The sequence below is a fragment of the Roseovarius sp. genome (assembly GCF_027019125.1).
GTDB lineage: Bacteria > Pseudomonadota > Alphaproteobacteria > Rhodobacterales > Rhodobacteraceae > Roseovarius.
This window is the reverse complement of record NZ_JALUXE010000002.1, coordinates 338,336-448,081: the sequence shown is the minus strand read 5'-3', so window position 1 is coordinate 448,081 and position 109,746 is coordinate 338,336. Positions and strand designations below refer to the sequence as shown.

Annotated in this window: 115 protein-coding genes and 1 tRNA gene (1 of these 116 running past the window's edge); 60 read left to right on the top strand and 56 right to left on the bottom strand. The window is 62.7% G+C overall.

What is annotated here, in order from left to right; genetic code table 11:
• Window positions 1-108: 108 nt before the first annotated feature.
• The 6 genes from MVC20_RS02400 to MVC20_RS02375 form a co-directional block, all read right to left on the bottom strand.
• Window positions 109-363 carry a hypothetical protein gene (locus tag MVC20_RS02400; RefSeq protein WP_297538069.1) on the bottom strand — a complete coding sequence of 85 codons (255 nt, stop codon included), beginning with the start codon at window positions 361-363 and terminating at the stop codon, window positions 109-111.
• Window positions 364-377: 14 nt separating this feature from the next.
• Window positions 378-1,595, bottom strand: coding sequence for an MFS transporter (locus MVC20_RS02395; protein WP_297538067.1), 1,218 nt, complete (start codon window positions 1,593-1,595; stop codon window positions 378-380).
• A 43-nt stretch (window positions 1,596-1,638) separates the two neighbouring features.
• A complete protein-coding gene (locus tag MVC20_RS02390; RefSeq protein ID WP_297538066.1) occupies window positions 1,639-2,904 on the bottom strand; it encodes a cobyrinate a,c-diamide synthase in 1,266 nt (421 codons plus the stop codon).
• The gene (gene cobA, locus MVC20_RS02385; RefSeq protein ID WP_297538064.1) at window positions 2,892-3,767 is read right to left on the bottom strand and encodes a uroporphyrinogen-III C-methyltransferase; all 876 of its coding nucleotides are present in this window, start codon (window positions 3,765-3,767) and stop codon (window positions 2,892-2,894) included. Before cobA ends, MVC20_RS02390 begins: the two co-directional genes overlap by 13 nt.
• Window positions 3,768-3,880: 113 nt before the next feature.
• Entirely contained in the window at window positions 3,881-5,014 is a 1,134-nt protein-coding gene (locus MVC20_RS02380) for an ABC transporter substrate-binding protein (RefSeq protein ID WP_297538062.1), read from the bottom strand.
• A gap of 121 nt (window positions 5,015-5,135) precedes the next feature.
• The gene (locus MVC20_RS02375; RefSeq protein ID WP_297538061.1) at window positions 5,136-5,783 is read right to left on the bottom strand and encodes a TetR/AcrR family transcriptional regulator; all 648 of its coding nucleotides are present in this window, start codon (window positions 5,781-5,783) and stop codon (window positions 5,136-5,138) included.
• A gap of 165 nt (window positions 5,784-5,948) precedes the next feature.
• On the opposite strand from MVC20_RS02375, the gene MVC20_RS02370 reads away from it, so the two are divergent.
• The 20 genes from MVC20_RS02370 (at window position 5,949) to MVC20_RS02275 (ending at window position 25,921) form a co-directional block, all read left to right on the top strand.
• On the top strand, window positions 5,949-7,517 hold the full coding sequence (locus tag MVC20_RS02370; RefSeq protein WP_297538094.1) for a trimethylamine methyltransferase family protein: 1,569 nt from the start codon (window positions 5,949-5,951) through the stop codon (window positions 7,515-7,517).
• Window positions 7,518-7,542: 25 nt separating this feature from the next.
• Window positions 7,543-9,588 (top strand): NADH:flavin oxidoreductase, encoded by a 2,046-nt coding sequence (locus tag MVC20_RS02365; protein ID WP_297538059.1) that lies wholly within the window; start codon window positions 7,543-7,545, stop codon window positions 9,586-9,588.
• 1 nt (window position 9,589) lies between these two features.
• On the top strand, window positions 9,590-10,312 hold the full coding sequence (locus MVC20_RS02360; protein ID WP_297538057.1) for an NAD(P)-binding domain-containing protein: 723 nt from the start codon (window positions 9,590-9,592) through the stop codon (window positions 10,310-10,312).
• Window positions 10,309-12,288: an FAD-dependent oxidoreductase gene (locus MVC20_RS02355; protein WP_297538055.1), complete on the top strand. Its 1,980-nt coding sequence runs from the start codon at window positions 10,309-10,311 to the stop codon at window positions 12,286-12,288. Before MVC20_RS02360 ends, MVC20_RS02355 begins: the two co-directional genes overlap by 4 nt.
• Before the next feature lie 114 nt (window positions 12,289-12,402).
• The gene (locus MVC20_RS02350; RefSeq protein WP_297538053.1) at window positions 12,403-13,503 is read left to right on the top strand and encodes an MHYT domain-containing protein; all 1,101 of its coding nucleotides are present in this window, start codon (window positions 12,403-12,405) and stop codon (window positions 13,501-13,503) included.
• A 105-nt stretch (window positions 13,504-13,608) separates the two neighbouring features.
• Window positions 13,609-14,799, top strand: coding sequence for a phage portal protein (locus tag MVC20_RS02345; protein WP_297538092.1), 1,191 nt, complete (start codon window positions 13,609-13,611; stop codon window positions 14,797-14,799).
• The gene (locus tag MVC20_RS02340; protein ID WP_037269438.1) at window positions 14,792-15,037 is read left to right on the top strand and encodes a hypothetical protein; all 246 of its coding nucleotides are present in this window, start codon (window positions 14,792-14,794) and stop codon (window positions 15,035-15,037) included. Before MVC20_RS02345 ends, MVC20_RS02340 begins: the two co-directional genes overlap by 8 nt.
• A 23-nt stretch (window positions 15,038-15,060) precedes the next feature.
• Window positions 15,061-15,618: an HK97 family phage prohead protease gene (locus tag MVC20_RS02335; RefSeq protein ID WP_297538050.1), complete on the top strand. Its 558-nt coding sequence runs from the start codon at window positions 15,061-15,063 to the stop codon at window positions 15,616-15,618.
• Between the two features lie 32 nt (window positions 15,619-15,650).
• Window positions 15,651-16,832, top strand: coding sequence for a phage major capsid protein (locus MVC20_RS02330; RefSeq protein WP_297538048.1), 1,182 nt, complete (start codon window positions 15,651-15,653; stop codon window positions 16,830-16,832).
• A gap of 150 nt (window positions 16,833-16,982) precedes the next feature.
• Entirely contained in the window at window positions 16,983-17,582 is a 600-nt protein-coding gene (locus MVC20_RS02325) for a head-tail connector protein (protein ID WP_297538046.1), read from the top strand.
• Window positions 17,582-17,920 carry a head-tail adaptor protein gene (locus MVC20_RS02320; protein ID WP_297538044.1) on the top strand — a complete coding sequence of 113 codons (339 nt, stop codon included), beginning with the start codon at window positions 17,582-17,584 and terminating at the stop codon, window positions 17,918-17,920. The genes MVC20_RS02325 and MVC20_RS02320 overlap by 1 nt, the downstream gene beginning before the upstream one ends.
• Window positions 17,917-18,330: a DUF3168 domain-containing protein gene (locus MVC20_RS02315; RefSeq protein WP_297538042.1), complete on the top strand. Its 414-nt coding sequence runs from the start codon at window positions 17,917-17,919 to the stop codon at window positions 18,328-18,330. Before MVC20_RS02320 ends, MVC20_RS02315 begins: the two co-directional genes overlap by 4 nt.
• A gap of 24 nt (window positions 18,331-18,354) precedes the next feature.
• On the top strand, window positions 18,355-18,768 hold the full coding sequence (locus MVC20_RS02310) for a phage major tail protein, TP901-1 family (protein ID WP_297538040.1): 414 nt from the start codon (window positions 18,355-18,357) through the stop codon (window positions 18,766-18,768).
• 5 nt (window positions 18,769-18,773) lie between these two features.
• Window positions 18,774-19,097 carry a gene transfer agent family protein gene (locus tag MVC20_RS02305; protein WP_297538038.1) on the top strand — a complete coding sequence of 108 codons (324 nt, stop codon included), beginning with the start codon at window positions 18,774-18,776 and terminating at the stop codon, window positions 19,095-19,097.
• Window positions 19,094-19,300, top strand: coding sequence for a rcc01693 family protein (locus MVC20_RS02300; RefSeq protein ID WP_297538036.1), 207 nt, complete (start codon window positions 19,094-19,096; stop codon window positions 19,298-19,300). The genes MVC20_RS02305 and MVC20_RS02300 overlap by 4 nt, the downstream gene beginning before the upstream one ends.
• Window positions 19,293-19,952, top strand: a complete 660-nt coding sequence (locus MVC20_RS02295) for a phage tail tape measure protein (protein WP_297538034.1) — start codon at window positions 19,293-19,295, stop codon at window positions 19,950-19,952. Before MVC20_RS02300 ends, MVC20_RS02295 begins: the two co-directional genes overlap by 8 nt.
• A gap of 13 nt (window positions 19,953-19,965) precedes the next feature.
• On the top strand, window positions 19,966-20,598 hold the full coding sequence (locus MVC20_RS02290; protein WP_297538032.1) for a DUF2460 domain-containing protein: 633 nt from the start codon (window positions 19,966-19,968) through the stop codon (window positions 20,596-20,598).
• Window positions 20,595-21,470: a DUF2163 domain-containing protein gene (locus MVC20_RS02285; RefSeq protein ID WP_297538030.1), complete on the top strand. Its 876-nt coding sequence runs from the start codon at window positions 20,595-20,597 to the stop codon at window positions 21,468-21,470. The genes MVC20_RS02290 and MVC20_RS02285 overlap by 4 nt, the downstream gene beginning before the upstream one ends.
• Complete coding sequence (locus MVC20_RS02280; protein ID WP_297538028.1) at window positions 21,467-21,910, top strand: NlpC/P60 family protein; 444 nt, start codon at window positions 21,467-21,469, stop codon at window positions 21,908-21,910. Before MVC20_RS02285 ends, MVC20_RS02280 begins: the two co-directional genes overlap by 4 nt.
• Before the next feature lie 3 nt (window positions 21,911-21,913).
• Window positions 21,914-25,921, top strand: a complete 4,008-nt coding sequence (locus MVC20_RS02275; protein ID WP_297538026.1) for a glycoside hydrolase/phage tail family protein — start codon at window positions 21,914-21,916, stop codon at window positions 25,919-25,921.
• Window positions 25,922-25,993: 72 nt separating this feature from the next.
• Here the strand turns inward: MVC20_RS02275 and MVC20_RS02270 are convergent, their stop codons facing one another.
• The 3 genes from MVC20_RS02270 to MVC20_RS02260 form a co-directional block, all read right to left on the bottom strand.
• Window positions 25,994-26,161 carry an adenylosuccinate lyase gene (locus MVC20_RS02270; protein ID WP_297538024.1) on the bottom strand — a complete coding sequence of 56 codons (168 nt, stop codon included), beginning with the start codon at window positions 26,159-26,161 and terminating at the stop codon, window positions 25,994-25,996.
• Between the two features lie 34 nt (window positions 26,162-26,195).
• Window positions 26,196-27,503 carry an adenylosuccinate lyase gene (gene purB / locus MVC20_RS02265; protein ID WP_297538022.1) on the bottom strand — a complete coding sequence of 436 codons (1,308 nt, stop codon included), beginning with the start codon at window positions 27,501-27,503 and terminating at the stop codon, window positions 26,196-26,198.
• An 87-nt stretch (window positions 27,504-27,590) separates the two neighbouring features.
• The gene (locus tag MVC20_RS02260; protein WP_297538020.1) at window positions 27,591-29,387 is read right to left on the bottom strand and encodes a type I secretion protein; all 1,797 of its coding nucleotides are present in this window, start codon (window positions 29,385-29,387) and stop codon (window positions 27,591-27,593) included.
• 499 nt (window positions 29,388-29,886) lie between these two features.
• Between MVC20_RS02260 and MVC20_RS02255 the strand changes: the two genes are divergently transcribed.
• Complete coding sequence (locus MVC20_RS02255) at window positions 29,887-31,494, top strand: peptide chain release factor 3 (protein WP_297538018.1); 1,608 nt, start codon at window positions 29,887-29,889, stop codon at window positions 31,492-31,494.
• Between the two features lie 14 nt (window positions 31,495-31,508).
• Here the strand turns inward: MVC20_RS02255 and ribA are convergent, their stop codons facing one another.
• Window positions 31,509-32,597 (bottom strand): GTP cyclohydrolase II, encoded by a 1,089-nt coding sequence (ribA, locus tag MVC20_RS02250; RefSeq protein ID WP_297538016.1) that lies wholly within the window; start codon window positions 32,595-32,597, stop codon window positions 31,509-31,511.
• 173 nt (window positions 32,598-32,770) lie between these two features.
• Here ribA and MVC20_RS02245 point away from each other — a divergent pair, with 173 nt between their 5' ends.
• The 5 genes from MVC20_RS02245 to MVC20_RS02225 all read left to right on the top strand — a co-directional run bounded on the left by MVC20_RS02245 (window position 32,771) and on the right by MVC20_RS02225 (window position 36,307).
• Window positions 32,771-33,457: a response regulator transcription factor gene (locus tag MVC20_RS02245; RefSeq protein ID WP_297538014.1), complete on the top strand. Its 687-nt coding sequence runs from the start codon at window positions 32,771-32,773 to the stop codon at window positions 33,455-33,457.
• A gap of 226 nt (window positions 33,458-33,683) precedes the next feature.
• Window positions 33,684-34,472, top strand: a complete 789-nt coding sequence (locus tag MVC20_RS02240) for an exodeoxyribonuclease III (RefSeq protein ID WP_297538012.1) — start codon at window positions 33,684-33,686, stop codon at window positions 34,470-34,472.
• A 52-nt stretch (window positions 34,473-34,524) separates the two neighbouring features.
• Window positions 34,525-35,442, top strand: a complete 918-nt coding sequence (locus tag MVC20_RS02235; protein ID WP_297538010.1) for a co-chaperone YbbN — start codon at window positions 34,525-34,527, stop codon at window positions 35,440-35,442.
• Window positions 35,443-35,468: 26 nt separating this feature from the next.
• Window positions 35,469-36,116: an LON peptidase substrate-binding domain-containing protein gene (locus tag MVC20_RS02230; RefSeq protein WP_297538008.1), complete on the top strand. Its 648-nt coding sequence runs from the start codon at window positions 35,469-35,471 to the stop codon at window positions 36,114-36,116.
• Window positions 36,113-36,307 (top strand): Trm112 family protein, encoded by a 195-nt coding sequence (locus MVC20_RS02225; RefSeq protein ID WP_297538005.1) that lies wholly within the window; start codon window positions 36,113-36,115, stop codon window positions 36,305-36,307. Before MVC20_RS02230 ends, MVC20_RS02225 begins: the two co-directional genes overlap by 4 nt.
• On the opposite strand, the gene MVC20_RS02220 is transcribed toward MVC20_RS02225, so the two are convergent.
• Window positions 36,304-37,515: a cytochrome b/b6 domain-containing protein gene (locus MVC20_RS02220; RefSeq protein WP_297538003.1), complete on the bottom strand. Its 1,212-nt coding sequence runs from the start codon at window positions 37,513-37,515 to the stop codon at window positions 36,304-36,306. The two genes, MVC20_RS02225 and MVC20_RS02220, sit on opposite strands and share 4 nt — an antisense overlap.
• Window positions 37,516-37,709: 194 nt before the next feature.
• Between MVC20_RS02220 and fabD the strand changes: the two genes are divergently transcribed.
• From fabD to MVC20_RS02200, 4 genes are all read left to right on the top strand, one after another.
• Entirely contained in the window at window positions 37,710-38,657 is a 948-nt protein-coding gene (gene fabD / locus MVC20_RS02215; protein WP_297538001.1) for an ACP S-malonyltransferase, read from the top strand.
• Between the two features lie 32 nt (window positions 38,658-38,689).
• The gene (gene fabG / locus MVC20_RS02210; protein ID WP_297537999.1) at window positions 38,690-39,427 is read left to right on the top strand and encodes a 3-oxoacyl-[acyl-carrier-protein] reductase; all 738 of its coding nucleotides are present in this window, start codon (window positions 38,690-38,692) and stop codon (window positions 39,425-39,427) included.
• Between the two features lie 229 nt (window positions 39,428-39,656).
• The gene (locus tag MVC20_RS02205) at window positions 39,657-39,890 is read left to right on the top strand and encodes an acyl carrier protein (RefSeq protein WP_008282321.1); all 234 of its coding nucleotides are present in this window, start codon (window positions 39,657-39,659) and stop codon (window positions 39,888-39,890) included.
• A gap of 236 nt (window positions 39,891-40,126) precedes the next feature.
• On the top strand, window positions 40,127-42,415 hold the full coding sequence (locus MVC20_RS02200) for a glycosyl hydrolase family 28-related protein (RefSeq protein ID WP_297537996.1): 2,289 nt from the start codon (window positions 40,127-40,129) through the stop codon (window positions 42,413-42,415).
• 26 nt (window positions 42,416-42,441) lie between these two features.
• Here MVC20_RS02200 and MVC20_RS02195 read toward each other — a convergent pair whose 3' ends face one another.
• Complete coding sequence (locus MVC20_RS02195; protein WP_297537994.1) at window positions 42,442-43,101, bottom strand: hypothetical protein; 660 nt, start codon at window positions 43,099-43,101, stop codon at window positions 42,442-42,444.
• 112 nt (window positions 43,102-43,213) lie between these two features.
• Here MVC20_RS02195 and MVC20_RS02190 point away from each other — a divergent pair, with 112 nt between their 5' ends.
• From MVC20_RS02190 to MVC20_RS02160, 7 genes are all read left to right on the top strand, one after another.
• A complete protein-coding gene (locus MVC20_RS02190) occupies window positions 43,214-43,534 on the top strand; it encodes an antibiotic biosynthesis monooxygenase family protein (protein WP_297537992.1) in 321 nt (106 codons plus the stop codon).
• Entirely contained in the window at window positions 43,531-43,818 is a 288-nt protein-coding gene (locus MVC20_RS02185; protein WP_297537990.1) for a DUF5665 domain-containing protein, read from the top strand. Before MVC20_RS02190 ends, MVC20_RS02185 begins: the two co-directional genes overlap by 4 nt.
• 77 nt (window positions 43,819-43,895) lie before the next feature.
• Complete coding sequence (locus MVC20_RS02180; protein WP_297537988.1) at window positions 43,896-44,303, top strand: universal stress protein; 408 nt, start codon at window positions 43,896-43,898, stop codon at window positions 44,301-44,303.
• Window positions 44,304-44,385: 82 nt separating this feature from the next.
• Complete coding sequence (locus MVC20_RS02175) at window positions 44,386-44,628, top strand: zf-TFIIB domain-containing protein (protein WP_297537986.1); 243 nt, start codon at window positions 44,386-44,388, stop codon at window positions 44,626-44,628.
• Between the two features lie 43 nt (window positions 44,629-44,671).
• On the top strand, window positions 44,672-45,004 hold the full coding sequence (locus MVC20_RS02170; protein WP_297537984.1) for a VanZ family protein: 333 nt from the start codon (window positions 44,672-44,674) through the stop codon (window positions 45,002-45,004).
• Between the two features lie 219 nt (window positions 45,005-45,223).
• The gene (locus MVC20_RS02165; RefSeq protein WP_297537982.1) at window positions 45,224-46,111 is read left to right on the top strand and encodes an FAD:protein FMN transferase; all 888 of its coding nucleotides are present in this window, start codon (window positions 45,224-45,226) and stop codon (window positions 46,109-46,111) included.
• A 169-nt stretch (window positions 46,112-46,280) separates the two neighbouring features.
• Window positions 46,281-47,300: a glycosyltransferase family 10 gene (locus MVC20_RS02160; protein ID WP_297537980.1), complete on the top strand. Its 1,020-nt coding sequence runs from the start codon at window positions 46,281-46,283 to the stop codon at window positions 47,298-47,300.
• A gap of 11 nt (window positions 47,301-47,311) precedes the next feature.
• On the opposite strand, the gene MVC20_RS02155 is transcribed toward MVC20_RS02160, so the two are convergent.
• Window positions 47,312-47,575: a hypothetical protein gene (locus MVC20_RS02155; protein WP_297537978.1), complete on the bottom strand. Its 264-nt coding sequence runs from the start codon at window positions 47,573-47,575 to the stop codon at window positions 47,312-47,314.
• Between the two features lie 118 nt (window positions 47,576-47,693).
• On the opposite strand from MVC20_RS02155, the gene MVC20_RS02150 reads away from it, so the two are divergent.
• Complete coding sequence (locus tag MVC20_RS02150; RefSeq protein WP_297537976.1) at window positions 47,694-48,134, top strand: DUF6314 family protein; 441 nt, start codon at window positions 47,694-47,696, stop codon at window positions 48,132-48,134.
• 9 nt (window positions 48,135-48,143) lie between these two features.
• Window positions 48,144-48,878, top strand: coding sequence for a DUF3445 domain-containing protein (locus MVC20_RS02145; RefSeq protein ID WP_297537974.1), 735 nt, complete (start codon window positions 48,144-48,146; stop codon window positions 48,876-48,878).
• 26 nt (window positions 48,879-48,904) lie between these two features.
• On the opposite strand, the gene MVC20_RS02140 is transcribed toward MVC20_RS02145, so the two are convergent.
• From MVC20_RS02140 to MVC20_RS02120, 5 genes are all read right to left on the bottom strand, one after another.
• Window positions 48,905-49,597, bottom strand: a complete 693-nt coding sequence (locus tag MVC20_RS02140; RefSeq protein WP_297537971.1) for a hypothetical protein — start codon at window positions 49,595-49,597, stop codon at window positions 48,905-48,907.
• A gap of 85 nt (window positions 49,598-49,682) precedes the next feature.
• Window positions 49,683-50,462: a lytic transglycosylase domain-containing protein gene (locus MVC20_RS02135; protein WP_297538090.1), complete on the bottom strand. Its 780-nt coding sequence runs from the start codon at window positions 50,460-50,462 to the stop codon at window positions 49,683-49,685.
• A gap of 130 nt (window positions 50,463-50,592) precedes the next feature.
• Window positions 50,593-51,465, bottom strand: a complete 873-nt coding sequence (locus MVC20_RS02130; RefSeq protein ID WP_297537969.1) for a hypothetical protein — start codon at window positions 51,463-51,465, stop codon at window positions 50,593-50,595.
• Window positions 51,466-51,662: 197 nt separating this feature from the next.
• Window positions 51,663-53,069, bottom strand: coding sequence for a type I glutamate--ammonia ligase (gene glnA, locus MVC20_RS02125; RefSeq protein WP_037269546.1), 1,407 nt, complete (start codon window positions 53,067-53,069; stop codon window positions 51,663-51,665).
• 30 nt (window positions 53,070-53,099) lie between these two features.
• Window positions 53,100-53,438, bottom strand: a complete 339-nt coding sequence (locus MVC20_RS02120; RefSeq protein ID WP_008282302.1) for a P-II family nitrogen regulator — start codon at window positions 53,436-53,438, stop codon at window positions 53,100-53,102.
• Between the two features lie 172 nt (window positions 53,439-53,610).
• Here MVC20_RS02120 and MVC20_RS02115 point away from each other — a divergent pair, with 172 nt between their 5' ends.
• Window positions 53,611-55,185, top strand: a complete 1,575-nt coding sequence (locus MVC20_RS02115) for an NAD(P)H-hydrate dehydratase (RefSeq protein ID WP_297537964.1) — start codon at window positions 53,611-53,613, stop codon at window positions 55,183-55,185.
• Here the strand turns inward: MVC20_RS02115 and MVC20_RS02110 are convergent.
• Window positions 55,122-55,619 (bottom strand): Hint domain-containing protein, encoded by a 498-nt coding sequence (locus tag MVC20_RS02110; protein WP_297537962.1) that lies wholly within the window; start codon window positions 55,617-55,619, stop codon window positions 55,122-55,124. The two genes, MVC20_RS02115 and MVC20_RS02110, sit on opposite strands and share 64 nt — an antisense overlap.
• A 175-nt stretch (window positions 55,620-55,794) precedes the next feature.
• Between MVC20_RS02110 and MVC20_RS02105 the strand changes: the two genes are divergently transcribed.
• Window positions 55,795-55,879, top strand: a tRNA-Leu gene (locus tag MVC20_RS02105).
• A 118-nt stretch (window positions 55,880-55,997) separates the two neighbouring features.
• On the top strand, window positions 55,998-57,329 hold the full coding sequence (gene tig / locus MVC20_RS02100) for a trigger factor (RefSeq protein WP_297537961.1): 1,332 nt from the start codon (window positions 55,998-56,000) through the stop codon (window positions 57,327-57,329).
• 126 nt (window positions 57,330-57,455) lie between these two features.
• Here the strand turns inward: tig and MVC20_RS02095 are convergent, their stop codons facing one another.
• From MVC20_RS02095 to rpsF, 5 genes are all read right to left on the bottom strand, one after another.
• Window positions 57,456-58,250 carry an acyl-homoserine-lactone synthase gene (locus MVC20_RS02095; RefSeq protein ID WP_297537959.1) on the bottom strand — a complete coding sequence of 265 codons (795 nt, stop codon included), beginning with the start codon at window positions 58,248-58,250 and terminating at the stop codon, window positions 57,456-57,458.
• Between the two features lie 187 nt (window positions 58,251-58,437).
• Window positions 58,438-59,112: a LuxR family transcriptional regulator gene (locus MVC20_RS02090; RefSeq protein ID WP_297537957.1), complete on the bottom strand. Its 675-nt coding sequence runs from the start codon at window positions 59,110-59,112 to the stop codon at window positions 58,438-58,440.
• Window positions 59,113-59,535: 423 nt separating this feature from the next.
• On the bottom strand, window positions 59,536-60,138 hold the full coding sequence (gene rplI / locus MVC20_RS02085) for a 50S ribosomal protein L9 (protein WP_297537955.1): 603 nt from the start codon (window positions 60,136-60,138) through the stop codon (window positions 59,536-59,538).
• 11 nt (window positions 60,139-60,149) lie between these two features.
• Window positions 60,150-60,377: a 30S ribosomal protein S18 gene (gene rpsR, locus MVC20_RS02080; RefSeq protein WP_008282293.1), complete on the bottom strand. Its 228-nt coding sequence runs from the start codon at window positions 60,375-60,377 to the stop codon at window positions 60,150-60,152.
• A 29-nt stretch (window positions 60,378-60,406) separates the two neighbouring features.
• The gene (gene rpsF / locus MVC20_RS02075; protein ID WP_297537951.1) at window positions 60,407-60,841 is read right to left on the bottom strand and encodes a 30S ribosomal protein S6; all 435 of its coding nucleotides are present in this window, start codon (window positions 60,839-60,841) and stop codon (window positions 60,407-60,409) included.
• 229 nt (window positions 60,842-61,070) lie between these two features.
• Between rpsF and MVC20_RS02070 the strand changes: the two genes are divergently transcribed.
• Together MVC20_RS02070 and MVC20_RS02065 are read left to right on the top strand one after the other, a co-directional pair.
• Window positions 61,071-61,586, top strand: coding sequence for a hypothetical protein (locus tag MVC20_RS02070; protein WP_297537949.1), 516 nt, complete (start codon window positions 61,071-61,073; stop codon window positions 61,584-61,586).
• Between the two features lie 137 nt (window positions 61,587-61,723).
• Complete coding sequence (locus MVC20_RS02065) at window positions 61,724-62,299, top strand: YceI family protein (RefSeq protein WP_297537946.1); 576 nt, start codon at window positions 61,724-61,726, stop codon at window positions 62,297-62,299.
• A gap of 63 nt (window positions 62,300-62,362) precedes the next feature.
• Here the strand turns inward: MVC20_RS02065 and MVC20_RS02060 are convergent, their stop codons facing one another.
• The 6 genes from MVC20_RS02060 to MVC20_RS02035 form a co-directional block, all read right to left on the bottom strand.
• A complete protein-coding gene (locus tag MVC20_RS02060; protein ID WP_297537944.1) occupies window positions 62,363-63,571 on the bottom strand; it encodes an aminotransferase class I/II-fold pyridoxal phosphate-dependent enzyme in 1,209 nt (402 codons plus the stop codon).
• Window positions 63,572-63,697: 126 nt separating this feature from the next.
• Window positions 63,698-65,002 (bottom strand): FAD-binding oxidoreductase, encoded by a 1,305-nt coding sequence (locus MVC20_RS02055; RefSeq protein ID WP_297537943.1) that lies wholly within the window; start codon window positions 65,000-65,002, stop codon window positions 63,698-63,700.
• Between the two features lie 48 nt (window positions 65,003-65,050).
• Window positions 65,051-66,418: a glutamine synthetase family protein gene (locus MVC20_RS02050; protein ID WP_297537941.1), complete on the bottom strand. Its 1,368-nt coding sequence runs from the start codon at window positions 66,416-66,418 to the stop codon at window positions 65,051-65,053.
• Complete coding sequence (locus tag MVC20_RS02045) at window positions 66,402-67,097, bottom strand: type 1 glutamine amidotransferase (protein WP_297537939.1); 696 nt, start codon at window positions 67,095-67,097, stop codon at window positions 66,402-66,404. The genes MVC20_RS02050 and MVC20_RS02045 overlap by 17 nt, the downstream gene beginning before the upstream one ends.
• A 47-nt stretch (window positions 67,098-67,144) precedes the next feature.
• Window positions 67,145-68,461 carry a glutamine synthetase family protein gene (locus MVC20_RS02040; protein WP_297537937.1) on the bottom strand — a complete coding sequence of 439 codons (1,317 nt, stop codon included), beginning with the start codon at window positions 68,459-68,461 and terminating at the stop codon, window positions 67,145-67,147.
• Window positions 68,462-68,645: 184 nt separating this feature from the next.
• Window positions 68,646-69,335 carry a M48 family metalloprotease gene (locus tag MVC20_RS02035; RefSeq protein ID WP_297537935.1) on the bottom strand — a complete coding sequence of 230 codons (690 nt, stop codon included), beginning with the start codon at window positions 69,333-69,335 and terminating at the stop codon, window positions 68,646-68,648.
• Window positions 69,336-69,720: 385 nt separating this feature from the next.
• On the opposite strand from MVC20_RS02035, the gene MVC20_RS02030 reads away from it, so the two are divergent.
• The 4 genes from MVC20_RS02030 to MVC20_RS02015 all read left to right on the top strand — a co-directional run bounded on the left by MVC20_RS02030 (window position 69,721) and on the right by MVC20_RS02015 (window position 72,407).
• Window positions 69,721-70,056 carry an SMR family transporter gene (locus MVC20_RS02030; protein ID WP_297538088.1) on the top strand — a complete coding sequence of 112 codons (336 nt, stop codon included), beginning with the start codon at window positions 69,721-69,723 and terminating at the stop codon, window positions 70,054-70,056.
• 83 nt (window positions 70,057-70,139) lie between these two features.
• Window positions 70,140-70,556 carry a Fur family transcriptional regulator gene (locus MVC20_RS02025; RefSeq protein WP_037269580.1) on the top strand — a complete coding sequence of 139 codons (417 nt, stop codon included), beginning with the start codon at window positions 70,140-70,142 and terminating at the stop codon, window positions 70,554-70,556.
• Window positions 70,557-70,581: 25 nt separating this feature from the next.
• A complete protein-coding gene (locus MVC20_RS02020; RefSeq protein ID WP_297538086.1) occupies window positions 70,582-71,466 on the top strand; it encodes a cation diffusion facilitator family transporter in 885 nt (294 codons plus the stop codon).
• A gap of 65 nt (window positions 71,467-71,531) precedes the next feature.
• Window positions 71,532-72,407 (top strand): DMT family transporter, encoded by an 876-nt coding sequence (locus MVC20_RS02015; RefSeq protein WP_297538084.1) that lies wholly within the window; start codon window positions 71,532-71,534, stop codon window positions 72,405-72,407.
• 3 nt (window positions 72,408-72,410) lie between these two features.
• Here the strand turns inward: MVC20_RS02015 and MVC20_RS02010 are convergent, their stop codons facing one another.
• Window positions 72,411-73,046, bottom strand: coding sequence for a DsbA family oxidoreductase (locus MVC20_RS02010; RefSeq protein ID WP_297537932.1), 636 nt, complete (start codon window positions 73,044-73,046; stop codon window positions 72,411-72,413).
• Window positions 73,033-74,559, bottom strand: a complete 1,527-nt coding sequence (locus tag MVC20_RS02005) for a class I adenylate-forming enzyme family protein (protein ID WP_297537931.1) — start codon at window positions 74,557-74,559, stop codon at window positions 73,033-73,035. The genes MVC20_RS02010 and MVC20_RS02005 overlap by 14 nt, the downstream gene beginning before the upstream one ends.
• A gap of 67 nt (window positions 74,560-74,626) precedes the next feature.
• On the opposite strand from MVC20_RS02005, the gene MVC20_RS02000 reads away from it, so the two are divergent.
• The gene (locus MVC20_RS02000; RefSeq protein WP_297537928.1) at window positions 74,627-75,250 is read left to right on the top strand and encodes an XRE family transcriptional regulator; all 624 of its coding nucleotides are present in this window, start codon (window positions 74,627-74,629) and stop codon (window positions 75,248-75,250) included.
• A 72-nt stretch (window positions 75,251-75,322) separates the two neighbouring features.
• Here the strand turns inward: MVC20_RS02000 and MVC20_RS01995 are convergent, their stop codons facing one another.
• Window positions 75,323-75,583, bottom strand: coding sequence for a hypothetical protein (locus MVC20_RS01995; protein ID WP_297537926.1), 261 nt, complete (start codon window positions 75,581-75,583; stop codon window positions 75,323-75,325).
• A gap of 183 nt (window positions 75,584-75,766) precedes the next feature.
• Window positions 75,767-76,177 carry a group III truncated hemoglobin gene (locus MVC20_RS01990; RefSeq protein ID WP_297537924.1) on the bottom strand — a complete coding sequence of 137 codons (411 nt, stop codon included), beginning with the start codon at window positions 76,175-76,177 and terminating at the stop codon, window positions 75,767-75,769.
• Between the two features lie 284 nt (window positions 76,178-76,461).
• Between MVC20_RS01990 and ileS the strand changes: the two genes are divergently transcribed.
• A complete protein-coding gene (gene ileS / locus MVC20_RS01985; RefSeq protein WP_297537922.1) occupies window positions 76,462-79,401 on the top strand; it encodes an isoleucine--tRNA ligase in 2,940 nt (979 codons plus the stop codon).
• A 51-nt stretch (window positions 79,402-79,452) separates the two neighbouring features.
• Here ileS and MVC20_RS01980 read toward each other — a convergent pair whose 3' ends face one another.
• The 3 genes from MVC20_RS01980 to MVC20_RS01970 all read right to left on the bottom strand — a co-directional run bounded on the left by MVC20_RS01980 (window position 79,453) and on the right by MVC20_RS01970 (window position 82,233).
• Window positions 79,453-80,616, bottom strand: coding sequence for a serine hydrolase (locus MVC20_RS01980; protein ID WP_297537920.1), 1,164 nt, complete (start codon window positions 80,614-80,616; stop codon window positions 79,453-79,455).
• Between the two features lie 175 nt (window positions 80,617-80,791).
• Window positions 80,792-81,472, bottom strand: a complete 681-nt coding sequence (gene pth / locus MVC20_RS01975) for an aminoacyl-tRNA hydrolase (protein WP_297537918.1) — start codon at window positions 81,470-81,472, stop codon at window positions 80,792-80,794.
• A 137-nt stretch (window positions 81,473-81,609) separates the two neighbouring features.
• Window positions 81,610-82,233, bottom strand: a complete 624-nt coding sequence (locus MVC20_RS01970; RefSeq protein WP_297537917.1) for a 50S ribosomal protein L25/general stress protein Ctc — start codon at window positions 82,231-82,233, stop codon at window positions 81,610-81,612.
• 164 nt (window positions 82,234-82,397) lie between these two features.
• Here MVC20_RS01970 and MVC20_RS01965 point away from each other — a divergent pair, with 164 nt between their 5' ends.
• The gene (locus MVC20_RS01965; RefSeq protein WP_297537916.1) at window positions 82,398-83,426 is read left to right on the top strand and encodes a hypothetical protein; all 1,029 of its coding nucleotides are present in this window, start codon (window positions 82,398-82,400) and stop codon (window positions 83,424-83,426) included.
• Window positions 83,427-83,432: 6 nt separating this feature from the next.
• On the opposite strand, the gene MVC20_RS01960 is transcribed toward MVC20_RS01965, so the two are convergent.
• The 9 genes from MVC20_RS01960 to zwf form a co-directional block, all read right to left on the bottom strand.
• A complete protein-coding gene (locus MVC20_RS01960) occupies window positions 83,433-84,599 on the bottom strand; it encodes an alpha-hydroxy acid oxidase (protein ID WP_297537915.1) in 1,167 nt (388 codons plus the stop codon).
• Between the two features lie 54 nt (window positions 84,600-84,653).
• On the bottom strand, window positions 84,654-86,036 hold the full coding sequence (locus MVC20_RS01955; RefSeq protein WP_297537914.1) for an MATE family efflux transporter: 1,383 nt from the start codon (window positions 86,034-86,036) through the stop codon (window positions 84,654-84,656).
• Window positions 86,037-86,089: 53 nt separating this feature from the next.
• Entirely contained in the window at window positions 86,090-86,992 is a 903-nt protein-coding gene (locus MVC20_RS01950) for a hypothetical protein (protein WP_297537912.1), read from the bottom strand.
• Window positions 86,974-87,618, bottom strand: coding sequence for a DUF1007 family protein (locus MVC20_RS01945; RefSeq protein ID WP_297537910.1), 645 nt, complete (start codon window positions 87,616-87,618; stop codon window positions 86,974-86,976). Before MVC20_RS01945 ends, MVC20_RS01950 begins: the two co-directional genes overlap by 19 nt.
• A 78-nt stretch (window positions 87,619-87,696) precedes the next feature.
• Entirely contained in the window at window positions 87,697-88,455 is a 759-nt protein-coding gene (locus tag MVC20_RS01940) for a TylF/MycF/NovP-related O-methyltransferase (protein ID WP_297537908.1), read from the bottom strand.
• 100 nt (window positions 88,456-88,555) lie between these two features.
• Window positions 88,556-89,494 carry a polyphosphate kinase 2 gene (gene ppk2, locus MVC20_RS01935; protein WP_297537906.1) on the bottom strand — a complete coding sequence of 313 codons (939 nt, stop codon included), beginning with the start codon at window positions 89,492-89,494 and terminating at the stop codon, window positions 88,556-88,558.
• Between the two features lie 162 nt (window positions 89,495-89,656).
• On the bottom strand, window positions 89,657-91,237 hold the full coding sequence (gene pgi / locus MVC20_RS01930; protein ID WP_297537904.1) for a glucose-6-phosphate isomerase: 1,581 nt from the start codon (window positions 91,235-91,237) through the stop codon (window positions 89,657-89,659).
• Between the two features lie 12 nt (window positions 91,238-91,249).
• Window positions 91,250-91,921: a 6-phosphogluconolactonase gene (gene pgl / locus MVC20_RS01925; RefSeq protein WP_297537902.1), complete on the bottom strand. Its 672-nt coding sequence runs from the start codon at window positions 91,919-91,921 to the stop codon at window positions 91,250-91,252.
• Window positions 91,918-93,372, bottom strand: coding sequence for a glucose-6-phosphate dehydrogenase (gene zwf / locus MVC20_RS01920; RefSeq protein WP_297537900.1), 1,455 nt, complete (start codon window positions 93,370-93,372; stop codon window positions 91,918-91,920). Before zwf ends, pgl begins: the two co-directional genes overlap by 4 nt.
• A gap of 160 nt (window positions 93,373-93,532) precedes the next feature.
• On the opposite strand from zwf, the gene MVC20_RS01915 reads away from it, so the two are divergent.
• Complete coding sequence (locus MVC20_RS01915; RefSeq protein WP_297537879.1) at window positions 93,533-94,486, top strand: radical SAM protein; 954 nt, start codon at window positions 93,533-93,535, stop codon at window positions 94,484-94,486.
• Window positions 94,487-94,725: 239 nt separating this feature from the next.
• Here MVC20_RS01915 and MVC20_RS01910 read toward each other — a convergent pair whose 3' ends face one another.
• On the bottom strand, window positions 94,726-95,130 hold the full coding sequence (locus MVC20_RS01910) for a hypothetical protein (RefSeq protein WP_297537877.1): 405 nt from the start codon (window positions 95,128-95,130) through the stop codon (window positions 94,726-94,728).
• Between the two features lie 8 nt (window positions 95,131-95,138).
• Window positions 95,139-96,341 carry a pyridoxal phosphate-dependent aminotransferase gene (locus MVC20_RS01905; RefSeq protein ID WP_297537875.1) on the bottom strand — a complete coding sequence of 401 codons (1,203 nt, stop codon included), beginning with the start codon at window positions 96,339-96,341 and terminating at the stop codon, window positions 95,139-95,141.
• A gap of 85 nt (window positions 96,342-96,426) precedes the next feature.
• Between MVC20_RS01905 and MVC20_RS01900 the strand changes: the two genes are divergently transcribed.
• The 3 genes from MVC20_RS01900 (at window position 96,427) to MVC20_RS01890 (ending at window position 97,708) form a co-directional block, all read left to right on the top strand.
• Entirely contained in the window at window positions 96,427-96,828 is a 402-nt protein-coding gene (locus tag MVC20_RS01900) for a helix-turn-helix transcriptional regulator (protein ID WP_297537873.1), read from the top strand.
• Entirely contained in the window at window positions 96,821-97,117 is a 297-nt protein-coding gene (locus MVC20_RS01895) for a succinate dehydrogenase assembly factor 2 (protein WP_297537871.1), read from the top strand. Before MVC20_RS01900 ends, MVC20_RS01895 begins: the two co-directional genes overlap by 8 nt.
• A gap of 90 nt (window positions 97,118-97,207) precedes the next feature.
• Entirely contained in the window at window positions 97,208-97,708 is a 501-nt protein-coding gene (locus tag MVC20_RS01890; protein WP_297537870.1) for a winged helix DNA-binding protein, read from the top strand.
• Here the strand turns inward: MVC20_RS01890 and MVC20_RS01885 are convergent.
• The 4 genes from MVC20_RS01885 to MVC20_RS01870 all read right to left on the bottom strand — a co-directional run bounded on the left by MVC20_RS01885 (window position 97,702) and on the right by MVC20_RS01870 (window position 101,260).
• Window positions 97,702-98,400, bottom strand: coding sequence for a DUF1194 domain-containing protein (locus MVC20_RS01885; protein ID WP_297537868.1), 699 nt, complete (start codon window positions 98,398-98,400; stop codon window positions 97,702-97,704). The two genes, MVC20_RS01890 and MVC20_RS01885, sit on opposite strands and share 7 nt — an antisense overlap.
• A complete protein-coding gene (locus tag MVC20_RS01880) occupies window positions 98,394-98,822 on the bottom strand; it encodes a VOC family protein (protein ID WP_297537866.1) in 429 nt (142 codons plus the stop codon). Before MVC20_RS01880 ends, MVC20_RS01885 begins: the two co-directional genes overlap by 7 nt.
• A 79-nt stretch (window positions 98,823-98,901) precedes the next feature.
• Window positions 98,902-100,323 carry a hypothetical protein gene (locus MVC20_RS01875; RefSeq protein WP_297537864.1) on the bottom strand — a complete coding sequence of 474 codons (1,422 nt, stop codon included), beginning with the start codon at window positions 100,321-100,323 and terminating at the stop codon, window positions 98,902-98,904.
• Window positions 100,324-100,333: 10 nt separating this feature from the next.
• On the bottom strand, window positions 100,334-101,260 hold the full coding sequence (locus tag MVC20_RS01870; RefSeq protein ID WP_297537862.1) for a thymidylate synthase: 927 nt from the start codon (window positions 101,258-101,260) through the stop codon (window positions 100,334-100,336).
• Between the two features lie 205 nt (window positions 101,261-101,465).
• On the opposite strand from MVC20_RS01870, the gene thyX reads away from it, so the two are divergent.
• Window positions 101,466-102,380: an FAD-dependent thymidylate synthase gene (gene thyX, locus MVC20_RS01865; RefSeq protein ID WP_297537861.1), complete on the top strand. Its 915-nt coding sequence runs from the start codon at window positions 101,466-101,468 to the stop codon at window positions 102,378-102,380.
• A 372-nt stretch (window positions 102,381-102,752) separates the two neighbouring features.
• Entirely contained in the window at window positions 102,753-103,658 is a 906-nt protein-coding gene (locus tag MVC20_RS01860) for a hypothetical protein (protein WP_297537859.1), read from the top strand.
• Window positions 103,659-103,836: 178 nt separating this feature from the next.
• Here the strand turns inward: MVC20_RS01860 and MVC20_RS01855 are convergent, their stop codons facing one another.
• The 3 genes from MVC20_RS01855 to trpA all read right to left on the bottom strand — a co-directional run bounded on the left by MVC20_RS01855 (window position 103,837) and on the right by trpA (window position 106,469).
• The gene (locus MVC20_RS01855) at window positions 103,837-105,135 is read right to left on the bottom strand and encodes a terminase family protein (protein ID WP_297537857.1); all 1,299 of its coding nucleotides are present in this window, start codon (window positions 105,133-105,135) and stop codon (window positions 103,837-103,839) included.
• Window positions 105,107-105,568, bottom strand: coding sequence for a hypothetical protein (locus tag MVC20_RS01850; protein WP_297537856.1), 462 nt, complete (start codon window positions 105,566-105,568; stop codon window positions 105,107-105,109). Before MVC20_RS01850 ends, MVC20_RS01855 begins: the two co-directional genes overlap by 29 nt.
• Window positions 105,569-105,677: 109 nt before the next feature.
• Window positions 105,678-106,469: a tryptophan synthase subunit alpha gene (trpA, locus tag MVC20_RS01845; RefSeq protein WP_297537854.1), complete on the bottom strand. Its 792-nt coding sequence runs from the start codon at window positions 106,467-106,469 to the stop codon at window positions 105,678-105,680.
• Window positions 106,470-106,595: 126 nt separating this feature from the next.
• Here trpA and ychF point away from each other — a divergent pair, with 126 nt between their 5' ends.
• Entirely contained in the window at window positions 106,596-107,693 is a 1,098-nt protein-coding gene (gene ychF / locus MVC20_RS01840; RefSeq protein ID WP_297537851.1) for a redox-regulated ATPase YchF, read from the top strand.
• A gap of 26 nt (window positions 107,694-107,719) precedes the next feature.
• On the opposite strand, the gene mnmA is transcribed toward ychF, so the two are convergent.
• Window positions 107,720-108,865 (bottom strand): tRNA 2-thiouridine(34) synthase MnmA, encoded by a 1,146-nt coding sequence (mnmA, locus tag MVC20_RS01835; RefSeq protein WP_297537850.1) that lies wholly within the window; start codon window positions 108,863-108,865, stop codon window positions 107,720-107,722.
• A 123-nt stretch (window positions 108,866-108,988) separates the two neighbouring features.
• On the opposite strand from mnmA, the gene MVC20_RS01830 reads away from it, so the two are divergent.
• Entirely contained in the window at window positions 108,989-109,261 is a 273-nt protein-coding gene (locus MVC20_RS01830; protein WP_297537848.1) for a DUF1153 domain-containing protein, read from the top strand.
• Between the two features lie 101 nt (window positions 109,262-109,362).
• Window positions 109,363-109,746, top strand: the 5' portion of a protein-coding gene (ctrA, locus tag MVC20_RS01825) for a response regulator transcription factor CtrA (protein WP_297537846.1). 333 nt of this gene lie beyond the right edge of the window; the window shows 384 of its 717 coding nt (coding positions 1-384); its start codon is at window positions 109,363-109,365; its stop codon lies off the right edge, out of view.

Genomic DNA, 109,746 nt, shown 5'->3' with positions numbered 1-109,746 from the left:
CTTCAGACTCGTGCCCGCACCCTCGATGAAACGCTTAGGGCCAAGTTCGAGCAGTGGTATCCCGGTCTGAAACCTAACGCGGAAACGCAAATGGTGGCCTGATTGCCCCTAACTTTGCGGTGCTCTCATCGGCGTCCAGATCAGAACATGCGGCAGGGCCATCACCTTGGAAAAGCCGCGCTCGACCAGCATCAGCACACCATTGCAGAGCATGGCACCCACCGCCATGAGCGCCAGCCATGCGCCTGCGGGCTGCGTGACAAAGAAGAGCGACGCGGCATTGACCGGCACGAGAATGAGCGCGACCCAAAGCTGCACCCAGAGGGGGAGGCGGCGGTAGCTCTGCCAGATTTGCTGTATCATGTGTGCCCCTTCTCTCAGGCGTCCTTGGGGCGCAGCGTCAGCCATATGAGCGCGCCGCCCGCCAGCATGAGGAAGGGGGCCATCGCGAGGTTGACCGAGGTCCACCCGGCCTGCGGTGTGCCGCCTGAGCAATTCATCAGCCCACCCGACGAGAGCGAGGCAAAGGTCACGCCGCCAAAGACAATCAGGTCGTTGAGCCCCTGCATGCGGCCACGCTCATGCGGGGCATGGGCGCCTGCGAGCATGGTGGTGGCCCCGATGAAGCCGAAGTTCCAGCCGATGCCCAAGAGGATGAGGGCGGCAAAGAAATTTTCCAGCTGCACCCCGTTGAGGGCCACAGCCCCCGCACCCGCGAGAATGACAAGGCCGGTGGCCACGATCTTTTCGACGCCAAAGCGGGCAATCAGGTGGCCGGTGAAGAACGAGGGGATATACATGGCCAGCACATGCGCCGTGACCACATCCGCCGCGTTGCCCGCGTCAAAGCCGCAGCCGACCACGGCGAGCGGTGTCGAGGTCATCACCAGATTCATCAGCGCGTAGGACACCGTCGCGCAGATCACCGCCACGGCGATGCGCGGGGTTTTCAGGAGTTCCATCCGTGTGCGGCCATGAGGGGCATCCACGGCGGGCACGGGCGGCTTCGGGATGTCGAGCAGGAGAAAGAGAAATGCGCCTGCGATATTCAGGACAATGACGGCAAGATAAGTGCCAAGGAACGGGATCACCATGGCCTGCGAGGTGGCCTTGACCAGTTGTGGGCCGATCACGGCGCTGAGCAGGCCACCTGCCATGACATAGGAAATCGCCTTGGCGCGGAAAGCGTCGCTGGCGGTATCTGCGGCGGCAAAGCGGTAAAACCCCTGGGCTGACATATAAGTGCCGGTGATCAGGCTGCCCAACAGGAAGATCGGGAAGGAGGCGGTGTAAAGACCGTATGCGCCAATCGCCCCGCCGATGGCCCCGGCACAGGCGCCGATGACAAAGCCCGCGCGGCGGCCATAACGCTGCATCAGGTGCGAAATCGGCGTGGCCGAGAGCATCGAGCCCAGCACGATCAGCGATATGGGCAGGGTGGCAAAGCAGATGTTCGACGCCAGAGATTGCCCGGCAAGCCCGCCCACGACGAAGATCATCGGCATTTGCGCGCCCAAAATGGCTTGGGCGGCGACGAGAACGGCCACATTGCGCCGGGCGCGGCTGTCGTCGGGTTGGAGGGTGATATCGGTCATGGCCGAAGTGCTAGACCCGTCGCGCGGGGCCTGCAAGCGCAATTCAGATGCGGTCGATGAGATGCGCGAAAGAGCCGCTGACCCGGCCAAGGTGGAGGCCCATGGGGGCAAGAGCCGTGCCTTCGGCATCGGTGGCGGAGAACAGCGCCGGGCCGTTGGCCTGCAAGGTGGTGGCGTAGTGGAACTCATGCGCGGCCCATGTGCCGGGGAATGGGCCTTGGGCCGCGGTCAGGGTGCGATAGCCCAGATGTAGCCGACGGGTGGCAAAGCTGGTTTCGAGCGGCAGCAGACCGGCCATGGCATGAGGGGTGCCCGAGGCGTCGATCAGGCCATTCCCCAGCGTCATGTATCCGCCGCATTCTCCATAAATATCTGCATGTTGCGCGGCATTTCTGAGACTTTGCATGAAGATATGGTTGGACGAGAGGCGGCCTGCGTGCAGCTCTGGGTAGCCGCCGGGCAAAAAGATGAAACCGGCCTCTGGCACCGGATCGTCGGCGAGGGGTGAGAAGGGTTTGAGTTCGGCCCCGGCCGCACGCCAGTCGGCGAGCATGTGCGGATAAGTGAAGCCGAAGGCGCAGTCCTGGGCCACGGCAATGACCTGTGCCGGTGGGTCAAGGCGTGGGGTGGCTGTGGATCCGGGCAATGGTGCAGCCAGCGACAATAGCGCGTCACGGTCGAGAGTTGCGGCAAGCGCGTCAGCGGCGGTGTCGAGGAACTGTTCAAGGTCGGGGCGCTCGGCGGCCTGTACCAGCCCCAGATGGCGAGAGGGTTGCGCCAGCGCCGGGTTGCGGCGGAGTGCTGCGAGAACAGGCAGTCCAAGGGGGGCAAGCGCGCGGCGCAGCATCGCCTCGTGCCGGTCGGAGCCTGTGTTGTTGAGCATGATGCCTGCCACGCGCACCCTTGGGTCAAACCCTGCGAACCCGGCCACGAGCGGCGCGATCGAGCCTGCCATACGGCCTGCGTCAACCACCAGAACGACCGGCAGGCTCAGTTGTCGCGCCAGATCGGCCACAGCGCCGCGCCCGTTCGGGGGGGCTCCGTCGAAGAGGCCCATTGCCCCCTCGATGATCAGCAGGCCGTCGCCCGCCGCGAGGCTGCGCAGGCGCTCGGGCGTCATGGCCCAGGCGTCGAGATTGGGGCAAGGCGCGCCGCAGGCGGCCTCGTGAAAGCGGGGGTCGATGTAATCGGGGCCGGATTTTGCGCCACGCACATGCAAACCCTCGCGGGAGAGAAGGCGCAGCAGGGCGAGGGTGAGCGTGGTCTTGCCCGCCCCGGAGGAGGGCGCGGCGAGGATCAGCCCCCGCATACGGTCTCGGCGGGCAGGCCGCGCCCGAGCGGGTCGAGATCGCGCGGCGCGGCACCGGCCATCATGCCTTGCCAGTCGAGCACCTGACGCATGAGGACGGAGCGCCCGATGCAGAGGATCGCGGGCGGCTCGAAGCCGCTGGAGTCGATATCGGCGGCGAGCCGTCCGAGAGTGGTTTCCAGCACGCGCTGATCCGGGGTGGTGGCTGAGGACACGACCGCGCAAGGCTCGTCCGCCGGGCGGCCTGCGTCCAGCAGCGCGGCACTGATCTGGCCTGCGTGTTTCATGCCCATGTAGATCACGATCACCTGACTGCCCTGCGCGATGGCCTGCCAGTTGAGCGAGGAGGGCGTGAGACCGGATTGGTCATGCCCCGTCACGAAGGTCACGGATTGGTTCACGTCGCGGTGGGTCACGGGGATGCCGGCATAGGCCAGCCCGCCGATGCCCGCGCTGATGCCCGGAATGATGCGGATGGGCACGCCGTGCTGCACCAGCGTCTGTGCCTCTTCGCCGCCGCGGCCGAACACGAAAGGGTCGCCGCCCTTGAGGCGCAGCACGCGCTTGCCCTCGCGCGCGAGATCGACCAGTTGCAGGGAAATGTCGCGTTGCTTGGCCGAGGGTTTGCCACCACGTTTGCCGGCGTAGATGTGGCGGGCCTGCGGCGCCCAGTCGAGGATGCAGTCCTGCACCAGCGCGTCATAGATCACCACATCGGCCTGTTGCAGCGCGTTGACCGCGTGGAGTGTCAAAAGGCCGGGGTCGCCGGGGCCCGCACCACAAAGCCAGACCCAGCCGGGTTCCATCCGGGGCCATTGGCTGCCGGGAAGCGAGGGGAGAGTGGGGTGGTGCGAGTCGGTCATGTCTTTCTATGGCGCGAGTTTCATTCGGGGGAAAGGTGGCAAACGACCATGCACCGGGGTCAGAGCGACATGCCGGAAGAGGCCGGGCCTTGGGTGGCCCGGCCGGGGCTGTGTTACATCTTGCACTCGGCGGCGTAGGCGTCGACGTGATCTTCAAGTGCCACGCCGATGATCTTGTTGGTGTAGACGTCGCCTTCCTTGATCACTTCGCGAACATAGATGTCCTGAATCGGGTGATGGTTGTTGCCAAAGGCGAAATCGCCGCGCGTGCTGGCGAAATCGGCGGCTTTGAGGGCTGCGCGGAAGGCGTCAGCATCCGAGGGTTGTGCCTGATCCAGAGCGGAGATCAGGAGGTTGGCGGTATCGAACCCCTGGCTTGCGTAGAGCGAGGGCAGGCGGCCATATTTTTCCTGAAAGCTGGCGACAAAGGCCGCATTGGTTTCGTTGTCGATATCCTTGGACCATTGCGAGGTGTTGACCACGCCAAGAGCCGCGTCGCCCACGGCCTGAAGGATGCCTTGGTCAAAGCTGAAGGCGGGGCCGACCACGGGCAGGCCAACGCCGCTGTCGGCATATTGCTTGAGGAAGGAAATGCCCATGCCGCCGGGCAGGAAGAAGAAGACCGAGTCGGCGCCGGAGGCGCGGATCTGGGCGATTTCGGCGGCGTAATCGGTTTGGCCCAGTTGGGTGTAGATTTCGCCTGCAAGCTCGCCCTTGTAGAAGCGCTTGTAGCCGGTCAGCGCGTCCTGACCTGCCGGATAGTTGGGCGCGAGGATGAAGCTGTTCTTGTAGCCCGCGTCATTGGCATAGGCCCCGGCGGCCTCGTGCAGGTTGTCGTTCTGCCAGGCGACGTTGAAATAGTTGGGCAGGCAGCCTTGCCCCGCCAGCGCCGAGGGGCCCGCGTTGGGCGAGAGGTAGAATTTGCCTTGGGCCACCGCACCGGGCACCACGGCCATGGCGAGGTTGGACCAGATGATGCCGGTCATCACGTCGACCTTGTCGGACTGGATCATCTTGTCCGAGAGTTGCACGGCGATGTCGGGCTTTTGCTGGTCATCCTCGATGATCACCTCGATGTCGCTGCGTCCGGATTGTTCCAGTGCGAGCATGAAGCCATCGCGCACGTCGATGCCGAGGCCCGCACCGCCGCCCGACAGGGTGGTAATCATGCCGACCTTGATGTCCGCCTGCGCGGTGGCGGCGGCGAGGCTGAGTGCGCCGGCGATGGCCAGTGTCTTGAATGTCATGTGTCATCTCTCCCTGATGTCGGGCGGTTTTCTCCGTCCCGGTTTGCCCTTGGTCCCCCAGAGGGCGATGCTCAATCCTTTCCACAGCTTTGGCAAAAGGTCCAGATGCGAGCGGAATGCATCAAGGGCTGGTATGGCGCGCCATGAAGCGGTCGGTCTCGGCGGGGGTCGGGGGATGGCCCGAGAAATTCTCGACATAGGCGGGCATGCGGGCGATGCGGATGTCGCGGGGTTCGGCGACCATCATCGAGATATAGCCGATCTGGGTGTAATAGACGGTATGGGCGCGGGTGTCGGCGTGATCGGGGGCGTAGCCGAATCGCTCGAACATGGTGCGGATTGCGGTGATGCGGGTCTCGTCCGTGCGTTGCAGCTTGGCCTTGACCATCGGATCGCCGAGCGCCCAGTTGCGGATCGCGAAATCGAGGCGGGAATCAAAGAGGTCACGGGTGAGCCAGCAGTCGAAGAGATTGTAGAGCGCCTCGTTGATGGATTCGGCATAGGCCTCGGTGCGGGCGACGAGATTGCCGGTGTTCTGCGCTTCCCAGCGGTCGAGCAGGGCGGCCAGAAGCGCCTCGCGGTCCTTGAAATGCCAATAGAAACTGGTGCGCGAGAGGCCAAGCATCTGGGCCAGCGGCATCACCTTGACCGCATCCACCCCGGCGGTGACGAGCACCTCATAGGCGGCGTTGAGCCATAGATCCTCGGAACCGCGGGTTGCGGGATCGGGGGCGGGTTTGGGGCGGCGCGTGATTGGGGCGTTGGTCATGGGTCGAGCCTAGACGGTTTTGACGGCGGTGGCAAATCTCTTGACAGGTTAGTGAATTTTCTCGACAGTAGTGTCGATTACGTTTCCCACTATCGCCGGGTGCTGCCCGGCCAGCTCAGGATCAGGCCGATGCCGCACGCCATTTCCACCGACAGTCTTGTTGATATGCCCGCCCCGTCCCCTCGTCGGGCACGCGGTGGGCGGGCCGCAATGCAGGTGCGGCGCGGCACGGGCGCGGGCACTGCGGTGAACCCGCTGCATGTGCCCTATATCACGCGCGGCATTCCCACCCATGACATCGCGTCGGAGGAGGGGCTTGATGCGATCATCGCGACCGCCGACCGGATTCTGGCCGAGATCGGCATCGAGTTTCGCGAGGACCCGGAGACTGTGCGCCTCTTTCAGCAGGCGGGCGGCAAGGCGCGGGAAGTGGGGCCGGAGGCGTGGAATGTGACCTTTGAGCCGGGCCTCATTCGTGGTCTGTTGGCCACCGCCCCGGCGGAATTCACGCAATACGCGCGCAACCCGGCCAAGTCGGTGCGGATCGGCGGCAAGTCGATGGTGTTTGCGCCTGCCTATGGCTCGCCCTTCGTGATGGATCTGGACAAGGGGCGGCGCTATGGAACGATCGAGGATTTCCAGAACCTGATCAAGCTGGCGCAATCCTCGCCCTGGCTGCATCATTCGGGCGGCACGATCTGTGAGCCCACGGACATTCCGGTGAACAAGCGGCATCTGGATATGGTTTACGCGCATATGCGCTATTCGGATCGGGCTTTTCTCGGGTCGATCACCGCGCCGGAGCGGGCCGAGGACAGTATCGAGATGTGTCGCATCCTGTTCGGCTCCGACTATGTCGATAGCCATTGCGTGATCATGGGCAATTTCAACTCGACCTCGCCCTTGGTCTGGGATGGGGTAAGCACGCGGGGCATCCGCGCCTATGCCGCGGCTGGCCAGGGATCCATCCATCTGCCGTTTCTGTTGGGGGGGGCCGTGTCGCCGCTGACGATGCCGGGGGCGATTGCGCAATGTCTGGCCGAGAGCATGGTGGGCTGTGCCTTGACGCAGCTGGTGCGTCCCGGCGCGCCCGCGATTCTGGGCAGTTTTCTCTCGTCGATGTCGCTGCGCAGCGGGTCGCCCACCTTTGGCACGCCCGAGCCTGCGCTGGGATCGCTGGTGATGGGTCAGATCGCGCGGCGGCTGAACATGCCCCTGCGCTGTGCGGGCAATTTCAGCACCTCGAAGCTGCCCGACGCGCAGGCGATGACGCAATCCATGATGTCGATGATGTCGGCGGTGAATGGCGGGGCGAATTTCATCCTGCATTCCGCCGGGTTCCTCGATGGTCTTTTGTCGATGTCTTATGAAAAGCTGATGCTGGACATGGATATGTGCGGGGCGCTGCATGCGTGGCTCAAGGGGTTGGAGGTGAATGAGGATACGCTGGCCTTTGAAGCCTTGGCCGAGAAGGGGCCGGGGGAGCATATGTTCGGTTGTGCCCATACGCTGCGGCATTACGAGACCGCCTATTGGGACAGCGGGCTCGACGACAACGACACTTATGAGACATGGTCGGAAGCGGGCGGGGTCGATGCGATGACCCGTGCCAATCGGGCGTGGAAAGACGTGTTGGCAAATTACGAGGCGCCGCCGCTGGATCCGGGAATTGATGGCGCGCTGTGCGAGTTCATCGCGCGACGCAAGTCCGAAATGGCCGACGCCTGGTATTGAAACGAATTGACGAGAGGCAAGCCCCATGTCGCGTGACCCGCTGCTGCAACCCTATCAGCTCAAGCATCTGACCCTGAAGAACCGGATCATGACCACGAGCCATGAGCCGGCCTATCCTGAGGATGGCATGCCCAAGGCGCGCTATACCGCCTATCACGCAGAGCGCGCCCGCGCGGGCGTGGCGCTGGCGATGACCGCAGGATCGGCAGCGGTGTCCAAGGACAGCCCGCCCGTGTTCAACAACGTCTTGGCCTACAAGGACGAGGTGGTGCCCTATATCCGCCAGTTGACCGACGCCTGTCACGAGCATGGCTGTGCGGTGATGATCCAGCTCACGCATCTGGGACGGCGGACGGGCTGGGCCAAGGGCGATTGGCTGCCATCGGTATCCTCGACCAAGCACCGCGAACCGGCGCACCGGGCCTTTCCCAAGCTGGCGGAGGATTGGGATATCGCGCGCATCATCTCTGATTTCGCCGATGCCACCGAGCGGATGAAGGAAGGCGGCATGGACGGCATCGAATTGCAGGTCTATGGCCATCTGCTCGACCAGTTCTGGTCGCCGCTGACCAATGATCTGGACGGGCCTTACGGCGGGCAGAGCCTTGAAAGCCGGATGAAGCTGCTGTTGGACGTGCTGGCCGCCATTCGCAAGCGGGTGGGGTCGGAGTTTATCGTAGGCCTGCGCTATACGGCGGATGAGGCCGAGGCGGGGGGGATCACGCCCGAGGAGGGCATCGAGATTTCCAAGCGGTTGGCGGCGACTGGCATGGTTGATTTCCTCAACGTGATCCGGGGGCGTATCCACACCGACCCGGCGATGACCGATGTGATCCCGGTGCAGGGGATGAAAAACGCACCGCACCTCGATTTCGCGGGCGCGGTCAAGGCCGCGACGGGGATGCCCACGTTTCATGCCGCCAAGATCCCCGATGTGGCCACCGCGCGGCACGCGATCCAGGCGGGGCTACTCGATATGGTCGGCATGACGCGGGCGCATATGGCGGACCCACATATCGTGAAGAAGATCATCGAGGGGCGCGAGGATGATATTCGGCCCTGTGTGGGGGCCACGTTCTGTCTGGACCGGATCTATGCCGCCGGTGAGGCCCTGTGTATCCACAACGCTGCGACGGGCCGTGAACTGACCATGCCGCATGAGATCGCACCGGCTGAGACACGCAGGAAAGTGGTGATCGTCGGCGCGGGGCCTGCCGGGCTTGAGGCGGCGCGGGTGGCGGCCGAGCGCGGCCATGACGTGACGGTGTTCGAGGCGCAGCCCGATCCGGGCGGGCAAATCCGGTTGACCGCGCTCAATCCTCGTCGTCGCGAGATGATCAGCATCATCGACTGGCGCATGGCGCAATGCGCCGCGCGCGATGTGGCGTTTCACTTCAACACCTTCGCCGAGGTCGAGGATGTGACGGCGCTCAATCCCGATGTGGTGATCGTGGCCACGGGGGGGCTGCCCAACCGCGAGCTGTTCGAGAGCGGCAAGGAGCAGGAGCTGGTTGTCACCGCATGGGATCTGATCTCGGGCGATGTGAAGCCGGGGCAGAACGTGCTGATCTATGACGAGAGCGGCGATCATCCGGGGTTGATGGCGGCGGAGGTCGCGGCCAATGCCGGGGCAAATGTCGAGGTGATGACGCCGGACCGGGTGTTTGCGCCGGATATCATGGCGATGAACCTGGTGCCCTATATGCGCAGCCTTCAGGACAAGGACGTCACCTTTACGGTGACACGGCGGCTTTTGGATGTGACGCGGGACGGCAATCGGCTGAAGGCCAAAATCGGGACGGATTACAGCAAGTTCACCTCTGAGAAGACCTATGATCAGGTGGTGGTGAACTATGGCACCTTGCCGCTTGATGATCTTTACTTCGAGTTGAAGCCGCTGTCGCATAACCTGGGCGAGGTGGATCATGACGCGCTGATTGCCGGTCGCCCGCAAGAGGTGGTCCGCAATCCGGAAGGGGCATTCAAGCTCTTTCGGATTGGCGATGCGGTGTCCGCGCGCAATACCCATGCGGCGATTTACGATGCGCTCCGGCTGATGAAGGACATCTGAGGTGCGACTTGGGTTTCTGGGCACCGGCACCATTGCGGAGGCGGTGGTGCGGGGGCTGGCACCGGACGGGCATCAGATCACGGTGTCGGAGCGGAGTGCGGTGCGGGCGGCGCGGCTGGCGGCCGAGTTCCCGAATGTGAGTGTCGCCACCAATCAGGGCGTGGTGGCGGCAAGCGAGGTTCTCTTTCTGGGGCTGATGGCGGAGGATGCGCCCGAGGTTCTGCGCGCGCTGCGGTTCCAGCCGGATCAGCGCGTGGTCTCGTTCATGGCGGGGCTGTCGCTGGAGGAGGTCGGACCGCTTGTCGCCCCGGCGCGGGCAGAGGCGGTGATGCTGCCCTTTCCGGGCATCGCGCGGGGTGGATCGCCCATTCTGGCGCTGGGTGAAGTCGGCGTTATCGAGGCGCTCTTTGCGCCTGCCAACACGGTCTATGCGTTGCGCGATGCGGCGGAACTGGAGGCCTATTTGTGCGCGCAGGCTGTATTGTCGCCAGCGGTGCAGATGGTCGGCGTTGCGGCAGAGTGGTTGGGCGGCGAGACCGCGCAGGGCGAGGCATTCCTGCGGCATCTGGTGGGAAGCAGCCTGATGAGCGGAGAGTGCCAGAGCATGTTGGCGGCGCTCGACACGGCCGGTGGATATAATCAGAGATTGCGGCAGCACATGGAGGCGGCGGGGATGCGTGAGGCATTGCGCGACGGCTTGGACCGTCTGGGGGGCAAGGTATGAGCGGGTTTGGTCATATCTTTCGCCCCGCAGTTCTTGCCGGGCATAGGTTGCGCAACCGGGTGGTGTTTGGCGCCCATACCACGAATATGGCCGAGGACGGTCTGCCGGGCGCGCGCCATATTGCCTATTACGAGGAAAGGGCCATTGGCGGGGCCGCGATGATCGTGGTCGAGCCGATGCCGGTGCATCCGACAGCGGTGTTGACGCGCGGCAATTTCCGACATTCCAGCGACGCGGTGATCCCGGCCTTTGCCAAGCTCACGCAGGCGGTCAAGCGGCACGGGGCCGTGGTGGTGCAACAGCTGTATCATGTCGGCGCGCATGGGGATCAGGACAATAGCTGGCACGCGGCGTGGTCGCCTTCGGGTGGGCCAAGCTGGCATGACAGTGATGGCAGCCACGAGATGAGCGGGGCCGAGATCGAGGAGGTGATCGAGAGCTTTGTTGCAGCGGCGGTGCGGTGTCAGAAAGCTGGGTTTGACGGGGTCGAGATCTGGGCTGCCTATCATTGCCTGCTGGATCAGTTCTGGACGCCGATGTCGAACACGCGCGAGGATGAGTGGGGCGGGAGCCTGGAAAACCGCACGCGGTTTTCGCGAGAGATCCTGCGCAGGGTGCGCGCGGCCTGCGGGCCGGGGTTCATCATCGGGCTGTCCGTCAGTGACGGATCGAGCGCCGAGGCGATGCTGAACCATGACGCGATGGCGGAGATCGTGGCGCTGCATGATGCCGAACGGCTGATGGATTACGTCACCTGTGGATCGGGCAGCTACATGGATTTTCATCCGCTGATGCCGACGTTTCTTTATCCCGAAAAGCTGGGTGTCGATCTGGCGGTGCGGTTGAAGCGCGTTGTGAAACACGCCTTGGTGACGGCCGAAAGCCATATTCGGACGCCGGAGAATGCGAATACCGTGTTGGGGGCGGGCGAGGCGGATATGGTCTCGATCGTGCGCGGGCAGATCGCCGACCCGCATCTGGTGGCCAAGGCCGAGGCGGGCAGACCGGAGGACGTGCGCGGCTGCATTTCGTGCAATCAGCAATGCTGGGGGCGGCGGAGCCGGGATTACTGGATCTCGTGTCTGATCAACCCGTCGGTGGGGTGGGAGCATGTGTGGGGCGGGGATCGGTTCAGCCCGGCGCCTCAGGTGCGCGATGTGTTGGTTGTGGGCGCAGGACCTGCGGGGCTGGAGGCGGCGCGGGTCGCAGCCGAGCGCGGCCACCGTGTGAGATTGCATGAGGCGGGGCCGGAGCTGGGTGGGCAGTTCCGCCTTGCGGGGTTGCAGCCGAGGCGGGCGCAGATACTGGACCTCTTGTCGTGGTATGAGCGGCAATTGGCGCGGTTGGGCGTTGAAGTGCAGTTCAACAGCTATCTGGATGCGGATGATATTGCTGGCATGGGGGCGGATCATGTGATCCTCGCCACCGGCTCCTTGCCTGCCGGCACCGGATTTCAAAAGGCAATCCCGCATGTGGCGGAATTGCCGGGGCTGGATGGCAATGTCTGGCCGGTCGAGGATGTGATGGGGCGCGCGGCGCGTCTGGGCAAGCGGGTGATCGTGCTCGATGAGGGCGGCAATTGGCGCGGGTGTGGCACGGCCTGGCATCTGGCGGAAGCTGGGCATGAGGTGATGATCGTCACGCCGCAAGCGATGGTGGGGCGCGAATTGGAGCGTTCCGCTGCCGATCTGCCGCTCCGGCGGCGGCTGGCGGCGCTGGGCGTGCGTTTTATGACCGAAAGTGCGATCACCGGCTGGCAGAACGGTGGGGCCGAGGTGGTGGACCTCTTGACCGGAGAGCGATCGCATATCGCGGCGGACAGTCTGGTGTTGGCCACGACCAATCGGGCGGATGTGAGTTTGCGCGAGGACCTTGCCAAGCAGGGAATTCCCGCGCTTCTGATTGGCGATGCTCATGCACCGCGGCTGGCGGCGCAGGCGTTTCACGACGGGCGCAAGGCGGCGCTGAGGCTCTGAAGGTCAAGAGCCTTGTAAGGTACGCAGTGGCGACATACGATCCGGGGGCAGGGGAGGCAGAGCGCGGCGGGGGAAGCCGGCGCTCTTACGGGATGCTCAAGCCGTTGGATCGACATGGAATTTCTGGAGTATTCGCATAACCTCTGGCTGGTGGCGGCGTCGCTGAGTGTCTCACTCGTGGCGGCCTTTACCGGGTTTTCATTGACCCGGGGCATTGCGGCGCAACCTGTGGCACTGCGTAAACTCTCTGTGACCTTGGCGGCGATTGCGCTGGGCGGCGGCATCTGGTCGATGCATTTCGTGGCGATGCTGGGGCTGCAGTTGCCGATTCCGATCTATTACGATGCGATGATCACGCTCGGCTCGGCGCTGATTGCGATCCTGATGGTGGGCGCGGCGCTGTTGCTATTGCATTTCTATCCGCGCACACGGGCGAGCCTGACGGCGGCGGGCTGTATCATTGGCCTTGGTATCGTGGCGATGCATTATCTGGGCATGTCGGGGCTGCAACTGTGCCGGGCGGTCTATACGCTGCCGGGCGTGGTCTTGGCGGTGCTGGCAGCCTGTGGGCTGAGCGTGGCGGCGATCTGGGTGGCCTATGGTCAGAGGCGGCCGCGCAATATCCTGCTGGGCACGCTGGCCTTTGGCTCTGCCGTGTTCCTTGTGCATTTCGCGGCGGTGTTTGGCACGCGGTTCGTGGCGGTGCCGACGGTGCAGGAAATCGGGCCACTCATGGGAAATGAGGTGCTGGCGCTTGGGGTATTGGTCAGTTCCTTCGTGCTCTGCGGCGCGTTCTTGCTGACGGGGGTCACGTTTCTGGCGCAGGGAAGCAAGGTTGCGGAGGCGTCGCCCGCAGCGCCCGAGGTGAAACCTGCCCAAGTCATGCAAAGGATACCCTATGAGCAGCATGGGCAGACGCATTTCATCGACGCGCGCGACGTGGCGTTTCTGCGCGCCGAGGGCCATTACACGTTGCTATACGCCGGGGCCAACAAGCATTTCTGCACCTGGTCGATCACCGAGGCCGAGCGGCGGCTGAGCCCCGGTCCGTTTCTCAAGGTGCATCGCAGCTATCTGGTGAACCCCGCTCATGTGGCCCATTTCGAGCGGCGCAAGGACAATGGCCTGTGCCATTTTCACCTTGGCGGACAGGATGTTACCACGCCGGTCAGCCGCTCGCGTCTGGCGGAGTTGCGTGAGGCGCTGGGCCTCTGAGTGGCGCGCGCGCGGTCTGATTTACTTTCCTTAAACCTTTGACGGTCTGATGCCTCTCAAGCGGGCAAGAGGCCTGACATGAGCGGGATCAAGGAGAGCGGCGCGATGATACTGGATTTCTTTCGGCAAGGGGCCACGGTGCCGGAGGCGGCGCCCGAGCAGAAGGCAAGTGCCACGGGCCGCGTGATGGCCTGGCATGGCGCGGGGCGCGTGGCCTGGAGCCCGCGCGATACGGTCAGCCTGACGCGCACCGGGTTTGCCGGAAATCCGGTGGGGTTTCGTTGTGTCAAGATGATTGCCGAGGCTGCGGCGGCGCTGCCGCTTGTCTTGCAGGATTGCGAGCAGCGCTTTGCCGTGCATCCGGTGCTGAGCCTGATCAAATGCCCCAATCCGGCGCAGGGTCGGGCGGAGCTGTTCGAGGCGCTTTACGGGCAACTCTTGCTGACCGGTAATGCCTATATCGAGGCGGTGGGGTCGGGCGGCGTGCCGGCAGAATTGCATGTGCTGCGCTCTGACCGGATGAGTGTGGTGCCGGGGGCGGACGGTTGGCCCGTGGCCTACGAATATGCCGTGGGCGGACGCAAGCATCGGTTCGATGTGCGCGAAGGTGTGCCCTGTGTCTGTCACATCAAGAGCTTTCACCCGCAGGACGATCATTACGGGCTGAGCCCGCTTCAGGCAGCGGCGCAGGCGCTGGATGTGCATAATTCGGCTAGCCGCTGGTCCAAGGCGCTTTTGGACAATGCCGCCCGGCCTTCGGGGGCGATTGTCTATAAGGGCCCTGAGGGGCAGGGGGCGATGTCGGGCGATCAGTATGACCGTCTGGTAAGCGAGATGGAGGCGCATCATCAGGGCGCGCGCAATGCCGGGCGTCCGATGTTGCTCGAAGGCGGGCTGGACTGGAAGCCGATGGGGTTCAGCCCGTCGGACATGGAATTCCAGAAGACCAAGGAGAGTGCCGCGCGCGAGATTGCGCTGGCCTTTGGGGTGCCGCCGATGCTGCTTGGCATTCCCGGCGATGCGACCTTCGCCAATTATCAGGAGGCGAACCGGGCCTTCTATCGCCTGACGGTTCTGCCGCTGGCGATGCGGGTGACGGCGACGGTTGCGGCGTGGTTGGGGCGCATGAGCGGCGCGGCGCTGGACCTTGTTCCCGATCTCGATCAGGTGCCCGCCCTGGCCGCCGAGCGCGATGCGCAATGGGCGCGAGTGAGTGCGGCGGATTTCCTGACAGAAGCGGAAAAGAGGCGGCTCTTGGGCCTGCCTGCCGTGGCCGCGGAGGAGGTTGATGGCTGAACGGGGCACAGCACCGCCGCGCTACGGGTTTGAGGCGTTCGACTGCGCGCCTGGGCTGCGGTTGGAGGCGCATGAACGGGTGTCGGAATTGCAGACGCGGGCGCTGACCGAGCGCCAAGAGCGCATGGAGGCGGCTCTGGAGCGTCTGGAGCGACGGCTATGGTTGGCGGTTTACGGTGTGGCGGCGGCGATACTGGCGCAGGCGTTTCAACCGCTCTTGGCCGTATTGCCGGGGTGAGGCAGATCGAAAGGATCAGGCGGATGGACATGGAATTGGGATTGGAGCGCAAGTTCGCGCGGCTGGATGGCACGATGCTGAGCGTGAGCGAGGCGGGGCAGATCGAGGGCTATGCCAGCCTCTTTGGCGCGCCCGATCAAGGCGGCGATATTGTCGAACGCGGGGCCTATGCGGCCTCGCTCGGCCGGTTGGCCAAGGAGGGGCGGCGCGTCAAGATGCTGTGGCAGCATGATCCGGCGCAGCCCATCGGCATCTGGGACGAGGTGCGCGAGGACGCGCGCGGTCTCTGGGTCAAGGGGCGGCTTTTGGAGCGTGTGGAACGGGCGCGCGAGGCGGCGGCACTGATCGCGGCGGGGGCGATTGACGGGCTGAGCATCGGGTATCGCACGCTGCGCGCGGCAAGGAATGACAAGGGCCAGCGGCTCTTGCGGGAACTGGAGCTGTGGGAGGTGTCGCTGGTGACATTTCCGATGCTGCCCAGTGCGCGGGTGACGGCCAAGGGCGATGCCCACGACGCCCAAACCCTGCGCGAGATGGCGGCGGCGTTTGACGCGGCCCGCCGGGAGATGGCGCAGGTGTAGCGCCCGACAACGACCCAAACCTGAAGGATGGAATGATGATGACCCAAGCGAAGGCTCGGGCCGGGGAAGATCTGTCTCCGGTGGCCGAGGTGAAATCCGCAGTGGCGGGTTTCTTGAGCGAATTCAGCGGCTTTCGGGCCGAGATTCACAACCGACTGCAACAGCAAGAAGAGAAATTGACCATGTTTGAACGCAAATCCATCGCGCTTGCACGTCCGCATCTTGCCGCGACCACAGACGGCTCTGCGCCCCACCGCAAGGCGTTTGACGCCTATTTGCGCGGTGGCGACGATGACGGGCTGCGCGGCCTCGAATTGGAGGGCAAGGCGCTCAATACTGCGATTGCGGGCGAGGGCGGCTATCTGGTCGATCCGCAGACCGCCGAGACGATCCGCTCGGTGTTGAGCACGACGGCGTCGATCCGGGCGGTTGCCAATGTGGTGGCGGTTGAGGCCACCAGCTTTGACGTGCTGGTGGACCACACCGATGTCGGCCATGGCTGGACCACGGAGAGCGGCACGGTGTCCGAGACCGACACGCCTGTGATCGACCGGATCAGCATCCCGCTGCATGAGCTGAGCGCGTTGCCCAAGGCCAGCCAGCGGCTCTTGGATGACAGCGCCTTTGACGTCGAAGGGTGGCTTGCGGGGCGTATCGCCGACAAATTCGCGCGTGCAGAGGCGGCGGCCTTTGTTTCGGGCGACGGGGTGGACAAGCCGCGCGGGTTTCTGACCCATCCGAGCGTGGACAATGATGTCTGGGTCTGGGGCAATCTGGGCTATGTGCCCACAGGTGTTGCGGGCGCGATTGCCGGGCCCGATCCGATTGTCGATCTGGTCTATGCCCTGGGCGCGCAATACCGGGCCAATGGCACATTCGTGATGAACTCCAAGACCGCAGGCACCATTCGCAAGATGAAGGATGCCGATGGTCGGTTCCTGTGGTCGGATGGGCTTGCGGCAGGAGAGCCTGCGCGGCTGATGGGCTATCCGGTGCTGATCGCCGAGGACATGCCGGACATTGCCGCCGGGGCCAATGCGATCGCCTTTGGGGATTTTCATGCCGGATACACGGTGGCCGAGCGCCCTGATCTGCGCGTGTTGCGCGATCCCTACAGCGCCAAGCCGCATGTGTTGTTCTACGCGACCAAGCGGGTGGGTGGCGATGTGTCTGATTTCAAGGCGATCAAGCTCTTGAAGTTCGCCGTCGCCTGAGGACGCGGCGACGGGGCGGGGGGTGATCCTCTTGCCCCGGGGCGCGTGCCGTTCGGGCGAGGCGTTGTCCAACTGTCCCCTCCGTCCGTGCAACGCGGAATGGCGCGCGCCTGAACCACCGGAGGGGTCCGGGATATATGGAGTAGGTCCATGATGTTAATCGAAGAAACCGCGGTGCCCCCGGCCGCGCTGCCGCTGGCGGAGTTCAAGGCGCATCTGCGGTTGGGCACGGGGTTTGCCGATGACGATATCCAGGACCCGGTTCTGGAAAGTTTTCTGCGCGCGGCACTGGCGGCGATCGAGGGGCGCACTGGCAAGGTGCTGCTGGAACGTGAGTTTTCCTGGGCGTTGCATCATTGGCGGGACGCGACAGGGCAGGCCTTGCCGGTCGCCCCCGTGAGCGCTGTGTTGAGCCTTGGTTTGCGCAACCGGGCGGATGAGGTCGAGGTGATCGACCCCGGTCTATACCGGCTGGAGCAGGATGCGCATCGGCCCCTGGTGCGGCCTATGGGCACGTTCCTGCCCGCTATCGGGCGCGGCGCTGTGGCAGAAATCAGGTTTCGCGCGGGTTACGGTGCGGCTTGGTCTGATGTTCCCGCCGATCTGGCACAAGCGGTGCTGATGCTGGCGGCGCATTATTACGAATACCGGCACGAGACCAGTCTGAGCAGCGGCTGCATGCCCTTTGGGGTGGCCAGCCTGATCGAGCGCTATCGCACGGTGCGCCTGTTGGGCGGGGGGGCGCGGTGATGGCGCGTCCGAGGTTGAACCGTCGTCTGGTGCTTGAGGGCGCGTCGCGTCTGGCGGATGGGGCGGGCGGGTTCGCGGAAGTCTGGGAGGCGCGCGGCACCCTCTGGGCCGAGGTCAGCGCACGGTCGGGCCGAGAGGCCGAAGCCGAGGGGGTGGCTGTGGCGCGGGCAGGCTATCGGATCACGGTGCGCGCGGCGCCCCAAGGGGCGGCGTCGCGGCCTGTGGCCGGACAGCGGCTGCGCGATGGTGCGCGGATTTTCGCGATCCTGTCGGTGACAGAGGCCGACGGGGCGGGCCGATACCTGAGCCTCTGGGCGCAAGAGGAGGTGGTGTCATGAGTTATGCGATGGCGGCGGGATTACAGGTGGCGGTCTATCAGCGGCTTGTTCAGGACGCGGCGCTGAGCGCGTTGGTGGGCGGTGCGATCCATGACGCGGTGCCGCCGGGCCGGGTGCCGCCGCTCTATGTGACGCTCGGCCCCGAAGAGGCGCGCGAGCGCGGCGACGGCACGGCGGGCGGGGCGTGGCATCGGTTCACGGTCACCGTGGTGAGCGAAAGCGCCGGATTTCAACAGGCCAAAGTGGTGGCGGGCGCAGTCAGTGATGCGCTGGTGGGGGCTGAGCTTTCCCTCGTCCGCGGACGGGTGAGCAGCCTCGATTTCCTGCGCGCCCGCGCGCGGCGGGAAACGGGCGGACAGGCACGACGGATCGACCTGACCTTTCGGGCGCGCGTCGATGAGGGCGCGTAACATTCAATCTCTGGAGTGACGACTATGGCGGTACAGAATGGCAAGGACCTGCTGGTCAAGATTGACCTGAACGGCAGCGGCAATTTTCAGACGGTGGCGGGGCTGCGCGCCACGCGGGTGAGTTTCAACGCCGAGAGCGTGGATGTGACCAGCCTCGAATCCGCAGGGGGCTGGCGCGAGTTGTTGGCCGGTGCGGGTGTGAAATCCGCGAGCATCAGCGGCTCGGGTATTTTCCGCGACGCGGCAAGCGATGCGCGGGCGCGGCAGATCTTCTTTGATGGCGAGATGCCGGATTTTCAGGTGGTGATCCCGGATTTCGGCACCATCGAGGGGCCATTCCAGGTCACGGCGATCGAATATGGCGGCACCCATGACGGCGAGGCGACCTATGAACTGGCGCTCGCTTCGGCGGGGCAACTGACCTTTACCGTGCTGTGATCGTGATGGCCAACCCCTGGGCAGGCGAAGTGGCGCTGGTCATTGGCGGCGAACGGCAGGTGATGCGGCTGACGTTGGGGGCCTTGGCAGAGTTGGAGGCGGCGCTGGAGAGCGGTTCGCTCGTCGATCTGGTGGCACGGTTCGAGGGGGGGACGTTTTCCACCCGCGATGTGCTGGCACTGATCGTGGCGGGACTGCGCGGGGGCGGCTGGCGTGGGTCGGCTGCGGATTTGCTGAGTGCCGACATTGAAGGCGGGCCCATGGCGGCGGCACGGGCGGCGGCGGAGCTCTTGGCGCGGGCCTTTGCGCTGCCTGAGGTGTGCGAATGAGCAGGCGCTTTGATTGGCCTGCCCTGATGCGCGCGGGAATCCAGGGACTGGGCCTGCGACCGGCGGAGTTCTGGGCGCTGACGCCTGCCGAATTGCGCTTGATGCTGGGCGAGCGGCAGGGCGTGCAGCCCATGGCGCGCGCGGGGCTTGAGGCGCTTTTGCGCGCCTTTCCCGACAGACAAGGAGAGATGAGCGATGGATGAGTTGGAACGGGTCGACGATCTTGAGGCGCAGATTGCGGCACTCGATGACGTGATGGGCCAGGCCACGGGGATGGCGGCGGCCTTTGGCGCGGAACTTGCGCGGGTGAAGGGCGGTTTTGCCAGTGCCGGGCAGGACGTGCAGTCGCTGGAACGGGGCCTGAGCCGGGGATTGCGCGGGGCCATACGCGGTGCCGTGGTCGATGGCGATGGCCTGTCGGACAGTTTGCGGCGTTTGGCCACGATCATGGTCAACAGCGCCTTCAACGATGCCACTCGTCCTGTGACGGATCAGATTGGCGGGCTGATTTCACAAGGGATCGGCAGCCTTGTGGGCGGGCTGTTTCCGTTTGCCAAGGGGGCGTCGTTTTCGCAGGGCCGCGTGCAGCCCTTTGCCAATGGTGGCGTGGTGAGCGGACCTGTGAGCTTTCCGATGCGCGGCGGCACGGGGTTGATGGGCGAGGCGGGGCCAGAGGCGATCATGCCGCTCAGCCGTGGCCCCGATGGGCGTCTGGGTGTGCGTGCGCAGGGCGGAGGAGGCGTCAGCGTGGTGATGAATATCCAGACGCCCGATGCGGAGGGGTTCCGCCGTAGCCAGGGGCAGATCGCGGCGCAATTGGGACGGGTGATCGGTCGCGGTGGGCGCAATCGCTGAAAAGGAGCGGGACATGGGATTTCACGAGGTCAGATTTCCGGCGAGCCTGAGTTTCGGCTCGCTTGGCGGGCCGGAGCGGCTGACGGATATTGTCACGCTGGCCAACGGGTTCGAGGAGCGCAACACGCCCTGGGCGCAGGCGCGCAGGCGGTATGACGCGGGCGTGGCGCTTCGGTCGCTCGATGATATCGAGGCGTTGATTGCATTTTTCGAGGCGCGGCGTGGGCAGCTTTTCGGGTTTCGCTGGAAGGACTGGACCGATTTCAAATCGGGCCGGGCCAAGGCGGCGCCGGATTACCGGGATCAGGAGATTGGTGTGGGGGATGATGCAACGGTCGCCTTTCCGCTTTTGAAATCCTATCGGTCTGGCGATCAGGTCGCGGTGCGCCCCATCGTCAAACCGGTCAAGGGCACGGTGCGCATGGGCCTTGGTAATGTCGAGATGCAGGAGGGCGTGCATTACGAGGTTGATACCTTCACGGGTGTGGTCACCTTCTCTGAACCGCCAAACCGCGGCGTGCCGATCACGGCGGGGTATGAATTCGATGTGCCGGTGAGGTTCGACACGGACCGGATTCAAACCAGTCTTGCCAGTTTTCAGGCGGGCGAAGTGCCCAATGTGCCGGTGGTGGAGATCCGGGTATGAGCGGGTTGTTGGCGCATCTGGGCACTGGGGTGACGACGACATGCCGGTGTTGGGCGCTGACGCGCCGCGACGGCGTGGTGATGGGGTTCACCGATCACGACCGGACATTGGCGTTCGAGGGCGTGACGTTTCGCCCCGATACCGGGCTGAGTGCCTTGGCCTTGCAGCAGACCACGGGGCTGTCGGTGGACAACACCGAAGCCCTCGGCGCGCTGAGCGATGCGGCCATCCGCGAGGCGGATATCGAGGCCGGGCGGTATGACGGGGCCGAGTTGCGCGCGTGGCTTATCAACTGGCAGGACGTGACAGCACGCAGTCTGATCTTTCGCGGCACGATGGGCGAGTTGCGGCGCGCCGGTGGCGCCTTCGAGGCCGAGTTGCGCGGTCTGACCGATGCGCTCAATGTGCCGTTGGGGCGGGTGTATCAAAAGGCGTGCAGCGCCATTCTGGGGGATCGGGCCTGCACCTTTGATCTGAATACGCCGGGGTATGTTTCGGAACGTCCAGCCGAGGCGGTCGAGGAGAACCGTGTGTTTCACTTTGCCCAGATGGGCGGGTTTGAGGACGATTGGTTTCGTCATGGCGTGATCCGGGTTTTGAGTGGCGCGGCCACGGGGCTGATCGGGCTGATCAAGCGCGACCGGAGCGACGGCGCGGGGCGGGTGATTGATCTTTGGCATCCGTTTGGGGCGACAGTCGCGCCGGGAGATGCGCTGCGGATCGAGGCGGGGTGTGACAAGCGCATGGCAACCTGTCAGTTCAAGTTTGACAACCTTCTGAACTTTCAAGGGTTTCCGGATATTCCCGGGGATGACTGGACGATCACGGATCCGACCAAGAGTGCGCATCTGGATGGTGGGAGCCGCAGATGAGCGGGCAGGGCACGCGGATTGTCGCGGCAGCGCGGGGCTGGATCGGTACACCCTACCGGCACCAGGCGGCCTGTCGTGGGGCGGGCTGCGATTGTCTGGGGCTGGTGCGAGGCCTCTGGCGCGAGATCAAGGGTGCCGAGCCAGAGCAGCCGCCGGCCTATTCGATGGACTGGTCCGAACCCGCGCGGGACGAGGCGCTGTGGCGGGCCGCGGCGCGGCATTTGCTGGCCAAGGATCTGGCCCAAGAGGCGGTGGGTGATGTGATCCTCTTTCGCATGCGCGAAGGGTCGGTTGCCAAGCATCTGGGCGTGGTCGCGGGCGTCGGCGCGCGCGCGTCTTTCATTCACGCCTATTCGGGGCATGGCGTGGTCGAGACCGCGCTGAGCGCCCCGTGGCGGCGGCGCATCGTGGCGCGGTTTCAATTTCCCGAGGAGGGCTAAGCCATGGCAACCATTCTGTTATCCGCTGCGGGGGCAGCGATTGGCGGCGCGGTGGGCGGCACGGCGCTTGGCCTGTCGTCGGTGGCGATCGGGCGCTTTGCCGGGGCAGTCATCGGCCGTTCGATTGACCAACGGCTGTTGGGGCAAGGATCGGAAGTGGTCGAGACAGGGCGCGTCAGCCGGTTGCGCCTGACCGGCGCGGGCGAAGGTGATGCCATCCCGCAGGTTTACGGGCGCATGCGTGTGGGCGGACAGGTGATCTGGGCCACCGAGTTTCGCGAAAATGTCACCGTAACCCAGGGCAGCCGGGGCGGTGGCAAGGGCAATCCCCGCCCCGCCACACCAGACACGCGGGCGATCAGCTATTCGCTGAGTTTGGCGCTTGCGCTCTGCGAGGGTGAGATTACCCGTGTCGCAAGGGTCTGGGCGGATGGGACCGAGGTGGCCCCCAGCAGTCTCAACATGCAGGTCTACAAAGGCACGCGCGATCAATTGCCCGATCCCCGGATCGAGGCGGTGGAAGGGGCGGGCAACGTGCCCGCCTATCGTGGCACCGCCTATGTGGTGATCGAGGATCTGGACATCAGCCAATTTGGAAACCGTGTTCCACAGTTCAGTTTCGAGGTGTGCCGCCCGTCGCAGGCGGGCAGCCCGGGGGCCGATCTTGATCCGGTGCGGGCGGTGCGGGGCGTGGCGTTGCTGCCCGGCACGGGGGAATACGCGCTGGCCACGACGCCGGTCACGATGAATTTTGGCCTTGGATCGAACGGGATTGCCAATATCAACAGCCCCTCCGCACGCGCGGACATGGCCACGGCGCTGGAGGGGCTTGTCGAGGAATTGCCGGCCTGTGGGGCGGTGTCGCTGATTGTGAGCTGGTTCGGGGACGATCTGCGGTGCGGGGTTTGCCAGATCAGGCCGAGGGTGGAGAAAAAGCAATTCGAGGCGACGAACATGCCCTGGCGAGTTTCAAGCCTGAGCCGTGCCGAGGCGGGTGAGGTGCCCAAGGATACGCAGGGCCGCCAGGTCTATGGCGGCACGCCGACCGATCAGGCGGTCATCGAGGCCATTCTGGCGTTGCAACAGGCTGGGCAAGAGGTGCTCTACTATCCGTTCATCCTGATGGAGCAGATGCCGGGGAATGGCTTGCCCGATCCGTGGAGCGGGGCCGTGGATCAGGCGGTGCTGCCGTGGCGCGGGCGGATTACCACCTCAAAGGCACCCGGCCAGGCGGATAGCCCGGATCAGACGGCAGCGGCTGAGACCGAGGTTGCGGCGTTTTTCGGCACCGCGCGCGCCGCCGATTTCACGGTGACGCCGATTGCTGCGAATGTGGCAGAGAGCCCCGGCACCGGCGCGCTCAACCTTCTGAGTTTTGGCGGCGCGGTCAAGCAAAGCCCGGTGGCCTATCATGGCCCCGATGAGTGGTCTTACCGGCGGTTCATCCTGCATCAGGCCGCACTTTGTGCTGCTGTGGGGGGCGTCGAAAGCTTTTGCATCGGGTCTGAAATGCGTGGCCTCACGCAGATCCGGGGGGCAAACAACAGCTTTCCGGCTGTTGCGCAGCTGATTGCCTTGGCGGCAGAGGTGCGCGAGGTGCTGGGGCCAGAGGTCAAGATCAGCTATGCGGCTGATTGGTCGGAATATTTCGGTTATCAACCGGGGAATGGGGATCGGTTCTTTCACCTCGATCCCCTGTGGGCGGATGGCAATATCGACTTTATCGGCATCGACAATTACATGCCGCTCAGTGATTGGCGCGAAGGGGACGCGCATCTTGACGCGCGAGACTGGCCGTCGATCTATGATCTGGACTATCTGCAAGGCAATATCGCGGGGGGTGAGGGCTATGACTGGTTCTACCCAACGGCGGAGGCGCGCGCGGCGCAGCGCCGTGTGCCGATCACGGATGAGGCCCATGGCGAGCCGTGGATCTGGCGGTTCAAGGATTTGCGAAGCTGGTGGGAGAACCGGCATTTTGACCGGGTGGGCGGGCTGCGTGCGCCTGCGCCAACCGCATGGGTGCCGCAATCGAAACCGATCCGTTTTACCGAATATGGCTGCGCCGCGGTGGACAAGGGCACCAATGAGCCGAACAAGTTTCTCGACCCCAAATCGTCGGAGTCGCGCCTGCCGAGGCATTCGACAGGGCAGCGGGATGAGTTGATCCAGTTGCAATACTTGCGGGCTATGGCGGCCTTTTGGACTGATCCGGCGCGGAACCCACAGTCAGAGGAATTCAACGGGCGGATGGTCGATATGGATCACGCCTATGTTTGGGCGTGGGACGCGCGACCTTATCCCTATTTTCCGAGCAATCTCGACCTTTGGTCCGATGGCAGCAATTATGCGCGCGGGCATTGGATCAATGGCCGGGTAAGCGGGCGGCGATTGGCGGATGTGGTTGCGGAAGTGGCGGCGCGCGCAGGTCTGCGGGATCTGGACACAAGCCGTGCCGAGGGGTTCTTGCGCGGCTATCTGGTGGATCAGGTCACGGAGGCGCGCGCAACTCTGCAACCCTTGATGCTGGCCTATGGTCTTGATGCCATCGAGCGGGGTGGAGTGCTCGAATTCCGCAAGCGGGACGGGCGCGCGGATCATGCTGTCGATCTCGATCGGGTGGTGCGGGATCCGGAATTGGGGGGCGTGATAGACGAACTGCGAGGCAGCGATCTGGAACTTGCGGGACGGGTGCGATTGCGGTTTCTGCAGGCGGATGCCGATTATGAGGCGATTTCGGAAGAGGCCATCCTGCCCGATGAGGTGACGCATGCGGTGGCAACCTCGGAAATGCCGCTGGCGCTGACGCGAGCCGAGGGGCGGCAGGTGGTGGAACGCTGGCTTTCGGAAGCGCGGCTGTCGGTGGATACGCTGCGCTTGACGTTGCCGCCCTCGCAGCTGGCCGTCGGCGCGGGGGATGTGATTGAAATGCCCAAAGGCGACGGTGGCGTGCGGTTTCGGATCGACCGGGTTGAGCAGATGGGCAATGCGCAGCGCTGCGATGCGGTGCGGATCGACCCTGAGAGCTATCGGCCCATTCTGATCGAGGACAGCCCGGCGCGGTTGCGCCCTTTCGTGGCGCCGGGGCCTGTGACCCCGCTGTTCCTCGATCTGCCGCTCTTGACTGGCGAGGAGTTGCCGCACGCACCGCATATCGCGGTACTGGCCAATCCCTGGCCCGGCAGCGCGGCGATCTATTCTTCGGTTGAGGACGCCAATTACCGGCTCAACACCTTGGTCGCAGCGCGTAGCACGGTTGGGGTGACGCAAACGCCGCTCTTGCCGGCACCCATGGGCCGGATCGACCGGGGCGATGGGCTATTCGTGCGGATGCGCTTCGGGGTTTTGGAGAGCGTGGGCGATGCGGCGCTCTTGAACGGTGGCAATCTCTGCGCCATCGGCGACGGCACGCCGGGGGGCTGGGAATTGTTCCAGTTCCGGGATGCGGAGTTGGTGGCACCGGATACTTATGTTCTGCGTCACCGGCTGCGCGGACAGGCGGGAACGGAACGGGCAGGCGGTGGCGTCTGGCCTGCTGGGTCTCTTGTGGTGCGGCTCAACGGCGTGCCGCAGCAGATCGAGTTGGCGGAGGCGCAGCGCGGACAGGCGTTGCACTACCGGATCGGGCCGGGGGGACGGCCGGTGGACGATCCAAGTTTCGCCCATGCGGTGATTGCCTTTGATGGGGTAGGTCTGCGGCCCTACGCGCCGGTGCATCTGCGTGTCAGCGAGAAAGGGGGCGATTTACACGTAACATGGATCAGGCGCACGCGGATCGGTGGGGATCGTTGGGACACGCCCGAGGTCCCGCTTGGCGAAGAGAGCGAGCGCTATCTCATGCGGGTGATGCGGGGGACGCAGATCCTGAGAGAGGTCACGCTGGAGCGCCCGGATTGGATTTATCCGGCGTCGGCGCGGCAATCGGATGGGCCGGATGCGGGAAAAAGGATCGAAGTGGCGCAAATCTCGGCCAGTTTCGGGCTGGGCACATTCGCGGTCCGTGACCTATGACACAGGCGCGCCGCGTCAGCGCGATTGCAGACCGATGAGCAGGGGCGGGCGGTGATCCCGCCCCGTTTTCAGTCAGCTCGAAGTTTGCGGCACGCAGCTATTGGTCGCTGCGTCCCAAGCGGTGCCTGCAATGCAGGAAATCGCCTGTTTCTGCTTGGTGTAGTTGCACCCACCCGTCGCCAAGGCGAGGCTGGGTGTGACGACAAGCGCGAGGGCGGCCAATCCGAATTTCAGCTTCATCATATGTCTCCCTGTTCAACAGGGGTCCAGAGTATCATGATTCCTCAAAAACCCGGGCGAAAATCGTGTCCACGTGCTTGGTGTGATAGCCCAAGTCGAATTTTTCAGCAATTTCCGCCGGGGAGAGTGCTGCTGTGACCTCTGCATCATTCAGCAACTCGGTTTTGAAATCGCAGCCGGTTTCCCAGACCTTGAGCGCATTGCGCTGCACGAGGCGATAGGCGTCTTCGCGGCTGACACCAGCCTGGGTGAGGGCGAGGAGCACGCGCTGGCTCATCACGAGGCCGGGAAACTTGTTCATGTTGGCCATCATGTTGTCCGGGTAGACCAACAGCTTGTCGATGACATTGGTCAGGCGGGCAAGCGCGAAATCGAGCGTGATCGTGGCATCCGGGCCGATCATGCGCTCGACCGAGCTGTGCGAGATGTCGCGCTCGTGCCAGAGTGCCACGTTCTCCATCGCGGGCACAACGGCCATGCGCACGAGGCGCGCCAGTCCGGTGAGGTTCTCGGTCAGCACCGGGTTTTTCTTGTGCGGCATGGCGGACGAGCCCTTTTGCCCCATCGAAAAGAACTCAGCAGCCTCGAGCACTTCGGTGCGTTGCATGTGGCGGATTTCGATGGCGACATTCTCGATCGACGAGGCGACGACGCCGAGGGCTGCGAAAAAGGCGGCGTGACGGTCGCGGGGGATCACCTGGGTGCTGATGGGCTCTGGTGTCAGGCCAAGCTGGGCGCAGACATGCGCCTCGACGCGCGGATCGATATTGGCAAAGGTGCCGACGGCACCGGAAATGGCGCCTGTGGCGATCTCTTCGCGGGCGGTGCGCAGGCGGCGCAGGTTGCGCTGCATTTCGGCGTAGAACCGGGCAAATGTCAGACCCATGGTGGTGGGTTCTGCGTGAATGCCGTGGCTGCGCCCGATGCGCAGCGTGTCCTTGTGCTCATAAGCGCGGCGCTTGAGGGCGGCCAGCAGCGCCTCCATATCCGCGATCAGGATATCGGCAGCGCGGGTCAACTGGATGTTGAAACAGGTATCGAGCACGTCCGAAGATGTCATGCCCTGATGCACAAAGCGCGCCTCTTCCGAGCCAACATGCTCGGCCAGATGGGTGAGGAAGGCGATGACATCGTGTTTTGTCTCGGCCTCGATCTCGTCGATCCGCGCGACGTTGAACTCGACATCCTTGGCTTTCCAAACCGCTTGCGCGTTCTCACGCGGGATCACGCCCAGAGCAGCCATGGCGTCGCACGCATGCGCCTCGATTTCGAACCAGATGCGGAATTTGGTGGCGGGTTCCCAGATGGCGACCATATCGGGGCGGGAATAACGGGGTATCATGCGGCGATCCTTGATGAGACTAACGGGATTTGCCGCGCTTGTAGTCGCAAGAGGGGGGCGCGGCAAGCCGCGCGGCGGGATCCCGGATCAGGCCGCCAAGAGAAGGATCGGCAAGAACGCGAGCGCCAAGGCTCCAAAGCCGAAATCGCCGCCACCGCCGCTGTCTCCGCCGTCAGAGGCGCCGGGGGCCGGGGTTGGGCTGTCCTCGGTGTCCTCGTCGGGCTCGATCATCGGAATCACGCTGTCGTTGCTGGCGAATGCCGACGTGTCGATGCGAAGGAAATCTTCGAAACTCACGACATTGTCCGTGGTGGGCGCGTCTAACGTTTGCACGTCGAAATCGTCAGACGTGTCGTCAGTGTCCGCGACCATACGGGCCAGTGCGGCGGTGAAGACCGGGTTGGTCATCTCGATCATGAGAATCTCGTGAGGTGCCAGTTCAGCGATCAGGATGCCGTCCTGAATGAGGTTTTCGGCGTTCTCGGTTGTCACGACCGGCTCTGCGGTGGATTCGCTCGGGTTTTCGCCTTCGGCCACACCGAGGCGTGTGATTTCAACATCACCCACATCCCGCAGGATGTTCATGAAGTCGACCACTTCTTCTGTTTCGGTATCGCTGGTGGAGACAACGAAAGTAACCAGACGGTCAGGGGCATAGAATACGTGCACATCTGCCGTTTCGCCGGACAATTCCGTTTCGCGCCCCTCGCTGCCGGCGAGGCCGAGGGGGCGGGTGCCGGGCAGGGTTTCGTTCATCATGCGAAACATTTCGCCGGGCACACGGATGTCTGCATCGCCTTCGCCATCGGCCAGGCCGGTGCGGCTGTTCATCTGAAGCGGCCAGACATGCGCGGCATCGACCCCACCCCAGGAAAACGCCTCGAGGACATTGAGCATTTCATGGGCTTGCTTGAGGCCGAACTCTTCTTGCGGGTCATCGGACACCGAGCGCTTGAGGTTCCATTCGGTCGCGTAGATGTCCAGCCCCGGCATTTCCTTGAGCCAGGTATCGGCAATCTGCGACAGTTCGAAATACCGGCTGTTGGGCGTGTCCGCACCTTTGGAATAGATATGGGCAACGACGCCGTCGATGGCGCTTTGTTCCGCGCTGGTGTCGAATTCGCTCAAGATAACGGCATTGGCAACCTTGGCCCAGGCCACATGACCGGAGGAATAGATGTATTCTTCTTCTGACAGGTTCAGACCATAGGCGTCATTCAGTTCGGCAAGTTGCTCTTCGCCAGATCCCGTGAACAGGTTCGACAGGGCGAACTGACCGTAGTTCGTGCCCATCTGAACCAGAATGTCGGTTTCTGACAGATGTTCGGCGTCGGGGTGATGACGGATCTCGTCCTTGATGATAACGGCCATTTTCGACGAGAGGCGGCCATATTCAAAGGTGTTCATGCCTCCGCTGCCCCAGTATTCGTTGCCGATCTCGATGGCTTGAATATCGGGCGCGCCGTAACGTCCGTCGAACACGTCGCGCAGGAACCCGCGCAGGGCCGCTTCGTCGATATCGGGCAGGCGATTACCATTGTCGTCCACCTCGTCGCTCAGGAAATGCCGGGTGGGCAGCACGATCGTGACAGCGATCCCTTCCTCTTCGGCAAAGCCGAGTGCATCGCTGATTGGCAGGAATGAGGTTTGCTCGCCGGTTTCGGAATTCACCGCGACATCGCTGTCCGGGTTGCGGATGTCGAAGTAATATTCGGTGAGGCTGCCGCCGGGATAGCGGACATGTTCAACGCCGAGCGCGCGCGCAACGTTGTCATACGTACCGTCTTCCCCGACTCGGTCACGCAGAGCAAGCGAGTTGGCGCCGAAGTGAGCCTGTGAAAAGGTCGTATCGGACAGATAACCCGCTGAAATCGTGAATGACATTCTAACCCCCGGTATCCAATCGTGCCGCCAGAGGACGCTGTTCATCGGTGTGGATGGTGCCTGATCAGGGCAGCGCATAACTCTGGCAGTTAATGGAATTTCTAAGGAAAACAGGGATTTAAGATACTATTCGGCCGGATAGCCGATGCTTCTGGATAGGGTGTTAACCATGTTTCCGAGTTTGGTCTGATTGTTGCATTTTCTTGTCCCTTCGCGCGGCGGGACCGACGGCACGCACACTGCCGCTGCACAAATTATGCTGGAAAATCAGGCCAATTATCCTAAACCGCGCGATTTGAGCCTCTTGGTGAGCACGAGCGAGCCAAGAGGGTCCGGTGAGACATATTTACACGCCGCTTTCGCGCAGGGGCCTGGGGAGGCAAGGGAATCACCGGGGTCAATGGCCTTGTTTTCCCGACTTGCGGTGCCGCGCGACTCGGGTGACATCCCCTAACAGCCCATATTGCACCGCCTCTGCCACCCCTCTATATCCGGCCCCATGTTGGACACCCTTTCAAACCGCCCCGATCTGCCTGCAGAGATTGCCCGCCGCCGCACCTTTGCGATCATTTCGCATCCCGATGCGGGCAAGACGACCTTGACCGAAAAGTTCCTCCTTTATGGGGGCGCCATCCAGATGGCCGGGCAAGTGCGCGCCAAGGGCGAGGCGCGGCGCACGCGCTCTGACTTCATGCAGATGGAAAAGGACCGGGGCATTTCGGTCTCGGCTTCGGCCATGTCTTTCGACTTTGGCCGCTTTCGCTTCAATCTCGTGGATACGCCCGGCCACTCGGATTTTTCCGAGGATACCTATCGAACACTGACCGCCGTCGATGCGGCTGTGATGGTGATCGACGGGGCCAAGGGGGTGGAGAGCCAGACCCAGAAACTCTTTGAGGTATGCCGTCTGCGCGATCTTCCGATCCTGACCTTCTGCAACAAGATGGACCGCGAGGCGCGCGATACGTTCGAGATCATCGACGAGATCCAGCAGAACCTTGCCATTGATGTAACCCCCGCAAGCTGGCCTATCGGCATGGGCCGCGATTTTGTCGGCTGTTACGACATGCTCAATGACCGGCTCGAACTGATGGACCGTGCCGACCGCAACAAGGTGGCGGAATCGATCAAGATCGACGGGTTGAACGATCCAAAGCTGGCCGCGCATGTTCCCGCCAACCTGATCGTCAAGCTGCGTGAAGAGATCGAGATGGCGCGCGAACTCTTGCCCGCGCTCGATCCGCAATCGGTGCTGGAGGGGCATATGACGCCCATCTGGTTCGGCTCCGCGATCAACTCCTTTGGCGTCAAGGAGCTGATGGAGGGCATCGGCACCTATGGCCCCGAACCGCAGGTGCAAAAGGCCAGCCCGCGCGCGATTGCGCCAGAAGAGACCGCCGTGACCGGCTTTGTCTTCAAGGTTCAGGCCAATATGGACCCCAAGCATCGCGATCGCGTGGCCTTTGTCCGACTCGCCTCGGGGCACTTCAAACGCGGTATGAAGCTCACGCATGTGCGCTCGAAGAAGCCGATTACGGTATCTGCGCCAGTGCTGTTCCTGGCGGCGGATCGGGAACTGGCAGAAGAGGCATGGGCCGGTGATATCATCGGCATTCCGAACCACGGTCAGTTGCGCATCGGTGATACGCTGACCGAAGGTGAGGCGCTGCGCGTCACGGGCATACCGTCCTTTGCGCCGGAACTGCTGCAACAGGCCCGCGCGGGCGACCCGATGAAGGCCAAGCATCTGGAAAAGGCGCTGATGCAATTCGCCGAAGAAGGGGCCGCCAAGGTCTTTAAACCGGCGTTCGGCTCGGGTTTCATCGTGGGCGTCGTGGGCGCACTGCAATTCGAGGTGCTGGCCAGCCGGATCGAGCTGGAGTATGGCCTGCCGGTGCGCTTTGAGGGATCACAATTCACCTCGGCACGGTGGGTATCGGGCGACAAGCTGGCGGTCGAGAAATTCACCGCTGCCAACAAGCAGCACATCGCCCATGATCATGATGGCGACATCGTCTATCTGACGCGCCTGCAATGGGACATTGATCGCGTTGCGCGGGATTACCCCGATGTCACGCTGACGGCGACCAAGGAAATGATGGTCTAGGCGGCCCGCCCGACCTAGAGCAGATGCCCCGATTTTGCGGCCTTGGTCGCAAGGTAGCCGTGGTTATGGGCGTTTTCGCCCAGTTTCAGCGGCACGCGCTCGATCACCTTGATGCCGTTCTGTTCCATCATCGCGATCTTGGCCGGGTTGTTGGTCAAGAGGCGCACCGAAGAAAACCCCATCAGCGACAGGATGCGCGCGCCAATGCGAAAATCGCGCTCGTCATCCTCAAAGCCCAGACGATGATTGGCCTCGACCGTATCGAAGCCCTGATCCTGCAGGCTGTAGGCACGCATCTTGTTGGCAAGGCCGATGCCGCGCCCCTCTTGGTTGAGGTAGAGCAGCACGCCAGCCCCTTCGGCCCCCATCTGTGCGAGTGCTCCGCGCAGTTGCGGGCCGCAATCGCATTTGAGGCTTCCCATCAGATCGCCGGTGAAACAGGCGGAGTGCAGCCGCGCCAGAACGGGCGCGTTGCGATCGGGCTGGCCGATCTCGATGGCGTAATGTTCCTCGCCGCCATCTTCGGGGCGAAAGATATGCAGCCGCCCCGCCTCGGACACGGAAAGCGGCAGGCGCGCGCTGACGACCGGATGCAGCGGGCTTGTCATCTCGAGCTGCGGGGCCGCAGCTGTGTCGAGCAGGGTGAGCCCGTGGCGGCGGGCAAATTCCGCGCCCTCGGTCAACGGCATCACCAATGCGGCAGGCAAGAGCCGCGCGGATTTCACCAGGCCGATGGCCAGCCGGTGCAGATCGACCGGGCCACCACGTTCGGATGTCAGGGGGCCCTTCATCGGGGTTCTGAGATCGTCCGCGGGATCGGCCACGGCGATGATCCAGCTGAGCGACACGTCGGGCGGCACGATCACCCGCGCAATATCACCATCATAGGCCCGTGCCTTGAGCGTGGCGGCACGGCGCGCGGTAATCGCCAGAACCGGTGCGCCACCCAAGGCCCGCAAATCCGCCAATCTTTGTGCCTCGAGCGTTTCCGCCGCCATGATCAGCGCTGCCCCTTCCGGCCCACGCAGCACCACGGGCACGCCCATGCGCAGGTCACTGCGTGCGCGTGCGGCAATTTCAGTGAGGTCCGGGGCAAGGCTCATGGGGGGCTCCTGTCTGTCAGCCTGACAGCGTTATAGTCTGACAGTGATATAGTCTTTTGTAATGAATGGAAAGAAATGCTCGCGTTGCAACACTAGGACGTGAGGGGAATGTTGCATATCTTGCCGCTTCGCCGCTTGTGCCGCATGGTCGGACAAAGAAAGAGGAACCCGATATGGCACAACTCAAAAAGATCCTGCTCGTGGATGACGATGACGACCTGCGCGAAGCGCTTGGCGAGCAACTGGTCATGACCGAGGACTTCGACGTGTTCGAGGCGTCAAGCGGTGCCTCAGCGATGAGCAAGGTCAAGGATATGATCTATGATCTCGTGATCCTCGATGTGGGGCTGCCCGATACGGATGGGCGCGAACTGTGCCGCCTGATGCGCAAGCAGGGAATCAAGGCACCGATTCTGATGCTGACAGGGCATGACGGCGATGCCGATACCATCCTGGGCCTCGATGCCGGGGCCAATGACTATATCACCAAGCCCTTCAAGTTCCCGGTGCTCTTGGCGCGCATACGCGCGCAATTGCGCCAGCATGAGCAATCGGAGGATGCCGTTTTCCAGCTGGGGCCGTATACGTTCAAGCCGGCAATGAAGATGCTGATCACCGATGACGAGCGCAAGGTAAGGTTGACGGAGAAGGAAACAAATATCCTTAAATATCTGTATCGTGCGACCGAAGGTGTGGTGCCACGCGACATCCTCTTGCACGAGGTTTGGGGATATAACGCGGGGGTCACGACCCACACGCTCGAGACTCATATCTACCGGCTGCGGCAGAAAATCGAACCCGATCCCGGTAATGCGCGGCTACTGGTCACGGAATCGGGCGGCTACCGACTTGTGGTCTAAAAGGCACGATATCTTGACCAAGATCAAAGTCGTATCTGCGGATCAGGTTTAATCTGCTATCATCCGTGATGTGTGCGGTTACACACATGAACCTCCCTGTTGGACTGCCCCGGCCCCTGTGCCGGGGTTTCTTTTGTCTGGGGTGTGGTGTGATCCGGGACAATAGCGGCTGGAAACCGCGGACGCATCGCTCTACTGTCCGGGCGAACCGCACAGGAGACGCCAGATGCCCTTTACCCTCGCAACATGGAACATCAATTCGGTGCGACTGCGCGAAGGGCTGGTGGCGCGGCTGATGCAGGAAGAAGGGCCGGACATTCTATGCCTTCAGGAATGCAAGAGCCCGGTGGACAAGATGCCGCTCGCGGCTTTTGCCGAGCTTGGGTATGGCCATGTCGTGGCACGCGGACAAAAGGGCTATAACGGTGTCGCGATCCTCTCGAAGCTGCCGCTTGAGGATGCGGGCGACATGGATTTCGCAGATCTGGGCCACGCCCGGCATGTTGCGGCCCGACTCGAGAATGGTGTCGTGATCCATAACTTTTACGTCCCGGCCGGGGGCGACGTGCCTGACCGCAGCGTGAATGACAAGTTTGGCCAGAAACTCGATTACCTCACCGGGATGCGGGACTGGTTTCGCGACAGCCGCCCTGAAAAGGCGATCCTCGTTGGGGATCTCAACATCGCCCCGCGTGAGGATGACGTCTGGAATCACAAGCAACTGCTCAAGATCGTAAGCCACACGCCGATCGAGGTAGAGCATCTGAGCGATGTCATGGTGGCGGGCGGCTGGCAGGACGTGACCCGTGCCGATATTCCCGACGGACCGCTTTATAGCTGGTGGTCCTACCGCGCGAGCGATTGGGACGCAGCAGACAAGGGGCGCAGATTGGATCACGTATGGGCCAGTGACGACATTGCTCGGGCCGCGCATTCCAGCCGTGTCCTGCGCGCGGCACGGGGATGGGAGCAACCTTCGGATCACGCCCCGGTCTTTGCAACATTTGATCTTTGACACCGCCCGCCGCGCCCACATATAGGGGGCAAATCTCTGAAGGAGGCTGAACATGCTGGAACTGGGTAAAACCAAGAGCGCCCCCGGGGCGGACGACCTGATCAAGGATGTGTCCGAAGCCAGCTTCATGGCGGATGTCGTGGACGCGTCGCAAACCGTGCCGGTCATCGTTGATTTCTGGGCGCCGTGGTGTGGCCCCTGCAAGACCCTCGGCCCGGCGCTTGAGGCGGCCGTGAGCCGCGCCAAGGGCGCAGTCAAAATGGCAAAGGTCAATGTCGATCAGAACCAGATGATTGCGGGCCAGATGCGGGTACAGTCGATTCCAACGGTCTACGCCTTTTGGCAGGGTCAGCCGATTGACGGGTTTCAGGGGGCCTTGCCCCCGTCCGAGGTCGAGGCCTTTGTCGCGCGCGTGATCGCTGCGGCGGGCGGTGCGGCAGATGATGGACTGGACGAGGCATTGGATGCCGCCGATGAAATGCTAGAGACCGGCGCTGTGGCCGATGCAGCCCAAACCTATGCCGCAATCCTGCAAGAGGATCCGGTGAATGCGCGTGGCTACGCGGGCCTTGCGCGGGCGCATATCGCATTGGGCGAGCTTGATCAGGCCGAAGCGATCCTGAACGGTGCCCCGGCCGAGATCAGCCATGCCGCCGAGATTGACGCGGTCCATGCGCAATTGGCACTGGCACGTCAGGCACAGGATGCAGGACCAGTAAACGAGTTGCGGGCTGCGGTCGATGCCGATCCGGCAAACCCGCAGGCGCGTTTCGATCTGGCACAGGCGCTCTATGCCAATGGGCAGGCGCAAGAGGCGGTGGATGAATTGCTTGAATTGTTCCGTCGGGATCGCGAGTGGAACGACGGCGCGGCCAAGGCCCAGCTTTTCACCATCTTTGAGGCTCTCAAACCGAATGATCCGGTCCTGTTGAGCGGGCGGCGAAAATTGAGCTCGATGATATTTGCCTGAACCCTTGCACGGGCTAGGTTAGCGGCATGACACATACGCTCGATCTTCCTGAGATCATTCCCGTCTTTCCGCTGTCCGGTGCGCTCTTGTTGCCGCGCTCGCGCCTGCCACTGCATCTGTTCGAGCCGCGTTATCTGGCTATGCTCGAAGATGCGATCAAAACGCCGGGGCGGCTGATCGGAATGATCCAGCCCAACCGTGTTCCGGGGCGCGAAGGAGGCACCGGGCTGCATGCCATCGGCTGTGTCGGGCGCGTCACGCAATTCTCGGAGACCGAGGATGGGCGCTACATGATCACGCTCACCGGCCTGTCGCGCTTTCGCGTGCTGGAAGAGGTAGAGGGATTTACACCCTATCGCCGGGCGCGCGTATCATGGAGCGGGTTTGAGCGCGATTTGGGGCCAGTGGACAATGACCCCGGTTTCGACCGGCGCGCGTTTCTCAAACTGCTCGCGCGCTATTTCGAGGCGCGCGATCTTCAGACCGATTGGGATTCGCTGAAAGAGGCAGAGGATGAGCTGCTCATCAATTCGCTCTCTATGCTCTTGGGGTTCGAGCCCGAGGATAAGCAGGCTCTGCTCGAGGCCCCTTCGCTCAGCACACGGCGCGAGACGCTGGTGACATTGATCGAATATGTGCTGCGTGGCGGCGACAATGAGGATATGATGCAATGACGAATGATATGTCGCCGCCTTCAGCCTTTGACCGGCGAATGCTCGAGGCGCTCATCTGCCCGCAGACCCACAGCACGCTCGAGTATGATGCCGCGGCGCAGGAATTGATTAGCCGCGCCGCCAGCCTTGCCTTTCCGATCCGCAACGGCATCCCGGTCATGCTTATCGACGAAGCGCGCAGCCTTGATTAAGGCGCACGCACGGCGGTCAGGTCGAAGCTGACATCGACCCCGAAACCGAGCGACTTCTCGTCTTTTACACCGTTACCGATATTGAAGTTGCGCCTGTCCAAGGCGAGCGTGCCTTTTGCCGTGGCATTATCGCCTGTGATGGTCAGATCGAAAGGCATCTCGACCGGCACGGATTGATCGCGGATGGTCAGCGTGCCGCGCGCCACCGGGCCGCTATCGGTGCCCATCAGATCGGCCGCAAAAACGGCGGTTGGGAACTCGGTCGTGTTGAAGAAATCCGCCCCCATCGCCTGTTGTGTGACCGAACCAAGCGAGAGCGAGGCGATGCTGATCGTCACGGTGACATCGCCGTGTATGCCATCTGCATCCGGAGTTTCCGAATAGGCGATCTCGGCGGTCCATTCGCCAAAGCTGCCGGTCACGGCGGAGCCCAATTGTTGCACTGTGATCTGCAATTGGCCGCTTTCGACCTGCCAATCGCTCTCGACGGCCGCCAGCGTGGCGGGTCCATCCTCGGCGCTACCGAACCAGCCAAGCGCCGCAGCGCCCCCCAGCGTTCCGAGCCAGACCGCCACAGCGGCCACCATGGGCAGGATGTGATTGGGTTGGCGTGCGGTGGGAATCGCGTCGATGCGCCCGGGCAACATCCGGCGCAGCGTGGCGTCGCCATCCAGGAGGTGATGCTTGAGCGCGCCGCCCACATGTGCGGCAATCGTTGCGACCAACACCAGCACAAACACAAAATGCAAGGTCGAGGCGAGGGCCGAGAGCGTTTCAGATTTGGGCACCAGCGGCAGGGACTGCCCCAGGGGCCACCAGATCGGCGCAAAACCAGAGGTTGCAGCATGATGCACCCAGCCCGAGAGCGGGACCAGCACCAAGGAGCCATAGAGTAACCAATGTGCGGTTTCTGCGGCCCAGGCCTCGATCCCGCGATCGCCGTTGAGCAATCCGGGTTTGGGCTGCGACAGAGCCCAGAGGATACGTGCGAGCGCTACGAAGAAAATCGCCACACCAAGCGTTTTGTGGAGTGAAAACAGGAAAGTAGCCCGTGCGATCAACGGCTCTGTCGGGGATGTTGCCACCGCCTCTGCGACCTCTGTCGCATACCAGCCCAATGGCAGATTCGACAGGATCAAGAGCGCGGTGAGCCAATGAAAGCTCTTGGCGACACTGCCGTAGCTGGTGGCGGAATTGGTGCGTGGCATCGCGAATGTCCTCATGGTTGCAGCGCTACTCTAGCGGCATATGGCACGGGCGCAATCATCGCCCATGCACAGGGCCTCTGCGTCTTTGCGTGCCTGCTGAAAGGCGGTGCAACCTTCGGCAAAATTGGGCAAATACGTTGCTTTGGCCAGCGCGCCGATGTATCGGAGGACACTTTTCAAGGGAGGGGCAGGCCATGAGCAGAGCATTCGTTTTTCCGGGGCAGGGCGCGCAGGTGATCGGCATGGGCGCGGATTTGGCCGCAAGTTATCCGGCGGCGCGCGCGGTGTTCGATGAGGTGGACGAGGCGCTTGGGCAAAAGCTGTCGGCGCTGATCTGGGAAGGCACGCAAGAGAGCCTTACTCTGACCGAGAATGCGCAACCGGCGCTGATGGCCACCTCGATTGCTGCGCTCCGCGCGCTGGAGGCCGAAGGCGTGGCCCTCTCAAAGGGTGCAAGCCATGTGGCGGGGCATTCCTTGGGCGAATATTCGGCGCTCGCGGCGGCCGGCGCAATCAGTCTGGCCGATACCGCGCGTCTCTTGCGCATCCGGGGGCAGGCGATGCAACAGGCCGTGCCGGTGGGCGTCGGCGCGATGGCTGCGCTCTTGGGTCTGGATTTCGAAACGGCTCGCGATGTGGCGCAAGAGGCCGCTGCAGGCGAAGTCTGTCAGGCCGCCAATGACAATGACCCTGCTCAGGTGGTGGTTTCGGGCCACAAGGGGGCCGTCGAGCGGGCCGTGGAATTGGCCAAGGCACGCGGCGCGAAACGCGCGATGCTCTTGCCCGTAAGTGCGCCTTTTCACTGTGCGCTCATGGCGCCTGCCGCCGAGGTGATGGCCCAAGCCCTTGCGGATGTCACGATCCAGGCGCCGGTGGTGCCGCTTGTGGCCAATGTGCGCGCGCAGGCCGTGACGGACCCGGCGGAGATCCGCGCGCTTTTGGTTGAACAGGTCACGGGCTCTGTCCGGTGGCGTGAGTCGGTGCAATACATGGAAGCGCAGGGCGTCACCGAGATCTGGGAAATCGGCGCGGGCAAGGCACTCTCGGGTATGGTGCGCCGCATCGCACGCGACATCGCATGCCGCTCGATTGGATCGCCGGACGAGGTTGCGGCAGCAACCGCAAGACTCGTGGCGTACTGATCCGCGTATCGCTTACCAAGGAAGGACTTAATATGTTTGATCTTACAGGGAAATCTGCGCTTGTGACCGGGGCATCGGGCGGCATCGGTGCGGCGATTGCGCGGGCATTGCATGGCGCAGGCGCAACTGTCGGACTGAGCGGAACGCGGGTTGAGCCGTTGGAAACGCTCGCGGCGGAATTGGGCGACCGCGCGCATGTGTTGCCCTGCAACCTCGGCGATGCTGAGGCGGTCGAGGCGCTGACCAAGGACGCAATTGCTGCCATGGGCAGTCTCGATATTCTTGTCAACAATGCGGGTATCACCCGAGACCAGCTCTTCATGCGAATGTCCGACAAGGACTGGCATGATGTGTTGGACGTCAACCTGACTTCGGCGATGCGACTTTGCCGAGGCGCTGTGCGCCCGATGATGAAGGCCCGGTGGGGGCGGATCATCAACATCGGTTCGATCGTGGGATCGAGCGGCAATCCCGGACAGGTCAATTATGCCGCTGCCAAGGCGGGGCTTGTGGGGATGACAAAATCCATCGCCGCCGAGGTGGCCAGCCGGGGTATTACGGCCAATGTCGTGGCACCGGGCTTTATCGCCACGCCGATGACCGAAAAGCTCAATGACGAGCAGAAGGCCGCGCTTAATGTTCAGATCCCGATGGCCCGGATGGGCACATCCGAGGAAATCGCGGCCGCCGTGCTCTATCTTGCCAGCCCCGAAGCAGGTTATGTCACCGGGGCCACGCTGCATGTGAATGGCGGCATGTCGATGTATTGAACGAGCGCTTGATCCTTCTGGTCCATCTGGGCTGAGTGAAAGCATTTGCCATTGTCGGCGCATATGCTATAGGCCACCGAGATCAGCCGGAGGGATATGCGGATTCTCCCGGTGGCCTGTGTATTCAGGTAGTCGAGAACCGCCCATTGGGCAAAACCATCGCCACTTCCCGGCTTGGGCGGGGGCAGACAACGGGCAAAACAGCCCAAGACAAAACGAGGAACAAGACATGAGCGATATCGCAGACCGCGTTAAGAAAATCGTTGTGGAACACCTGGGCGTTGAAGAGGACAAAGTCGTCGACAAAGCCTCTTTCATCGACGATCTCGGTGCGGACAGCCTCGACACGGTCGAACTGGTCATGGCATTCGAAGAAGAATTCGGCATCGAGATCCCCGATGACGCGGCGGATACGATCCAGACCTTTGGCGACGCGGTCAAGTTCATCACCGAAGCGTCCTGATTTCGCGCTGATGCGCCAATCAAGAGCCCTGCCATTCGGCAGGGCTCTTTCCGTTTGTTCCCCGATACGTTTCACAATCGCGTGTGACAGATCGCCGGTCTGCCGTTGTCGGGCACCGTGACGGTGCCATGACATCCCGTTAACGGTCCGTTGATACATCCCTTTCCCATCGCTCTGGCCCAACTCTTTGGCCAAGGGCAGCACGCATGCGGCGCGGCAACAGGAAAGGGATCTCCATGAACAAGGCAATCACCGACGGCATCGTTTTCATGCCGCAACCCTTTGCAAACGGTCTGGACCAATGGTCGCGCGCGGACGGGCGACCGGGGGCCGACACATACGCCAATGCTGCCGATGCGGCCTTTGTGCCCGCAGATCAGGACTTTGGCGGTGCGCTGGAACTGCAAAAGACGGAAACCGTCCAGCGTCTGCGCTACATGGGTGAAACGCCGATCTTGCCTGGATGCTATCTGCAAGTCCGGGCGCGGATCAAGGCGATCTCCGGCAATCTGCCCAGTGTGCGTATCGCCGCATTTGCAGGTGGGGCAGGGGGCGTTGCCGTGCCTGATGTCACGGTGAGCGGGCCGGCGGTCGCGCTGACCACATATGGTGCGGTGGTCGAGGTGACGGCCATCGTTGGCACGGGCAGCCGCACGGGTGTGGACATGCCGTGGGGGCGCGCAGCTATTTTCGGCCATTTCGGGCTTGATCTGACCGGGCCAAGCGGGGGCGTGGTGCGCATTGATGACATCATCATTGAGGATGTCAGCCGCTTTTTCCTGCGGGATGTCATAAGCACGGTTGATGTGCGCGACTACGGCGCAATTGGCGATGGGGTGACGGATGATCATGCCGCTTTCGAGGCCGCCGATACCGCTGCCGGGGGCCGCGAGATCATTGTTCCCGCAGGCGAGTATTTCCTTGGGCAGAGCACCACGCTCCAAAACCGCATCCGGTTCGAGGGCACGCTCGTCATGCCCGACGCGGCCATTCTGGCCCTGACCAAAAACTACGATCTGCCCGCGTATATCGACGCGTTCGGCGACAGCGAGCTTGCCTTCAAAAAGGCCTATCAGGCGCTTTTGAACAATCCCGGTCACGTCACGCTTGATCTGGCAGGGCGCAAGGTTGTGCTGCGCGCGCCCGTTGACATGGCGGCAGCCGTGGGTAACCGCACCACCTATAATCAGCGCCATGTGATCCAGAATGGCCAGTTCACGATCCAGGGTGGCCCTGCCTGGACGACCGATGTGGTGACCTCACAAGCCAGCTATGACATTGCTGACCCCCGACATCTGACCAATGTGGTCAACGTGGCCAATATTCCCGTGGGCGCGCTGATCGAAGGCAATGGCGTGGGCCGGGAGGTTTATGTAACCGCAAAGAATGAGGCGGCTCAGAGGCTTGATATCAGCCAGCCGTTGTTTGACGCGGCGGGTACTCAGGTCTTTACGTTCCGGCGGTTCAAATACCTGCTGGATTTCAGTGGATTTGGCGATGTCTCGCGCATGGTCTTTTCCGAGGTCGATTTTCAATGCACCGGCGATTGCAGCGGGGTGCTGTTGCCACCGCAGGGCTCGGCCAATCATTTCCGCGACTGTTTCTTTACCCGCCCCAAGGATCGCGGCATCACCAGCCACGGCGAGGGGGATCAGGGTATGATGATCGACCGCTGTCAGTTCATTTCGGACGAAGGGCCGCTTTTGTCAACCGAGCGGCGCAGCATCGCGTTCAATGCCAATGCCAATGACCTCAAGATCCGCGACAATCGCAGCGTGCTCTTTCGGCATTTCGCCGTGCTGGCGGGGAGCAGCTCGTTGATCTCCGGCAATCATGTGTTTCAGGGCGATAGTTCGCAAGGAGGCGCGCGTGTTGCGGGGTTCGTTCTGACCCGGATCAACAATCGCGGCAGCATCAGCGGCAACTACATCGACAACTGCTTTATCGAATGGGTGAACGAGCATGATGCAGAACCCGAGTTTGCGAGCGAGTTTTCGTTCAGTGCGCTGAGCATCACCGACAATGTCTTTCTCGCTGGCAATATGGCGCCGTGGTTCACCTATATCGTGGTCAAGCCGCACGGGCCGGGGCATTTCATTGATGGCTTGACCGTCACCGGCAATACGTTCCGCGCGATCGGTACCATTACGCGGGTCGAGACGGGCGATACCAGTTTTGCTGATTTGAACTATGACCGGGTGCGCAATGTCACCTTTGCCGACAACAGCTTTCACAACATCGACATTCCTGTCGCAAATCCGCTGGTAATGCAGCACACCGAGGACAGCCCAAGCGCCACTTGGGTCGTCACCCCGGCGCCGCGTTTGCCGTTCGGCGCTTGGGCACAGACGGTCGAGGCGGTAATTCCTGCGGGCCCGCTGCGCAATTCGGCCAATGCCGTTGTCCATGCGACCCCCTATTTCGAGGCGCAACAAGGCCCGGACCGTGACCGGATCAACCTGCGATGGCCCAGCCCGGTTCTGGGCTCGGTGGTGTTGCGGGTTCGGATCGACGATCCGCTCTGATACTGCGCCGGGTCTTTGGTGACGCGTCAGAACGACCGCCAGAGACCCAGCTTGACCCCGCGCTCGCCGCCACCCGAAAGTGGCAGGATCACACCGAATTCCAGATGCGCGCCAGGTCTGACTGCATACACATAGGACGGTGCAAACCGTGCATAGGCCCGCCCCGCAGCGGGTCTGCCGGTTTGCACTTGTGCCATCACCTTGCCACGCGCGGTGATGTCGAGACCAAAGGTGAGGTCGCTTTCGAGTGTCACCTGATCGCCGCCAAAGACCACCGCCCGCCCGTCGAACGCCGCCCAACCCTGGCGCTTCCAGAGCGTCAGGCCCCGTCCCAGCGACAGGCCGGGACGTAGCGCGTTGACCTCGGACACTTGACCCAAGCCCATTTCAACCGCGATCTTGACCTTCTGCGCGGGTCGACCGATGGGCCAGCGGGCAAAGGCGATCGCCTTGGTCATTCGTAGCGCATCGCCCCCCACATCGAGGCCCAAGGTCAAGCGCTCCGTTGCACCATATTCGGCGTAGAGTGTAAAACTCTGCCGTCTGAGGCCAGTGTCGTCTGGCGCATCGACCTGTCCCGTTGTTGCCAGAAAGGTTTGCCCCTTGGCCCGCGGCCACGCGCCTGCCTCTGCCATGCCGTTCAGCAATGGCAGTATCAAGACAGCAAGAAGCAGGATCAACCGCATCGTTACCTCCGCGTTAACCCTCGTTAAAAAGGGTAAAGCGCAGGTTAAGACGGCCCGGGAATTTACCGGAGGACGGGCGCATGCTAGGCTTGGCTGAAAAAGGAGGTTGCCCATGCCCCACATCACCACCAACACCGATCACCAGACCGTGCTCACCACCTTCGAGGTGACGCCGGGCACCTGTCAGGATCTGATGGATCTGCTGACGGCCGCCTATCGCGACTTCATCTCGCATCAGCCGGGCTTCATTGCCGCGGGTTTGCATGTCAATGATGCCCAGACCCGCATTGCCAATTACTCGCAATGGCGGGCGCGTGGGGATTTCCAGGCGATGCTGCGCTCGGACGAAATGCGCGCCCGCAACCGTGAAATCAGCGCGCTGTGCAAGGGTTTCGAGCCGGTGATGTATGACGTGGTGGCGACCTTCGGATGACGCAAGACAACGCGCCGACCGACGAATTGACGCGCGAGGTGGCGGCGCTGCGTCGCGAGGTTCAGCGGCTTAACGCGCATCGCTTCATCCGTGTTCATAATTCATTTCCGCGCATGTTGGCCTTCAATCTGGCCCGCGGCCTTGCCGCGGGGCTTGGGACGGTGCTGGGGGCGACAGTGCTTTTGTCTGTCATCATCTGGGCACTGAGCCAGATCGAGTTTCTTCCCATCATCGGAGATTGGGCGGCGCAGATCGCAGCGCAGGTCCGCGACATGCAGAAGTGAACCCGGGCTGATCTGGATCATGGCAGAACGCGGCCGGCTGACGGATGGTGAGCGTAGTCAACAGAAAAGGACAGGCCATGTACGCTCATATTCTGGTTCCCGTGTCATTCGACCAAGATCGCGATTCCAAAGGCGCACTGCGCGCAGCACAGCTCCTTGCGGGCGAGACAGGCCGCATCAGCCTGTTGCATGTCATCGAGCAGGTGCCGAGCTATGCCATTTCGTATTTGCCGCAGGGCTATGCGAACGAGGCGCGCAAGGCAGTCGAGGCAGAGTTGGCCGAGATTGCCTCTACCTTGCCCAATGCTTCGGCGCATGTGGTCGAGGGGCATTCAGGCCGCACCATCCTTGATTGGGCAGAAGCCCATGAACCCGACTGCATTGTGATTGCCAGCCATCGGCCCGGCATGCAGGACCTCTTGCTTGGCTCGACCGCGGCCAAAGTGGTGCGCCATGCGCCCTGCGCGGTGCATGTGATCCGCTGAGGTGCCATGACTGTGGGCTTTGGGTTGCGCCGTTGCTGGCGCGACCCCACATGCCTCATATGGCAACAAGAGGAGAGCGCCCATGCAATGCCCGATTGACGGCACGCAACTGGTTCTGGCGGAGCGCGCCGGGGTTGAGATCGACTATTGCCCGCAATGTCGGGGTGTCTGGCTGGATCGGGGCGAGCTGGACAAGATCATCGACCGCTCGGCCTCGGCTGTTGTGACAGCGGCACCGGTGCAGGGCGCGCGCGATCACCACGCTCACGGGGACCGTCCCCGCAAAAAGCGCGGTGGCTTTCTCGAAGATCTGTTCGATTTCTGACACGCGCCCTTGAAGGGGCAGGGTGGCCGGAGTAAGCGCAGGAATGCCAAGAATTCTGACAGCCCTCTTGACGCTTGTGATCGGCATTGCCGCTCTGATGCCCTCCACTGGGGGGCATTCGGCACTTCTTGGGCTGGACAAGGTGGCGCATCTGCTGGCTTTTGCCGGTCTGGTCATCCCGATGACCCTTGCGCAGCCGCGCCGCTGGCCTCTGATTTTCGCGTTGGCTCTGGCCTATGGGGGCCTGATCGAGATCGTGCAGCCGAGTGTTGGCCGAAGTGCGGAATGGGCGGATTTCGCGGCGGATGGGCTGGGGGCGGCGATGGGAATCGGCTTGGCTCTGTCTTTGCGGCGGCGTTTGACCAACTTCAGGTAGCCCTGTGCATGCTGCACGTGCAAAAAGGACGTTTCAGGGTCATCTTTTTTGCCTCTGCGCCTCAAAACTTGATCTTGATCAAGTTTCACCACCGGCAATGCACCTAGGGTCAAATTGGGACCTAGGTCGGTTTTCGCTTCGCGGGTGTCACGAGTGGTGCGGGGTTTGGTATGTCTTGCGAGGGTCTTGCTCCGACAGTTATTATTAAAAGAGAATACCATGACAACGACCCGCCGCCGCTTTCTCAGCATGACCGCCGCCGCGCTTGCGGTTCCGTCTACCGCCTTGGCTGCGCAGAGCGCCCATTGGCAGGGCCGTGCCATGGGGGCCCCGGCGCGTCTTGCCGTTGCGGGCCTCTCTCAAGATGCGGCGCGTCCTGTCTTCGCGGCGCTTGAGGCCGAGTTAGAGCGTCTTGAACAGATTTTCAGCCTCTTTCGCCCCGACAGTTCCCTGGTCCGGCTTAACCGCGCTGGCCGTTTGGTCGCGCCCGCTACCGAATTGCTCGACGTGCTTGTTCTGGCGGACAAGCTGTACCACGCATCGGGCGGTGTTTTTGACCCCACGGTCCTGCCTCTGCTTGAAGCCGGAGCATTTGGACGCGCACGCGCTAAGGTTTTCGGGTTGATCGGCTGGGACAAGGTCCGCATCGACCCGCGTGAAATCTCTTTTGCAGTCGAAGGCATGTCGCTGACGCTCAATGGCATCGCTCAAGGGTATATCAACGACAGGATTGCCGATCTCTTGCGCGCCCACGGCCTGACCGACGTGATGCTCGATATTGGTGAGTTGCAAGGTATTGGCCAGTGCCCCTTGCGCAGGCCGTGGCAGGCGCGGATCTTTGCCACGGACGGGGCGTATGAGGATCACGTCACGCTGCGCAACCGTGCCGTGGCCACAACGCGACCGTTTGGCGGGTTTCGCCCCGGCGGCGGTGGACAGGTTGTGTCCCCCATAGGGAACACGCCCTGCCACTCCATCGTCACTGTTTCGGCACCGAGTGCCGCCGTCGCGGATGGTCTCTCAACTGCTCTTGCCCTGATACCGCGCGAAGAGACCCTTGGGGTTGTGGCCCAATTCGATGGGGCCCGCATCGAATTGATTCGCTGAGACAGGCGTTGCGGGTTGTCAGCCCTGCAAGTCGGATGATGGTGACGAACCAACTGGGCGGCTCTGGTTGCCACTCTCCTGATCGGAACTGGAAGCCCGGATCGACATTGCGCCGGTTCAAGACGATAGCTATCGTATATGCCAGTTCAACAGGGCCAAAGGGCGGGTATTGACGATCAAGGTGCATCCTTTTGGCGATTACGCGCACCGGCAGCCCTTTGCCTATGATCCCATCCGCCGGGCCTGCATGCCACTGGTGACGGTCACGGACGCGTTTGATGCGGCTGATATAATCCTGCTTGCTCATACCAAGGATCTCGAGCGCCATGCCGAAACGGTGGTGTCGCGCCTGGGCGCGCATCAGCGTGTTGTGCTCTTGTCGGAAGAGCCGCTGTGGGATTGTGTCTGGGCCAAGGATCCGATCACCCGCGCGCAGGTTTTTGATGCCGAGGCAGGGCCGTTGCCCTATGTCTATCTCAATCATGTGACGTCAGACATCTACGATTTCGAGCGGATTCCTTATTTCCTTCTGACGGATTACGCCTATCCCACGCGCTATGGTTGCTGGTTCGCAGAGAATGCGCGCCTGTCTCAGCGGGATTGGATGGAGAGGTTCGCCGGGGCGAGGTGGGATCTGGCCTTTGTCGCCGAATACCGGAACGAGCCGCGCTTTGATGCGGCCTATCCCGAAGCAGGATTTTACGGCCTGGGGCGTTGGCGGACACGTCTGGCCCTGGCCTGCAGCGGCGAGCGGTTGCTGCGGATGGGGTCAGGCTGGAATGAGCTGCCGCGCCGGCAGACCCTGCCGGATTGGCATCTTGAGAAATACCTTGATCTGCGGGGGCGCTGCGCCGTGCTGTCCGCCGTCGAGAACACGTATCACCGCTCTTATATCACGGAGAAGATCTTTGATGGTCTCGCGATTGGGGCCATGCCGCTCTATGTCGCGGGAGCGGATCACCGGATTCACGACCTCTTGCCGCAAGGGGCGTTTGTCAACCTCGACGGTCTCACACCAGAGGCGGCGGCAGAGCAGATGGCCGGATATACCGCCGACGCGCAGGCCTTGTCCGCGTATTGCGAGGCACAGGCGCGTATGGCGGCGCTGTTCAACACGCCGTCTTTTCTCTGTGCGGAATACGACCGTCTGGCGCAGGCGCTGATGCGAAACCTATCTGCGCTGATCTGATCAAGCGCTATTTACCGTTCGAACAGACGCCTCAGGGGCGCCGTGATGCGCCAACTGCGCGAGTCCAGAACGGCACTGAGATGCGCCTTGACCTGCGCCAATTCGGTCTCGAGCGCCTGGATCCTCTGGGCACAGGCGGCGGTTTCCGCCTCTTGCTCTCGCCGGTCGGCATAGGACTGTTCGAGCGCGCGTTGCACCTGATGCAACTGCGCAAGAAGAATTCGCTCGCCCGGTGTCGCTTGCGGGTTGAGAACCGTATCCTTTGCCGTGCTCATGGCCTCTCCTGCCTTTCCCGGCGATCCTATGCCGCTTGGATGGTGACGTCCATTGCCCTCTGGGCCAATCATGCCGCGTCGCTTGCGAATCGCACAGGACTGCCGCAGGGAATGGAGCATGGCACACACCGTCACCCTCGATGATTTTACAGGCGTCTGGACGCTTGAGCGAACCATCCAACACGCGGATGGTACGGGTGCCTGTTTCACCGGGCGCGCGGTCTGGCGGCCTGATCCAAACGGTTTGGCCTATCATGAGACCGGCGAGATGGTGTTGGCAGAGGGCGCGCGTTTCTTGGCCGAGCGGCGGTATCTGTGGTCTGCGGATCTATCGGTCTGGTTTGAGGATGGGCGCTTTTTTCATAACGTTCCGCCCCATGGCGGGCCGACCGCGCATTGGTGCGATCCGGATCAGTATGACGGGCAGTACGATTTTGTCGATTGGCCCGCCTTTAGGGTCACATGGCGCGTGCGTGGACCGCGCAAGGATTACCGGATGGAGACACTCTATCGCCGTGTCGACGATTTTGCGGATGCGGCGGCACGGGCGCTTGGCTAAGTTTGCCGTATGACAGAGATTCTTCAGACACGATTACCCTATGATCCGGAGGGTCGGCATGCCTTGCCGGGTATTTCCCCGCTCTTGATGGCCGACTGGTTGCAGGTTGACGAGGCCTTTGCGGGGCAGATGGCCGAACGTGCCCGGCTCTTGTCCGAGCAGCGCGCCGAGGTGGTGGCGATCACAGAGGGCGCTGGCCCGGCGGCAGCAGAGCTTTTGCAATTTGTGCTGGACTGGCTGTGGGACCACGGCCAAGGCTATGGCATTTCCGCAAATCAGGTGCAGCGCCCCGATGGTGTGATCGTTCCCATCGACAGGACGGACCCGATGGGAACCCTGGGCCATCTGGTGCAAGAGGATCTTTGCCTCATGGAGCGGCGCGGCGACGAGCATGTGTTGACCGCGGCCGTCCTGTGCTTTCCGGCGAGTTGGCATCTGGCGGACAAGATTGGTCGTCCGCTGACCACCATTCATGTTCCGGTCAAAGCTTATGATGATGCTCTTGCGCGCCGGGTGCAGCGGCTCTTTGACGGGGTGCAGGTGGGGCGGCCGCTCTGGCGGTTCAACGCGCTGCGCTATGCCAGTCCGACGTTGCATCAGCCCCGATCGCGCGTGCAACCCAGTGCGAACGCCGCCTATCCCTATCTTCGCAGCGAGCGGCAATGCGTGCTGCGCCTGCCGCAAACGCGGGCCTGCGTTTTTTCGATTCACACCTATGTTCTGGCCCGTCCGTCCGGGCAGTAACCCGCGGAACGGGTGTGCCCGGTGGCTCAGGTCAGAAGCGGCTGTGCCTCGCGCAGGGTGGTATAGGTCAAGAGCGCCGCGCCAAGCGGTGGCACATGCAAAAAGAGCGTGAGGCCAAAGGTGACAATCGTCAGACGCATCGGCAATGAGGCTTCCGGAATTGCCAACTGTGCGTCCACTGCGTCCTCGGGAATGGTATACTTGGGACGCGCAGAGCTCTGGCCTGTGTCCTTTTCACGGCGGGGCCTGGATGGGCGCCTGCGTGGCGTCTGTCGACGGCGCTCTGTGGCTTCGTTGGCGCAACCGGACAAAAGGTCGAATGTCATGTCGACAAGCGCACTGCTGATGGGACGGTTTGCGGCCCCATGCAGAACCGCGTCAAAGTGCAGATAGCCGCGTACCCGTTCGACCAGGCGCCGAGTCAGCATTTCATAGGCTTCGGGATCAAGCGGAATGTTGCGCTTGGAGTTGCGCGGTCCGACGGCCAGCACCAGATAACTTGGGCCATCGTGGCTTTGGCCCGGAAGCCAGCCAAGCGCGATACGCACCGCGTCACGGTCGATGAGGGCAATATCCTCACCGTCCCATGTCAGGCGGCGCAGCTGAGGCGCAAGACGCTGAGACGCGATGTCGAATTCCTCGACAATGTCGGGAAAATCCATTCCCGGAGGTTCGAAGAACTCCAGCGCGGCGATCTGGCCGTAACTCTGTCTGCTCATTTCATGCCCCGTTCTTTTGAGAGGGTTCAGATGAAACCGGACATACTTGGCACGTTACCTGTAGAGGAGAGCGGAGGATTACCCGTCAGCCCCCGTCGATTTGCGCGCCCATGAGGGCAATCGCCTTTTGATAAACACTGGCGGCGTTCCACTGCTGGATCACAGCGAAATTTGGCTGACCTTCCTGATACCCTTGTCCCGGTTGCCAGCCCTTCTGGCGCAAGAAGTTCGCGGTCGAGGCCAGCGCGTCGGTAAGATTGTAGAAATCCACGCGCCCGTCGCCATTGGCATCAACCCCATATCTGAGGGCATTTCCCGGCAAGAATTGCGTATGTCCCAACTCGCCGTGCTTTGCCCCTTTGGTCTGAGCGGTGATAGCCCCCTGATCCACAAGCTTGAGCGCACCAAGGGCATGAGGCCGAAAGAACTCAGAGCGGCGGCAATCATAGGTCAGCGTGACAATGGCCGACACCACAGCGCTATCCCCCATGAACCCGCCAAAGCCGGTCTCCATCCCGTGAATGGCGATGAGCACACCGGCGGGCACGCCATACTGTCGCTCCAATGCGTCGTAAAAGGCGGCATCCCGCGCGCGACGCTTGCGGCCCTGGGCCACGATGGTGGTGGCGCCGCGCACCTGCATGAACTTCTCGAGACTGTATTTGAAGCTTTTTTGGTTGCGATCCGCCGCGATGGTGCCGCTTGCATACTGCGCCCCTGCCAAGGCCTCGAGCCCTCTTTGGCCGACACCTTCGGCGGCAGCCTCTCTGGCAAAGGCGGCCTTCCAGCTGGAGAACCCCTCAGCGCTGTTGCCGCAGGTTGCGGCCAGCGCGCTGTTGGCCAAAAGGCCAAAGCCAAGGGCCATGGCAAAGGGCTGGAGGCGACGCATCGTCGACGTGAACATCACAATCTCCCGTGAAATACCTTTTGGATAGAGTGTAACGCGCCACGCGCGCGCCACAAGTCCACCCTAGCGGGGAATTTTTTGTTTCCCGTCATCCCAACAGGCCCTGCACGGTTTGCAGAGCCTGCGCTGTGGCCCCATTCACCTGCAAGGTCAGGAAAAATCCGGTCATCGCCGCCGTCTGAGAAGCAAGTCGCAGGTTCTCGCCGCGCATCAGATTGATGACCGCAAGAGCAGCGGCAACCGGCAGGGCAAAGAGGCCAAGCGTGATCGTCATTAGCCAGACACTGAGGCGCAGGGGGGCCGTGCTCTCGCGGATGTCGTCAGACTGGGACGCGGCGGCATCTGCCGGTTCGAGATTGTCCCGAAAAACCGCGCGCAAGGCACCTGTCATCCGGTCCTCTGGCATTGCGTCGCTCTCTGACACAAATCGCGCGTGTAGCGCCTGATGGGTCGCATCGATGTCTGGCAAACGACCGCGCGCTGGAGTCGCTGCGGGATGAGACACGATCTCAGCCTGGGGCGCGGGCACCTCGGGTTCTTCCTGAAAGGTGATGGCCTCAAGAAATTCGGCATGGCTGAGCAGGGCCAGCGGGTGAATCCACTGCACATAATCCGGGGCCAGCGTGCTGTGCAGCGCGCGCAGAACATGGGCGAGTATCGAAAGGGCCAGTTGCGTCTGGGGCGGTGCCTCTGGGTCGGTGGGCGACAGGCTTAACGCAAGAAAATGTTCAGCGGGCTGATCCAACGCGGCCAGCCTGTAATCCTGATGGATCTCGATCCTGAGAACAAAGTGATCGGACTGTAGGAGCGCGGCGTTATCGGAGAGGATGCGCAAGCCTGTCGTCTGCTCGCCCAACCAGTCGAGGACTATGCTGATCCGGTTTCCGATCCTGACGATGTCGAAGTTTCTCGTACCGAGAAAAACTAGCCCCGCCGTTACCCTTTGTGTGGAATTGGCCATGGGAGATTCCATTATCTACGTTGTGAGTAATCTCTTAATGACAATCAAAGGTGGAGCGTATTTGTTTCAAATGCGGATTAATTTGGGCAATTCTTCAATTATCGTGACATTGATGCCGATCACGCAACGGTGAACTGTTCGTGAAAAAAGGGCACCCCAGATGGGATGCCCTGAATTTGCAGCTGCACGTTGAGAGATCAGCAGCTGTAGTACATGCCGAACTCGACAGGGTGCGGCGTGTGCTCGTATTTGTGGACCTCATCCATCTTGAGAGCGATGTAGGCCTCGATCTGGTCCTTGGTGAACACGTCGCCAGCCAGAAGGAAATCGTGGTCCGCCGCCAGGCATTCCAGCGCTTCGCGCAGGCTACCGCAGACAGTCGGAATGTCCTTCAGTTCCTCGGCGGGCAGGTCATAGAGGTTCTTGTCCATGGCTTCGCCGGGGTCGATCTTGGACTTGATCCCATCGAGGCCAGCCATCAGCAGGGCCGAGAACGCCAGATAGGGGTTTGCGCTCGGATCGGGGAAACGGGCCTCGACGCGCTTGGCCTTCGGGCTTTCGGTCCACGGAATACGCACGCAACCCGACCGGTTACGGGCCGAATAGGCGCGCAGAACGGGGGCCTCGAAACCGGGGATCAACCGCTTGTAGCTGTTGGTGCCGGGGTTGGTAAAGGCGTTCAGCGTCTTGGCATGCTTGAGAATGCCGCCGATGAAATAGAGCGCCTCCTGGCTGAGGTCGGCATATTTGTCACCGGCAAAGAGCGGCTTGCCGTCTTTCCAGATCGACATGTTCACGTGCATGCCCGACCCGTTGTCGCCATAGATCGGCTTGGGCATGAAGGTGGCCGATTTGCCATAGGCATGCGCCACGTTGTGAATGATGTACTTGTACTTCTGGATTTCGTCAGCCTGCTTGGTCAGCGTGCCGAAAATCAGGCCGAGTTCGTGCTGGCAGCTTGCGACTTCGTGGTGATGCTTGTCCACCTTCATGCCGATGCGCTTCATGGTCGAGAGCATTTCAGCGCGCAGGTCCTGTGCATCGTCCACCGGGTTCACGGGGAAATAGCCGCCCTTGAGGCCGGGGCGATGACCGGTGTTGCCCATCTCGTATTCGGTATCGCTGTTCCAGGAGGCGTCAACGGCGTCCACCTGATATGAGACCTTGTTGATCGTGTTCGAGAACCGCACGTCGTCAAAGATGAAGAATTCTGCCTCGGGGCCAAAATAGGCGACATCGCCGATCCCGGAGGATTTCAGATAGGCCTCGGCCTTTTCTGCCGTGCCGCGCGGGTCGCGGTCATAGGATTCGCCGGTGTCGGGCTCGACCACCGAGCAATGGATGCAGAGGGTCTTTTCCGCGTAGAACGGATCGACATAGGCGCTTTCGGTGTCGGGCATCAGTTTCATGTCCGAGGCTTCGATCGACTTCCAGCCGGCAATCGAAGAGCCGTCGAACATGAAGCCTTCCTCGAGGAAATCCTCATCGACCAGGTCGGCGACCACGGTCACATGCTGAAGTTTGCCGCGCACGTCGGTAAAGCGGATGTCGACATAATCAATGTCCTCATCCTTGATCAGCTTGAGAACTGCGTCCTTGCTCATTCTCTTGTCCTTTTCTTGTTAGAGTAGATTTCAGAGCGCGTCCGAACCGGATTCACCGGTGCGGATGCGAATGGCTTGTTCAACGGGGCTGACAAAGATCTTGCCGTCGCCGATCTTGTCGGTTTTGGCCGCGTCGATGATGGCTGCGATGGCTGCGTCCACCTGATCGTCATCGAGAACGACGTCGATCTTTACCTTGGGCAGAAAATCGACCACATATTCGGCACCGCGATACAGCTCGGTATGGCCCTTCTGGCGGCCAAACCCCTTGACCTCGATGACAGACAGACCCTGGATGCCAGCTTCCTGAAGCGCCTCCTTCACCTCGTCGAGTTTGAAGGGTTTGATGATCGCTTCGATCTTTTTCATCGGCTCGGCCTCCCGCGGTTACGTTCGGAACGTGCAGACCACTTCTCAGGACGAGGCTCAATCGGGTAAGCTCGATTTTGCGGCGCGTTCGAGGGGGTGAACGAACGGATTGCTTAAATAATGTGCAAAATGCGTAATAATGCAGCGATATGAAAATCCAGAAGGGCCGGGAATGTTTGAAATTTTGTCATCCGCCGAAATGCGCGCCCTGGAACAGACGGCTATCGAGTCGGGGGCCGCCACAGGGCTTGAATTGATGGAGCGCGCAGGTCGGGCCGTGGTCGACGCGGTGTTTGCCGAGTGGCCCGAACTGGCCAAGGCGCCGCAAAAGGCGATTGTCCTTTGTGGTCCGGGCAACAATGGCGGCGACGGCTTTGTCATCGCGCGGCTCTTGCAGGGCTGGGGATGGGAGGTGGGGGTTTTTCTATATGGAGACCCGGCGCTGCTCCCGCCGGACGCGCGGATGAATTATGATCGTTGGTGCGCCATGGGGCCTGTGCACGATCTGGCGCAGGCCTCTGTCGAAGGGCCAAAAGTGACGTTGTTGGTCGATGCAGTGTTCGGCACCGGTCTGCGGCGGCCGCTGCAAGGCGTGGCGCTGCGGGCCTTGGATCTTTGGGCAGAGCACCGGGTCGCGGTGGACCTGCCCTCGGGGCTGTGTGGCGACAGCGGGCGTGTGTTGGGTGAGGTTGGGGCCGCCATGCGCGCGGCGCTTACGGTGACATTTCATGCGCCCAAGTTGGGTCATGTGCTGGCGGATGGGCCTGCGATCTGTGGGCGGGTTCGGATTGCGGACATCGGCCTTGCGGCAACGGCTGCGGGCGCGGTCAGGCTGGTCGCGGCACCGGATATGCAGAACCTCGGCAAAGCGGTCGGGGCGCATAAATACGGCCATGGTCACGCGCTTGTCCTGACAGGCGGTGCGGGCACAACCGGCGCGGCGCGTTTGGCGGCGCGCGCGGCGCTCCGGATCGGGGCAGGGGTGGTGACACTGGGCGTTCCACCCGCCGCGCAGATGGAGGTGGCGTGCCAGATCACCGCACTGATGCTGCGGCGGGTCAGGGATGATACGGATTTGGTCTCTGTTCTTGAGGATACGCGCATCAACGTGCTCTGTCTTGGGCCGGGAATGGGGCTGAGCGATGACAAGGCGGGCTTGCTCAGGGCGGCGTTGCAGAGTGGTCGGGCACTGGTGTTGGATGCGGATGCGCTGACGTTGATTGCACGCGATGCTGACCTCTTTGCGCTGTTACATCCGGCCTGCGTGCTGACACCTCATGCGGGGGAGTTCGCGCGGCTCTTTCCCGATCTTGCCAAGAAACTTCAAGGCCCGCCCGAAACTGGGCCCGCCTATTCCAAGGTCAATGCCACCCGTGAGGCGGCCAAGCGTGCAGATTGTGTTGTCCTTTTCAAAGGTCCTGACACGGTGATTGCGGCTCCGGACGGGGAGTGCGCCATCCACCCGGCGGCCTATGAGCGTGAGGCACCCTGGCTGGCCACGGCGGGCGCGGGCGATGTGTTGGCCGGGTTTATCGCGGGGCTATTGGCGCGCGGGTATGCCCCGATGCAGGCCGCCGAAATCGCGGCCTGGCTGCATGTCGAATGTGCCCGCGTATTTGGTCCCGGTCTGATTGCCGAAGACCTGCCCGAGGTGCTGCCCAAAGTGCTGCGCGCGTTGCCGGATCAGGCAGCGCAGGCATCAAGCCGCATGTCGGGGTTGCTGGCCAGTTCCAGCCCGTCGACATAGAGGATGTGGGGCGTTGCGAAATCGAGGCTGAAGATGGTCATTTCCTGCGCCGCCTCAAGCGTCACAAATTCACCATCCACAAGTCGCGAAGCGGGAACCAACGCCTGCGCATTGCCAAACAGTGCCTTGGCCCGCCAGTCGCGCACCAAAAGAAGTTGTGCGGCGGGCAGGGTCACATCGCGTTCGGGCCGCGTATGTCCAAGGGTTCCGGCCATGATCCGCACCGCTGCCGAGCGCACCCGATGCCGGGTGATCCCGCGCAAAACCGCCATGCCGCTGTCGCGGGTAATCACACGATCCCCCACGTTGAGATCTGTCACGCGCCGCTCACCGTCAAGGGTGAGAATGATGCTGTCGGCCAAGAGGCCGCATGTGTCCACAGGGGGAAAGATGGCCAATCCGCCATCTGACCGCCCGACCGTTTTCGGTTTCATGGCGTGTCTCGCTTGTTTTCTGCCTCGTTTTGCAACCAGAATATGGCAATAATGGGTTAATGTCCTGCCTTTTTTTCGCCATGATCCTGTCGGCCGGTGCTTAATTTTCCCCTCGCATCCGGTGAGGCGCTTTGCTAGATACCGCGCCAGCAGCCTGAAAGGGCGTGCAACGGATGCGGGTGTGGCGAAATTGGTAGACGCACCAGATTTAGGTTCTGGCGCCGCAAGGCGTGGGGGTTCAAGTCCCTCCACCCGCACCAACAGACTGGCGTAAGAACGCCGGTTTCCCCTTGCACGTTGGCGGGGGCCTCAATAGAACACGCGTGATTTTGACCGCCGCGGACGCCTCCGCGGCCCGATGCATGTGAGAGGACGAAAATGCAGGTCACCGAGACCCTGAACGAAGGGCTGAAGCGCGGCTACAAGATGATCTTGTCGGCCAAGGATCTGGACGAAAAGGTAAACGCCAAGCTCAAGGAGGCCCAGCCGGATATCGAGATCAAGGGGTTCCGCAAGGGCAAGGTGCCGCTCCCGCTCTTGAAAAAGCAGTTTGGCCAGCGCGTGCTGGGCGAAGCCATGCAAGAGAGCGTCGATGACGCGATGAAGGCGCATTTCGAGGCCAAGGGCGAACGTCCGGCGTTCGAGCCTGACGTCAAGATGGCCAATCAGGAATGGAAAGAGGGCGACGATGTCGAGATCGTGCTGAGCTATGAGGCTCTGCCCGCGATCCCCGATGTGGACCTCAAGTCGATCAAGCTGGAGCGTCTGGTCGCCAAGGCCGACGACGCGGCCGTTGACGAAGCGCTCAAGAATCTTGCCGAGAATGCTCAGGATTTCAAGGACCGCAAGAAGGGCTCCAAGTCCAAGGATGGCGATCAGGTTGTGATCGACTTTGTTGGCAAGGTCGATGGCGAAGCCTTTGACGGTGGCAGTGCCGAGGATTATCCGTTGGTTCTGGGCTCGGGCAGCTTTATCCCCGGTTTTGAAGAGCAGCTTGTCGGCGTCAAGGTCGAAGAGGTCAAAGCCGTGACCGTGACCTTCCCCGAGCAATATCAGGCTGCGCATCTTGCCGGCAAAGAAGCCGTGTTCGATTGCACCGTGAAAGCCGTGAAAGAGCCGGTGGCCGCCGAGATCAACGATGAGTTGGCGCAGAAATATGGTGCGGAGGATCTGGCCGGGCTCAAGACGCAGATCGCTGAGCGTCTGGAAATGGAATATGCCGGGGCCGCACGTGCGATCCTCAAGCGTCATGTTCTGGATCAGCTGGATGAGAAGGTCAGTTTTGAACTGCCGCCGACGATGGTCGAAACCGAGGCCAAGCAGATCGCGCATCAGCTCTGGCACGAGGAAAACCCGGACGTTCACGGCCACGATCACCCCGAGATCGACGTGACCGAAGAGCACACCAAGCTGGCCGAGCGCCGCGTGCGTCTTGGGCTCTTGCTGGCGGACCTGGGTCAAAAGGCCGAGGTTCAGGTCTCGGATGCCGAAATGACGCAAGCGGTGATGAACCAGGCGCGCCAGTATCCGGGCCACGAGCGGGAGTTCTTCGAATTCGTGCAGAAGAACCCGCAAATGCGTCAGCAATTGCGCGCGCCGATCTTCGAGGACAAGGTCATCGACTATGTGGTCGAATTGGCCGAGGTGACTGAAAAAGAGCTGTCCAAGGAAGAGCTGGAAAAGGCGATCGAGGCGATGAACGACGAGTGATCGTCGGGCAACCTGCCGAAAAATGAAGGGCCGCCCCGGGGAGAAGTGGGGCGGCCCTTTTCGTTCGAGCGCATGTGACATGGGCGACAGTGCCGATCGCCGGTCACGATTGCGCGCCCCTGGGGGTCAGGCGCGTAGATCCATGCGCGAACGAATCTTGTCCTCGAGTGCGGCCTTGAGGCGCAGAGCGGCGACGCGCTCTTTTTCCGAGGTGGCAGAGGCAATCTGCTCGTCGCAATACTGCTCAAGCGGTGTTTTGGGAGCAGCAGCGCGGGCAATCGCCGGAAGGGCCAGAGCGGCCTCATCGCTGATAAAAACGTCACCCTCAACTCCGCCAAAGTCGCGGATGCGATTGATCCGCTCCTCCGTGCAATCCAGCAGGGCGGCGAGGGCGGGCACCTTGCCCATGTCGGCCACCTTGCCGACATAGTCATATGGCGCATTGCCCGAGCGTTTCAGAACCCGGTCCATCACCGGGTCGATCACCGTCACGATGTCGGATACACCGGCACGCTTGGCGGCTTCCAGCGATGCGATCATCAGCTCGCAGGTGGCGTATGAGACCGAATTGCGATCACGTCCGCGCCCAAGGCGGCGCGTGTCCACGCAGAACCGGGTCGATTCCCACAATGTGGCGCTGCGCAGCGGCGGTTCGCCGTCGAGAATATCGGAGAAAACGTCCGCCAACATATGCGGTCCCGTGGTCTGCAAGGCCCGCACGCAGGATACGACATTTCCTTCATCGTCGAGGCCCACGGCATAAGCAGGGTTCAGGTCATCGAACAGGTCCCGCTCGCGACCGTCCTTCACTTCAACCTGCCAGCCGAGCCGATCCCCAAAGACCCGTGCGCGCAATTTGAACATCTCGTCCAGCACATGGCCGAACCTGTCTTTGTTTATGGCATCAATTACCAAGATCATCGTGTCGTCTCCCCAAAAGTGGCGTGTCCCGTCTGAGTGGTGCTTTTCGCAATCCAGAGGTTAGTAAAATTGGGGCGTTATACTATTGGGGAAATCCCGTATCGCCGCGCACGATCGCTCACCAAAGCGTGATAACCTCCTTGGAAATGCGGAGAATTTTACACAACTGCCCAATCGCCTGACCCGCTCAACGCGGATAGATCAAACCGAGGTTGATTGCGCGGCCAATGGCCTGCGGCGTGGACAGCGCATTCAGCTTCTGACGGGCAGAGCGCAGATGTACTTCCACTGTCCGATGGGAGATCGACAATATATCACCGATGTCCTGTTGGGATTTGCCCGCTGCGGTCCATTGCAGGATTTCGATCTCGCGAGTCGAAAGGGACGGCGAATTAAGCATGCGGGTGAGGGGATCGGATTGAATCACCATATCGTGCATATGCACGGCGGCGGCCTGAAGGTCGCCAATGATCCCTGAAATGAGCAAATGCCATTCACGCTCGGAACAATCGCGATTGATGCTGAGACCACCGACATCGCCATAGGGGCCGTGAATGGGAATGGTCAGGCCCCGATCCGAGATGCCGAAATCACGGGCGGCCCTGAAGATGGTTTGAAATTCGGCCCCACGTTCCAGCCTGTTCCAGTCCACCGGAGCGATGCTGTGGCGAGCCTTGAGAAGGGTCGGGTCAATCTCGTAGTACTTGTTCTGGAGATAGTGAGAGGTCCAGTCCGCGCCATAGGTCATATGCCCATGCGAGGCGCCGCTGATCGGGTTCATCCCGGCATAGGCCACATGATCAAGTTCGAATCTGTTGCGCAGATCGTCGAGAAACTGTCGGAATGGATCGGTCTGCGCCATTTAGCGCGCCCCCTTGTTCCGGCAGGGCGGGCTGGTGGGCAGGGCCACCGAAACAAAGGAATGGCCCGTCAACCAGCAGGTGCCTGCGCCATTACGGCGGATTCCAATCCCCCTGGTTCCAGGAGAGTGGTGCCGTTGGTGGCAGTGTGTAGTCAGGCTCCGGATAGTCGGGTTTTCCATGTTGGGCAGACCCAGGTGATATGATGACAGGGGAGTTGTTTGCCCCCACAGTTCACTTCAGAAGCGAGCGTTGCGGTGGGGTTACGGCACGAGAACCACAAGGACACAAACCACGCAAAGAATAGGAAAACTCAAACTTGAAGGCAACCGTAACACTGCAAGGCGCGTGTTGTCGACTGCGATGTCAAAAAACAGTGCCGCGCAGAAGCCTGCGCGGCACGATTTTCAGAACAGTTGGTATTATTAGGCGTTATTGTCGCGACGATCCGAATAATCGTCCTCGTCGCCTGCGGCGCCACCGATATCGTCGAACAGTTCGGCGATCTCAAAGTCCGCAGCCTGATCAGCCTCGGCGGCAGCATCCTGGATGGATTTGCCAGAGGCTTGCAGGGCCGCTTCTTCGACCGAGCGTGCAACGTTCAACTGAACCGTGGCCACGACCTCGGGGTGCAGCGTCACGAGAACGTCATGCAGACCAAGTTCCTTGATCGGGCGGGTCAGGGCAACCTGCTTGCGCTCGACGGTAAAGCCATTCTCGGTCGCGGCATCCGCCGCATCACGGGTGCTGACCGAGCCATAGAGCGCGCCGCTGTCAGACGCCTGACGAATGACGATGAACTGCTGACCGTTCAGCTTGTCCGCCATCGCTTCGGCTTCCTTGCGGGTCTCGAGGTTCTGAGCCTCAAGCTGGGCCTTGCGGGCAGCGAAATCGGAAATGTTCTTTTCCGACGCCGACAGCGCCTTGCCCTGCGGCAGCAGGTAGTTGCGGGCAAAGCCGGGCTTGACGTCGACGACATCGCCCATCTGGCCAAGCTTGGCAACGCGTTCAAGAAGGATCACTTGCATCTGAGGTCTCCTTATTTCACGGCATAGGGCAGAAGGGCGAGGAAACGGGCACGCTTGATGGCGCGCGCGAGTTCACGCTGCTTCTTGGCCGAAACGGCGGTGATGCGCGACGGCACGATCTTGCCACGCTCGGAAATGTAGCGCTGCAGCAGGCGCGTGTCCTTGTAGTCGATCTTGGGCGCGCTATCGCCCGAGAACGGACAGACCTTGCGGCGACGGAAAAACGGTTTTGTAGCCATGGTTTATGCTCCTTGTCTCAGGGGATGGATCAGCGACGTTCGCGGCGTTCGCCACGGTCGGCGCGGTCGCCACGCTCGGGGCGGTCACCACGCTCGGGACGGTCGCCGCGATCAGGGCGGTCGCCACGGTCGCCACGCTCGTCACGCTTCTGCATCTGGACAGAGGGGCCTTCTTCATGCGCGTCGACCTTGACGGTCAGCACGCGCATGACGTCGTCATGCAGGCGCATCAGACGCTCCATCTCTTGCACGGCGCTCGAGGGCGCATCGCTCTTGAGAAAGGCATAGTGGCCTTTGCGGTTCTTGTTGATCTTGTAGGCCATCGTCTTGACGCCCCAATACTCGTGCTCGACGAGTGTGCCACCGTTTTCGGTCAGCACGGCACCAAAATGTTCGATGAGGCCTTCGGCTTGCGCACTGGACAGGTCCTGACGCGCGATCATCACATGCTCATAAAGCGGCATGTTCACTCCATTTCTATCAAGGCGCATTTCATAGGACGGGCTTTGGGTCTTTCGCGCCCCATCCACGAGAGACTGCGCGGTTCATAACGATTGCGAAAGATTGGGCGCGTATACATCGCCCCGCGACGCGGCGCAAGGCGCTTTGATCCAGCCCGCAGAATGCCGCTAGCCTGCCGCAATGCGGACCAATTTGGCAGGCAGGTTTGTCGTGTTCAAGGTGAAGAGGAATATGACCATGGTTGCCCTGCCTGATTTTGAGCGCGAGTTCACCCATGCACCGTTCGATTATCACGAGACCACTGGCCATGCGCAGGCAGAGGCCCCGGCCCTCGATCTTGGTCGCGCCACGCAGACCCTCTGCGGCAGCGCGCTGATTTTCTCGGCCTTTGGCCTCTGGCTGGTTTCGGCGGGGTCGCAGGATGCCGCGATGATGATGATCAAGCTGCTGTTCTTCGTGACGTTGCTCTTTGCGGGTCTGATGTGCCTGAGTCGCGCGCGTTCGGTTCAGACAGGACCCGAGATTCAGGTCGACGTCATGAACCGCCGCCTGCATGTGATCGCCCCTGTTGCGGGTGGGCGGGCGGCGCGCGTGGCGGTCCATGATCTCGATACGCTGTCGGAACTGTCGATGCGCGACCGGGTGCTGACGGCGCGCGATGCCGCCGGTCGTCAGATTGTCGCGATGAAGATCGAAGATCGTGCGACGGCCAAGGCCCTGCGCCGTGCCTTGGGCTTTCCGGCCTGAGCCGGGCAGGGATCACACCCTATTTCGGCAGGTGTTCGCCAATCCACAGAGGTTGTTTGAATCTACGGGATTGCGATTTGGATCCTGAGTGCCAAATGTGACCAAGTTAGTCACATTTCACTCTCTGGAGGTTTCCGATGAAGAATATCCTGCTCGCCACGGCGCTTGCGCTCACCGCGACCGGCGCTGTTGCAGCCCCTGAAAAATACGAGCTGGACCCGAGCCACAGCCAGGTTGTGTTTTCCTACAACCACTTGGGCTTTTCCACCACCCATGGCATGTTCTCCGGCTTTGAGGGTGAGATCATGTTCGACGCCGAAGACCCGGCTGCGTCCTCGGTCAACGTGTCGATGCCCGTGATGTCGATGTTCACCGGCTGGGAAAAGCGCGAAGAGCATTTCATGTCCGAGGATTTCTTTGGCGCAAGCGAGGGTGACATGGTCACCTTCACCTCGACCGGGATCGAAGTTACGGGAGAGACGACCGCGAATATTACCGGCGACTTGACCATGAACGGCGTGACCAAATCTGTCGTGCTGGATGCCCGCCTCAATCAAAAGGCGGATGCGCACCCTATGAACAACAAGCCGTGGCTCGGGTTTGACGCCACCACAACCTTGCTTCGTTCGGATTTCGGTGTGGACAAATTCACCCCCTTCGTCAGCGACGAGGTCGAGGTGCAGATTTCGATCGAAGCCGGCAAAGCCGAATAAACTTCTGTGAGAGAAGAATAAGGGCCGTCCGCGCGCTGTGGGCGGCCCTTTTTCACGGCGGGATCAGGTGCCGTAGGCGCGGCCGCGGCCCATCACATCCTCTGCCGCAACAACCAGCGCATCGGCGATCAGATCGAGATCGGCGCGGGTCAGGCGCGCGGGCAGGCGGGTGTCGCAGGCGCGCATCAACATGGCGCGAGTCTGCGGCAGAACCGGGGCCGCACCGGGCAAGAACCGCCAGTTCCAGAACGCGCGGGCATTGTCGGTGCTCAGGCCAAATACCTGCACCTTGACGCCGCGCGCCGCCGCGGCCTGGGCAAAGGCGCGGGTATCCTCTTCGGTCATTCCCACCAGATTGAACTGGATCGAATCCGGGGCGCGCTCTTCGGGGGGGAGTTTGGCGGGAACGCTCATCCAAGGCGAGGTATCGAGCCGCGCCGCGACATAATCGTGATTGGCCCGCCCGTCGCGCACGCGCCGCTCCACCTCTGCCAATTGCGGACGGATAATGGCCGCCGACAGATTGTTGAGCCGCAGATTATAGAGCGGAAGCTGGTTCTGAGCGCGCGCGAACGCTGCTTCAAGCTCTGCATCGGGTGCGCTCAGGTGTTTGGCCCAGTTGTGTTCATAGGCGCCGGACATGATGACCGCGCGGGCGATGAGATCGGCGTCGTCGCTGACCATGATCCCGCCTTCACCGGCATTGACCAGCTTGTAGGATTGAAAGCTGAAACAGCCGATCTTGCCGATGGTGCCGATGTTGCGCCCGCCCCAGGTCGTGCCGAGCGAATGCGCCGCATCCTCGATCACCGGAATGCCGCGTGCGTCGCAGAGGTCCATGATGGCATCCATATCAGATGTATGGCCGCGCATATGGCTGATGATCACGGCCTGCACCGTATCCAGTCGAGATGTGAAGTCCGCGATGTCTATCCGGTAATTCTCGCCCACCTCGCACAGCACGGGCAGACAATCGGCATGCAGCACCGAAGAGGGCACGGCAGCAAAGGTGAAGCCGGGGATCAACACCCGCGCATCGCGCGGCAGGCCCAGTGCCTTGAGCGACAGGAACAATGCCGCCGAACAGGATGACACAGCCAGCGCATATTTCGTGCCCAGCAATGCGGCAAACTCCTGTTCCAACAGCGTCACCGGGGCGTTCTCCGGGGCCGTGTAGCGGAAGAGATCGCCCGATTGCAGCATCCGGTCGATTTCCGCACGGGCGGCCTCGGGGATGGGTTCCGCGTCATAGACATTGGGAGCAAGGACCATGTTTTCGGATTTCCTGAAGTTAGATTTCGGTTTTCCGGAACATATAGGCGTGAATTATGACAGTTTGTCAAAGAAAACCCCGCTGACCGCGGGGCAAATGGCCAAAATACGCTGAAATGGGCGGTGTCAGAGACCCAGACGGTCGCGCAGCGAGAACCAGGTCATCGCCAGCACCAGAAGCGGGCTGCGCAGCGCCGCGCCCCCCGGAAAGGTCGGCGCAGGCACCCGCGCCATGCAGTCAAATCCTGAAGCCTCGCCGCGCAGGGCCTCGGCCATCAGCTGTCCTGCATGTGTGGCGGTGCCCACCCCATGTCCGGAATAGCCCGAGGCGGTCAGGATATTGGGGGCAAGGCGCGCCAGATAGGGCATCCGCCGCAACGTGATCGCAAGTGTGCCGCCCCATGCATACTCAAGCGCAACATCCTGTAAATGCGGGAAAATCTCGAGCATCGGTTTGCGGACGGTGGCGCGAATATCCTTGGGAAAGCGATAGCCATAGCTTTCACCGCCGCCAAAGAGCAGACGCTTGTCATGGCTGAGGCGAAAGTAATTGACCACGAATTTGGTATCCGCGACTGCGACATCCTTGGTCAGAACGCGGACGGCGTCATCGCCCAAGGGCTCTGTCGCCACGATGAAATTGTTGATCGGCATCACCCGCGCGGCGACTTTGCGGTCGAGTCCGCCGAGATAGCCGTTGCAGGCGAGAATGAGATGATCCGCCTCGACCGCGCCCGCATCCGTGGCCACGCGTAGTTTGGGGCCGCGCGTGATCTGATGCACCGCTGATCCTTCGTGGATACGCACCCCTGCCGCCGCCGCCGCGCGCGCAAGGCCAAGCGCATAGGCCAGAGGATGCAGATGCGCGGCCCCCATATCCAGCGTGCCGCCGTGATAGGCGGGCGAGGGGCAGAGCGCGGCAAAGCCCTCGGCATCCAGCTTTTCGATCTGATCATACCCATAGCGATTGGCCAGATGATCGGCATAGGCATGCTCTGCCGCCATTTCCCGCGCGGAGAAACAGGCATGCGCCACGCCCGGTTTGAGGTAACAGTCGATGCCATGGCGCGCCACCAGCGACTTGACCAGATCCTTGGCCTCTTCCGCCAGCCGCCACAGATGCGCGGCATCATCCGCGCCCACCAGCCGCTCGAGTGCGGTCTGCTCCATGCGCTGCCCGCTGCCCAATTGCCCGCCATTGCGCCCCGATGCACCAAAGCCCACGCGCTGCGCTTCGAGCAGCACCACGTCAAACCCAGCCTCCGCCAGATGCAGCGCCGCCGAGAGGCCGGTATATCCCGCGCCGACCACGCAGACATCGGCCTTGGCGTGCCCGCGCAGGGGGGCAAATTCCGGCAGGGTTGACGCCGTGGCCGCATACCAGCTTGGCGGATAGAGGCCGCGCCGGTCGTTGGAATAGAGCAGGTTCATGGCTTCTTCTTGGTGCAAATACTCAATCGTACGCCGGTGCCGCGCGGCTCAGACGTTGAGGAGGAGATGCTCACGCTCCCATGGGCTGATCACCTGGAGGAATTCCTCATATTCGGTGCGTTTGACGATGGCGTAGACACGCGCGAATTCCGGCCCGAGAATCTCGTGCAGCGCCTTGGCTTCCTCGAACATATCGAGCGCGTCACCCATGACGTTGGGAATGTCAGGCTCGCCGGAATAGGCATCGCCCTTGAATTGCTTGTCGGGCCAATCCTCGTTGAGAATCCCCAAGAGACCGCAGGCAAGGCTCGCCGCGATGCCCAGATAGGGGTTGCAATCCATACCCGCCATGCGGTTTTCCACGCGCCGCGCCTCGGGACCGGAGAGGGGAACCCGAATGCCGGTGGTTCGGTTGTCACGGCCCCAGGCGAGGTTGATCGGGGCGGCGTGATCCTTGACGTAGCGGCGGTAGGAATTGACGTAGGGGGCCAGCACGGCGATGGCCGAGGGCAGGTGTTTCTGCAAGCCGCCGATGAAGTGGAAAAAGGCGTCGGTTTCGCCGCCTTGCGGTCCGGCAAAGATATTGCGGCCCGTTTCCATGTCGAGGATCGAGTGGTGGATATGCATGGCGCTGCCCGGCTCGTCGGCGATGGGCTTGGCCATGAAGGTGGCAAAGCAGTCATGGCGCAGGGCGGCTTCGCGGATCAACCTTTTGAAATAAAAGACTTCATCCGCCAACTTGATGGGATCCCCATGGCGCAGGTTGATTTCCAGCTGTCCGGCGCCGCCCTCCTGGGTGATGCCGTCGATCTCGAATCCCTGCGCCTCGGCGAAATCGTAGATGTCGTCGATCACCGGGCCGAATTCGTCGACGGCCGTCATGGAATAGGCCTGACGCGCGGCGGCGGGGCGGCCAGAGCGACCCATCATCGGCTTGATTCCCTGTGCCGGGTCAAGGTTGCGCGCGACGAGGAAGAATTCCATTTCCGGCGCGACCACGGGTTTCATGCCATGGGCGTGATACATATCGACCACCCGGCGCAGCACGTTGCGCGGGGAAAAGGGGATGGGTGCGCCTTCGCGGTCAAAGGCGTCATGGATCACTTGCAGCGTCCAGTCGGCGGTCCATGGGGCAGCGGTGGCGGTGGACATATCGGGGCGCAGGATCATGTCGCGCTCGATGAACCCGCCTTCGCCTGCCGCCTCGCCCCAGTCGCCGGTGATGGTCTGGAAGAAGATGGAGTCGGGCAGGTGAAAGTATTTCTGCCGGGCAAATTTCGTTGCGGGCACCGCCTTGCCGCGCGCGATGCCGGGCAGGTCGGAAATGATGCACTCGACTTCGTCGAGGCGGCGATCCTCGAGATAGGTTTGCGCGGCTTTGGGCAGGGAATTGGTCAGGTCAGTCAGATCGGCCATGGCTGGCACCTCTTTTGAAAAACTCCGCCATACGGGCGGCTATCGTGGCATTTGCGGTCGGTTGGTCAAGTTTGGCCTTGGCCTCGGCAATCAGGTCGGGCGGCACCACGCCGGGGGCGCGGTGGTGGATGAGGCGGTCGATCATGGTGGCCGTAAACTCGGGGTGCGGCTGGATCGTGTAGATCCGGTCGCCGTAAAGCAGGGCCGCGTTCGCGCAAAAGGCGTTGCTTCCAACGACTTTTGCCCCTTCCGGCAGTTCTGTCACCTGATCCTGATGCCAGGCGTTGAGGGGCAGGCGTTGCCCTTCGATGTCATAGTCGGTGACACCCACCTGCCAGCCGCCGCCGAATTTCTCGACCTTGCCGCCCATGGCCTGTGCGATGATCTGATGACCAAAGCAGACCCCCACCAGCGGCCGCCCCGAGGCGTGGATATCCCGGATCAACTGTTCGAGCGGGGGAATCCAGGGATGGTCCTCGTAGGCCCCATGTTTGGAGCCGGTGATGAGCCAGCCGTCGGCAGCGTCCGGTCCGGTAGGGAAGTCTTCATCAACCACGTTGTAATGATCGAATTCAAAGCCATGCCCATCGAGCAACTGGGCGAACATCACCTCGTAGTCGCCCAACTCGTCTTGCACGATGTCGGGGGCGTGGCCGGTTTTCAGGATGCCGATTTTCATGGCGGTCTCTTGATTTGATCAAATTAAGGCAGGGGTGCTGGTTCAGGCTACACCGTTTCGAGATAGGTCTTCCAGTGGTCTTCTTTGGGAATGGGCGACATATGGGCCAATTCCTGACGCTTGGTCATCACGAGGTTGCGGATGAGTTCGGGCTGAAAAATGCGCGCAATCATCGGATTTTCGGCGAACCAGTCGATCGCTGTGGCCCAATCTGCCGCCAGTTGCGGCATCTCGACCTCGTAGGCATTGCCGCTGATGGGCGGTGGGGGCGTCAGACCGTCTTCGATCCCGGTGATTGCCGCCCCCAGAATGGCGGCAAAGCTGAGGTAAGGGTTGATGTCGCCGCCTGCGACGCGGTGTTCGATCCGGCGCGCGGCGGGGGGGCCGCCGGGAATGCGCACAGCGGTGGTGCGATTTTCATAGCCCCAGCCTGCACCGGTTGGCGCATGGGCGCCGGGCACCAGCCTTGCATAACTGTTGGCATGCGGTGCGAAAATCAGCGTTGAGGGCGGCATTGCTGCAAGACATCCCGCCACTGCGGCGCGCAGGATGTCCGTGCCCTCGGCCGTGCCATCGTTGAAAACATTGTTCCCGTCCTTGTCCATCACCGAGAAATGCATGTGCATCCCGTTGCCGGTGTCGTCCTCGAAGGGTTTGGCCATGAAGGTGGCAACATAGCCGTGCTGGCGCGCCAAGCCCTTGATAAGTGTCTTGAAAAGCCAGGTGTCATCGGCGGCGCGCAGGGCGTTCTGGTGATGCAGGGTCAGTTCGAACTGACCGATGCCCGCTTCGCTGACGGCGGTCTCGACCGGCAGGCCCATTTCCATCCCGGCGTTGTAAAGCGCGCTGAGAAAACCGTCGAACGCATCCATCTGCCCAAGCGAGAGAATGCCCGGTGATTTCATCCGCCGGCCATTGCGGGGGTCGCGTATGTTCTTGAGAGTATTACCTTTTCCGTCTACCAATGTGAATTCCAGCTCGGTCGCGGCCTGAACGTGCCAGCCTTTCGCGGCGTAGCGGTCGAGGACAGAAACGAGGGCATGGCGCGGATCTCCGGCAAAGGGCGTGCCGTCTTCGTGATGCATGACCATGGGCACAAGGCCTTGCGGCACATCGAGCCAGGGCAGGGGCACGGGACCACGGTCGGTGGGCAGGAGCACGCCATCGACATCGCCGCTGTCGAACACGAGGGGCGAATTTTCGATGTCGGCACCGAAGATGTCCAGATTTAGCGAGGAAAGCGGCATACGCACGCTACCGGTTGAGAGTTTGTCCGCATGAGCGGCGGGAAGACGTTTGCCCCGCATCCGGCCATTGAGGTCACAGGCAGCCACGCGGAACGTCTGGAACTGTGTAAGATCCATTGGAAGAAAGTCCTGATGATGATTTTGTGACAGCCTAGCCCGGCAACAGGGGGCTTGCCAAGATAATTTGATCAAAAAATTTGGAAGGTGACGAGTGGTAAGGTTTGTAAGCTTTGTCAGGTGATTTTGTAAGGTCGTCGGAAGGCGGCAGATCCTCAGGTGAGACTTGAGGATGACGGCGGGATCAGCGCAGGCTCTGCCAGCGGCTTTCGAGTTTTTCGATGGCGGCAATCCGTTCGACGGTCTTGGGATGGCTGAGGAGCCATGCCGGCATGGTGCCGCCCGCACTGTTCGTTAACGCCTCGAGTTTTTCGAACAGTGATTTTTGCGGGGCCGTTCCGATGCCCGCCTTGGTCAGCAGGGCGGCGGCATAGGCGTCGGCCTCGTACTCGTCGCCGCGAGAGAGGCGGGCGGCGAGCAGGGTCGTCAGACCATTGGCAATCCAGACGCCGAGACCGGGAATGAAGCGCGACAAGATCATGGCGAGGGCCGTGCGCAGGGCGTTCTGCCCGGAAAAGTCGATCATGCGGCGGCGGGAATGACCCAAGGCGACGTGGCCCAGTTCATGCGCGATGACAGAAGCCATTTCTTCGGCGGAAACCTCGCCGGTCTGGAACTTGCGATAGAAGCCACGGGTGATGAAGATGCGCCCGTCAGGGGCGGCAAGGCCATTCACCGGATCAATTTCGTAGATGTGCACGCGGACGCGGGGCAGGTCGAGGGCGCGGGCAAGACGGTCTGTCATCGCCTTGAGTTTTGGGTCGGCCAATTCGGTTGATTGCGCGTCGAGTTCCCGCGAGGTGCGCCAGACCGAGAAACGATACATGGCGAGCGCATAGAGGATGGCGAGCAGGATCGGGGTGAATTTCAACATGAGGGGAATATGGGGTGGGCTGGGGTGGCTGGCAAGCGGGGTGTGAGGGTTCGCTGAGCTCTGCATCAAGAGATGAGCCGCGCGGTGCCCGTCCGCCGGGTGGGCGCAGCGCCAGAAGTGATTGGCAATTTATCCCTGCCAAGTATTCCGCGTTCTAAATGAGATGATACGTTGCAAAAGCGCCCGCCCGAGGGGGCGGACCATGCCGGAGGCATGCCTTCGGCATGACCGCTGCGCGGCGGCACCTGAGGTGCCTTGATTCCGCGCTTTGGTGACTGGTGATAACCCGCTCTAATGCCTTCTGGCACTTGCTTTCCCGGTGGACGCCGCTTGCCCCCTCGCTTAAGTCTGGGGCCGATTGCCCAAGACCGGAGCGCGCGCGATGATCCCACAGGTTTATCTGATTCTGTTCCTTGCCATCATGGCCGAGACCGCAGGCACCACGGCGTTGCAGGCAAGCCAGCAATTCACCCGGTTCTGGCCGTCGGTTCTGGTGGTGGTGGCCTATGCGATCAGCTTTTACCTTCTGGCGCAGACGCTCAAGGTGATGCCGGTCGGTGTGGTCTATGCGATCTGGTCCGGGCTGGGGATCGTGTTCATCGCCTGCATCGGCTATGTGATCTTTGGTCAGAAACTCGACCTGCCTGCCATCATCGGCACGGGCATGATCCTTGCGGGCATCGTTGTCATTCAGCTATTCTCGCGCACAGCACCGCATTGACCACGCAGGCAGGGCGACAATGGGGCTGGTCAGGACCGCCCCTTGCCGTTATGGCACCGCCGCAAGACAAGACGAGGCCGCCCATGACCGAGACCATCACCGAGCGTTGCGAGGCCAAGGGGCTGCGCATGACGGAGCAGCGCCGCACGATTGCGTCGGTTCTGGAGGGGTCGGACGATCATCCGGATGTCGAAGAGCTCTATGCCCGCGCCTCGGGGCGTGATCCGCGGATTTCGATTGCGACGGTCTATCGTACCGTCAAGCTGTTCGAGGAGGCGGGCATTCTCGACAAGCTGGAATTCGGCGACGGGCGTGCGCGCTATGAAGATGCCGAGCGCGACCACCACGATCATCTGATCGACATGAATTCGGGCGAGGTGATCGAATTCGTCGATCCCGAGATCGAGGCGTTGCAAGACAAGATCGCGGAAAAGCTGGGGTATCGCCTGATCGGGCATCGGCTCGAACTCTATGGCGTGCCGGTCAAATCCGGTGACTGAGGGGGGGAGCGCCGCCGCACGGGTGATGCGGCTGGCGATTGGCAGCGTCTTTGTCGGTCTCCTGGTGATGGCGCTCAAGGTGCTGGCCTGGGGTTTGACCGGATCGCTGGCGCTGATGTCGGATGCGCTGGAGAGCCTCGTCAACCTGGCCACGGCGATTGCGGTGATCGTGGCGCTGCGGGTGGCACGGCGGCCCGCGGATGACAATCATCCCTTTGGGCATCACAAGGCGGAATTCTTTTCGGCGGTGCTGGAGGGGGTTCTGATTGTCCTTGCGGCGCTCTTTATCCTGCGTGAGGCCTATGACGGGTTTCAGGCACCGCGCGCGATGGATGCGCCCATGCTGGGCATGGCGATCAACATGGCGGCGGGGGGGATCAACGCGCTCTGGGCGCTGATGCTCATTCGCAACGGGCGGCGTTATCGCTCGCCCGCGCTGGTGGCGGATGGCAAGCATCTGATGACCGATGTGGTGTCTTCGGTGGGGGTGCTGATCGGCGTGGGGTTGGCCCTGGCGACGGGCTGGCTCTGGCTTGATCCGGCGATGGCGGTCCTGGTCGCGCTCAATATCCTGTGGTCGGGCAGCGTGGTGATCAAGGCCTCGCTGAGCGGGTTGATGGATGAGGCGGTATCCGAGACGGAAATGGCCACGATCCGGCAGGTGATCGAGGCGGCGGCGAGCGATGATGCCGCCTTGCAGGCGCATGATCTGCGCACGCGCCATGCCGGGCCTGTGACCTTCATCGAGTTTCATCTGGTGATGCCGGGCAAGACCACGGTCGAGGCGGCGCATGATCTCTGCGACCGGATCGAGGCGGCGCTGATGGCGGCGCTGCCGGGCGCGCGGGTGACGATCCATGTCGAGCCCGAACACAAGGCCAAGCATAGCGGTCATGTCGTGTTGTCATAGCTCTGCCGCTTTTTTGGGCGAATGATCCGGGCTATCACGGACGCTCATGGTTGAGAAAGTCTGAGATGGAAAACCTGCGCGGCAGTATTCTGATGGTCCTTTCGATGGGCGGTTTCGCGCTGGAGGATATGTTCATCAAGCGGCTGGCGGATAGCCTGCCGGTGGGGCAGATCATCATTCTGCTGGGATTGGGCGGGGCGCTGATCTTTGGCACGATCACGCGGGCGCAGGGCGGGCGGCTCTGGTCGCGGGATGTCGTGTCGCGGCCCGTGATCCTGCGCAATTTCGGCGAATTGCTGGGCACCTTGGGGTTTGTGACGGCGATTGCGCTGACGCCGCTCTCGTCGGCCTCGGCCATTTTGCAGGCGACGCCGCTCGCGGTCACGCTGGGGGCCGCGCTCTTTCTGGGGGAGGCGGTGGGCTGGCGGCGGTGGGCGGCGATCCTCGTGGGGTTTTGCGGCGTGCTGATGGTGATCCGGCCCGGCATGGCGGGGTTTGAGCCGGCATCGCTTTTCGCGGTCTTGGCGGTCTTTGGGCTGGCGGCGCGGGATCTGGCGACGCGCCGGGTGCCGCGCACGATTTCGTCGATGCAGCTGTCGACCTATGCCTTTGCCACGCTGGTGCCGACGGGGCTGATCCTGTTGGCGGTTCATGGCACGCCCGCCTGGCCCACGGCGGTGAACTGGCGCGATCTGGTGCTGGCCCTCTTGTGCGGGGTGTCGGCCTATTACGCCATCGTGGCCGCGATGCGGTTGGGCGATGTGGCGGTGATCACGCCGTTCCGCTATTCCCGGCTGGTGTTCGCGCTGATCATCGGGGTCACGCTGTTTGACGAGCGGCCGGATGTCTGGACGCTGGCGGGGGCGGGGATCATCATTGCCTCGGGCATCTACACGTTCTGGCGCGAGCGGCGGCTGGCGCGGCGGATGACCCTCGCGTGAGCGTCAGCTTGCGGCGGCGGTCAGGTCGTCGATCACCTTGACCCAAAGCTCTGCGGGCTGGCATCCCGGCACCGCGTGCTGGCCGCCGACAATGAAGGTGGGCACGCCCGTGATGCCCATCTGGCGGAATTGCGCATCGCGGGCGCGGACGTCGTCGCGGTCGGCCTCGGTGGCCAGAAGGCGCTGGATCATCGCGCCGTCAAGGCTGAGGCTGTCGGCGAGATCGGCCAGAACTTCGGGGTCGCCAATGTCGCGCCCCTCGTTGAAATAGGCCCGAAAGAGCGCCATGGCCATGCGGTCCTGACAGCCCTCGATGCCCGCCCAATGCAGCAGGCGATGCGCGTCGAGCGTGTTGGGCGTGCGCTTGATGGCGGCGAAATCAATGGTCAGACCTGCGGCCTCGGCGCGTTCAAGCACAGGCGCATAGGCCCGGATCGCGCCCTCTTTGCCGCCAAACTTCGTCTCAAGATATTCACGGCGGTCCATGCCTTCGGCGGGCATGTCGGGGTTGAGCTGGAACGGATGCCATTCGATTTCGAACGGGTGATCGGGGCGCTGTGCCATGGCCTGATCGAGCAGCGTCTTGCCGATGTAGCACCAGGGGCAAATCGGGTCGGAGATGATGTCAAGCTTGACCATGGAGGCCCTCGTAGATCGGCCGCAAGGCGCGGCGCAGGATTTTGCCATTGGCCCCGGTGGGAAGGGCCGCGATGTGGTGATAGGCGCGCGGGGCCTTGTAGCCCGCGAGCCGGCCCCGCGCGAAAGCATCAAGCGTGGCGGGGTCGAGTGTCTCGGGGCCAGTATAGAAGGCCATGATGACGCGCGCATCCTCTTTCACCTCGATGTCGGTCACGGCGACGGTCGTGATGCCGGGATGCGTGCTGAGCACGGCCTCGACCTCCATCGGGGAAACGCGGTAGCCGCCGGCGTTCATCATGTCGTCGGCGCGGCCCAGATAGGTGATGTGGCCTGCGGCATCCATGCTCCCCTGATCGCCGGTCAGGAACCAGTCGCCGGTGAATTTCTCTGCCGTGGCCTCGGGGGCGCCGAGATAGCCCAGCATGAGGCCGGGATCGGAGCGGTGGACGGCGATGGTGCCCTCGGCACCAAGGGGCGCGGGCGTGCCGTCGGCGAGGATGGCGACGCGGCGGCCTGTCTGGGGGCGCCCCAGCGTGCCGGGGGCGGCGGGGTGATCGGGGCTGCCCGAGATGAAGGTCGAGCATTCGGACATGCCGTAAGCCTCGAAGATCGGCGTGCCGGTGGCGTCCTGCCAATGCTGGCGGATGGTGTCCGAGAGTTTCTCGCCCGCCGCCAGCCCGTGCCGCAGATGCGGCAGGTCAAGGCGCTGACCGGGGTGCACGAGTTTGCGATAGACGCCGGGGGCGGCGGCGAAGATCGTGGCGTCATGGCGTTTGAGCAGAAGGGGCAATTGCTCGGGTGTGATGCCGGGGGCGGGGATGAGGGCGGTGGCCCCCATGGTCCAGGGGTCCATGAGGCCGGTGCCAAGGGTGAAGGTCCAGTTGAAGGCGCCCGCGTGGCAGAGCCGGTCGTCGGGGCGCAGCCCATACCAGCCGTCAAACATCATCTGCCGCGCCCAGATGGCGCGATGGGCATGGACCACGGCGCGCGGAATGCCGGAGGTGCCGGAGGTGTAGATGATATAGGCGGGGCGGTCTGGATCGCCCATGTCCCAATCGGCGGGAGGAAGGGCGCGCATTTCTTCAAGGTTGGGCTCGTTGAGCGTGGGAATATCGGTGTCCGGGCAGGCCACGCTCTGGGCCCGCAGGATCAGCGCGGGTTGCGTGGTCTTGAGGATGCCCGCCACTTCGGGTTCCGTCAGCTGGCTGGAGGTGGGGATCGGGATGAGGCCCACGGCAATGGCCCCAAGATAGGCAATCGGAAATTCGACCGTATTGCCCAGCCGCATCAGCACCCGGTCGCCGGGGTTCAATCCGGCGCGCAAAAGGCCGGTGCCGGTGCCGCGCACGGCGGCCGCGAGGCGGCCATAGCTCCAGCGGTCGGATTTGGTCAGGCTGAGGACTGCGAGGGCGATCTTGTCGGGATGCGCTTCGGCCCGGCGCAGAACATGGGCTGCGAGGTTGAAGGGGCGGGGGCAGGGGGCGCTTGGGCCCTGATCGAATATGGCGCTCATGGCCTTGGCTTAGGGGCCTCTGGGGACGGTTGCAAGTGGCCTTGCGCTTGGCCTATAGCGTTGGCCTATGACGGATCAAGCCTTGCCCCCTCAGTTGCGCGTCACGCGCGAAACCGGCGCTGACACGGTGCCGGAGCCTCTTGATCTGGGCGTTCGGGTGCGGCAATTGCGCAAGGCGCGGGGCTGGACGCTGGAACAGGCGGCGAAACAGGCGGGGTTGGCGCGCTCGACCCTCTCGAAGATCGAGAATGGCCAGATGTCACCGACCTATGAGGCGCTGAAGAAGCTGGCGCAGGGCTTGGAAATCTCGGTGCCGCAGCTCTTTACCCCGCCGTCGCGCGACCGGATCAACGGGCGCATGGCGGTGACGCGGGTGGGCGAAGGCAGGCCCATGGCGACGGCGACCTATGAGCATGATCTGCTGGCCGATACGCTGAGCCAGAAACGCATGATGCCCTACCGCGCGCGCATCCGCGCCCGCGCGGTCGAGGATTTTGGCGGTTGGGTGCGCCACGATGGCGAGGAATTTCTCTATGTGCTGACCGGGGTGGTGCGGCTCTATACCGAGTTTTACGAGCCCATCGAGATGCGCCGGGGCGATAGCGCCTATTATGATGCCACCATGGGGCATAACGTGATTTCGGTGAGTGCCGAGGATGCGACCGTGCTCTGGGTGACGTCGCTCGACTAAGGCCGCTCGGGCGCAAGTGGCCCGGCCATGCTGGAGGCTCTGGCCGGGCCGTCTGCGCCGTGAGTGTGGTCGTCAATCGACCGGGGCGGCAGGGGTTTGTTGGGATTGCGTGCCGTCGATCACGCTGCTTGGGGCAGAGGCCGGGGCGGTGCTGTTGCCCGTGGTGGACGGGCTGAGCATGCTGAAGGCGATCACCCCGCCCATCAGGATCACCACGACGAGCAGGCCCGCCAGCCCGCCGCGCGCACCCGCGCCGGGATCATGGCCGGGTGGGCCGTAGCGGTTGAGGTCACGGTTGGCTTGTCGGCGAATGTCGTCTTGGGGGGTATACATGGCTGGCTCCTCTCTGACTGCGCTCAGCATAGGCCAGAGGTGGGGCCGCCCCCGAGAGTTTGAAAGCGCGGTTGTGTTTTCCGGCGCTTTGCCGCCATTTTGCGGGGGCGCGCGCGGCGGGTTCCCGCCGTCGGCCGGATATGGCCGCAGGCGGCGCGCGGTTCCGGCAAGGATCGGCCGGGATCAGCGCAGTTTGGGGATGCCGCCGGGAAGGGTGCTGCGATCCACGACGCCCGCGCGCAAAGACCGCCCGATGCGATGCGCCAGCGCCGACCAGGCGGCGGCCTGATCGGGGGAGAGTTCGCGCGCGAGCACCGCATCGAAGAGGGCGAGCCAGGTCGAGAACATGCCCGGCTGCACATTGCGGGCGTTGACATGGGCGGCCATCGGGCTGCCGTCGTAGACGCGTTCATGCAGGATGGAGTTGGCCCAGAAGTCGGCCACCTTGGCCTCGTGCGTGGGCCAGTCGGTGACATGCACCGCGAAGATCGGCCCAAGGCCGGGATGCGCCCGCACGGCGGCGTAGAACGCGGTCACGACCCGCTCGATCTCGGGGCGGGTGATGGGGAAACGAGGGGGCAGGGCGGTGGTCATCGTCCTTATGTGGCGCGGGATGTCGCAAGAGGCAATCCCCCAACGTGGACCCGAAATCTTGAAAAGATTTCGGACCGCTTTCTTTTCAAGAAAGCGGACACCCGCCCTCTGGACGCGTGCCGGGTGCGCGCCTATAAGGCGGGGCATGATGAGACGCAGTGCGATCATTATTCGAATTACATGCCCGGCGCTCTGAGACAATCGAGCTGCCGGGACAAGGCGTATGGGCACCCGCGCCGCCTCTCACCCCCCCAAATTCCAGACCAGTGACAAGGACGCAAACCATGTGCGCCGACACGACCCAGACGCCTGATTACAAAGACACGTTGAACCTGCCTGAGACCGATTTCCCGATGCGCGCCGGATTGCCTGCGCGCGAGCCCGAGTGGCTGGCCCGCTGGGCGCGGATCGGGGTCTATGAGAAGCTGCGCGAGAACGCGGCGGGGCGCAAGCCGTTTACCCTGCATGACGGCCCCCCTTATGCCAACGGGCATCTGCATATCGGGCACGCGCTGAACAAGATCCTCAAGGACATGGTGGTGCGCAGCCAGCAGATGATGGGCCGCGATGCGCGCTATATCCCGGGCTGGGATTGTCACGGTCTGCCGATCGAGTGGAAGATCGAAGAGCAGTACCGCGCCAAGGGCATGGACAAGGACAAGGTGGATGTCGTGGATTTCCGTCAGGAATGCCGAAAGTTCGCCGAGGGCTGGATCGACATTCAGCGCGAGGAATTCAAGCGGCTGGGGATCACCGGCTGTTGGGATCGTCCTTACCTCACCATGGATTTCCGCGCCGAGCGTATCATCGCGGAGGAATTCCAGAAATTCCTGATGACCGGCGTGCTCTATCAGGGGTCGAAGCCCGTGATGTGGTCGCCGATCGAGAAGACCGCGCTGGCCGAGGCGGAGGTGGAGTATCACGACAAGGAAAGTTTCACGGTTTGGGTGAAGTTTGAAGTTGCGGACCCGATTGCAGGTGATGGTGCAAAACTTGAAAACCGCGATCTGGTGGGGGCTTACGTTGTCATTTGGACCACGACCCCATGGACTATGCCTTCAAATAAAGCTGTTGTTTATGGTGAAGGCATTTCCTACGGGCTTTATGAAGTGACGAGCACGCCAGACGAATGCTGGGCAAAAATTGGCGAGAAATTTATCCTCGCTGACACACGCGCGGAGGATGTAATGACCCGAGCGCGGTTGGAAAAGCAGCATTGGAAACGTGTTCGAGACGTCGATCCGACTGTAATTTCTGGTCTCAAGCATCCCCTCGCAGGCGCCGAAGGGTCAAACGGCGAATGGGACGATCTGCGCGATTTCCGCGCGGCCGATTTCGTGAGTGACGAGGAAGGCACCGGATTTGTCCATTGCGCGCCGTCGCATGGGATGGAGGAATTCGAGCTTTACCGTGATCTGGGGATGCTGGAGCAGGTGATCACCTATAATGTGCTCGAAGATGGCTCTTTCCGGCCTGACCTGCCGTTCTTTGGTGGCAAGTTCATCCTTGACCGCAAGGGCAAGGAGGGCAATGCCAACAAGGCGGTGATTGATAAATTGGCCGAGGTGGGCGGGTTGCTGGCGCGCGGCAAGATCAAGCACTCTTACCCGCATAGCTGGCGCTCCAAAGCGCCCGTGATCTATCGCAACACGCCGCAGTGGTTCGCGGCGATTGACCGGGCGGTGGGCGACGGGCAGGACGACTATGGCACCACGATCCGCGAACGTGCGCTGCGTTCGATTGACGAGCTGGTGACATGGACGCCCAAGACCGGGCGCAACCGGCTCTATTCGATGATCGAGGCGCGGCCCGATTGGGTGCTGAGCCGTCAGCGGGCCTGGGGTGTGCCGCTCACCTGTTTTGTGAAGAACGGTGCGCAACCCACGGATTCCGATTACCTTTTGCGGAATGAAGAGGTGAACGCGCGTATCCTTGCGGCCTTTGAGCAAGAGGGCGCGGATGCCTGGTACAAGGAAGGTGCGAAAGAGCGGTTCCTGTCGGGTATCGTCAACCCGGAGGACTGGCGCAAGGTCGATGACATTCTGGATGTGTGGTTCGATTCCGGCTCGACCCATGCCTTTGTGCTGCGCGACCGCGACGACGGGTCCGAGGATGGCCTGGCCGATCTTTACCTCGAGGGCACGGATCAGCATCGCGGCTGGTTCCATTCGTCGATGTTGCAGGCTTGCGGGACGCGCGGGCGCGCGCCCTATCGGGGGGTGCTGACGCATGGCTTTACCCTCGATGAGAAGGGCAACAAGATGTCCAAATCCCTGGGCAACACCGTGGCGCCCGAGGAAGTGGTCAAGCAATATGGCGCGGATATTCTGCGGCTCTGGGTGGCGCAGGCGGATTACACCGCTGACCTGCGGATCGGGCCGGAGATCCTCAAGGGTGTGGCCGATGGTTATCGCCGCCTGCGCAATACGCTGCGGTTCATGCTGGGGGCGCTGGCCCCGTTCAGCGAGACGGACCGGGTGGACCCGGCAGAGATGCCCGAGTTGGAACGCTGGGTGCTGCACCGTCTGGCAGAGCTGGATCACAAGGTGAAGAAAGGCTATGAAACCTATGATTTCCAAGGGGTTTTCCAGCAGATTTTCAACTTCTGCACGCTCGATCTGAGTGCGTTCTATTTCGACATTCGCAAGGATGCGCTCTATTGCGATGGCGATACGCCCCGGCGGCGTGCCGCGCGCACGGTGATGGATCTGTTGTTTCACCGGCTGACCACTTGGCTGGCACCTGTGCTGGTCTTCACCATGGAGGAGGTCTGGCTGTCGCGGTTCCCCGGCGAGGAGAGCTCGATTCACCTCACCGATATTCCCGACACGCCCGCCGATTGGCTCGATGAGCCCTTGGCGGCGAAATGGGCCATGGTGCGGCAGGCGCGGCGCGTGGTCACGGCGGCGCTGGAGGTGCAGCGCACAGACAAGGTGATCGGGGCCAGTCTCGAGGCGGCACCGGTGGTGCATATCCGCGATGCCGAGATGCTTAAGGCGCTGAAATCGGTGGATTTCGCGGATATCTGCATCACGTCGGATCTGATGCTGACCGGCGATCCGCGCCCCGACGAGGCGTTCCGCCTGCCGGAGGTGGACACGGTTGGTGTGGTCTTTGAGCGGGCGGAGGGCGAGAAATGCCAACGCTGCTGGAAGATCCTGCCGGATGTGGGGCAGCACAAGCATCCGGGCACCTGCGGGCGGTGTGACGCGGCCCTGGGGTAAGCCAGGCGTCTACGCCCCGTCCCGGGTCAAGCCCGGGGCGGGGTTTCGGGATCAAAGCGCCCCGGCGATCTGGCGCAGGACCGCGATATTGTCGTGTTTGACGCCGGGTTCGCGAAAGGCGCGGTCGGCGGAGGTGGCGACGATCACCACATCGCGGGCGCGGTCGATGTAGATGTATTGGCCGTAAATGCCGTGGCCGAAGAATTCGCCGGGCCGGGCATCGGCGGGCATCCACCATTGAAAGCCGTATTGCAGATCGCCGGGGGCGGTGGGGGCCGTGGGCGTGGTGGCGGCGCGCATCCAGTCCTCGGGCACCACCTGTTGCCCGTTGTAGCGCCCGAGATTGGCGGCCATCAGGCCAAAGCGCGCATAATCGCGGGTGGTCACGTTGAGACCGCCAAGGGCAAAGGCCACGCCCTCGCCATCGGTCAGGTAATAGGGTTCGGATTCAAAGCCCAAGGGCTGAATGATCTTTTCCGACAGGAGATCTGGCAGGCTGCGTCCGGTCGCGCCGCGCAGGACCATGGCCAGAATATGCGTGTCGATCGAGACATATTTCCAGCGCGCGCCGGGATCCGCATCACGGGCGCTGAGGCCGGCGGCAAAGCCATCCATCGTACCGCCGAGGGCCAGCACGCGGCCCATGCGGTTGATGTCTGAATCGTAGTCGAGATAATCCTCATTGAACGCCACGCCGCTCATCATCAGGAGCACGTTGCGGATCGTGGCCCCGTCATAGGCGCTGCCCGTGAGGCTGGGGGCGTAGCGCGTGACCGGATCGTCGAGCGATTCGATTTGCCCTTCGGCCACGATCACGCCGAAGAGGGCCGAAAGAAAGCTCTTGGCCATTGACCAGCTGATGCGGCGATCTTCGGGCGCGGTGCCCAAATGATAGCTCTCATGCACCACAGCGCCCCGGTGCAGCACCATGAGCGAGGTCACGGTGCGGGTTTTGATCCAATCGTTTGCCACGGTGGGCAGGGTCATGGCCGGACCCTGGGGCAGGGGCGAGACAGGGCCGGTGCCGCGCGGCACGGGCACATGCAGGAAGGCGCGGTCCATATGCGAGAAGTTCTGGACGATGCGGTCCTCGTCAAAGAGGCTGTTGACCGCCCAGAGCCGGGTGATCTGATCGCGTTTCCAGAGACCCACCGCCGCTGCCGCAAGGACCAGAACCACCACGATGCGGGCCAACCATTTAACTGCCTTGCGCATTTTCACCCTCCCATAGTCCCCGGATAGTTGAGCAGGGCCCTCGTGTCGGATCAAGTCTGACGTAGGGGCGTTGTCTAAAGCGTTTCGGCATTTCCCTGAAATGGCGAACGCCTTAAGCCTTTGAGTTGGCCCAATGTCGAACCGAAAAACTCTGTCACCTTTTTCTGGAATTGTTTTAGCGAAACTTGTCCGCGAGCCGTTGCAGGGGCGTGCGGGGATCAGGGGTTGGGTCCGGCGCGGGAGCAGGGCTGCGTTCGGTTTCGACAGGGGCGGGGCGCGGGGGCTTGGGCGGTGTCATGGCCTGTGCCACGGCATTCTGAAAGCGGTCGGGTTTGCCCTGTGCCAGCCATGGCGCGCCCTTGGCGATACCGCGCAGCAGGTCTTCGAGCCAGTCGTTTTCGGATTTCGCGAAATCCTGCAGGACATAGCCCGCCACGCGATCCTTGTGCCCCGGATGGCCGATGCCGAGCCGCACGCGGGCGTAAGCCTCGCCGAGATGCTGATGGATCGAGCGCAACCCGTTGTGGCCGGCGTGCCCGCCACCTGTCTTGCAGCGCAGCTTGCCGGGGGCGAGGTCCAATTCGTCGTGAAAGACGGTGACATCGGCGGGGGTGAGTTTGTAGAAGCGCAGCGCCTCGCCCACGGATTGACCGCTGAGGTTCATGAAGGTCATGGGCTTGAGCAGGAGGACGCGCGTGCCGCCCAATGTGCCCTCAGAGATCATGCCCTGAAACTTGGACCGCCAAGGGCCAAAGCCGTGATCCTCGGCGATGCGGTCGAGCGCCATGAAGCCGATGTTGTGGCGGTTCCGCTCGTATTTCGCGCCCGGATTTCCGAGACCTACAAAGAGCTGCATGGGTGGTGCCCCCGATCCTGAATGGGTGACGGTCTAGGGGTTTGGGGGCCGGGAATCAACAGGCTGCGCGGTGCCAAAAGAAAACGCGGCCCCGATTGGGGGCCGCGCTGCATCGGGTCGGGTCTGATCCGGCGGGATCAGTCCTCTTCGCCCTCTTCTTCCTCGTCGTCGCCCTGCGAGCGCAGTGCGGAGGGGGCGGAGATGTTGCAGATCACGAAGTCGCGGTCCTTGATCACCGGCTCGGAGCCTTCGGGCAGATCAACCATCGAAATCGTGACCACGTCGCCGATTTTCTCGACCTTCGAGAGGTCCACGGTCACGTGATCGGGGATGTCACCGGCGAGCACGTTGAGTTCGACCTCGGGGCGCACGACGGTCAGCACGCCGCCCTTGCGCAGGGCCTTGCACTGGTCCGCATTGATGAAGTCAACGTGAATGAACAGGTTGATCCGGGTGGTGCGGCGCAGGCGCATCAGGTCGATATGGGTCGGCAGATCCTTGACCACGTCGCGCTGAACGTCGCGGCAGATCACACGCACATCGTCATGGCCTTCGACCTGAAGGTTGAAGAGCGTCGACTTGAAGCGGCCCTTCTTGAGGCGCTTGAGCAGTGCGTTGAACGGAATGTTGATCGCCAGCGGTTCTTTGTCGCCACCGAACACCACACCCGGAACCATACCCGCACGACGGGCTGCGCGAGCGGCGCCCTTGCCCGTCCCCGCGCGTTCCTGGGCTTGAAGATCAGGAATTTCTCCAGCCATTTAATTTCTCCATAGGTTAGGGCGGGGCTCCTCCAAGGCTGTAGTCCCCGCGTGAAGTTGCGCCAATAGCCGGGTTTTGGGGAATTGAAAAGCGGAATCTTGTTGCCGGGGCGGGAGGCGTGACCTATCCGTCGGTCCCGTGACGCAAGAGGAGCCTGATCAAGATGCCACGCCGCGTTTTCCTGCATGTCGGCATGCCCAAATGCGCAACCACGACGATACAGGCGGCGTTGCTGGAACAGCAAGAGGCGCTGCGCGGGCTGGGGATCGCCTATGACATGCCGGAAGGGCCAGCAGCGGAGGGGCAGGGCAATGCCGCGCGTCTGGCGATTTCGATCTTGCGGGACAGGGAGGAGGCCATCGAGGAGGCGCTTGATTTTTTCTCGCGCGGTGCGGGCGATGTGGTGCTGAGTTCGGAAGCCTTCGCGGCGCTCTTCAAGTCGGCGGCGGCGATCAGGTTTGTCGAAGCCTTGCAGGGGCGGGGATTCAAGGTTTCGGTCATTGCGCTGTTTCGCAGGCAGGATCATTGGCTCGAGTCCGATTTCAAGCAGCATGTCAAAGGTTCCCGCACATGGAACGGCAGCATCTTGGAGTTGTTGGAGAAGCGCACGCAGCAGGATGTGCTGAACTATGCGCTCTTCACGCTCTATTGGGGGAAATATGTCGGGCGGGACCAGGTGTTTACCAAGGTGATCCGGCCTGGCGGCGCGCGGCGGGATCCGGTCAATTTCGTGTTGGAGCAGATCGGTGCCAAGAGTCTCTGCTATGCGGAGGGCGATACGGTGCCGACCGCCAATGTCAGCCCGCCCACGGGGCTGATCGAGCCTGCGCGGCTGCTGAAATGCGAGATGATGGAGGCCGGGGCCTCTGCCGCTGAGGTGGACGTTGCCCTCGATCGTTTCTTTTCGGAAGCGCCGGGGCTGGTCGAAGTGCCGAAGCGGCGATTTTTGATGCCCCATGTCCTGCGGCAGGAGGTGGTGGACCGCTGGAAGGGCAGCAATCACGATTTGGAACGGCGGGCGGGGCATCAGGGGGTTTTTGATGTCGAGGTGGCACAGGATGCCGCGTCGGAGGTGCCATTGGAGGAAGAGGCGCGCGCCGTGCTTGCGGCGTGGCAGGCGGTGAAAGGCGTTGCGCCCGCACCGAAGGTGCAGGCGCGGGGCGGGCTTTTGCGGCGGCTTTTGGGGCGCTGAGGCGCCTCACTCCATCCAGCGACCGGCGAAATCCTCGGGCACCATCAGGATGTCGCGGTCCAGCGTTTTCACATCGCGACGCCCGCAGAGGCCCATGGTGCTGTCGAGCTCCTTGTGGATCACCTCCAGCGCGCGGGTGACGCCCGCCTCGCCCATGGCCCCCAGACCGTAGACGAAGGCCCGCCCGATATAGGTGCCCTTGGCCCCCATCGCCAAAGCCTTGAGCACGTCCTGACCCGAGCGGATGCCGCTATCAAGATGCACCTCGATCTTGTCACCCACGGCATCCACGATGGCGGGAAGGGCGCGGATGGCCGAGAGCGCGCCGTCAAGCTGCCGGCCGCCGTGGTTCGACACGATGATGGCATCGGCCCCGACATTCAGCGCCTCGCGCGCATCGCGCGGGTCCATGATTCCCTTGATGATGAGCGGGCCGTCCCACATCTTGCGGAATTGGCGGATGCGGTCCCAATCGAGCGCCTGATCAAAGGCCTCTGCCGTCCATGTGCTGAGCGAGGAGGGATCGGTGACACCCTTGGCATGGCCCACGATATTGCCGAAGAACCGGCGCTTGGTTCCCAGCATGCCCAGGCCCCACTGCACCTTGGTCATCATGTTGGCGATGCTTTTCGGCGTCAGTTTGGGCGGGGCGGAGAGGCCATTCTTGAGGTCCTTGTGGCGCTGCCCCAGCATTTGCAGGTCGACCGTGATCATCGCCGCCGAACATTTGGCATCGCGCGCTCGGTCAAAGAGGCGCTGCATGAAGTCGTCGTCCTTGAGCGTATAGACCTGCATCCAGAAGGGTTTGGTGGTGTTCTCGGCCACATCCTCGATCGAGCAGATCGACATGGTGGAGAGGGTGAAGGGCACGCCGAATTTCTCGGCGGCGCGGGCGGCCTTGATCTCGCCATCCGCGTGCTGCATGCCGGTCAGGCCGACGGGGGCGAGGCCCACGGGCATCGCCACATCCTGTCCGATCATCCGGGTCGCGGTGCTGCGCCCGGTCATGTCGATGGCGACACGCTGGCGCAGGTAGATCTTGTCGAAATCGGTGGTGTTCTCGCGGAAGGTCTGTTCGGTCCAACTGCCGGATTCGGCATAGTCGTAGAACATCTTGGGGACGCGGCGGCGGTAAATCTGTTTGAGATCGGCGATATTGGTGATGACGGGCATGGCGTCCTCCGAAATTGGTTAGTTTCCTTTACCAACGGACGCGGGTCCGCGCAATCACCCCTGTTGCCGCATGTGGGGGGCTTGTGCAGGGATGGCGCGCACCGACCAGCCCCAGAACCGCACCAGCATGAACACCCCCGCCAGTGCCAGCCCGGACGCCAGGCCAAGCCAGATGCCGGGGCCGCCCAAGCCAAGGGTGAAGCCCAAAAGGTAGCTCACGGGCACGCCGACCGCCCAATAGCTGAGGGCGGCGATGACCATGGGCACGCGGGTATCCTGCACGCCGCGCAAGAGGCCGAGCGCCTGCACCTGCGCGGCGTCGACCAGTTGAAAAAGGGCCGCGGCGGCGAGGAGTTGGCGGCCAATGGCGATGACCTCGTCCCGGTCGGGATCGTCGGGGGCCAGGAACAGCCCGACCAGCGGGTCGGGCAGGAGCAGAAGCAGGGCCATGGTCGCCAGCGCCACGGTGGCCGAGAGGCCAAGCACCACGCGGGCGCCGTCGCGCAAGGACGCGCCATCGCCGCGCCCATGCGCCTGTCCCGCGCGCACGGTGGCGACGTTCGAGAGCCCGAGGTGGATCATGAAGATGACCGAGGTGATCTGCATGCCGATGCCATGGGCGGCCAGGGACAGTGTGCCGAGCCAGCCCATCATGATCGAGGCCGCGGCGAAAAGGCCCACTTCGGCCAGATTGGTCAGGCCAATGGGCCAGCCCAAGCGAAAGACGCGGCCCAATGCCTCGGGGTCGGGACGCCAGAAGCGTTGGAAAAGCCCGTGTTCCGGGGCAGAGCGGTGGACATAGATCGCGAGGGCAAGAAAAGAGGCGAGATTGACCGCGAGCGAGGCAATGGCCGCGCCGCGCACGCCCAATTCGGGAAAGCCCGCCTGTCCGAAGATGAGCAGATAATTGAGGCCCGCGTTGAGCGCCACGGCACCCAGCGTCACCCAGAGCACCACGGCGGTGCGCTCGAGCGCGGCAAGATAGGATTTGAGCACCATCACCATGAGCGCGGGCAGGATGCCAAGCCCCGCGATTTCGAGGTAATCGGCGGCAAGGGCGGCGGTGGCGGGCTCTTGGCCCATGCGGTCAAAAACCGCGCCGGAGCCCAGCATCAGGGGCAGGGTGGCCAAGCCGAAGAGGATCGAGGCCCAGAGACCCATGCGGGTGACGCGGCGCACTTGGGTGGTTGCGCCCGAGGCCTGCGCGGAGGCCACCATCGGCATCACCGCCCAGGCAAAGCCTGAGCCCATGATGAAGAGGACAAAGAACATGGTGCCGCCCAGCACTTCGGCGGCCAGCGCCTCGACCGAATACCAGCCGAGCATGAGCGCATCGGTGAAGGTGATGGCGAATTGCGCCACGTGGCTGCCGATGAGCGGCAGTCCAAGCCCCAGCACCGCGCGGGCATGTTGGCGATATGTGAGGCGGGGTTGCATGGGATCGGGGTTAGACGGGGGGCGCGTGGGGCGCAACCCTCGTCAGAGCGCGCTCAGCATGAGATGTGTCGCGAGAGTGCCGCAATGATCACGCCCGCCGCGATTTCGAAAAGGGGCAGGGCGCGGGCGGTGTCGCCTGTGGCGAGGCGCGCCAGCGCGCCCTCGCGCAGGGTGACGGAGGCAAGTGCCACGGCAAGGGTGACGCTGGCCGTGCCAAGGCCCATGGCGAAGGCCCCAAGGATGCCTGCCAGATCCAGCCCCATGCGCCATGTGAGGATCAAAAGAAAGAGCGCGCCGGTGCAAGGCCGGATGGCCACGGCCCCGATCAGGGCAGCGGCATCACGCCAGGTGGTGACAGCCTCGGCCTCGGCCAGGGTTGGCCCGTGTTTGTGACCGCAAGAGGCGCAGGGGGCGTCGTGGTCGTGGTGGTGATGGTGATGATGAGGGGGCGGGACGGGGCGGTTCTGCCGCCAGCGGCGCAGGCCGCGTATTGCCAGCCAGAGCCCCACGAGCGCGATGGCGGCGAAACTCGCGGGGGCCATGATGTCCTCGGCCAGATCGGTCATGTGCTGGCGGGTGAGGTCAAACACGAAGATGCCGGCATAGACCAGCAGCACCGCCGCCGCCGCCTGCGCAAAGCTGGAGGCCAGCGCCAAAAGGGACAGGCGCAGCGCGCTCACGCGTGCGGCCATGCCGTAGCCACCGATCAGGAGTTTGCCATGCCCCGGCCCCGCCGCGTGAAAGAAGCCATAGGCAAAGCAGAGGCCCATCAGCCCGGCCAAGGCCCCGGGTTCGCCCGCACGCAGGGCGCGCAGGAGGCGGGCCATGGCCTGTTGTGTTTCAGCCTGTCCGGCGCGCGCCCAGGCGGATACCTGCGCGGCCCCGCCAAAACCCCAAAGCCAGATCACAAGAGCGGCAAGGGCAAGGGCCGCGAGGCTCAGGATGGGGCGGCGCATGTGACCGAAAGGCTCTCGGAGAAAAGATTGCCGATTTCGACGCCGGTATATTGGTCCTCGGCGGTCAACTCGCTGAGCATCTGGCGGAACTGCTCCTGACTTTCGTCAAGGTCGGGTTCGGTGATCGTGTAGACGCAGCCCTTGGGCAGGGTGATCGGACCGGCAAGGCTATGGGCCACGTAATAGGTGGGATCGTAGGCCTCGATGCGCAGTCCCTCGGCCTTGACAGGCCCAAAGCTGCGGGTGTGGGTGGCGATGATGCGGCCATTCGTAAGGGCAATGCCGGTCGGAATGGGGTGATCCAGAGCAATCTTGGTCTCGCCCTGATACATGTAGAGATCGCCCTCGAACCCCTCGGGCCATTCGACCAGATCAAAGCCCTTGAGCTTGTCCAGTTCCGCCTCGGTCAGCGTGCCGTCGCCATCGGGATCAAGGCCCATGTCGGTGAGGATCAGAAGGGAAAAGAAATCGTCATAGCTCCATGTCACCTCGACCTCGGTCAGGTGCCCTTGGGCGTCGGCGGTGAAGCGCAGGGCGACATCGACAAAGACATGCGGATGCGCGCCCATGGGGGCGGCGGGCAGGCAGAGGGCGGTGGCAAGGGCCATGGGAATGAGCGGCTTCATGCCGTCAGACTTAGGCGCAGGGACCGCGCGCCGCAAGGCGCGTTTGACGTGGGCGCGCGCGCCCGCGCGAAAGCTCGCTCAGGCCTTGATCACGATGGATTGCCCGCTGGTCAGCGAGAGGACATTCTCGGGCTTGTCGGCGAAAAATTCGTCGATCGCCTTTTTCGCGCCGGGGCAATCGCCAGAGCCGTAATCGTCGCAGATCATGACACCGCCCGGTTTGACCCGAGGATAGAAGAATTCGACCGAGGCCAGCGTCGGTTCGTAAAGGTCCACATCGACATGGACGAGCGAGAATTCCTGATCCGCGACATCGGGGAAGCGGTCGGGAATCCAGCCCTTGTGCAAGTCGACCCGGTCGCCGAAGGCACTGAGATTCTGGCGCACGATGTCCTGGGGAACAGCCAGATCGCCCTTGGACCATTCGGATTTGCCACCCGATTGCACATCGGCGTCGCTGGGTTCCGACAGACCCTGAAAGGAATCGAAGATATGCAGGCGCTTGGTGCTCTGCGCGCCCGCGCCGGTCAGCAGGAAAACCGAGGATTTGCCGTAACGCACACCACATTCGGCGAAATTGCCTGGAATGTTGCGCACCATGCGGGCGGAGGTCATCAGCGTGAAGCAGCGGTCATAGGGGCTGCCTTCGATGCCGCGCGCCTCGACCATGTCACGGGCGGCGAGAAACTCGGGGTCGGTGAGCCAGATCAGGTGCGGCTTGTACACCTCGTAGCGCTGCCGCGAGGCCAGACGCTTGGCCAGCTTGTAGTGACCGCGCCGATATTTTTCGCGTCCGAAAAGAAGCCCGCCGAGCGAGTCGAGTGCCTTGAGTATCACGGATTGCCCCCTGTCTGACGCCGCAGGCCGACCTGCTGGCCGCGCCTGCGGGTTCTTGGCCCAGACCGGGGCACCGCGTCAAGGGGCGCGTATACGGGCCCTAGCGGGTCTTGCGGTCCTCGGGATGCAGGGATTTGCCCAGAATATGGTCGGTCTTGTGCAGCACATGCTGCGCGGTCGAGACGATCAGCGGATCGGGTGCATGGGCGATATGGCGATCCTTGCCGGGGTAGTCGAGCGAGTTGAGAAAATGCCGCATGCAGTTGAGGCGCGCGCGTTTCTTGTCATCGGATTTGACCACGGTCCAGGGCGCGTCGGCCGTGTCGGTATAAAAGAACATGGCCTCTTTCGCCTCGGTGTAATCGTCCCATTTATCAAGGCTGGCCTTGTCGATGGGGCTGAGTTTCCATTGCTTGAGAGGATCGGTTTCGCGGCTGGCAAAGCGGGCGCGCTGTTCGCCTTGGGTGACGGAGAACCAGTATTTGTAGAGCCTGATACCCGAGCGCACGAGCATCCGCTCCAGTTCCGGCGTCTCGCGCATGAATTCGAGATATTCATGCGGCTCGCAGAAGCCCATCACCCGCTCGACGCCCGCGCGATTATACCACGAGCGGTCATAGAGCACCATTTCCCCCGAGGTGGGCAGGTGTTGGACATAGCGTTGAAAATACCACTGGCCGCGTTCCTGGTCGGTGGGTTTGTTGAGCGCCACGACCCGCGCGGTGCGAGGGTTCAGATGTTCGGTGAAGCGTTTGATCGTGCCGCCCTTGCCGGCCGCATCGCGTCCCTCGAAGATCAGCACGAATTTCTGTCCGGTCTCTTGCGCCCAAAGCTGCACCTTGAGCAATTCGGCCTGAAGATGCGCCTTCTGCGTCTCGTAGCTGCGGCGGCCCATGCGGGTTTCGTAAGGGTAATCGCCATTCTCAAAGGCGTGACGCAGCGAGTTGGGATCGGTCTGGGCGGGTGCGGACGCGGATGACCCAACCGGGGGCGCGGGGGCTGCACCGTCGACCGGCAGGTCAGGCGGGGTATCGGTCATCACCGGAGTTCCGGATGTGGGAAGGGGGGAGAGAGGGGATTCGCTCATACGGCACTCCGGGCTGGTCTATTGATCACTCCGGAAATGATATTTGAACTTTTTGTGACGGGCTTTGAGCGAGGTCAAGTTCGTGCGGAATGCGCCTCGGGTGTTGTTCTTGCGTCAGACCCCGGCTGCGCGGGCAAAGGCCACGAGGGCGGCGGTTGATCCGTCGCGGGTGAGGGTGGCGTCGCCGGTCAGCATGGCATCGACATCAACCGCCAGCACCTTGCCCAGTTCCACCCCCCATTGATCGAAGGAGTTGATCCCGAGGATCACGCCTTCGACGAACACGCGATGTTCATAGAGGGCGATGATCTGGCCCAGTCGGCGCGGGGTGAGCCGGTCATAGATCAGCGTTGTCGAGGGGCGGTTGCCGGGAAAGACCCGGTGGGCCGCCTGCCGCTCAAGCTCGGGGCCGGTGTAGCCTGCGTCGCGCATCAGCGCGCGCGCTTCGTCCAGCGAACGGCCGCGCAAGAGCGCCTTGGATTGCGCCAGGCAATTGGCCACCAGCAGGCGGTGATGATGTGCAAGTTCCGGTTCGTGCCCGGTTGCGGCCACGAGGAATTCGCAGGGGATCACGGCGGTGCCCTGATGGATCAACTGGTAAAAGGCGTGTTGGCCGTTGGTTCCCGGCTCGCCCCAGACGACGGGACCGGAGGGGCGGCCGAGCGCGGCGCCGGACATGCTGACACGTTTGCCGTTCGATTCCATTTCGAGCTGTTGCAGATAGGCGGGCAGGCGCGCGAGACGCTGGTCATAGGGCAGCACGGCGCGGGTGCCGTGGCCCATGCCCTGATGGTGCCAGATGCCGATGAGGCCAAGCAGGAGCGGCATGTTGTCGAGTGGCTCAGCGGTCTGGAAATGCTGGTCCATCGCTTCGGCCCCGCGCAGGAACTCCTCGAACCGCTCGGGCCCGATGGCGATCATCAGCGGCAGGCCGATGGGCCCCCAGACGGAATAGCGCCCGCCGATGTAATCGCCAAAGCCAAAGACGCGGGACGCGTCGATGCCCCAATCCGCAGCTTTGCCCGCGGCAGAGGACACGGCGGCGAATTGCGGCCCCGGATTGACCCCGGCGTGGGTCATCCAGGCCTGTGCCGTGGCGGCATTCGTCATGGTCTCGATGGTGGTGAAGGTCTTGGACGCGACGATCACAAGGGTGGTGGCCGGGTTCAGCCCCGCCAGCGTGTCAGAGATGTCGGCGCCGTCCACGTTCGAGACGAAATGGCAGCGCGGACCGTCGTGATAGGGGCGTAGCGCGCGTACCGCCATTTCCGGGCCAAGATGCGAGCCGCCGATGCCGATGTTGACCACATCGGTGATGGGACCGCGCCGGATGCTGTCGGCAAAGCGGGCCATGCGGCTGCGGGTTTCGGTGATCTCGGGCATGATGTCCTGGCCTGCGACCCGGACCGGGCCGCCCGAGAGGTTGCGCAGGGCCGTGTGCAGCACCGGGCGATCCTCGGTCTCGTTGATGGCTTCGCCTGCGAACATCGCGGCGCGGCGGGGGGCGACGCCTGCGGTCTCGGCAAGTTCCAGGAGTGCCGCACGCGCGGGCGCGGTCAGGGCGGTCTTGGAATAGTCAAAGAGCATGCCGTCGAAGCGGGTCGAAAAGGCCGTGGCGCGTGTGGGATCGCTGAACAACCCTGTGATGTCGATGTCGCGCGCCGCTCGGGCGCTCTCTTCAACCGCTGACCACATTCTCAAATCCTCTTAGGGGCACCAATGCACTGTGGCTCCCGCTAGCACGGCGGCAATCGGGGCCTCAAGGGGGCGCATATGCTGGGCGCGTTCCAACGCCGCCCGTTTTTGCGCGCCGGTGATGACGATATGCTTGCACAGCGCACCATCCAGCAGCCGCGCCGAGAGCGTGACGCGCGGCTCTTCCAGCCCCGGGGCACGCATCGGCACGAGGATCGGCGCATCCTCGGCCAAGGCGTCTGTCAGGCGATCCGCGCCGGGAAAGAGCGAGGCGGTGTGCATGTCTGCCCCCATGCCCAGAAGGCAGACATCAATCGGCAGGGCGGGGGCGATGTTGGTTTCCAACTCGGCCAGCACGGCCTCGGGTTCCGGGGATTTGGCGTAGAGTGGCAGGTAGCGCGCCGCCGCCGCGCGGTCGCGCAAGAGGCGCTCGCGCAGGAGGCGGGTGTTGGAGCGCAGATGCACCTCGGGGCGCCAGCGTTCATCCGAAAGCAGGATGTCAACCCGGTGCCAGTCGAGATCGAGGCCGCAGAGCCCGTCGAAGATCGGCCCAGGCGTGGTGCCGCCCGGCACGACGAAGAGCACGCGGTCGCGGCTGCGCAGGGCGTTGCGCAGGTCTGACGAGAGAACATCGACAAGCCCCATCGCGAGCATTTCGTCGTCTGCGTAATCCACAAAGGTCATGGTCGTATCTCCCGCCAGCGGCGTCCATCACGGTGCATGAGCATCAGCGCGTCATCCGGCCCCGCAGAACCCGTGGCATAAGGCAGGGGGGCTGCGCCCTCGTCCTCCCAATCGGCGATGATGGGATCCGTCCAGGCCCAGGCCGCTTCGACCTCGTCGCCGCGCATGAACAGGGTCTGGTTGCCGCGGATCACATCCATGATGAGCCGCTCGTAGGCATCGGGAAAATCCGCCTCTTCCGGCCCCAGTGCCTCGGCGAAGGTCATGTCGAGGGGCACGTCAATGAGGCGCATGCCGCCCGGCCCCGGTTCCTTGATCGTGACGCCCAGTTCGATCCCCTCGTTGGGTTGCAGGCGAATGGTGAGGATATTGCGGTGCCGCCCGGCATCGGCGCCAAAGATCGAATGGGGCGCATCCTTGAACACCACGGCGATTTCGCTCGCACGGTCGCGCAGGCGTTTGCCGGTGCGCAGGTAAAACGGCGTGCCCGCCCAGCGCCAGTTGGAAATATGCGCCTTCAGGGCCACGAAGCTCTCGGTCGTGCTGTCGCGGTTGCCCACCTGATTGCGATAGCCGGGTTGGGTGCCGTCGCCCTCATACTGCCCGCGCACGACATTGCCCCGCGCCACCGGATCGAGCGCGCGGATGACCTTGAGTTTCTCGTCGCGCACGGCATCGGGTTCGAATTTGGCGGGAGGTTCCATCGCGATGAGGCACAAGAGCTGCATCATGTGGTTTTGCACCATGTCGCGCATGGCACCGGATTTGTCATAGTAATCGCCGCGCCCGCCCACGCCCACGGATTCCGCCACGGTGATCTGGATGTGATCGACATATTGGCTGTTCCAGAGCGGTTCGAAGAGGACGTTGCCAAAGCGGATCGCCATCAGGTTCTGAACCGTCTCCTTGCCGAGATAATGGTCGATCCGGTAAATCTGGCCCTCGGTAAAGTGCCGCGCCAGGGTGCTGTTGAGGTCGCGCGCGGTGCCCAGATCGCGGCCAAACGGCTTTTCCACCACGATGCGGCTGAGATCGTCGGCCATGCCGTGTTTGTGCAGGCGTTTGGCCAGATCACCAAAGAGCGCGGGTGCCACCGAGAAGTAGAAGGCGCGGATGCGGTCGGGGCGCATGAGAGCGGCCAGAGGCTCCCAGCCTTCGGTGCCGCGCGCGTCGAGCGTGACGAAATCGAGCAGGCCGAGAAAGGCGTTGAGGTCTTTCTTGCGGGCCGATTCCTCGCCGCCGAATTCGGTGATGGCGGCGCGCGCCATGGCGCGATAGCCATCGGCGTCCATATCGCTGCGCGCGGCCCCGATCAGGCGCACATCGCCTTCGATCTGACCGGCGACAAAGCGCCGAAAGAGGGCCGGCAGTATCTTGCGCCGCGCCAGATCGCCGGTGCCGCCAAATATCACCAGATCGAAGGGATCGACCGGGATCACCCGAGAGGCCATGGCCTGTCTCCTTTGCTCGTCAATCGCCTGTTTTTCCGGCGCAACCCTTGCCCCTGCAACTCTAACATGTTGGGGCGTCTTCACAATGGCGTCAGAACGCTTCTCTTGCCAGATCGCGAGCGTTAGGTGAGAAAAGAAAAACAGCAAGGTGGATGACCTTATGAAAGATACCGTCACCGGCCCGGCCAATCAGGGCAAGTTTCAGGACCCCGCGCGCACCGCCAAGGGCGAGTTGCGTGCCTCGGTGCCGCTGAGCCATCCTGAAACGCTGTGGTTCAACACCGGCACGCTGTGCAATATCGAATGCCGCAATTGCTATATTCTCAGCTCGCCCAGCAATGACGCGCTGGTCTACATCACCGAATCAGAGGTGCGTGACTATCTGGATCAGGTGCGGGAGCGGGGGTGGCCGCTGCGCGAGATCGCCTTTACCGGCGGCGAACCCTTCATGAACCCCGAGATGATCGGCATGGCGCGTGCGGCGCTTGAGGCGGGATACGAGGTGCTGATCCTGACCAACGCCATGCGCCCGATGATGCGCAAGACGATGCGGGAGGGGCTGTTGGAACTGGTGAAGGTCTGGGGCGACAAGCTGACCTTGCGGATCTCGGTCGATCACTGGTCCGAGGCGCTGCATGACGTCGAGCGCGGCGCGGGGGCCTTTGCCAAGACGGTGGAGGGGATGTGTTGGTTGCGGGATCATGGCATCCGCATGACCGTGGCCGGGCGCACCGTCTGGGGCGAGAGCGAGGCGGCGTCGCGCGCGGGCTATGCCGCGTTTTATGCGGAACATGGGTTCGAGATTGATGCGCATGATCCCGGTGCGACCGTTCTATTCCCCGAGATGGACGAGGGGGCCGAAGTGCCCGAGATCACCACGGCCTGTTGGGGTATTCTGAACAAGCGGCCCGAGGACATCATGTGCGCCTCGTCGCGCATGGTGGTCAAGCGCAGGGGGGCGGCGCGGCCAGCGGTGGTGGCCTGCACGCTGCTGCCCTATGCGCCCGAGTTCGAGTTGGGCGAGACACTGGCCGAGGCCGAGCGCGATGTAGCGCTGAACCACCCCCATTGCGCCAAGTTCTGCGTGCTGGGCGGGGCGAGTTGTTCGCGGTGAGGGTGGAGCCTGTTGCTGATCTTGGCCCAAGCGACAGAGCCGCGCGGTGCCCGTCCGCCGGGTGGGCGCTGTAACGGGGTCAGCTGGCACTTTATGCCTGCCAAATACTTCTGCGTTTCAGTGTGTTGAGACCTTGCAAAAGCGCCCGCCCGGAGGGGCGGACGGGCGCTGCGCGGCGGCGCGTACCGCGCCTTGATTCCGCGCATTGGAGATCGGGGCAAATGTCCCCTCCGGGCCCCTCACTCTCCCTTGAGCAGCCGGTCCGCCTTTTTACGCACCAGGACCGAGCGCAGGTCGTGCATCGCCAAGAGCAGGGCATCCGTCACCTGTTCGAGCTGGTCGTCGGTCGCCTTGGACTGCACCCAATGGGTTGTGGTGTTGAGGTAATCCACCGCGCGCAGGATATCGTCGATGTCGCGGTATTCGACCAGCTTCAGCCGTTCTTCCATCCACGCGGTGATGGCGGCAATGTCGGCGTCGGACAGGGCGCGGTCGCCATGCGGCTTGATTTCGGATTTGCGGATATTGACGGTGGCGATCTGGTCCATTTCGATCCGGCGCTGCCGGTTCTCGGTATCGACCCGAAACACGAAGGCCCCGTTCTCACGGACCCTGAAGTAATAATCCGGCAGATCGCCCGCCATCCGTCCCCCTAGCTTAGCCCTTTGCAGAATGTCTGTATCCGCGTGCAGGCCTCTTTGAGCGCTTCATCGGAGGTTGCATAACTGATCCGGAAATTCGGCGATAGTCCAAAGGCTGCGCCAAAGACCACCGCGACGCCGGTTTCCTCCAACAAGGCCGTGGCGAAGGCCTCGTCATCGGTGATCTTGGCCCCACCCGCACTGGTTTTTCCGATGAGACCGGCGATGGACGGGTAGACGTAAAAGGCCCCGTTCGGCGTGGGGCAGTCGATGCCCTCGACCTCGTTCAGCATCTTGACCACCAGATCGCGGCGGCGGGCGAAAACAGTGTTGTTCTCGGCGATGAAATCATGGCTGCCATTGAGCGCCTCGACGGCCGCCCATTGGCTGATGGTGCAGGGGTTCGAGGTGCTTTGCGACTGGATCTTGCGCATCGCGGCAATCAGATCCTGCGGCCCCGCCGCATAGCCGATCCGCCAGCCGGTCATGCAATAGGCCTTGGACACGCCATTGCAGGTGAGCGTGCGGTCATAGAGCGCCGGTTCCACCTGTGCGGGCGTGCAGAATTCAAACCCGTCATAGGCCAGATGTTCATACATGTCGTCGGTCATGATCCAGACGTGCGGATGGCGCAGGAGCACATCCGTCAGCGCCTTCAACTCGTCCCAAGTATAGCCTGCGCCGGTGGGATTGCTGGGCGAGTTGAAGATGAACCAGCGGGTTTTGGGCGTGATCGCCGCCTCGAGCGCCTCTGGCGTGAGCTTGAACCCGGTTTCGATGCCTGCGGGGGCAATCACCGGCTCGCCGCCCGCCAAGAGCACCATGTCGGGATAGCTGACCCAATAGGGGGCGGGGATCAGCACTTCGTCACCGGGATTGAGCGTGGCCATGAGGGCGTTGTAGAGGATCTGCTTGCCGCCCGAGGCGACGCTGACCTGCGCGGGCACATAATCGAGCCCGTTGTCGCGCTTGAACTTGGCGCAGATCGCCGCCTTGAGCTCTGGAATGCCGTCCACAGCGGTGTATTTGGTCTTGCCTTCCTCGATGGCGCGGATACCGGCCGCGCGGATATGCGCGGGGGTCGGGAAATCCGGCTCTCCGGCCCCCAGGCCGATCACGTCGCGCCCTGCGGCCTTGAGTTCCTGGGCCTTGGTGGTGACGGCGATGGTGGGCGAGGGTTTGACGCGCGACAATGTCGCGGAAAGACGGGACATGGCCGGCTCCGGTTTGAATTCACTCGTGGAATGTCTTAGGCTGCGGTCAGGGCGCGATCAAGCCCGATCACTGGAAAGGAAGACGATGACCGCAGACAGCACCGACGGCTGGTTCGATCCCGATGCCACCACCTTTGGCGACCGCGTGACAGGCGCGCGCGAGCGCGCAGGCATGAGCCAGGCCGATCTGGCGAAACGGTTGGGGGTCAAGCTCAAGACGTTGAAGGCCTGGGAAAACGATCTGTCAGAGCCGCGCGCCAACAAGTTGTCGATGATGGCGGGGATGCTCAATGTCTCGTTGCTGTGGCTGTTGTCGGGTGAAGGCGAGGGGCCGGGCGCGCCCGAGATGGGCGAGCTGTCGCGCGACGTGATCGACATGCTGACCGAAATCCGCGACATCCGCGCCCAGATGACCCGCGCGACCGACCGTCTGGGACGGCTGGAAAAGACGCTGCGCGCCAAGTTACGGGAAGAAGCCGGTGAGTGACACGCCCGTCGAGGCCCCGGGCGGCACCGATGAGCCGCACGCCCACCGGATCAAGCGCCTGCGCATGCGCGCGATGCGCCGGGGAATCAAGGAAATGGACATCATCCTGAGCCGCTATGCCGAGGCGCGGCTCGAGGTGATGGACAAGGCCGCATTGGACGGGTTCGACGCGCTGTTGTGCGAGAACGATCAGGATCTCTATCAATGGGTGACGGGTCAAGCCGCGCCGCCTGCGCGTTTCGCGCCCCTGGTGGCAGAGATTGCGGCAGAGGCCAGCGGCGGAAAGTAGATCGCATTTTAGGCGGTTTCGTCGCGATTTACCGAATGTTCGGGTTTTTGCCAGATGGTCCCGTGCGAGCAGTATCGCACGGAGACCGACATGAGCTATCACAGCCCCCTCGCGACGAGCGCCGTTCAGAGCGCCTTTATCAGCAGCTATCTTGACGCTTTGTCGCTGGTGGAGCGCCTGCACCGGCTGTTGCTGGATGTCATCAAGGATGAGTTCGAGCGCGTGGGCGTGTTGGAAATCAACGCGGTGCAGGCGCTCTTGCTCTTCAACATCGGCGACCACGAGGTGACGGCGGGTGAATTGAAGTCGCGCGGTTACTATCAGGGCAGCAATGTCAGCTACAATCTCAAGAAGCTGGTGGAGATGGGATATATGCACCATCAGCGCTGCGAGGCGGATCGCCGGTCGGTCCGGGTGCGGCTGACGGAAAAGGGGCGCACGATCCGCGATCTGGTCGGCGATCTCTTTGCCCGCCATGCCGAGGGGTTGGAGGCGCGCGGCGTTCTCGGCCCAGACGGGATCGACCAGATTACCGCCTCCTTGCGCCGGGTGGAGCGGTATTGGACGGATCAGATCCGCTATATTTACTGAGGCAGGGGGGCGGCCTGCGGCAGGGACCCCAGCATGAGATCATTGATCTCGCGGAAAAGCTTGCGCGACATGGCACGCTCGAAATCCTCGAAACCTTGGGCGACTTCAAGAAAGGCCCCCGGCCCGTGGAGCACTTCGCGCTGGTAATACTGCGTGACCTGCGGGTCGTGCCCCTCGATCACGAGGCCGTTGACCGTGATGCCGTCAAACGGAAAATGCTTGTAGGCAAGCGCCGGGCCAAAGCCCTGATTGTTGATCCCGTCGCCCGAGACGTCGATCACCTGACGGTCGCAGCGGGGCGCGCGCGCCAGAAGCGCCGCGCCATAGCCCAGCGCCGAGCCGAGCCCCGTGGGGTAATCGCTGGTCGAGCGTTGCATGCCCGCCAGCACCGCCACCGCCCCGGTGATGTCGGCGTCAGAGCGCAGAAAGGTCCAGTCGAGATGCAGCCTGTCCTGAAAGCGGCCGCTCCACTCATAGACCGCCAGTGCCACATCGCCCGTGCCGCCACGCAGGATCGCCGTGCGGATTTCGGGCGCATCGAGCGCCGAGGCGAGGCCCACCCGTTGCAGGGCATATTCCGCCTCATCGACCGAAGAGGATACATCGAGGGCAAGCACCAGCGCAAGGCGGCAGGCGCCTTGGGCCGGGGCCGCGAGGAGCACGGCCAGAAAAAGGGCCGCGAGCCTTACCAATGGCCGATATTCTCCATGCTGGCCCAGGGTTCGGCCGGGGGTAGGGCGTCACCCTCCTGCAAAAGCTCGACCGAGATATTGTCGGGGCTGCGCACAAAGGCCATGCGCCCGTCGCGCGGCGGGCGGTTGATGGTGACGCCATTGTCCATCAGGTGCTGGCACAGCTCATAGATGTTGCTCGTGGCATAGGCGAGATGGCCGAAATGGCGGCTGTCCGAAGGCAGGCCTTCGTCGCCGTCCCAGTTATAGGTAAGCTCGACCGGGCACTCTTCCTGGCCTTCGGGGGCCATGAACACCAGCGTGAAGCGCCCGCCCTCGTTGTCCCAGCGGCGGGTTTCCTTGAGCCCCAGAAGGGCAAAGAACCGCTGCGTCGCCTCAAGGTCTTTGACCCGAACCATCGTGTGCAGATATTTGATGCGCATGGTCATCCTCCGTGATTGCAATGGGTCGGAGGATAGTGGCGCGTGCGCCGGTGTCGAGGGCAATCTGGGGCGGGGTGGCTCAGAACTCGGACCGGATCCCGAGGGTGATCGAGGTTTCCTCGACATCGAAGCGGCTGATGTTTGAATCGCTGCGCTCGCTGGTCACGGTGAGGGTGGGGACAAAGCCCATGTAGCCCCAGTCGTTGAACGTGGCGGTGACCCCGCCGAACACCGACCGGTCGTCACGCCCGCCCGGGACGCTGATAAAGCCGACCTGGAAGCTGGAATAGTCCAACTGGCTGAGCCCGAGGGAAAATTCGAGGCTGGCGGGGCCGATGTCGCGGCCCAGCTGATAGCTGGCAATGCCGGTCCATTGATCCGAGGCGCGGTTGATGCCGTTGCTGTCCGTGTCGCGATATTGCACCTGAAAGCCGATCTGCGCGCCGCTTGCAAAGGTCAGGCCGACACCGGCAAAGCCGCTGGCGACGGTGCTGTCGGCCCCGCGCGCTCTCTCGTAGTGTTGATCCTCGAAGGTGCCGCCAAAGCTCAGTATCAGGCGGTCGGTCAACCGGTGATGGCGCGTGGCCCCCACGCGCGCGAAATCATAGAGCGGATCGTCCGCATACCAGACCCGCCCGCCGTCGAGGTCGAATTTCCACGTCACCGCTGCGGAGGTGCCGCGCAGATACTGGGTCAGCCCCAATTCCGCGACCGTCGAGGAGAGGTCATCGCCGCTGAGCCCCGGCACAGAGTCTGAGATCTGAACCCGCCGGGCGTTGACGCGGGCGCGGGCGCGCGTCTCGCGGCCGTCGCTTTTGGCAAGGCGGTAAGAGGCCGCGACCTGTGCCGTGGTGATCCAGCCCGAGAGCGCCTGTGCCGAGGGGCTGAGCGTGCCCACCACCGGCACGCCGTCAATCACGTTGAGCGGGCTGTTGGCCCCGTTGTTGACGTTGTCGGAGGGGGTCGTGGAAAAGCGGAAATCGAACCGTAGCGGGTTGCGCGCGCGCACGTTCTGAAAGGCGGTCACGGTCTGGGCGCGGGCCACCTCATCGGGGGCGTGATCGACCGCGCGGCGCAGCCAGAATTGTGAGCCGGTCAGGCGCTCATCGGCAAAGCTGAGCTCTGCCGCGAGATTGGCGGCCTGAAAGCGCTGCGCGTCCGATTTGGCATGCCAATAGGCGAGCGCGGCCTTTCTTTCGGCGGCACCATAGGCCTTGGCCTGTGCAAGAGCCACGGCCTGAAAGTAAAGGGCGCGCGGATTGTGCGGGTCGGCCTGCAAGAGGCCTTTGCTCAGGTCATAGGCAAGGCGCGGCTGACCTGCGCCAAGGGCCTGGACCGCCAGCGCATCGGCCTGGGCAAGGGTGAGGTTGGCCGGTGTGGCCGCGCCAAGTCCGGCAAACCCGAGCGCACCAGCAAAGGTGCTGGCCCGCAGCAGGTGTCGGATGGCGCGCAACAGGGGCAAGAGGCCTATTTGCGCCTTGGGATAAACCGGGGCGGTCATCCCTCCGCCTTTAGCGGTCAAGCACGAAAATGCCGGTTTCCAACTCGTTGGTCAGCCCCAATGGATCGCCCGGCCCGTCGAACTGGTTGAGCTTGATTGCGCCCGCGACTTCGGTCGCGCCGACACCACCAAAGATACCGGCGGAAGAGCCGATGCTGGTGCCGGTCACGCGCTCGCCGGGAAAGGCGGCTTGGTCATATTCGACCGTGCCACTGAAGGTGCCGTCTGCGGTGATCTGTGTGTTGATCAGAACGAGCGACGGCAGATTGATGACCACGCCGCCGGGGGCCTCGGAAATGCGGCGGTTGATGATATTGCCTTCGACCGCCCGATCCCCGAAGTTTGCCCGCAGCACGACATCGCCCTGGGTCGAGGCGGCCTGGGTGGGGATCAGTTCATCTGCAAGTCCGGCGGGAGGTGGCAGCAGATCGCCCCCTTGGGAGTCCAGATTGGTGAGGCCGACATAGCGGCCAGTGTAGACCACTTCGCCGGTTGTCGGCTGTGTATAGGTGCCGGTTCTCTCGAACACGGCCCCGGTGAAGAACCGGTTGCGCGGGCCGCCGGTGGCAGCGACGCCGGCCGTTACCGCACCCGAAGTCTGGCTCTGCGCGGCAAAGGCGGTGCTGTGCCGCGCGGCCGCGTTCTGCTGGATCGTGTAGGCCTGATAGCCCGGCACATCGAGCGCTACGGCGCGGTTGTATGTCACGGGGTCGGTGGTGCCGTCAAAGGTAAGCCCCTCGACCGTCAGGGTCTGGGTTCCGGGATCGAACTCTACCCGCGTCACATCCTGGGAGATCTCGGTGGGAACGGTCGTATCCGTGGGGGGCGCCGTCGTGCCGTCATCTTCGCCGGGATTGTCAAACGGATTGGAGGATCCACCACCCCCACAGCCGCCCAGAAGGGCAGCGGCCATCAGGCCTGCCACGATATGTTTCATGATGAGACTGCCCTCAATATGTTTTTTGTTCGTTTTGCGAGCAGCCTCAGGCTATTGTCTTTAAAAGTCAATTCCCGATACAGCCACGGATTGCAAAAACTGCCCCGCTGTGGCGCATGGGCAAACACCCGATATGGGCTTGGCGCGTGTGTGATCCCCAAGATATAGTGATCTCCGACTCGTTCTTGTGATGAAAGGCCTCGCCATGCCCCTCAGCCCCGACCAACAGGCCGAAATCGACGCGCAGCGCGCGCAGAGCCAAAGCACCCTGCGCGCCACGGCGGCAGGGATGGAAAAGCATCTCTACACCGCCTATCCCGTGCTCGATCATGGCTTTGTCCGGGTGATCGACTATATGGGCGACGATGCCGCCATCGTGCAGGCCGCGCGGGTGAGTTATGGCGCGGGCACCAAGCATGTGCAGAACGATGAGGGGCTCATTCGCTATCTCATGCGTCACTGGCATTCGACCCCGTTCGAGATGTGCGAATTGAAGCTGCATGTGAAGCTGCCGGTTTTCGTGGCGCGGCAATGGATCCGGCACCGCACCGCCAATGTGAATGAATATTCGGCGCGCTATTCGATCCTCGATCGCGAATTCTACATTCCGGCACCCGACATGCTGGCGGCGCAATCGACCACCAACAATCAGGGGCGGGGGGCAGCGCTGGAAGGGGAAGAGGCGCAGCGCGTGTTGCGCATCCTGACCGAGGACGCGATGCGCTGCTATGACCATTACGAAGAGATGATTTCGCAAGAGGGCCAGCAGGGGCTGGCGCGCGAACTGGCGCGGATGAACCTGCCCGCCAATATCTATACGCAATGGTATTGGAAGGTCGATCTGCACAACCTCTTGCATTTCCTGCGCCTGCGCGCCGACGCGCACGCCCAATACGAAATCCGCGTCTACGCCGAGGAGATCTGCCGCCTTGTGGCCGATTGGGTGCCCTATGCCTACAAGGCCTTCGAGGATTACCGCATGGGCGGCGCGACGTTGTCTGCTACCGCGCTCGATTGCGTGCGGCGGATGCTGAAGGGCGAGATCGTCACACAGGAAACCTCGGGCATGAGCAAGGGGGAGTGGCGGGAGTTTGAGGGGGTTTTGAACGACCGCGCGTAGGTTGCGCGTTTATTGCGCAGCCCGTGGGCCTTCGCCAAATCGTGCGCACTGGATGCACACCCTGCGGACAATATACCGGGCCATCACGGTGAGTTTAAAAAAGCCCGGGCCTTGAGAGGGCAAGCGGCGTTCCACCGGAGTGGTTGAGCACTGCCGGAGCGCAGCTTTGCCTCTGCCTTTCGACGATTGGCCACCGGTATTGGCCCTATGGAAACACTTTGTTTCGGCTGGCGCGTGATTCAGGTCTTTCCCGATAAGGCGAAATCACGCTTAATTTGTGGCAAAAATGTGTGCTCCGCCCGATTGGGTGAAGATTTATTCCTGAAACGTGAATTTGTGCGGTGAAGTCAGTCCAATTTGGAGGAATTCGCGATGAACAAGATTTTTACATACCAGGTGGACGGGCTGGCCTACACCGTCACGCTGTATGAGGACCCCGACAATCCCGGTACGTTCCTGGCGGATATCACCGTCGACGAAGGGGCCATGGATGTGAACGCCATCTACTTCGGAGATGATGACTTTGGCGGTGACAGTGCGGGGCTGAGAGGGCCGCTCAACATGAATGGCGCCCAGCTGGATGGGCAGCAGGTTCAGTGGGATGCAGCCGTTCAACTGAGCCGCCCGGGGCTTGGGCCCGAGGGTGAGGATAAGGAGACCTACATCTCCAGCGGCGAAACTCTGACAATACAGCTGGATATCGACAGCCTTGACGAGGTCGATGTGTTCGGCATCCGGGCAACGTCTACAACGACGGAGAGCGGCTCGATCAAGGCGGTGTCCGACGAGCCGGAAGAACCCGAAGAGCCCGAGGACGATCCGGTCTATGACAAGGTCGGCTTCGGCGTTGCAATCGGCGAGAACGGCGGCATCGAGAGCGGGGTGTTCGTGCGAGAGGACGACCTGCCCGAGGGGCAGGAGGGCACCTTTGCGAACTATGTCGATTACTACGAGGAGCAATACGGAGACGATCCGGAGTTTGCCATCTCGCAACTGGAATCGGTCGTTGTTTACAACGTGTCCATTGAAGTCGATGAGAACGGCGACGTTCTGGAAATTCCCGAGGAGTTGTTCAGGGTCGATGCGCCCGAGGAAGGGTTTCAGGATGCCGACGCGTTGATTGCCGCCTATGAGGAAGCGATCGACAGTGCGGCGTCTGAAGGGGCGGCGGACCCTGATGGCGCTGACCTGTTGTCGGCCCTTAGCCTGGATTTCGGTTTCGAAGAGGACGCCTTTCCGGAGGACGAACAACTCGAGGACGACTACGAAATGATCTGAGTGGTCGGTTTGAAGCGTCTGGAATTCGAGCCGACTTTTTGAGGCGTAATGCAGGAGTTTACGACACCCTCGCCGATTGCGAGGGTGTCGTCGTTACGGCGGGTTTGCCATCCGGGCGCGGCTGGGGCGAGGTACCGGGGCAAGCCCGGGACGGTAGCCTCCGTAAGGGCGTGCCCAATCACACCCCCCGCACCCTTGGGCGGACCCATTTCGAGGCGGGTTCGACGATCAGATCGGTGAGCGCCCAGACCAGCGCATCGACGCGGTCGGGGCTTCCGCGCCCCTCATAGCCGCGCGCGGTCATGGCGCACATCTGGTCCTCGAGCGCCCCGAGCCCGCGCGCGTGATGCACGCGGCCCTGTTCATAGAGGGCTGCCACAGGTTCGGCCCGCGCCACCTTGCCCCGGCTGGCGTGGACCTTGCGCAGGGGCACGAGGGGATCGACCTGCCGGATCACCTGTTCCACCAGATCGCCGCCCTGGTTGACCTCGGCCACCACGCGTTCGGCCCCCCAGAGTTCGCGCGCGCGGATCGCGGCGCGCGCCCAGCGGGCGGGGCTGGCGGCGTTGACGCTGGCATCGGCCAGAACATAGGCGCGCCAGTCCTGCACCGGGCCGCGCGTGATCGCGCCCACCACGATGATCCCGCATTCATCCGATCCCGAATGGCCCGTGACGGGCGGATCGACCGCCACCACCACCCGGTCAAACTCGGGCAGGGTTTCGATCCGGGCCGCCTCGATCATTGCGGGGGTCCAGAGCGCGTCCTCGGCCTCGTCGATCAGCAGGCCGTCCAGTTCCTGCCGCCCGAGCCGCGTGCCGGCATAGCGCGCGCGCACCTCGTCAAGGAAGCCTTCGGCGAGATAGGCACGATTGGCCTCGGTCGGAGCAGAGGTGGTGACGGTGCTTGAGGCGGCGAGAATATCCTTGAGCACGCCGACATTGCGCGGCGTGGTGGTGACGCAGACGCGGGGATTGTCGCCCAGACGCAGGCCGAATTGCAGCATGTCCCAGGTTTCGCGCGCGCGTTTCCACTTGGCCAGCTCATCCACCCAGGCCCCGTCGAATTGCGGGCCGCGCAGCCCTTCGGGATCATGGGCGGAAAAGGCCTGTGCCACCGCGCCATTGGGCCAGATCAGGCGTTTGCGCGTGGCCTGCCACTCGGGGCGGCGGTCGGGGGGCGAACAGGCGAGAATCCCGCTCTCGCCAAAGATCATCACCTCGCGCACCTGGTCGATGGTTTCGCCGACAAGCGCGATCCGCGTGCAGCGGCCTGCATCCATGGGGCGTGCGCCTTCGACCTGGGCGCGCACCCATTCGGCGCCGGCGCGCGTCTTGCCCGCCCCGCGCCCGCCCATGATGACCCATGTCCGCCAATCGCCCGAAGGGGGCAGCTGATGTGGCAGCGCCCAGAACTCGAAGAGATAGGGCAGGGCCATGAGTTCACCGTCACTCAGGGCATCGAGGAAGTCTTCCATGACAACTGGCCCTTTTGAGACGATCCAGTCGGCACCCGATCTGATGCCGGGCGTCGTCGAAATCGAGGGCGTATCCATGGACAATGCCAAGGTCTTCTTTTCTGCGTCGTTCAAGCTGTGCCTCCGCTTCCAGGGCGATCTTGAGCCACTGCCGGATTTCGGTGGTGGCCTTGGTCGCGTTTTTCAGTTCATCGAGGTCGCCGGACCTGATCCGTTGATAGATCTCTGCCAGATCCGCGCGCATATCGGCCAATTGCTGTTCCAGCGCGTTGATCGAGGTGGTCAGGCCGGTGGGCCCCTCGTCGGGGGTGATCAAAACCATGCGTGCTCTTGCCTCGTGAGTGGTGTGTTTCGGTGGGCCCCTCTGGCTGAACGGCACGAAAAAACGGCCGCCGGGGTTTACCCCGGGGCCGTTGCCCAATTCGTCCAGCATGTCACAACCTATACGTGAGGCCGTGCGCCGAGTCAAGTTTCAGAGCTTTAGCTTTTGGCTGTAACTAACCGGTATGTTTACATTTTATTAGTAAATGGCGCGCGAGCCTTCAGGCGCGGTGGGCACCGTCCGCCAGACCTTTCACAAAGCTCAGCACGTCATCAGCCGAATTGCCTTTGGCGATTTCCGCCACGATGGCCGAGCCCACGACGCAGCCATCGGCGACGCTGGCGATGGTTTGGGCGGTTTCGGGCGTGCGAATGCCAAAGCCCACGATCACCGGAAGATCGGTTTGCGCCTTGATGCGTGCCACCTCGGGGGCGACATCCGCCGCCTCTGCCGCCGCCGCCCCGGTGATGCCGGTGATCGACACGTAATAGACAAAGCCGGAGGTGTTCTCGAGCACCTTGGGCAGGCGTTTGTCGTCGGTCGTGGGCGTGGCGAGGCGGATGAAGTTCAGGCCGGCCCGCGCCGCCGGAATGCAGAGTTCGTCATCCTCTTCGGGGGGCAGGTCGACCACGATCAGCCCGTCGATCCCGGCGGCCTTGGCATCGGTCAGGAACTTGTCCACGCCGCGATTATAGATCGGGTTGTAATAGCCCATGAGCACGATGGGCGTCGTATCGTCGCCCTTGCGGAACTCGCGCGCCATGGCCAGCGTTTTCTCAAGCGTCATGCCGGCCGTCAGTGCCCGCTGGCCAGCCAGTTGGATTGTCGGACCATCGGCCATCGGGTCGGTAAAGGGCACGCCCAGTTCGATGATGTCCACGCCCGCGCCGGGCAATCCCTGCATCACCGCGAGGGAGGTGTCATAATCCGGATCGCCCGCCATGATATAGGAAACGAAGGCCTTCTTTCCGGCGGCCTTCAGCTCTGCGAATTTGGCGTCGATGCGTGTCATGCGGCTTTGTCCTCTGAATGGGTCCGTGCGGGTTTGGCGCAAAGCGCGCGGGAAATCAATGCCCGGCTTGACCTTGGGCCGCGCAAACCCGTAGATGCGCGCAATTCACGGCATGGAGGGTCTGAGATGGGCTTTAAAATGGGAATCGTGGGCCTGCCCAATGTGGGCAAATCCACGCTCTTCAACGCGCTCACCCGCACCGCTGCGGCGCAGGCGGCGAATTTTCCCTTTTGCACCATCGAGCCCAATGTGGGCGAAGTGGCCGTGCCCGACGCGCGGCTCGACAAGCTGGCCGAGATTGCCGGATCGAAACAGATCATTCCCACGCGCATGACCTTTGTGGACATCGCCGGGTTGGTCAAGGGCGCCTCAAAGGGCGAGGGGCTGGGCAATCAGTTTCTGGCCAATATCCGCGAGACGGATGCGATTGCCCATGTGCTGCGCTGCTTTGAGGATGGCGACGTGACCCATGTCGAGGGGCGCGTTGACCCGGTGGCGGATGCCGAGGTGATCGAGACCGAACTGATGCTGGCCGATCTCGAGTCGGTCGAAAAGCGCCGCGCCGGGCTGCAACGCAAGCTCAAGGGCGGCGACAAGGAGGCGGCGCAGGCCGACCGGCTGCTGGCCGAGGCGCAGGCGGCGCTTGAGGCGGGACGCCCGGCGCGTACGGTGTCGGTCGAGGCCGAAGATGCCAAAGCATGGAAAATGCTGCAACTTCTGACCGCCAAGCCGGTGCTTTATGTCTGCAATGTCGATGAGGCCAATGCCGCCACAGGCAATGCCCATTCCGAAGCGGTTGCGCAAATGGCTGCCAATCAGGGCGCGGCGTCGGTGGTGATCTCGGCGCAGATCGAAGAGGAAATCAGCAAGTTGGATCCGGAAGAGGCAGAGATGTTCCTGACCGAGATGGGGCTTGAGGAGGCGGGGCTCGATCGGCTCATTCGGGCGGGCTATGGTCTCTTGCATCTGGAGACGTATTTTACCGTCGGTCCCAAGGAGGCGCGCGCCTGGACCATCCCGGCGGGCACGCCCGCGCCCAAGGCGGCGGGGGTGATCCACGGCGATTTCGAGCGCGGGTTCATCCGGGCGGAAACCATTGCCTATGACGATTTCGTATCCTTGGGCGGCGAACAAAAGGCCAAGGATGCGGGCAAGATGCGGTCCGAGGGCAAGAGCTATGTCGTCAAGGATGGCGACGTGCTGCACTTCCTTTTCAACACCTGAGCGGGGCGACAGGCGGGAGGCGCGGCTCAGACCCCGCGCCAGATCCAGCCGCCGCCCAGAACGCGGGTGCCGCCGGTCTCGTAGAAGACGCAGGCCTGACCGGGCGATACCCCTTCCTCCGGTGTCAGCAATTCGACGGTCGCCTCGGTGGCGGAAATGGGACGCAGCACCGCCTCGCGCGGGGGGCGGGTAGAGCGGACCTTGACCGAGATATGCCACTCTGCCTGGGAGGTGAGGGGCGCATCGCCCAGCCAGTTGATTTCGCGAAGGGGCACGGTGCGGGTCGAGAGCATCTCCTTGGGGCCAACGATGACGCGGCGGGCATCGACATCAAGGCGCACGACATATAGCGGCTCGTCCAGCCCGCCGATGCCCAGACCGCGCCGCTGTCCGATGGTGTAATGGATCACGCCCTCATGGGTGCCAAGGATGCGGCCATCGGCATGGACAATCTCGCCTGGCTCTGCCGCGCCGGGGCGCAGCTTTTCGATCACGCTGGCGTAATTACCATTCGGGACAAAGCAGATGTCCTGACTGTCGGGCTTGTCCGCGACCTGAAGACCATATTGCGCGGCCAGCTCGCGCGTTGCCTGTTTAGAGGGCAGATGCCCGAGCGGGAAGCGCAGGAAGGCAAGCTGTTCGGGCGTGGTGGAAAAGAGGAAATAGGACTGATCGCGCGCCGAATCGGTGGCGCTGTGCAGTTCCGGCCCCTGCGCGCCCATCTTGCGCTGGATATAATGGCCGGTGGCCATGCAATCGGCCTCGAGATCGCGCGCGGTTTCCAGCAGGTCCTTGAACTTGACCCGCTCGTTGCAGCGGATGCAGGGCACAGGCGTGGCCCCAGCGAGATAACTGTCGGCGAATTCGTCGATCACCGCGTCGCGAAAGATGTTCTCGTAATCGAGCACGTAATGGGGAAAGCCCATCTCTTCGGCCACGCGGCGGGCGTCGTGAATGTCGATGCCGGCGCAGCAGGCGCCCTTCTTGGCCAGGGCCGCACCATGGTCGTAAAGTTGCAGCGTGACGCCCACGACATCATAGCCCTCGGCGGCCAGATGCGCGGCCACGACCGAACTGTCGACACCGCCCGACATGGCGACGACCACCCGCGTTTCCGCCGGAGACTTGGGAAATCCAAGCGAATTCAGGGGTTTGTTCGTATCCAGTGGCATGGCGGTCTCCGCGAAGGTCCCTCAGAATATAGGAAAATCCTAATCACTCTCAAGGCCCGGTTTCACCCTGCATTAAGCCTGAAACCGTCATTCTGGGCGCATCAGACCAAAGGGGTGAGCGTCATGTATCTCAAGAAAGTGGAAGGGCCAAGGGCTGTGACCCTGGCGGATGGAACGGTATTCAGCCGGGCGGATTTGCCGCCCGCTGACACCGCGCGATGGGTTTCCTCGCGCAAGCTCGCGGTGGTGCGGGGGGTGGCTTATGGGCTGATCTCGCGGCGCGAGGCGTTGGAGACCTATGGGCTCAGCGAGGAAGAGTTTGATGGCTGGATCGCGGCGGTGGCCAAGCATGGTGAGGCCGCGCTCAAGGTCACGGCCTTGGGCACGTATCGGTAACTGTAAGTTGAGTGAATGAGAGGTCAAATCAATGGTAACGGGTAGTTAACCATTTTTGACCAGTGTGATCGGTATCGAAGCAATGTTCCATGGAGTTCCCAATGCGCGTACTTTTGGTCGAGGACGATCCGACGACATCTAAAAGCATCGAGTTGATGCTCACCCATGCCAATCTGAATGTCTATACCACCGATCTGGGGGAAGAGGGCATCGACCTGGCCAAGCTCTATGATTACGACCTGATCCTGCTCGACCTGGACCTGCCGGATATGAACGGGCATGAGGTGCTGCGGCAATTGCGGCTGGCGCGGATTGCCACGCCGATCCTGATCCTTTCGGGGGCGGATGACACCGACAGCAAGATCAAGGGGTTCGGATTTGGCGCTGACGACTATCTGACCAAGCCGTTTCACCGAGATGAGCTGGTGGCGCGCATCCATGCGATCATCCGACGGTCCAAGGGCCATTCGCAATCGGTGATCCGC

Bases quoted from the DNA above. Each gene is read 5' to 3' on its own strand.
- MVC20_RS02060 (WP_297537944.1), bottom strand. From the start codon at position 63,571: ATGGTCCTTGCTCCCAATGTCTATGACGCGGAACCCATCCCCGAGGCC.
- MVC20_RS02010 (WP_297537932.1), bottom strand. From the start codon at position 73,046: ATGGTCAAGCTTGACATCATCTCCGACCCGATTTGCCCCTGGTGCTAC.
- MVC20_RS02040 (WP_297537937.1), bottom strand. From the start codon at position 68,461: ATGGATCTTACACAGTTCCAGACGTTCCGCGTGGCTGCCTGTGACCTC.
- MVC20_RS02205 (WP_008282321.1), top strand. From the start codon at position 39,657: ATGAGCGATATCGCAGACCGCGTTAAGAAAATCGTTGTGGAACACCTG.
- MVC20_RS02230 (WP_297538008.1), top strand. From the start codon at position 35,469: ATGACACATACGCTCGATCTTCCTGAGATCATTCCCGTCTTTCCGCTG.
- MVC20_RS01960 (WP_297537915.1), bottom strand. From the start codon at position 84,599: ATGCCCGTCATCACCAATATCGCCGATCTCAAACAGATTTACCGCCGC.
- rplI (WP_297537955.1), bottom strand. From the start codon at position 60,138: ATGCAAGTGATCCTTCTTGAACGCGTTGCCAAGCTTGGCCAGATGGGC.
- rpsF (WP_297537951.1), bottom strand. From the start codon at position 60,841: ATGCCGCTTTATGAGCATGTGATGATCGCGCGTCAGGACCTGTCCAGT.
- MVC20_RS01855 (WP_297537857.1), bottom strand. From the start codon at position 105,135: ATGGAAGACTTCCTCGATGCCCTGAGTGACGGTGAACTCATGGCCCTG.
- mnmA (WP_297537850.1), bottom strand. From the start codon at position 108,865: ATGCCACTGGATACGAACAAACCCCTGAATTCGCTTGGATTTCCCAAG.
- MVC20_RS01990 (WP_297537924.1), bottom strand. From the start codon at position 76,177: ATGACCACCGCCCTGCCCCCTCGTTTCCCCATCACCCGCCCCGAGATC.
- MVC20_RS02065 (WP_297537946.1), top strand. From the start codon at position 61,724: ATGAAGAATATCCTGCTCGCCACGGCGCTTGCGCTCACCGCGACCGGC.
- MVC20_RS02235 (WP_297538010.1), top strand. From the start codon at position 34,525: ATGCTGGAACTGGGTAAAACCAAGAGCGCCCCCGGGGCGGACGACCTG.
- rpsR (WP_008282293.1), bottom strand. From the start codon at position 60,377: ATGGCTACAAAACCGTTTTTCCGTCGCCGCAAGGTCTGTCCGTTCTCG.
- MVC20_RS02335 (WP_297538050.1), top strand. From the start codon at position 15,061: ATGGACATGGAATTGGGATTGGAGCGCAAGTTCGCGCGGCTGGATGGC.
- MVC20_RS01880 (WP_297537866.1), bottom strand. From the start codon at position 98,822: ATGCGCATCAAATATCTGCACACGATGGTTCGGGTCAAAGACCTTGAG.
- tig (WP_297537961.1), top strand. From the start codon at position 55,998: ATGCAGGTCACCGAGACCCTGAACGAAGGGCTGAAGCGCGGCTACAAG.
- MVC20_RS01870 (WP_297537862.1), bottom strand. From the start codon at position 101,260: ATGAAACATATCGTGGCAGGCCTGATGGCCGCTGCCCTTCTGGGCGGC.
- MVC20_RS02290 (WP_297538032.1), top strand. From the start codon at position 19,966: ATGGGATTTCACGAGGTCAGATTTCCGGCGAGCCTGAGTTTCGGCTCG.
- MVC20_RS02365 (WP_297538059.1), top strand. From the start codon at position 7,543: ATGTCGCGTGACCCGCTGCTGCAACCCTATCAGCTCAAGCATCTGACC.
- MVC20_RS02110 (WP_297537962.1), bottom strand. From the start codon at position 55,619: ATGAAACCGAAAACGGTCGGGCGGTCAGATGGCGGATTGGCCATCTTT.
- MVC20_RS02130 (WP_297537969.1), bottom strand. From the start codon at position 51,465: ATGGCCAATTCCACACAAAGGGTAACGGCGGGGCTAGTTTTTCTCGGT.
- purB (WP_297538022.1), bottom strand. From the start codon at position 27,503: ATGATACCCCGTTATTCCCGCCCCGATATGGTCGCCATCTGGGAACCC.
- cobA (WP_297538064.1), bottom strand. From the start codon at position 3,767: ATGACCGACTCGCACCACCCCACTCTCCCCTCGCTTCCCGGCAGCCAA.
- pth (WP_297537918.1), bottom strand. From the start codon at position 81,472: ATGCAGCTCTTTGTAGGTCTCGGAAATCCGGGCGCGAAATACGAGCGG.
- MVC20_RS02150 (WP_297537976.1), top strand. From the start codon at position 47,694: ATGGCACACACCGTCACCCTCGATGATTTTACAGGCGTCTGGACGCTT.
- MVC20_RS01955 (WP_297537914.1), bottom strand. From the start codon at position 86,036: ATGCAACCCCGCCTCACATATCGCCAACATGCCCGCGCGGTGCTGGGG.
- MVC20_RS01980 (WP_297537920.1), bottom strand. From the start codon at position 80,616: ATGCGCAAGGCAGTTAAATGGTTGGCCCGCATCGTGGTGGTTCTGGTC.
- MVC20_RS01970 (WP_297537917.1), bottom strand. From the start codon at position 82,233: ATGGCTGGAGAAATTCCTGATCTTCAAGCCCAGGAACGCGCGGGGACG.
- MVC20_RS02380 (WP_297538062.1), bottom strand. From the start codon at position 5,014: ATGACATTCAAGACACTGGCCATCGCCGGCGCACTCAGCCTCGCCGCC.
- MVC20_RS01905 (WP_297537875.1), bottom strand. From the start codon at position 96,341: ATGTCCCGTCTTTCCGCGACATTGTCGCGCGTCAAACCCTCGCCCACC.
- MVC20_RS02245 (WP_297538014.1), top strand. From the start codon at position 32,771: ATGGCACAACTCAAAAAGATCCTGCTCGTGGATGACGATGACGACCTG.
- MVC20_RS02270 (WP_297538024.1), bottom strand. From the start codon at position 26,161: ATGAAGCTGAAATTCGGATTGGCCGCCCTCGCGCTTGTCGTCACACCC.
- MVC20_RS02350 (WP_297538053.1), top strand. From the start codon at position 12,403: ATGGAATTTCTGGAGTATTCGCATAACCTCTGGCTGGTGGCGGCGTCG.
- MVC20_RS02220 (WP_297538003.1), bottom strand. From the start codon at position 37,515: ATGCCACGCACCAATTCCGCCACCAGCTACGGCAGTGTCGCCAAGAGC.
- MVC20_RS01950 (WP_297537912.1), bottom strand. From the start codon at position 86,992: ATGCGCCGCCCCATCCTGAGCCTCGCGGCCCTTGCCCTTGCCGCTCTT.
- MVC20_RS02015 (WP_297538084.1), top strand. From the start codon at position 71,532: ATGGAAAACCTGCGCGGCAGTATTCTGATGGTCCTTTCGATGGGCGGT.
- MVC20_RS02355 (WP_297538055.1), top strand. From the start codon at position 10,309: ATGAGCGGGTTTGGTCATATCTTTCGCCCCGCAGTTCTTGCCGGGCAT.
- MVC20_RS02120 (WP_008282302.1), bottom strand. From the start codon at position 53,438: ATGAAAAAGATCGAAGCGATCATCAAACCCTTCAAACTCGACGAGGTG.
- MVC20_RS02090 (WP_297537957.1), bottom strand. From the start codon at position 59,112: ATGGCGCAGACCGATCCATTCCGACAGTTTCTCGACGATCTGCGCAAC.
- MVC20_RS01860 (WP_297537859.1), top strand. From the start codon at position 102,753: ATGAACAAGATTTTTACATACCAGGTGGACGGGCTGGCCTACACCGTC.
- MVC20_RS01965 (WP_297537916.1), top strand. From the start codon at position 82,398: ATGCCACGCCGCGTTTTCCTGCATGTCGGCATGCCCAAATGCGCAACC.
- MVC20_RS02095 (WP_297537959.1), bottom strand. From the start codon at position 58,250: ATGATCTTGGTAATTGATGCCATAAACAAAGACAGGTTCGGCCATGTG.
- MVC20_RS02020 (WP_297538086.1), top strand. From the start codon at position 70,582: ATGCGGCTGGCGATTGGCAGCGTCTTTGTCGGTCTCCTGGTGATGGCG.
- MVC20_RS02145 (WP_297537974.1), top strand. From the start codon at position 48,144: ATGACAGAGATTCTTCAGACACGATTACCCTATGATCCGGAGGGTCGG.
- MVC20_RS02305 (WP_297538038.1), top strand. From the start codon at position 18,774: ATGGCCAACCCCTGGGCAGGCGAAGTGGCGCTGGTCATTGGCGGCGAA.
- MVC20_RS02190 (WP_297537992.1), top strand. From the start codon at position 43,214: ATGCCCCACATCACCACCAACACCGATCACCAGACCGTGCTCACCACC.
- ribA (WP_297538016.1), bottom strand. From the start codon at position 32,597: ATGAGCCTTGCCCCGGACCTCACTGAAATTGCCGCACGCGCACGCAGT.
- pgi (WP_297537904.1), bottom strand. From the start codon at position 91,237: ATGTGGTCAGCGGTTGAAGAGAGCGCCCGAGCGGCGCGCGACATCGAC.
- MVC20_RS01910 (WP_297537877.1), bottom strand. From the start codon at position 95,130: ATGGCGGGCGATCTGCCGGATTATTACTTCAGGGTCCGTGAGAACGGG.
- MVC20_RS01900 (WP_297537873.1), top strand. From the start codon at position 96,427: ATGACCGCAGACAGCACCGACGGCTGGTTCGATCCCGATGCCACCACC.
- ppk2 (WP_297537906.1), bottom strand. From the start codon at position 89,494: ATGACCGATACCCCGCCTGACCTGCCGGTCGACGGTGCAGCCCCCGCG.
- MVC20_RS02050 (WP_297537941.1), bottom strand. From the start codon at position 66,418: ATGGCCGATCTGACTGACCTGACCAATTCCCTGCCCAAAGCCGCGCAA.
- MVC20_RS02375 (WP_297538061.1), bottom strand. From the start codon at position 5,783: ATGACCAACGCCCCAATCACGCGCCGCCCCAAACCCGCCCCCGATCCC.
- MVC20_RS02200 (WP_297537996.1), top strand. From the start codon at position 40,127: ATGAACAAGGCAATCACCGACGGCATCGTTTTCATGCCGCAACCCTTT.
- MVC20_RS02390 (WP_297538066.1), bottom strand. From the start codon at position 2,904: ATGCGGGGGCTGATCCTCGCCGCGCCCTCCTCCGGGGCGGGCAAGACC.
- MVC20_RS02070 (WP_297537949.1), top strand. From the start codon at position 61,071: ATGACCATGGTTGCCCTGCCTGATTTTGAGCGCGAGTTCACCCATGCA.
- MVC20_RS02155 (WP_297537978.1), bottom strand. From the start codon at position 47,575: ATGAGCACGGCAAAGGATACGGTTCTCAACCCGCAAGCGACACCGGGC.
- MVC20_RS02345 (WP_297538092.1), top strand. From the start codon at position 13,609: ATGATACTGGATTTCTTTCGGCAAGGGGCCACGGTGCCGGAGGCGGCG.
- MVC20_RS02045 (WP_297537939.1), bottom strand. From the start codon at position 67,097: ATGAAAATCGGCATCCTGAAAACCGGCCACGCCCCCGACATCGTGCAA.
- MVC20_RS02280 (WP_297538028.1), top strand. From the start codon at position 21,467: ATGAGCGGGCAGGGCACGCGGATTGTCGCGGCAGCGCGGGGCTGGATC.
- MVC20_RS02340 (WP_037269438.1), top strand. From the start codon at position 14,792: ATGGCTGAACGGGGCACAGCACCGCCGCGCTACGGGTTTGAGGCGTTC.
- MVC20_RS02195 (WP_297537994.1), bottom strand. From the start codon at position 43,101: ATGCGGTTGATCCTGCTTCTTGCTGTCTTGATACTGCCATTGCTGAAC.
- MVC20_RS02000 (WP_297537928.1), top strand. From the start codon at position 74,627: ATGACGGATCAAGCCTTGCCCCCTCAGTTGCGCGTCACGCGCGAAACC.
- MVC20_RS02255 (WP_297538018.1), top strand. From the start codon at position 29,887: ATGTTGGACACCCTTTCAAACCGCCCCGATCTGCCTGCAGAGATTGCC.
- MVC20_RS02180 (WP_297537988.1), top strand. From the start codon at position 43,896: ATGTACGCTCATATTCTGGTTCCCGTGTCATTCGACCAAGATCGCGAT.
- MVC20_RS02175 (WP_297537986.1), top strand. From the start codon at position 44,386: ATGCAATGCCCGATTGACGGCACGCAACTGGTTCTGGCGGAGCGCGCC.
- MVC20_RS02310 (WP_297538040.1), top strand. From the start codon at position 18,355: ATGGCGGTACAGAATGGCAAGGACCTGCTGGTCAAGATTGACCTGAAC.
- MVC20_RS02140 (WP_297537971.1), bottom strand. From the start codon at position 49,597: ATGAGCAGACAGAGTTACGGCCAGATCGCCGCGCTGGAGTTCTTCGAA.
- MVC20_RS02325 (WP_297538046.1), top strand. From the start codon at position 16,983: ATGATGTTAATCGAAGAAACCGCGGTGCCCCCGGCCGCGCTGCCGCTG.
- MVC20_RS02025 (WP_037269580.1), top strand. From the start codon at position 70,140: ATGACCGAGACCATCACCGAGCGTTGCGAGGCCAAGGGGCTGCGCATG.
- zwf (WP_297537900.1), bottom strand. From the start codon at position 93,372: ATGGCCTCTCGGGTGATCCCGGTCGATCCCTTCGATCTGGTGATATTT.
- MVC20_RS02400 (WP_297538069.1), bottom strand. From the start codon at position 363: ATGATACAGCAAATCTGGCAGAGCTACCGCCGCCTCCCCCTCTGGGTG.
- MVC20_RS01995 (WP_297537926.1), bottom strand. From the start codon at position 75,583: ATGTATACCCCCCAAGACGACATTCGCCGACAAGCCAACCGTGACCTC.
- MVC20_RS02300 (WP_297538036.1), top strand. From the start codon at position 19,094: ATGAGCAGGCGCTTTGATTGGCCTGCCCTGATGCGCGCGGGAATCCAG.
- MVC20_RS02320 (WP_297538044.1), top strand. From the start codon at position 17,582: ATGGCGCGTCCGAGGTTGAACCGTCGTCTGGTGCTTGAGGGCGCGTCG.
- MVC20_RS02370 (WP_297538094.1), top strand. From the start codon at position 5,949: ATGCCCGCCCCGTCCCCTCGTCGGGCACGCGGTGGGCGGGCCGCAATG.
- pgl (WP_297537902.1), bottom strand. From the start codon at position 91,921: ATGACCTTTGTGGATTACGCAGACGACGAAATGCTCGCGATGGGGCTT.
- trpA (WP_297537854.1), bottom strand. From the start codon at position 106,469: ATGACACGCATCGACGCCAAATTCGCAGAGCTGAAGGCCGCCGGAAAG.
- MVC20_RS01875 (WP_297537864.1), bottom strand. From the start codon at position 100,323: ATGACCGCCCCGGTTTATCCCAAGGCGCAAATAGGCCTCTTGCCCCTG.
- MVC20_RS02055 (WP_297537943.1), bottom strand. From the start codon at position 65,002: ATGAACCTGCTCTATTCCAACGACCGGCGCGGCCTCTATCCGCCAAGC.
- MVC20_RS02395 (WP_297538067.1), bottom strand. From the start codon at position 1,595: ATGACCGATATCACCCTCCAACCCGACGACAGCCGCGCCCGGCGCAAT.
- MVC20_RS02225 (WP_297538005.1), top strand. From the start codon at position 36,113: ATGACGAATGATATGTCGCCGCCTTCAGCCTTTGACCGGCGAATGCTC.
- MVC20_RS02170 (WP_297537984.1), top strand. From the start codon at position 44,672: ATGCCAAGAATTCTGACAGCCCTCTTGACGCTTGTGATCGGCATTGCC.
- MVC20_RS01915 (WP_297537879.1), top strand. From the start codon at position 93,533: ATGAAAGATACCGTCACCGGCCCGGCCAATCAGGGCAAGTTTCAGGAC.
- MVC20_RS02275 (WP_297538026.1), top strand. From the start codon at position 21,914: ATGGCAACCATTCTGTTATCCGCTGCGGGGGCAGCGATTGGCGGCGCG.
- MVC20_RS01830 (WP_297537848.1), top strand. From the start codon at position 108,989: ATGTATCTCAAGAAAGTGGAAGGGCCAAGGGCTGTGACCCTGGCGGAT.
- fabD (WP_297538001.1), top strand. From the start codon at position 37,710: ATGAGCAGAGCATTCGTTTTTCCGGGGCAGGGCGCGCAGGTGATCGGC.
- MVC20_RS02115 (WP_297537964.1), top strand. From the start codon at position 53,611: ATGTTTGAAATTTTGTCATCCGCCGAAATGCGCGCCCTGGAACAGACG.
- ychF (WP_297537851.1), top strand. From the start codon at position 106,596: ATGGGCTTTAAAATGGGAATCGTGGGCCTGCCCAATGTGGGCAAATCC.
- MVC20_RS01850 (WP_297537856.1), bottom strand. From the start codon at position 105,568: ATGCTGGACGAATTGGGCAACGGCCCCGGGGTAAACCCCGGCGGCCGT.
- MVC20_RS01890 (WP_297537870.1), top strand. From the start codon at position 97,208: ATGAGCTATCACAGCCCCCTCGCGACGAGCGCCGTTCAGAGCGCCTTT.
- MVC20_RS01945 (WP_297537910.1), bottom strand. From the start codon at position 87,618: ATGAAGCCGCTCATTCCCATGGCCCTTGCCACCGCCCTCTGCCTGCCC.
- MVC20_RS02005 (WP_297537931.1), bottom strand. From the start codon at position 74,559: ATGAGCGCCATATTCGATCAGGGCCCAAGCGCCCCCTGCCCCCGCCCC.
- MVC20_RS02035 (WP_297537935.1), bottom strand. From the start codon at position 69,335: ATGTTGAAATTCACCCCGATCCTGCTCGCCATCCTCTATGCGCTCGCC.
- MVC20_RS02260 (WP_297538020.1), bottom strand. From the start codon at position 29,387: ATGTCATTCACGATTTCAGCGGGTTATCTGTCCGATACGACCTTTTCA.
- MVC20_RS02135 (WP_297538090.1), bottom strand. From the start codon at position 50,462: ATGGCCCTTGGCTTTGGCCTTTTGGCCAACAGCGCGCTGGCCGCAACC.
- MVC20_RS02240 (WP_297538012.1), top strand. From the start codon at position 33,684: ATGCCCTTTACCCTCGCAACATGGAACATCAATTCGGTGCGACTGCGC.
- ileS (WP_297537922.1), top strand. From the start codon at position 76,462: ATGTGCGCCGACACGACCCAGACGCCTGATTACAAAGACACGTTGAAC.
- thyX (WP_297537861.1), top strand. From the start codon at position 101,466: ATGCCCCTCAGCCCCGACCAACAGGCCGAAATCGACGCGCAGCGCGCG.
- fabG (WP_297537999.1), top strand. From the start codon at position 38,690: ATGTTTGATCTTACAGGGAAATCTGCGCTTGTGACCGGGGCATCGGGC.
- glnA (WP_037269546.1), bottom strand. From the start codon at position 53,069: ATGAGCAAGGACGCAGTTCTCAAGCTGATCAAGGATGAGGACATTGAT.
- MVC20_RS02285 (WP_297538030.1), top strand. From the start codon at position 20,595: ATGAGCGGGTTGTTGGCGCATCTGGGCACTGGGGTGACGACGACATGC.
- MVC20_RS02295 (WP_297538034.1), top strand. From the start codon at position 19,293: ATGGATGAGTTGGAACGGGTCGACGATCTTGAGGCGCAGATTGCGGCA.
- MVC20_RS02185 (WP_297537990.1), top strand. From the start codon at position 43,531: ATGACGCAAGACAACGCGCCGACCGACGAATTGACGCGCGAGGTGGCG.
- MVC20_RS02330 (WP_297538048.1), top strand. From the start codon at position 15,651: ATGATGATGACCCAAGCGAAGGCTCGGGCCGGGGAAGATCTGTCTCCG.
- MVC20_RS02315 (WP_297538042.1), top strand. From the start codon at position 17,917: ATGAGTTATGCGATGGCGGCGGGATTACAGGTGGCGGTCTATCAGCGG.
- MVC20_RS02165 (WP_297537982.1), top strand. From the start codon at position 45,224: ATGACAACGACCCGCCGCCGCTTTCTCAGCATGACCGCCGCCGCGCTT.